The organism is Streptomyces capillispiralis (assembly GCF_007829875.1).
Lineage (GTDB): Bacteria > Actinomycetota > Actinomycetes > Streptomycetales > Streptomycetaceae > Streptomyces > Streptomyces capillispiralis.
On the sequence record NZ_VIWV01000001.1, the window covers coordinates 1,252,456 to 1,367,368 of the forward strand.

98 protein-coding genes and 1 pseudogene (2 of these 99 running past the window's edge) are annotated in these 114,913 nt (G+C 73.5%); 44 read left to right on the forward strand and 55 right to left on the reverse strand.

Going from position 1 to position 114,913, the window contains the following annotated elements; genetic code table 11:
* The 10 genes from FHX78_RS04955 to FHX78_RS05000 form a co-directional block, all read right to left on the reverse strand.
* A protein-coding gene (locus FHX78_RS04955; RefSeq protein ID WP_145866244.1) for a gas vesicle protein crosses the window boundary here: on the reverse strand, positions 1-327 show its 5' portion. It extends 9 nt beyond the left edge of the window; the window shows 327 of its 336 coding nt (coding positions 1-327); the start codon lies at positions 325-327; its stop codon lies beyond the left edge, outside the window.
* Positions 324-1,511 (reverse strand): SRPBCC family protein, encoded by a 1,188-nt coding sequence (locus FHX78_RS04960; RefSeq protein WP_145866245.1) that lies wholly within the window; start codon positions 1,509-1,511, stop codon positions 324-326. The genes FHX78_RS04955 and FHX78_RS04960 overlap by 4 nt, the downstream gene beginning before the upstream one ends.
* Positions 1,508-2,152, reverse strand: coding sequence for a DNA primase (locus tag FHX78_RS04965; RefSeq protein ID WP_145866246.1), 645 nt, complete (start codon positions 2,150-2,152; stop codon positions 1,508-1,510). Before FHX78_RS04965 ends, FHX78_RS04960 begins: the two co-directional genes overlap by 4 nt.
* The gene (locus FHX78_RS04970; RefSeq protein ID WP_145866247.1) at positions 2,149-2,415 is read right to left on the reverse strand and encodes a gas vesicle protein GvpG; all 267 of its coding nucleotides are present in this window, start codon (positions 2,413-2,415) and stop codon (positions 2,149-2,151) included. Before FHX78_RS04970 ends, FHX78_RS04965 begins: the two co-directional genes overlap by 4 nt.
* 4 nt (positions 2,416-2,419) lie before the next feature.
* Positions 2,420-3,193, reverse strand: a complete 774-nt coding sequence (locus FHX78_RS04975; RefSeq protein ID WP_145866248.1) for a GvpL/GvpF family gas vesicle protein — start codon at positions 3,191-3,193, stop codon at positions 2,420-2,422.
* The gene (locus FHX78_RS04980) at positions 3,190-3,624 is read right to left on the reverse strand and encodes a gas vesicle structural protein GvpA (protein WP_145866249.1); all 435 of its coding nucleotides are present in this window, start codon (positions 3,622-3,624) and stop codon (positions 3,190-3,192) included. The genes FHX78_RS04975 and FHX78_RS04980 overlap by 4 nt, the downstream gene beginning before the upstream one ends.
* 54 nt (positions 3,625-3,678) lie before the next feature.
* Entirely contained in the window at positions 3,679-4,056 is a 378-nt protein-coding gene (locus FHX78_RS04985; protein ID WP_145866250.1) for a gas vesicle protein GvpO, read from the reverse strand.
* Positions 4,057-4,160: 104 nt separating this feature from the next.
* Positions 4,161-4,544 (reverse strand): non-homologous end-joining DNA ligase LigD, encoded by a 384-nt coding sequence (gene ligD, locus FHX78_RS04990; RefSeq protein ID WP_167531686.1) that lies wholly within the window; start codon positions 4,542-4,544, stop codon positions 4,161-4,163.
* Entirely contained in the window at positions 4,541-6,388 is a 1,848-nt protein-coding gene (locus FHX78_RS04995; RefSeq protein WP_145866252.1) for a transketolase, read from the reverse strand. Before FHX78_RS04995 ends, ligD begins: the two co-directional genes overlap by 4 nt.
* A complete protein-coding gene (locus FHX78_RS05000) occupies positions 6,385-8,019 on the reverse strand; it encodes an NAD(P)/FAD-dependent oxidoreductase (RefSeq protein WP_145866253.1) in 1,635 nt (544 codons plus the stop codon). Before FHX78_RS05000 ends, FHX78_RS04995 begins: the two co-directional genes overlap by 4 nt.
* 170 nt (positions 8,020-8,189) lie before the next feature.
* Between FHX78_RS05000 and FHX78_RS05005 the strand changes: the two genes are divergently transcribed.
* A complete protein-coding gene (locus FHX78_RS05005; protein WP_145866254.1) occupies positions 8,190-9,281 on the forward strand; it encodes an enolase C-terminal domain-like protein in 1,092 nt (363 codons plus the stop codon).
* A gap of 110 nt (positions 9,282-9,391) precedes the next feature.
* On the opposite strand, the gene FHX78_RS05010 is transcribed toward FHX78_RS05005, so the two are convergent.
* On the reverse strand, positions 9,392-9,850 hold the full coding sequence (locus FHX78_RS05010) for a phage holin family protein (protein ID WP_145866255.1): 459 nt from the start codon (positions 9,848-9,850) through the stop codon (positions 9,392-9,394).
* A gap of 108 nt (positions 9,851-9,958) precedes the next feature.
* Here FHX78_RS05010 and FHX78_RS05015 point away from each other — a divergent pair, with 108 nt between their 5' ends.
* Positions 9,959-10,306: a VOC family protein gene (locus FHX78_RS05015; protein ID WP_145866256.1), complete on the forward strand. Its 348-nt coding sequence runs from the start codon at positions 9,959-9,961 to the stop codon at positions 10,304-10,306.
* 16 nt (positions 10,307-10,322) lie between these two features.
* On the opposite strand, the gene FHX78_RS05020 is transcribed toward FHX78_RS05015, so the two are convergent.
* The 11 genes from FHX78_RS05020 to FHX78_RS05070 form a co-directional block, all read right to left on the reverse strand.
* Complete coding sequence (locus FHX78_RS05020; protein WP_145866257.1) at positions 10,323-12,308, reverse strand: DUF5107 domain-containing protein; 1,986 nt, start codon at positions 12,306-12,308, stop codon at positions 10,323-10,325.
* Between the two features lie 40 nt (positions 12,309-12,348).
* Positions 12,349-13,248 (reverse strand): arginase family protein, encoded by a 900-nt coding sequence (locus tag FHX78_RS05025; protein ID WP_145866258.1) that lies wholly within the window; start codon positions 13,246-13,248, stop codon positions 12,349-12,351.
* 80 nt (positions 13,249-13,328) lie between these two features.
* The gene (locus tag FHX78_RS05030) at positions 13,329-13,886 is read right to left on the reverse strand and encodes a GNAT family N-acetyltransferase (RefSeq protein WP_145866259.1); all 558 of its coding nucleotides are present in this window, start codon (positions 13,884-13,886) and stop codon (positions 13,329-13,331) included.
* Between the two features lie 65 nt (positions 13,887-13,951).
* Entirely contained in the window at positions 13,952-14,884 is a 933-nt protein-coding gene (locus tag FHX78_RS05035; protein ID WP_145866260.1) for a S66 peptidase family protein, read from the reverse strand.
* Positions 14,881-16,836 carry a S9 family peptidase gene (locus tag FHX78_RS05040; RefSeq protein WP_167531687.1) on the reverse strand — a complete coding sequence of 652 codons (1,956 nt, stop codon included), beginning with the start codon at positions 16,834-16,836 and terminating at the stop codon, positions 14,881-14,883. Before FHX78_RS05040 ends, FHX78_RS05035 begins: the two co-directional genes overlap by 4 nt.
* 16 nt (positions 16,837-16,852) lie before the next feature.
* Positions 16,853-18,157, reverse strand: coding sequence for a M20/M25/M40 family metallo-hydrolase (locus FHX78_RS05045; protein ID WP_145866262.1), 1,305 nt, complete (start codon positions 18,155-18,157; stop codon positions 16,853-16,855).
* A complete protein-coding gene (locus FHX78_RS05050) occupies positions 18,150-18,983 on the reverse strand; it encodes a M55 family metallopeptidase (RefSeq protein WP_145866263.1) in 834 nt (277 codons plus the stop codon). The genes FHX78_RS05045 and FHX78_RS05050 overlap by 8 nt, the downstream gene beginning before the upstream one ends.
* A gap of 114 nt (positions 18,984-19,097) precedes the next feature.
* Positions 19,098-19,820 (reverse strand): class I SAM-dependent methyltransferase, encoded by a 723-nt coding sequence (locus tag FHX78_RS05055; RefSeq protein WP_145866264.1) that lies wholly within the window; start codon positions 19,818-19,820, stop codon positions 19,098-19,100.
* Between the two features lie 143 nt (positions 19,821-19,963).
* A complete protein-coding gene (locus tag FHX78_RS05060; RefSeq protein WP_145866265.1) occupies positions 19,964-22,435 on the reverse strand; it encodes a SpoIIE family protein phosphatase in 2,472 nt (823 codons plus the stop codon).
* A 144-nt stretch (positions 22,436-22,579) separates the two neighbouring features.
* Positions 22,580-24,967: an MFS transporter gene (locus tag FHX78_RS05065; protein WP_145866266.1), complete on the reverse strand. Its 2,388-nt coding sequence runs from the start codon at positions 24,965-24,967 to the stop codon at positions 22,580-22,582.
* Between the two features lie 194 nt (positions 24,968-25,161).
* Positions 25,162-25,605, reverse strand: coding sequence for an SRPBCC family protein (locus tag FHX78_RS05070; RefSeq protein ID WP_145866267.1), 444 nt, complete (start codon positions 25,603-25,605; stop codon positions 25,162-25,164).
* Between the two features lie 161 nt (positions 25,606-25,766).
* On the opposite strand from FHX78_RS05070, the gene FHX78_RS05075 reads away from it, so the two are divergent.
* From FHX78_RS05075 to FHX78_RS05090, 4 genes are all read left to right on the forward strand, one after another.
* A complete protein-coding gene (locus FHX78_RS05075) occupies positions 25,767-26,804 on the forward strand; it encodes an Rv2578c family radical SAM protein (RefSeq protein WP_145866268.1) in 1,038 nt (345 codons plus the stop codon).
* Positions 26,805-26,941: 137 nt separating this feature from the next.
* The gene (locus tag FHX78_RS05080) at positions 26,942-28,522 is read left to right on the forward strand and encodes an alpha/beta hydrolase (protein WP_145866269.1); all 1,581 of its coding nucleotides are present in this window, start codon (positions 26,942-26,944) and stop codon (positions 28,520-28,522) included.
* A 56-nt stretch (positions 28,523-28,578) separates the two neighbouring features.
* A complete protein-coding gene (locus FHX78_RS05085; RefSeq protein WP_145866270.1) occupies positions 28,579-28,977 on the forward strand; it encodes a RidA family protein in 399 nt (132 codons plus the stop codon).
* 20 nt (positions 28,978-28,997) lie between these two features.
* The gene (locus tag FHX78_RS05090) at positions 28,998-29,501 is read left to right on the forward strand and encodes a GNAT family N-acetyltransferase (protein ID WP_145871653.1); all 504 of its coding nucleotides are present in this window, start codon (positions 28,998-29,000) and stop codon (positions 29,499-29,501) included.
* Positions 29,502-29,505: 4 nt separating this feature from the next.
* Here the strand turns inward: FHX78_RS05090 and FHX78_RS05095 are convergent, their stop codons facing one another.
* The gene (locus FHX78_RS05095) at positions 29,506-30,111 is read right to left on the reverse strand and encodes an adenylosuccinate lyase (RefSeq protein WP_145866271.1); all 606 of its coding nucleotides are present in this window, start codon (positions 30,109-30,111) and stop codon (positions 29,506-29,508) included.
* A 404-nt stretch (positions 30,112-30,515) separates the two neighbouring features.
* On the opposite strand from FHX78_RS05095, the gene FHX78_RS05100 reads away from it, so the two are divergent.
* The 9 genes from FHX78_RS05100 (at position 30,516) to pssA (ending at position 41,503) form a co-directional block, all read left to right on the forward strand.
* Positions 30,516-32,321: a 3-hydroxyacyl-CoA dehydrogenase family protein gene (locus FHX78_RS05100; protein ID WP_145866272.1), complete on the forward strand. Its 1,806-nt coding sequence runs from the start codon at positions 30,516-30,518 to the stop codon at positions 32,319-32,321.
* A gap of 163 nt (positions 32,322-32,484) precedes the next feature.
* On the forward strand, positions 32,485-33,297 hold the full coding sequence (locus FHX78_RS05105; protein WP_189908625.1) for a TetR family transcriptional regulator: 813 nt from the start codon (positions 32,485-32,487) through the stop codon (positions 33,295-33,297).
* A gap of 410 nt (positions 33,298-33,707) precedes the next feature.
* Positions 33,708-35,051 carry a crotonyl-CoA carboxylase/reductase gene (gene ccrA, locus FHX78_RS05110; protein WP_145866274.1) on the forward strand — a complete coding sequence of 448 codons (1,344 nt, stop codon included), beginning with the start codon at positions 33,708-33,710 and terminating at the stop codon, positions 35,049-35,051.
* Complete coding sequence (locus FHX78_RS05115) at positions 35,048-37,096, forward strand: protein meaA (protein ID WP_268257210.1); 2,049 nt, start codon at positions 35,048-35,050, stop codon at positions 37,094-37,096. The genes ccrA and FHX78_RS05115 overlap by 4 nt, the downstream gene beginning before the upstream one ends.
* Complete coding sequence (locus tag FHX78_RS05120; RefSeq protein WP_145866276.1) at positions 37,093-38,109, forward strand: HpcH/HpaI aldolase/citrate lyase family protein; 1,017 nt, start codon at positions 37,093-37,095, stop codon at positions 38,107-38,109. The genes FHX78_RS05115 and FHX78_RS05120 overlap by 4 nt, the downstream gene beginning before the upstream one ends.
* Before the next feature lie 5 nt (positions 38,110-38,114).
* On the forward strand, positions 38,115-38,627 hold the full coding sequence (locus tag FHX78_RS05125; RefSeq protein WP_145866277.1) for a MaoC family dehydratase: 513 nt from the start codon (positions 38,115-38,117) through the stop codon (positions 38,625-38,627).
* Between the two features lie 2 nt (positions 38,628-38,629).
* Positions 38,630-39,835, forward strand: a complete 1,206-nt coding sequence (locus tag FHX78_RS05130; RefSeq protein ID WP_145866278.1) for an acyl-CoA dehydrogenase family protein — start codon at positions 38,630-38,632, stop codon at positions 39,833-39,835.
* A gap of 170 nt (positions 39,836-40,005) precedes the next feature.
* A complete protein-coding gene (locus tag FHX78_RS05135; RefSeq protein ID WP_145866279.1) occupies positions 40,006-40,662 on the forward strand; it encodes a phosphatidylserine decarboxylase in 657 nt (218 codons plus the stop codon).
* A 22-nt stretch (positions 40,663-40,684) separates the two neighbouring features.
* Complete coding sequence (gene pssA / locus FHX78_RS05140; protein ID WP_145871655.1) at positions 40,685-41,503, forward strand: CDP-diacylglycerol--serine O-phosphatidyltransferase; 819 nt, start codon at positions 40,685-40,687, stop codon at positions 41,501-41,503.
* 110 nt (positions 41,504-41,613) lie between these two features.
* On the opposite strand, the gene FHX78_RS05145 is transcribed toward pssA, so the two are convergent.
* Both FHX78_RS05145 and FHX78_RS05150 read right to left on the reverse strand, forming a co-directional pair.
* Entirely contained in the window at positions 41,614-45,321 is a 3,708-nt protein-coding gene (locus FHX78_RS05145; protein WP_145866280.1) for an ATP-binding protein, read from the reverse strand.
* Between the two features lie 293 nt (positions 45,322-45,614).
* Positions 45,615-46,790, reverse strand: coding sequence for a glycerate kinase (locus tag FHX78_RS05150; RefSeq protein WP_145866281.1), 1,176 nt, complete (start codon positions 46,788-46,790; stop codon positions 45,615-45,617).
* 152 nt (positions 46,791-46,942) lie between these two features.
* Between FHX78_RS05150 and FHX78_RS05155 the strand changes: the two genes are divergently transcribed.
* The 4 genes from FHX78_RS05155 to FHX78_RS05170 all read left to right on the forward strand — a co-directional run bounded on the left by FHX78_RS05155 (position 46,943) and on the right by FHX78_RS05170 (position 50,253).
* A complete protein-coding gene (locus FHX78_RS05155) occupies positions 46,943-48,022 on the forward strand; it encodes an ADP-ribosylglycohydrolase family protein (RefSeq protein WP_145866282.1) in 1,080 nt (359 codons plus the stop codon).
* A gap of 103 nt (positions 48,023-48,125) precedes the next feature.
* A complete protein-coding gene (locus tag FHX78_RS05160) occupies positions 48,126-48,779 on the forward strand; it encodes an NADPH-dependent F420 reductase (protein ID WP_145866283.1) in 654 nt (217 codons plus the stop codon).
* Between the two features lie 176 nt (positions 48,780-48,955).
* On the forward strand, positions 48,956-49,468 hold the full coding sequence (locus tag FHX78_RS05165) for an NUDIX domain-containing protein (protein WP_145866284.1): 513 nt from the start codon (positions 48,956-48,958) through the stop codon (positions 49,466-49,468).
* 59 nt (positions 49,469-49,527) lie between these two features.
* Complete coding sequence (locus tag FHX78_RS05170) at positions 49,528-50,253, forward strand: SIR2 family NAD-dependent protein deacylase (protein ID WP_145866285.1); 726 nt, start codon at positions 49,528-49,530, stop codon at positions 50,251-50,253.
* Between the two features lie 18 nt (positions 50,254-50,271).
* Here the strand turns inward: FHX78_RS05170 and FHX78_RS05175 are convergent, their stop codons facing one another.
* From FHX78_RS05175 to FHX78_RS05185, 3 genes are read right to left on the reverse strand one after another with little or no spacing between them, the layout of a single operon-like run.
* Positions 50,272-50,754 (reverse strand): methylated-DNA--[protein]-cysteine S-methyltransferase, encoded by a 483-nt coding sequence (locus tag FHX78_RS05175; protein WP_145866286.1) that lies wholly within the window; start codon positions 50,752-50,754, stop codon positions 50,272-50,274.
* A 21-nt stretch (positions 50,755-50,775) separates the two neighbouring features.
* Positions 50,776-52,257: an AlkA N-terminal domain-containing protein gene (locus FHX78_RS05180; protein WP_280117358.1), complete on the reverse strand. Its 1,482-nt coding sequence runs from the start codon at positions 52,255-52,257 to the stop codon at positions 50,776-50,778.
* A 50-nt stretch (positions 52,258-52,307) separates the two neighbouring features.
* A complete protein-coding gene (locus FHX78_RS05185) occupies positions 52,308-54,266 on the reverse strand; it encodes a heavy metal translocating P-type ATPase (RefSeq protein ID WP_145866287.1) in 1,959 nt (652 codons plus the stop codon).
* Positions 54,267-54,301: 35 nt separating this feature from the next.
* Between FHX78_RS05185 and FHX78_RS05190 the strand changes: the two genes are divergently transcribed.
* The gene (locus FHX78_RS05190; RefSeq protein WP_145866288.1) at positions 54,302-54,664 is read left to right on the forward strand and encodes an ArsR/SmtB family transcription factor; all 363 of its coding nucleotides are present in this window, start codon (positions 54,302-54,304) and stop codon (positions 54,662-54,664) included.
* Here the strand turns inward: FHX78_RS05190 and FHX78_RS05195 are convergent.
* The 18 genes from FHX78_RS05195 to FHX78_RS05280 form a co-directional block, all read right to left on the reverse strand.
* On the reverse strand, positions 54,645-55,499 hold the full coding sequence (locus FHX78_RS05195; protein WP_145866289.1) for a DUF72 domain-containing protein: 855 nt from the start codon (positions 55,497-55,499) through the stop codon (positions 54,645-54,647). The genes FHX78_RS05190 and FHX78_RS05195 overlap by 20 nt on opposite strands.
* A 39-nt stretch (positions 55,500-55,538) precedes the next feature.
* Positions 55,539-59,450, reverse strand: coding sequence for a glycoside hydrolase family 2 TIM barrel-domain containing protein (locus FHX78_RS05200; protein ID WP_145866290.1), 3,912 nt, complete (start codon positions 59,448-59,450; stop codon positions 55,539-55,541).
* A 239-nt stretch (positions 59,451-59,689) separates the two neighbouring features.
* Positions 59,690-60,727, reverse strand: coding sequence for a MerR family transcriptional regulator (locus tag FHX78_RS05205; protein ID WP_145866291.1), 1,038 nt, complete (start codon positions 60,725-60,727; stop codon positions 59,690-59,692).
* Complete coding sequence (locus tag FHX78_RS05210; RefSeq protein WP_145866292.1) at positions 60,721-61,497, reverse strand: HEAT repeat domain-containing protein; 777 nt, start codon at positions 61,495-61,497, stop codon at positions 60,721-60,723. Before FHX78_RS05210 ends, FHX78_RS05205 begins: the two co-directional genes overlap by 7 nt.
* A gap of 82 nt (positions 61,498-61,579) precedes the next feature.
* Positions 61,580-62,092, reverse strand: a complete 513-nt coding sequence (locus FHX78_RS05215) for an O-acetyl-ADP-ribose deacetylase (protein ID WP_145866293.1) — start codon at positions 62,090-62,092, stop codon at positions 61,580-61,582.
* On the reverse strand, positions 62,089-63,498 hold the full coding sequence (locus FHX78_RS05220) for a phytoene desaturase family protein (RefSeq protein WP_145866294.1): 1,410 nt from the start codon (positions 63,496-63,498) through the stop codon (positions 62,089-62,091). The genes FHX78_RS05215 and FHX78_RS05220 overlap by 4 nt, the downstream gene beginning before the upstream one ends.
* A gap of 77 nt (positions 63,499-63,575) precedes the next feature.
* Positions 63,576-64,421, reverse strand: a complete 846-nt coding sequence (locus FHX78_RS05225) for an inositol monophosphatase family protein (protein ID WP_145866295.1) — start codon at positions 64,419-64,421, stop codon at positions 63,576-63,578.
* 150 nt (positions 64,422-64,571) lie between these two features.
* A complete protein-coding gene (locus FHX78_RS05230) occupies positions 64,572-66,401 on the reverse strand; it encodes a gamma-glutamyltransferase family protein (protein ID WP_145866296.1) in 1,830 nt (609 codons plus the stop codon).
* Positions 66,402-66,489: 88 nt separating this feature from the next.
* Entirely contained in the window at positions 66,490-67,107 is a 618-nt protein-coding gene (locus FHX78_RS05235; RefSeq protein WP_145866297.1) for a TOPRIM nucleotidyl transferase/hydrolase domain-containing protein, read from the reverse strand.
* 96 nt (positions 67,108-67,203) lie between these two features.
* A complete protein-coding gene (locus FHX78_RS05240) occupies positions 67,204-68,496 on the reverse strand; it encodes an MFS transporter (protein ID WP_145866298.1) in 1,293 nt (430 codons plus the stop codon).
* A gap of 3 nt (positions 68,497-68,499) precedes the next feature.
* Entirely contained in the window at positions 68,500-69,357 is an 858-nt protein-coding gene (locus FHX78_RS05245; RefSeq protein ID WP_145866299.1) for an ABC transporter ATP-binding protein, read from the reverse strand.
* Complete coding sequence (locus tag FHX78_RS05250) at positions 69,354-70,406, reverse strand: FecCD family ABC transporter permease (RefSeq protein WP_145866300.1); 1,053 nt, start codon at positions 70,404-70,406, stop codon at positions 69,354-69,356. The genes FHX78_RS05245 and FHX78_RS05250 overlap by 4 nt, the downstream gene beginning before the upstream one ends.
* A complete protein-coding gene (locus FHX78_RS05255) occupies positions 70,403-71,446 on the reverse strand; it encodes a FecCD family ABC transporter permease (RefSeq protein ID WP_229924007.1) in 1,044 nt (347 codons plus the stop codon). Before FHX78_RS05255 ends, FHX78_RS05250 begins: the two co-directional genes overlap by 4 nt.
* A complete protein-coding gene (locus FHX78_RS05260; RefSeq protein ID WP_145866301.1) occupies positions 71,443-72,492 on the reverse strand; it encodes an iron-siderophore ABC transporter substrate-binding protein in 1,050 nt (349 codons plus the stop codon). Before FHX78_RS05260 ends, FHX78_RS05255 begins: the two co-directional genes overlap by 4 nt.
* A 336-nt stretch (positions 72,493-72,828) precedes the next feature.
* Positions 72,829-73,599 carry a helix-turn-helix transcriptional regulator gene (locus FHX78_RS05265; RefSeq protein WP_145866302.1) on the reverse strand — a complete coding sequence of 257 codons (771 nt, stop codon included), beginning with the start codon at positions 73,597-73,599 and terminating at the stop codon, positions 72,829-72,831.
* A gap of 9 nt (positions 73,600-73,608) precedes the next feature.
* Positions 73,609-74,694 carry an ArsO family NAD(P)H-dependent flavin-containing monooxygenase gene (locus FHX78_RS05270; protein WP_145866303.1) on the reverse strand — a complete coding sequence of 362 codons (1,086 nt, stop codon included), beginning with the start codon at positions 74,692-74,694 and terminating at the stop codon, positions 73,609-73,611.
* Entirely contained in the window at positions 74,691-75,773 is a 1,083-nt protein-coding gene (gene arsB, locus FHX78_RS05275) for an ACR3 family arsenite efflux transporter (protein WP_145866304.1), read from the reverse strand. The genes FHX78_RS05270 and arsB overlap by 4 nt, the downstream gene beginning before the upstream one ends.
* Positions 75,770-76,078, reverse strand: a complete 309-nt coding sequence (locus tag FHX78_RS05280; protein WP_145866305.1) for an ArsR/SmtB family transcription factor — start codon at positions 76,076-76,078, stop codon at positions 75,770-75,772. The genes arsB and FHX78_RS05280 overlap by 4 nt, the downstream gene beginning before the upstream one ends.
* Positions 76,079-76,170: 92 nt before the next feature.
* Between FHX78_RS05280 and FHX78_RS05285 the strand changes: the two genes are divergently transcribed.
* Both FHX78_RS05285 and trxB read left to right on the forward strand, forming a co-directional pair.
* Positions 76,171-76,584 carry an arsenate reductase ArsC gene (locus FHX78_RS05285; RefSeq protein WP_145866306.1) on the forward strand — a complete coding sequence of 138 codons (414 nt, stop codon included), beginning with the start codon at positions 76,171-76,173 and terminating at the stop codon, positions 76,582-76,584.
* Positions 76,581-77,636, forward strand: coding sequence for a thioredoxin-disulfide reductase (gene trxB, locus FHX78_RS05290; RefSeq protein ID WP_145866307.1), 1,056 nt, complete (start codon positions 76,581-76,583; stop codon positions 77,634-77,636). Before FHX78_RS05285 ends, trxB begins: the two co-directional genes overlap by 4 nt.
* 152 nt (positions 77,637-77,788) lie before the next feature.
* Here trxB and FHX78_RS05295 read toward each other — a convergent pair whose 3' ends face one another.
* Positions 77,789-78,064 (reverse strand): DUF5988 family protein, encoded by a 276-nt coding sequence (locus FHX78_RS05295; RefSeq protein ID WP_145866308.1) that lies wholly within the window; start codon positions 78,062-78,064, stop codon positions 77,789-77,791.
* A gap of 542 nt (positions 78,065-78,606) precedes the next feature.
* Positions 78,607-78,960 (reverse strand): ArsR/SmtB family transcription factor, encoded by a 354-nt coding sequence (locus FHX78_RS05300; RefSeq protein WP_145866309.1) that lies wholly within the window; start codon positions 78,958-78,960, stop codon positions 78,607-78,609.
* Between the two features lie 79 nt (positions 78,961-79,039).
* Here FHX78_RS05300 and FHX78_RS05305 point away from each other — a divergent pair, with 79 nt between their 5' ends.
* Positions 79,040-79,825, forward strand: coding sequence for an SDR family oxidoreductase (locus tag FHX78_RS05305; protein ID WP_145866310.1), 786 nt, complete (start codon positions 79,040-79,042; stop codon positions 79,823-79,825).
* Positions 79,826-79,892: 67 nt separating this feature from the next.
* Here the strand turns inward: FHX78_RS05305 and FHX78_RS05310 are convergent, their stop codons facing one another.
* Both FHX78_RS05310 and FHX78_RS36685 read right to left on the reverse strand, forming a co-directional pair.
* Positions 79,893-81,374 carry an NAD(P)-binding domain-containing protein gene (locus tag FHX78_RS05310; protein ID WP_145866311.1) on the reverse strand — a complete coding sequence of 494 codons (1,482 nt, stop codon included), beginning with the start codon at positions 81,372-81,374 and terminating at the stop codon, positions 79,893-79,895.
* 39 nt (positions 81,375-81,413) lie between these two features.
* Positions 81,414-81,590, reverse strand: coding sequence for a hypothetical protein (locus tag FHX78_RS36685; protein ID WP_167531688.1), 177 nt, complete (start codon positions 81,588-81,590; stop codon positions 81,414-81,416).
* 511 nt (positions 81,591-82,101) lie between these two features.
* Between FHX78_RS36685 and FHX78_RS05315 the strand changes: the two genes are divergently transcribed.
* The 4 genes from FHX78_RS05315 (at position 82,102) to aepY (ending at position 92,018) form a co-directional block, all read left to right on the forward strand.
* Positions 82,102-89,064, forward strand: coding sequence for a type I polyketide synthase (locus FHX78_RS05315; protein WP_145866312.1), 6,963 nt, complete (start codon positions 82,102-82,104; stop codon positions 89,062-89,064).
* A 29-nt stretch (positions 89,065-89,093) separates the two neighbouring features.
* A complete protein-coding gene (locus FHX78_RS05320) occupies positions 89,094-90,134 on the forward strand; it encodes a ketoacyl-ACP synthase III family protein (protein WP_145866313.1) in 1,041 nt (346 codons plus the stop codon).
* 85 nt (positions 90,135-90,219) lie between these two features.
* Positions 90,220-90,918: a DedA family protein gene (locus FHX78_RS05325; RefSeq protein ID WP_145866314.1), complete on the forward strand. Its 699-nt coding sequence runs from the start codon at positions 90,220-90,222 to the stop codon at positions 90,916-90,918.
* Positions 90,915-92,018, forward strand: coding sequence for a phosphonopyruvate decarboxylase (gene aepY / locus FHX78_RS05330; RefSeq protein ID WP_145866315.1), 1,104 nt, complete (start codon positions 90,915-90,917; stop codon positions 92,016-92,018). The genes FHX78_RS05325 and aepY overlap by 4 nt, the downstream gene beginning before the upstream one ends.
* 96 nt (positions 92,019-92,114) lie before the next feature.
* Here aepY and FHX78_RS05335 read toward each other — a convergent pair whose 3' ends face one another.
* Together FHX78_RS05335 and FHX78_RS05340 are read right to left on the reverse strand one after the other, a co-directional pair.
* Complete coding sequence (locus FHX78_RS05335; RefSeq protein WP_145866316.1) at positions 92,115-92,516, reverse strand: ArsR/SmtB family transcription factor; 402 nt, start codon at positions 92,514-92,516, stop codon at positions 92,115-92,117.
* Positions 92,517-92,627: 111 nt separating this feature from the next.
* Positions 92,628-94,196: an MFS transporter gene (locus FHX78_RS05340; protein ID WP_145866317.1), complete on the reverse strand. Its 1,569-nt coding sequence runs from the start codon at positions 94,194-94,196 to the stop codon at positions 92,628-92,630.
* A 728-nt stretch (positions 94,197-94,924) separates the two neighbouring features.
* Between FHX78_RS05340 and FHX78_RS05345 the strand changes: the two genes are divergently transcribed.
* The 8 genes from FHX78_RS05345 to FHX78_RS05380 all read left to right on the forward strand — a co-directional run bounded on the left by FHX78_RS05345 (position 94,925) and on the right by FHX78_RS05380 (position 105,177).
* Complete coding sequence (locus FHX78_RS05345) at positions 94,925-95,644, forward strand: CTP synthase (protein WP_145866318.1); 720 nt, start codon at positions 94,925-94,927, stop codon at positions 95,642-95,644.
* Positions 95,645-95,763: 119 nt separating this feature from the next.
* Complete coding sequence (locus tag FHX78_RS05350) at positions 95,764-98,286, forward strand: molybdopterin-containing oxidoreductase family protein (RefSeq protein WP_167531689.1); 2,523 nt, start codon at positions 95,764-95,766, stop codon at positions 98,284-98,286.
* Between the two features lie 52 nt (positions 98,287-98,338).
* Complete coding sequence (gene aroA / locus FHX78_RS05355) at positions 98,339-99,661, forward strand: 3-phosphoshikimate 1-carboxyvinyltransferase (protein ID WP_145866319.1); 1,323 nt, start codon at positions 98,339-98,341, stop codon at positions 99,659-99,661.
* Entirely contained in the window at positions 99,658-101,193 is a 1,536-nt protein-coding gene (gpmI, locus tag FHX78_RS05360) for a 2,3-bisphosphoglycerate-independent phosphoglycerate mutase (RefSeq protein ID WP_145866320.1), read from the forward strand. The genes aroA and gpmI overlap by 4 nt, the downstream gene beginning before the upstream one ends.
* The gene (locus FHX78_RS05365) at positions 101,190-101,549 is read left to right on the forward strand and encodes a hypothetical protein (protein ID WP_229924006.1); all 360 of its coding nucleotides are present in this window, start codon (positions 101,190-101,192) and stop codon (positions 101,547-101,549) included. The genes gpmI and FHX78_RS05365 overlap by 4 nt, the downstream gene beginning before the upstream one ends.
* Before the next feature lie 182 nt (positions 101,550-101,731).
* Positions 101,732-102,688 carry a phosphate ABC transporter substrate-binding protein gene (locus FHX78_RS05370; protein ID WP_167531690.1) on the forward strand — a complete coding sequence of 319 codons (957 nt, stop codon included), beginning with the start codon at positions 101,732-101,734 and terminating at the stop codon, positions 102,686-102,688.
* Positions 102,689-102,691: 3 nt separating this feature from the next.
* Positions 102,692-104,503 (forward strand): phosphate ABC transporter permease subunit PstC, encoded by a 1,812-nt coding sequence (gene pstC, locus FHX78_RS05375; protein ID WP_145866321.1) that lies wholly within the window; start codon positions 102,692-102,694, stop codon positions 104,501-104,503.
* Positions 104,491-105,177: an ATP-binding cassette domain-containing protein gene (locus tag FHX78_RS05380; RefSeq protein ID WP_167531691.1), complete on the forward strand. Its 687-nt coding sequence runs from the start codon at positions 104,491-104,493 to the stop codon at positions 105,175-105,177. Before pstC ends, FHX78_RS05380 begins: the two co-directional genes overlap by 13 nt.
* A gap of 27 nt (positions 105,178-105,204) precedes the next feature.
* Here FHX78_RS05380 and FHX78_RS05385 read toward each other — a convergent pair whose 3' ends face one another.
* Positions 105,205-105,546 (reverse strand): ArsR/SmtB family transcription factor, encoded by a 342-nt coding sequence (locus FHX78_RS05385; protein ID WP_145866322.1) that lies wholly within the window; start codon positions 105,544-105,546, stop codon positions 105,205-105,207.
* Between the two features lie 110 nt (positions 105,547-105,656).
* On the reverse strand, positions 105,657-106,019 hold the full coding sequence (locus FHX78_RS05390; protein WP_145866323.1) for an ArsR/SmtB family transcription factor: 363 nt from the start codon (positions 106,017-106,019) through the stop codon (positions 105,657-105,659).
* Between the two features lie 146 nt (positions 106,020-106,165).
* On the opposite strand from FHX78_RS05390, the gene FHX78_RS05395 reads away from it, so the two are divergent.
* The 3 genes and pseudogenes from FHX78_RS05395 to FHX78_RS05405 all read left to right on the forward strand — a co-directional run bounded on the left by FHX78_RS05395 (position 106,166) and on the right by FHX78_RS05405 (position 109,223).
* Positions 106,166-107,557, forward strand: coding sequence for an NAD(P)-binding domain-containing protein (locus FHX78_RS05395; RefSeq protein ID WP_145866324.1), 1,392 nt, complete (start codon positions 106,166-106,168; stop codon positions 107,555-107,557).
* Positions 107,558-107,562: 5 nt separating this feature from the next.
* Positions 107,563-108,774: pseudogene (locus FHX78_RS05400) on the forward strand (MFS transporter); the annotation flags it as partial.
* Between the two features lie 140 nt (positions 108,775-108,914).
* Positions 108,915-109,223 (forward strand): Rv3488 family transcriptional regulator, encoded by a 309-nt coding sequence (locus FHX78_RS05405; protein WP_145866326.1) that lies wholly within the window; start codon positions 108,915-108,917, stop codon positions 109,221-109,223.
* Positions 109,224-109,233: 10 nt separating this feature from the next.
* Here the strand turns inward: FHX78_RS05405 and FHX78_RS05410 are convergent, their stop codons facing one another.
* On the reverse strand, positions 109,234-110,502 hold the full coding sequence (locus FHX78_RS05410; RefSeq protein WP_145866327.1) for an APC family permease: 1,269 nt from the start codon (positions 110,500-110,502) through the stop codon (positions 109,234-109,236).
* Positions 110,503-110,782: 280 nt separating this feature from the next.
* On the opposite strand from FHX78_RS05410, the gene crcB (FHX78_RS05415) reads away from it, so the two are divergent.
* The 6 genes from crcB (FHX78_RS05415) to FHX78_RS05440 all read left to right on the forward strand — a co-directional run.
* The gene (gene crcB, locus FHX78_RS05415; RefSeq protein WP_145866328.1) at positions 110,783-111,265 is read left to right on the forward strand and encodes a fluoride efflux transporter CrcB; all 483 of its coding nucleotides are present in this window, start codon (positions 110,783-110,785) and stop codon (positions 111,263-111,265) included.
* Entirely contained in the window at positions 111,262-111,630 is a 369-nt protein-coding gene (locus FHX78_RS05420; protein ID WP_145866329.1) for a DUF190 domain-containing protein, read from the forward strand. Before crcB (FHX78_RS05415) ends, FHX78_RS05420 begins: the two co-directional genes overlap by 4 nt.
* The gene (gene crcB / locus FHX78_RS05425) at positions 111,627-112,001 is read left to right on the forward strand and encodes a fluoride efflux transporter CrcB (RefSeq protein ID WP_145866330.1); all 375 of its coding nucleotides are present in this window, start codon (positions 111,627-111,629) and stop codon (positions 111,999-112,001) included. Before FHX78_RS05420 ends, crcB (FHX78_RS05425) begins: the two co-directional genes overlap by 4 nt.
* Before the next feature lie 95 nt (positions 112,002-112,096).
* On the forward strand, positions 112,097-113,161 hold the full coding sequence (gene lplAB, locus FHX78_RS05430; protein ID WP_145866331.1) for a lipoate-protein ligase LplAB: 1,065 nt from the start codon (positions 112,097-112,099) through the stop codon (positions 113,159-113,161).
* A 319-nt stretch (positions 113,162-113,480) separates the two neighbouring features.
* Positions 113,481-114,146 carry a hypothetical protein gene (locus FHX78_RS05435; RefSeq protein WP_145866332.1) on the forward strand — a complete coding sequence of 222 codons (666 nt, stop codon included), beginning with the start codon at positions 113,481-113,483 and terminating at the stop codon, positions 114,144-114,146.
* 407 nt (positions 114,147-114,553) lie between these two features.
* A protein-coding gene (locus FHX78_RS05440; RefSeq protein WP_145866333.1) for a CAP domain-containing protein crosses the window boundary here: on the forward strand, positions 114,554-114,913 show its beginning. It continues 543 nt past the right edge of the window; 360 of the gene's 903 nt are visible here — the first part of the coding sequence; it begins with the start codon at positions 114,554-114,556; its stop codon lies beyond the right edge, outside the window.

The following is a 114,913-nucleotide window of genomic DNA, read 5'->3' on the forward strand; positions in this document are numbered from 1 at the left end:
CTCCTCCCGAGCGCGGCTCGGCTCCAGCTCCTCCAGCCGGGCCAGCCGTTCACGCAGCTCGGCGTTCTCCCGGGCCAGTTCGTCGCGACGGGCGCGTGACGACAGCGCCGGGTCGGACTCCCACCAGTCGATGCCCATCTCCTTCGCCTTGTCCACGGACGCGACGACGAGCCGCAGCTTGATCGTCAGCAGTTCGATGTCGAGCAGGTTGATGCGGATGTCGCCCGCTATGACGACACCCTTGTCCAGCACTCTTTCCAGGATGTCGGCGAGGTTGGCGCCGCCGCCCTGGCCGTACGGCTCGGGAAGCCTGCTGGGGGTGGTCATCGGCGGCTCCGGCTCTCGGGGTCCTCGTCCTCGGCGTCCTCCGCGACGCCTTCCCCGGCCTCGGCCCCGGGCTCGTCCTCGTACGCCTCTTCCTCGTCCTCGTCCTCGTACTCCTCTTCCTCCTCCGGGTACGCCTCGTCCTCGTACGCGTCGGCGGGTTCGCCCGATTCCTCGGCCTCGGGTTCCGGCTCGTACTCCTCCTCGGGTTCCGTGCCGGGTTCCTCCTCGTCCTCGGGTTCCCCGTCCTCGTCGTACGCGTCGGCGGGTGCTTCCTCGTCGTCCTCGTACGCCTCCCCGGAGGCTTCCTGTTCCTCGGCGAGCGCGTCCTCGTGGCTGCGGACCACCTCGCCGTCGCGGATCTCGCCCCGCCAGCCGTCCTCGGCCTCGCCCTTGAGGGTGATGAAGCGGGCGAAGTTCTTCAGGTCGAGCCGGGCGCGGCGGCCCTGGGCGCGCCAGAGGTTCCCGGTCTTCTCGAAGAACCCCGTGGGGTAGTACTCGACGACCAGCAAGACCCGGGTGAGGTTGTCGGCGAGGCGGTGGAAGGAGACGACGCCCTTCGTGGTGCCCTTGGCGCCCTCCGACGACCAGGCGATGCGGTCGTCGGGGATCTGCTCGGTGGTCCGCGCCTTCCAGCTGCGGTTGGACCAGAAGACCTTCAGCTGCCAGTCTGAGGTGGTGTCGTCGGCCCGGTCGGCGTTCTTGACGCCCTTGGCGAAGGTGCTGAAGTCCTGGTACCGGGTCCACTGGTCGTAGGCCGTGCGCAGCGGAACCCCGACGTCGATGTGCTCGATGATGACGGTGGGCTTCCTGCCGGCCGAGCGCTTGCGCCCGCTCCCGCCGCCGCCCAGGTTCTTCAGCGCGCCCACCACGTTGTCCTTGGCCCGCGAGGCGCCGAGTTCGACGGCGGTGCGCAGCGGGCCCTTGCCGTCGGCGATCTTGCGGCCGCCCTCGGCGGCGAGTTGAGCGAAGCCCGGGCTGTTGCCCTCGGCGATGTCGTTGAGCTTGTTGGTGGTCTCGCCGAGCTTGTGCCCGAGGCCGGTCAGCAGTCGGGTGGCCTGGGCCGCGAAGTACTCCTGCAGCTCGGCCTTGAGCCGGTCGGCGGCCTCGCTGTGGGCCACGTCGGCGAGCGGGCCGCCCGCGCCGTCGCGGGCGGCGGACGTGGCCCGTCCGAGGGTCTCGGTCATCGCTCACCGCCTCCCTTCGGGGTGCGCGGACGGACACCGCGGGGTGCGGCGGCCGTCTTCTTCGCCGCCGACTTCGTCGCGGCCGTCTTCTTGGCGGCCGCCTTCTTCGCCGGTGCGGTCTTCTTCGCCGGTGCGGTCTTCTTCGCCGGCGCCTTCTTGGCGGGGGGCCTCTTGCCGGCCGCCTCGGCGGCGGCGGTCTTCTTCGCCGCCCGCCCCGGGGCCGGCTCCTCCGCCCCGTCCCGCTCGTCCGGCGGCTCCCGGTCCTCTTCCTCCCGGTCCGCGGACTCCTCCGCGTCCTCGGCGCCGGCCCGCTCCCGCGGGCCGGCGCCCGACAGCCGGTCGCGCATCTCGGCGGTACGGCCGTGCAGCCGGTCCGCGAGGGAGTCGAGCTGCCGCTCGACCAGCGCGCCGGAGGCCGCCTTGCCGATGCCGCGCAGATCGCCGCGCAGCTGGTCACCGAGCTCCTTGAACTGCGGGTTGTCACGCAGCTGCTGGGAGACCAGGTCCGCGACCGCCCGCGGGCCGAGGTTCAGCTTCCGGCCCGCCACCAGCCCGCCGACGGCGACCGCCATCTTCAGTTTCCTCGTCCGTCCGAGGAGGTATCCGGCCCCGATCGCGAGGCCCAGTCCCATGCGATTCACTGTCGTGCCGTCCCGTCCCCTGTACCCGCGCCGGTGCGCGTTGCGGTCTCCAGCCGGTCGAGGAGTCCGTCCTCCAGCCGGTCGAACTCCTCCTCGGTGATCTCTCCGGCCTCCAGTTGCTCTTCCAGTCGGGCCAGCTCGGCACGGATGGTGGCGGGGTCGTAGTAGATGCGCTCCGCCTCCTGCAGCACCTGCCGGATGGCCCAGGCGCCGCCGCGCACCGGGGCGAACGGCAGCAGCAGCACCTCCGAGATCAGGCCCATGCCGTCACCCCGCTCCGGTGTCCGCCCCACCGGCCGCGGTGCCCGCCGGCTCGGCCGGGCCGGGCTCGACGAAGCTGTACGGCGGCAGCGGACCGTTCAGCCGGACCTCCAGGTGGGGCATGTCCTTGCGGGCCTGCTCCACCGCGGCCAGGAACTCCTGTGCCGTCTCCCGCTTCACCAGGTAGGAGATGTTGGCCAGCCAGCCGGTGGACTCCGGGCCCACGCTCACCGCGTCGGCGGAGCCCTCCAGCGCGCGCTCCAGCGCGGTGCCGTCCTCGGCCTCCTTGTCCTTGACCGCGGCGGCGACCATCTCGCCGAGGCGGATCTTGTCGTCGTAACTGCCGCCGCCGGCCTGCCGGTTCGCCTCCGCGAGGGCGCGGATCTCCGGGTTGCCGGCCATCACGTGGTGCAGGACGGCTTCCTCCACGTGGTTGGCCTTGACGTTGTACTCGACCCGGCCGTCCAGCGCCCGCAGCCGCTCCCGGTAGTGCTCGGCGCGCTCGGCGAGGACTCCGGTGACGGCGTCGTCGTCGGGGGCGACGCTGCCGAAGCGCATGGGCAGCACGCAGCCGGCCGCGCCGATCTCGCTGAGCACGTTCTGGTGGGCGAGCAGTTCCCTGCGCTTGGGGCGCAGCCCCTCGGGGGCGTCACTGACGACGGCCGCCAGCTCGCCCTGCCGCAGCACGCGCACCGGACGCGCCGGTTCGCCGACACCGCCCATGCCCTCGGGGAGCGCCGGGTGCGACGCCGCGGTGATGCCGTAGACGTAGGTGCTCACTCCTGCTCCTCCTTCCGGCGGGCGGTGGTGCTCTTGCGGGCCCGCGGACGGGACTCCGTCTCGCGCTCGGAACCACCCTCACGCGCCTGCTTGAAGGCGTCGGAGATGGTCTCCGCGGCGCCGGACAGCGCCCCCTTGGACTTGCCGCGGGCGCCGGACTCGGTGACCTCCCCGACGATCTCGGGCAGGCCCGGGCTCTTGCGCGGCCCGGCCTCCAGGTCGAGGCGGTTGCACGCCTCGGCGAAGCGGAGGTACGTGTCGACGCTGGCGACGACGACACGGACGTCGATCTTGAGGATCTCGATACCGACCAGGGACACGCGCACGAATGCGTCGATGACGAGCCCCCTGTCCAGAACAAGTTCGAGCACGTCGTAGAGGCCACTGCTGCCGCCCCCACCGCCGGTCTGTTGTGCCGGTACGACTGTCATGCCGGCCAGCCCTCCTGTCTGTGGTGTGTGTGAGTGATCGTCCGGCCGGGCGGCCTAGCGGCCGCCGGACCTGTGTGCGTCGGCCCGCCCGCGCTCGTAGCGGCGGACGCGCCGGTATCCGGTGAGCTGCCCGTCGGGGTCCAGCTCCACCTGGTAACTCGCCATCAGGCTCATCGTGTCGGGCACGCGCTCGAGTTCGAGGACCTCGACCTCCAGCGTCCAGCCCTCCTCCGTCTGTGCGAAGGACGACACGGACTCGGCTTCCATACCGGTGAGTTCCGCGAGCTGTCCGCGCGCCTGGCGCAGCACCTCCATCGGGCCCGGTCGTCGGGATTTTCCGTTGTTGTCGGTCTCAGTGGTCGTGTGGGATTCGGGAGAGTCCTGGGATTCCTGTGAATCCTGTGGCTCATTGGTGTTGTTTGTGTTCGACATGGCCACCTCCCCCTTCGTGTGGCCGCAAGTCTGTTCGCCAAACCTCCCTGCGGCTCACCGGTTCGCTCCGGCCCCGCCCGCGCCGGCTCGGCGGCGGGCGGGTCTCAGTCGCGCAGCGCGCGCAGCCGACGGCGGGCCGGCCCCAGGGCGCGCCCCCGGCGCGGCAGGCCGGCCCACGGGTCGGTGCGCGCCTGCTCGACGGCGTCGGCGACGGTCCAGCGGCGGGCGTGCAGCCGTGGATCGTCCAGCGGTGTTCTTCCCTGCGGGAACCCCGGTGTGTCGATGCCCTCCGGACGGCGGTCCAGCATCAGCGGGCGGCCCCGCAGGTGCGGCAGCATGAACGGGGCGACGGCCCGGTGGTAGTCGACGAGATCGCCCTTGGTGTACTCCTCGGCCCCACCACCGCCCGGGAAGAGCACCTTGCCCGGGCGGTGGATCTCCACGGGGCGACGGCCGGCCCGTACGGTGCGCGGCCCGTCGTCGCTCACGCCACGATCGCCTCCCCCACCAGCAGCCGCCCGCACGCCGCGATCGACTCGGCGTCGATCCCGGCGGCGTGCAGCTGCTCCTCCGGGGAGGCGGAGCCCGGCATGTCGCGGACGGCCAGCCGCACCAGACGCGGTACCGGACGCCCGTCGGCGAAGGCGTCCAGCACCGCGTCCCCCAGGCCGCCCTCCGGGTGGTGATCCTCGACGGTCACCAGGCAGCCGGTCTCCTCGGCGGCCGTGCGCAGGGTCTCCCGGTCCACCGGCTTCACCGAGTACAGGTCGATCACCCGTACGGCGATGCCCTCGCCCTCCAGGGCGTCCGCGGCGGCCAGTGCCTCGGGCACGGTGACGCCCGCCGCGACGAGGGTGAGCCGGTCGTGGCCGGAGGAGCGCAGCACCTTGCTGCCGCCGACGGGGAACTCCTCGTCGGGGCCGTAGATCACCGGGCTCTCGCCGCGCGAGGTGCGCAGGTAGCGGATGCCGTCCAGGTCGGCCATCGCGGCGACCAGCCGTGCGGTCTGGTTGGCGTCGCACGGGTACAGCACGGTCGAGCCGTGCACCGCCCGCATCATCGCCAGGTCCTCCAGACCCATCTGGCTGGGGCCGTCCTGGCCGATGGCGACGCCCGCGTGCGAGCCGACGAGGTTGATGCCGGAGCCGCTGACCGACGCCATGCGGACGAAGTCGTGGGCGCGGGTGAGGAAGGCGGCGAAGGTGGAGGCGTACGGCGTCCAGCCGCGCGCCGCGACGCCGACCGCCGCAGCGACCATCTGCTGCTCGGCGATGTAGCACTCGACGTAGCGTTCGGGGTGCTCCTTGGCGAAGAACTCCGCGCGCGTGGAGTCACCGACCTCGCCGTCGAGGGCCACGACGTCGCCGCGTGCGCCACCGAGGGCGGCCAGCGCCTCACCGAAGGCGTTGCGGGTGGCCACCTCCTCGCCCTTGTCCCAGCGGGGCAGCGCGAGGTGCCCGGTGTGCCGGGCGGGGCGCTCCGCGGCGGCGGACGGCCCGCCCACCGGGAGGCGCAGGTCGCGCGGGCCGCCGAGTTCGGCGATCGCCTCCTCCGCCTCGGGCAGCGGCTTGCCGTGCAGGCCCTCGCGGTCCTGGACGGCCTCGACGCCCTTGCCCTTGAGGGTGCGGGCGAGGATGGCGGTGGGCTGTCCCTTGGTGGAGTCGGCCTCCCCGTAAGCGCGGTCGACGGCGTCCACGTCGTGGCCGTCCACCTCGACGGTGTGCCAGCCGAAGGCCTGGAAGCGGCGGGCGTAGGCGTCGAGGTCGTGGCCGTGCCGGGTGGGGCCGCGCTGGCCGAGCCGGTTGACGTCCACGATCACCGTGAGGTTGTCCAGGTTCTCGTACGCGGCCTGCTCGGCGGCCTCCCACACCGAGCCCTCGGCGATCTCGCTGTCCCCGCACAGCACCCACACCCGGTAGTCGGCGTGCTCCAGCCGCTTCCCGGCCAGCGCGATGCCGACGCCCACGGGCAGGCCCTGGCCGAGCGAGCCGGTGGCCGTCTCGACCCAGGGCAACTGCCGGGGGGTGGGGTGTCCTTCGAGGCGGCTGCCCTTCTTGCGGAAGGTGAGCAGTTCCTCGTCGTCGATGGCGCCGACGGCCTTGTAGGCGGCGTACATCAGGGGCGAGGCGTGGCCCTTGGAGAGGACGAACCGGTCGTTGCCGGGGTGGTCGGGGCGCGCGAAGTCGTAGCGGAAGTGGTGGGCGAACAGAACGGCCATCAGGTCCGCCGCGGACATCGACGACGTGGGGTGCCCGGAGCCCGCGGCGGCCGCCGCGCGGACACTGTCCACGCGCAACTGCTGTCCGAGCTCTTCGAGTTCACCGGTGTTCATGAGTCTCCTTCGGCGGGGTGGTCGATGCGCTTGACGGGGCCGGGTGCGACGTCCGGGCCGGGCGGCGGCTGGTCGGGGGGCGGGCTGACGGAGTCCCGCCGCTCACCGGACTCCCCACCGCGCTGCTTCTTGGCGGGCTCTCCGCCGGGCTGGTTCTTGGCGGGCTCGCCACCCGGCTGGTTCTTGGCAGGCTCTCCGCCGGGCCGGTTCTTCGCGGGCTCGCCACCCGGCTGGTTCTTCGCCGGTTCTCCAGCGGGCTGGTTCTTCCCGGCCTCGCTCCGGGGCTGCTCGCTCCCGGGTTGCTTGCTCCCGGGCCCGCCGTCGGGCCGGCCCGGGACCCGGGCCAGTTCCGGGGACGCCGTGTCCAGCGGGACCGACCAGGACCGTACGAGCCCCAACTGGACCGCCTGGCGCGGCAGTACGGCGTCGAGGAGCCAGTCGGCCGCCACCCGCACCCGGTTGCCCGGCATCGCCGCCAGGTGGTAGCCGCGGGTGACCGCGCCCGCCGCCACCCCGGAGAGGTTCACGCCGAGCGGGTTGGCGGCGGCCTTGACACCGCCGAGGTCCACCACGAACCCCATGTCCTTGTGGCGGTAGGCGCGCCGCTCCCCCTCACCGAACGACGCGGCGACGTTGTGCCCGCACACCTTGCCCTGCCGCCACGCGTGCTGCGCGGTCATCGGGGTGTACTGCCCGGGCTTCTCCAGGTCGGGCACCGCGGCCGCGTCACCGCACGCGAACACCTCCGGCCGGCCCGGCACCCGCAGGTGCGGGTCGACCAGCAGCCGGCCGCGCTCCATGGGCAGCCCGAGCGACTCGGCCAGCGGATCGGGCCGTACGCCCACGCACCACACCAGGGTGTTGGTCTCGACGAACTCGCCGTCGGTCAGCAGCACCCCCTCGGGCGTGGCCTCCTTCACGGAGGTGCCCATCCGCACGTCCACGCCCCGCTCGCGCAGCACCTTGTCGGCGGTGGCGGAGAGCCGCTCGTCCAGCTCGGGCAGGACCCGGTCGGCGATGTCCAGCAGCATCCAGCGCGGCCGCATACCGTTCCGCAGCGGGTGCCCGCTGACCTGCGAGTCGGTGAACAGCTGCCCGTGCGCGGCGACTTCGGTGCCGGTGTAGCCCGCGCCCACCACCACGAAGGTGCACCGGGCGGCGCACCGCCCGGGGTCGTCGGTGGCGGCCGCGAGCTCCACCTGCCGGGTCACGTGGTCACGCAGATACAGCGCCTCGGGCAGGCCGCGGAAACCGTGCGCGTGCTCCGCGACCCCGGGGATGGGCAGCAGCTTGTTGACGCTCCCGGCGGCGAGCACCAGCCGGTCGTAGGAGAGGGTGCCGCCCTCGCCCTCGGGGCCGGTGTAGTGCACCTGCCGCCCGTCGAGGTCGATGCGGTCGGCCTCCCCCAGCACCAGCCGCACGTGCGGCAGCGTGCCGGAGAGGGAGACGGTGACCCGGCGCGGCTCCAGCACACCGGCGGCGACCTGGGGCAGCAGGGGCAGGTACAGGAAGTAGTCGGTCGGGTTCAGCAGGACGATCTCGGCCCGGCCCCGGGCGAGCCGGGACAGGGTCTGGGCCGTACGGTACCCGGCGAAGCCGGCACCGACGATCACTATGCGGGGTCGACTCACGGTTCGCCTCCGGCGCTGTCGCGTACGTCGGAAGACTTCCGCGTCCCCCCGGTGGGGTCGGCCAAACGTCCACCGGTTGCCGCCGGGATCCCCCGGGTACCCGGAGCGGGACCCGAACCGCCCGGGTGTCCGGCGGGCCGGGTGAGCCCGGGGAGGAGGACGGAGCGACGATGAGACTGCACCGACCCGGTGTCTCCGTCTACACCGTGCCGACCGACGCCCCCGAGGCCGACGGCACCCTGGCCTGGGAGTCCACCACGGTGGTGATCGTCGAGGTGTCGGCGGGCGACGCGGCCGGCACCGGCTGGACGTACGGTCCGGCGGCGGTCGGCGACTTCCTGAGCGAGCGGCTGGCGCCGCTCGTGGAGGGCAGGAGCGCGCTGGACATCCCGGCCGTGCACGACGTCATGTGCCGCTCGGTCCGCGACACCGGCCGGCCGGGCGTCGCCGCCTGCGCCGTCTCGGCGCTCGACATCGCGCTGTGGGACCTCAAGGCGAGGCTGCTGGAGCTTCCCCTGGTGCGGCTGCTGGGGGCGCGCCGGGAGCGGGTGCCGGTGTACGGCAGCGGGGGTTTCACGACGTACCTCGACACGCACATGGCCGCGCAGCTCAACGGGTGGGTGCACGGGCAGCACATCCCGCGCGTGAAGATCAGGATCGGTGAGGGCTGGGGGCGGGAGGTGCCCCGCGATCTGCACCGGGTGCGGGCCGCCCGGCACGTCGTCGGCGAACACGCCGAGCTCTACGTCGACGCCAACGGGGCGTACACCCGCAAGCAGGCGGTGCGGGTCGGTCACGCGCTCGCGGAGTACGGGGTGGGCTGGTTCGAGGAGCCGGTGTCCTCGGACGACCTGACCGGGCTGCGGCTGGTCCGCGACGCCGTGGTGAGCGATGTGGCCGCCGGGGAGTACGGGTTCGACCTGCCGTACTTCGCCCGGATGATCACGGCCGGGGCGGTGGACTGTCTCCAGGTCGACGCGACGCGCTGCGGCGGCGTCACCGAGTTCCTGCACGCGGCGGCGCTGGCGGAGGCGCACGGCCTGGAGGTCTCCGCGCACGGTGCCCCGCACGTCCACGCCGCGGTGGCGGCCACGATCCCCAACCTGCGGCACATCGAGTGGTTCCACGACCACGTCCGGGTCGAGGACCTGTTCTTCGACGGCGCCCTGGACCCCACGGGCGGCACGGTCGCCCCGGCCGCCGGCCTCGGTCACGGTCTGACCCTGCGGACCGAGGACATCGCGCGGTACCGGGTCGGCTGACCGGCCCGGCCGGCCGCGCGCGAGGCGGGCGGGCCTACCAGCGGCCGCGGGCGGTGCCGGGCCGCGCCCGCTCGCTCGACGGTCTCGGGGCGGCTTCTCCGAAGGGCCGGTCAGGCCCGGTGGTGCGGTGCTTCCGGGCCGGTGTCCTCCGGCCGCCGCGGCGGTACGGCACCGACGGTGGGCGGGGTGGACGGCACCGGCGGGACGGGAGCGGACGGACCCGCGTGACCGGTGGGTGCGGCGGGTGCGGTGGGCCGCCCGGCGGCCGGCCGGGAAGCCGCGGGCCGGGCGGCGCCGCGCAGTGCGTAGGCGAGTGCGCCCAGGATCACGGCCGTGATCAGCGCGGCCGCCCAGTCCGGCAGGACGAGGGCGAGGGCGAGACCCACGGCCAGGGCGACGGCCGCGCCCGCGTACAGGGCGGCGGCGCCGGACGCGGCGTAGAGCGCCGCCCTGCGGCGCTGTCCCCGCGCCTGCTCGCGCAGTTCGTCGCGCACGGTCTCCCGGGCCACCTGCGCCAGTTCGTCGACCAGGTGCCTGTCCAGATGCTCCAAGTGCTCCAAGCGCTGCATGGCCGCCGGGTACCCGTGGCCCGGGGCGCGTAACGCCCGCGGGCACGGGGTGTGGAGATCGTCCCGGCCGCGCCCCCGGTCGCGGCCGTCCCAACTAGGCTCTTCCCCATGGAGATTCTGGGTGCCACACTGCGCGTCTGCGTCGACGACATCGAGACCGCCATCCCCTTCTACGAGCGGCTGGCGGGCGGCAGAGCCCTCCGGTTCGAGCGGGGCGGCGTCGAGGTCGCCGCGGTGGGCTGCTTCCTGCTGATGAGCGGTCCCGCGGCCGAACTGGACGTGCTGCGCAAGGTCGCGGCGACCATCGCGGTGCAGGACGTCGAGGAGGCCCGCGAGGTGCTCGCCGGGATGGGCGCGGACATCATCGCGGGCCCGCTCCCCACCCCGGTGGGCCGCAACCTCATCGCACGGCACCCGGACGGGGCGGTCTACGAGTACGCGGACCGCCGCGCCTGACCGGCACGGGCACGCCTCACGGCGTGGGCCGCATCCGGAAGTCGTGGCGCTCCGGCAGCGGTTCGCCGGTGATCTCGGTCCACAGCCGCCCGATGACCTCGTCCCCCTCCCTCAGATCGGCGACCTCGAAGCCCGCGTCGAAGACGGCGCGGGCCCGGTCCCGCCGCCCCTCGGCGAGCAGCAGCCCGGCCTCGATCAGCCGGAACCGGCCACGGGTCCGGGTGGCCGGGTCCAGCCGCTCCCATACGGCCCGCGCCTCCCCGGCACGCCCGACGGCGAGCAGCGCCTCGACCGCCTCCCGGCCGAGCGCGGCGGCGAGCGCCGCCCACTCACCGTCCTCGTCACCCCCGTCACCCCCGTCACCGTGGGCGCCGCGGTCGCGGCAGAGGTCGTCGAAGGCCTCCGCGTACCGTTCGGCGGCCCGCTCGGGGTGGCGCTCCTCCTGGTCGGCGACGGCGAGGCAGCGCAGCAGCGGCCAGCGCGCGGGAGCGTCCCGCAGGCCCCGTTCCCAACTGCGCACCGCCTGCGCCCGGTCGCCGGCGTGCCACTGGGCGACCCCGAGGTGGTATTCGGCGAGCGGCGTCGCGGGGGCCGTCTCCAGCATGTCCCGCCAGGGCCGGGCGACGAGCGTGCCACCGGGCGGGCGGCCGACGGGCCGCTCGGGGAGGGAGCCGGCCCGCAGCAGGTGCAGCCAGGGTTCCTGTTCCTCGCCCAGGGTGCTCTCCTCGAAGGGCGTGCCGGGCAGCTTCCAGCCGGCGCGCAGCACCTCCAGCGCGCCCCAGCCGGAGCCGGCCGCGAGCCGCTCGCCGGGTTCGGTGTCGGCGTACGGCCGCCAGGCCGCGTAGGCGGCGTCGACCGCGGCGCGCGGCAGCGCCGCTTCGAGCCGGTTCTCCGCCTCTGCCCGTACGTCGGCCCACTCCCCCTCGGGGCGCGCGGCGAACGGCCCGTACGCCTCCAGCCAGGACACCTCGTCCTCGGCGTCCAGCCGGACGTGCTCCAACTGGGTGCGGGCCAGGCCCGCCTGGATCTCGCAGTAGCCGCCGGTGCCGGGCTCGGTGAGCCACTGCTGCCAGCGCCGCCCGCCGGGGCCCCGGCCCCACACGAAAAGCTTCCGGCCGCGCAGCACGTCGGTGGAGGTCTGCACCAGCCCGTGGCCGTCGGCGTCCAGCGCGGCGATCCAGCGCCGGTGCCGCTCGGGGACCTCGTAGAAGTAGTCGGCGGCGTAGGTGCTGTTCGGCGGGTACGTGCGGTCGACGCCGTCGTACACCGGGACGGGTACGCGGCGCAGCCGGCGCTCGTAGCCGAAGTGCCAGGCCTCGTCCGCCGGGGCGAGGACGCGGCAGTCCTCGGGGACGGCGATGTTGGACCACCAGTACGCCGGCACCGGCTTCTCGTGCGGATTGCGGATCCGGACGCCGACGTGGAGGAAGTCGGAGCCGTCCGGCAGCCACAGGTCGACCTGGAAGGGCAGGTCGCGCAGGCGCTCCCACTCCCACAGCCGGAGCATCTCCCCGCCGTCGGGGGCGGGGACGCGGGCGGCGTGCACGGGTGAGCAGGACAGGGTGGTGTGGCCGGTGGCGCCGATGTTCCATTCGACGCCGCCGGAGAACCAGGCGCCGTTGAGGGCGAAGTTGGCGGGCTGGAACACCGGGTTGCGGTAGAGGAGTTCGCGGCCGGTGGGCCGGTGGACGAGGGAGGCGATCCGGCCGCCGAGCCCGGGCAGCACGGTCGCCCGCAGCCGGTCGTTCTCGATCACCAGGGCGTCGACCGTGCGGGGTTCGCGCCGCCGGTCGTAGCCGTCGCGGACGCGCACGGGCAGCAGGCTGTGCAGGGGTGCGTAGCCGATCTGCCGGGCCATGTCGCGCGGCAGGCCGGCCTTGTCGCGGTCCTCTACGCGGTGCGTCTCGTCGAGGGGGCGCAGTGGGGGCAGCGGGTTGTCCCGGCCGAGGTGTGCGGCGGGCAGCGTCAGAACCTCATGTCGGATCGTCGTCACGATCTCCATGGAAGCCGCCGCGGGCCCGCCTGAACAGGTGCGGAAGGCGTCAGGTTCGCCCGAAGGCCGCCACCACGGTGTCGGCGAGCAGGGCCCCGGCCGTGGCGTCCGGGTCGAGGTCGGGGTCGTAGATGGTGACCGTGAGGCCGGCGCAGTGCGGTGAGGTGAGCAACGGGCGCAGCAGGGCGAGGAGTTCGCCGGGGTGCAGGCCGTCCGGGTCGGGGCTGTCGACCGCGGGCATGACGGACGGGTCGAGGACGTCGGCGTCCAGGTGCACCCAGAAGCCGTCGAGTCCCGGCGCGGCATAGGACTGTGCGGTGGTGCGGGCGAGCGCGTCGGCACCCCATTCCCGCAGGTCCCCGACGGTGACGACGGGGATCTTCAGGGCGGCGAGTTCGGCGCGCTCCTCCTCGAAGTAGTCGCGGATGCCGAAGAACCGCACGTCCTCGTCGCGCAGGTAGGGCCGGAGTCCTTCCAGGTCGGTGAGGTCCTCCTGGCCGCGCCCGGTGGCCAGGGCGACCTCCTCGCCGCCGGCCGCCCCGATGCCGTCCGAGTTGCCGGGGTGGCGGAAGTCAGGGGAGGCGTCCACCGCGACCAGCCCGTACCGTCCGAGGCGGCGCAGCGCGAGCGAGGCGCCGAGCTGGACGGAGCAGTCGCCGCCGAGGACGACGGTCAGGTCACCGGCGCGCACATGGTGTTCGACGCGGTCGGCGAGCTTGCGGGTGTAGGAGGCGAGGGCGGCGGCGTTGAAGACGCCGTCGCCCTCCTGCCAGTCGCCCCGGTCGTAGCGCGGCGGCACGACCACCCCACCCTCCACGGCCTTCAGCCGCTGGACGATCCGCTGTTCACGCAGTGCGCCGGCCAGCTTGTGGCAGCCGGGCACGGTGCCGGGGGCGGGCGGACGCAGGCCCAGGTTGGAGGGGGCGTCCACCACGACGATGTTCCGCATGCGGATCATCCTCGCCCACGGGGTGTTCGGTCTTCAACGACCTTGCGCGGGAGGGCACCTGTCCGTCCCCGCGTGGGGCGTCAGCCGGAGGCGGCCGTCATCTCCCGGGTGATCGCCCAGCGTTGGTGGTCGCGCCAGGCCCCGTCGATGAACAGCATCTTCGGCGAGAAGCCCTCCAGGCGGAAACCGCAGGCGCGGGCCAGGGCGATGGAGGCGGCGTTGGCGGGCTGCACGTTGATCTCCAGCCGGTGCAGCCCCATCGGGCCGAAGGCGTGGCGCACCACCAGGTCCAGCCCCTCGCGCATCAGTCCGCGCCCCGCCGCGTGCGCGAAGGCTCCGTAGCCCAGCGCACCGGACTGGAAGCCGCCCTCGACGATGTTGTTGATGTTGATGAAGCCGGCGAGGGCGCCGTCCGCCTCCTTCTCGCAGACCAGGAAGCCCGCCTTGGTCGGGTCCTCGATCAGCCGCGCCGCGTACGCGGCGTACGCCCCGGGGCTGTCCGGCGGGAACAGCCAGGGGTGGTGCAGGTCCTTGCTCTGCCGGGCGCGCGTGGTGAACTCGGCGCCGTCCGCCGGGGTGAAGTGACGCAGTCCCACGCGGCGGCCCTCGGCGAGGTAGCGGGAAGCGGAGTGCGGCATCCCGCCAGCCTACGACGGGCCCGCGGCCCGCGCGCGACACCGGATCCCGTCGCCGCCGGGCGGGCTCAGCGCAGTGCCGGCTCGTCCAGGGTCAGGGTCCCCGCCTCCGCGTCGAGTTCCGCCGCCACGCCGAAGGCCACGGTGAGCGCGTCGTCGCAGTGCCCGAACCCGAACTGTTCGGCCACCGGCACACCGAGGCCGCCGAGCCGGTCGGCGAGCATCGCCCGCACCCCGTCGTACGGCTCGCAGCGCGCCCAGGATCCGAGCAGCAGCCCGGCGACCCCGTCCAGCCAGCCCGCCCGCAGCAGCTGGGTGAGGCAGCGGTCGAGCCGGTAGGTCTCCTCCCCCACGTCCTCCAGGCACAGCAGTCCACCGCGCGCGGAGGGTCTGGCGTGCGGGGTGCCGAGGTCGGCGGCGAGGAGGGAGAGGCAGCCCCCGAGAGTGATCCCGCGCGCCCGCCCCGGGACGAGCGCGGTGCCGTCGGAGCGGACGGTGCGGACCGTCTCGGGCGTGAAGAGGGTGGCCTTGAGATGCTCCTGGGCCCGCGCGCTCTTCACGAAGTCGACGCCCGCCGCCATCGGCCCGTGCAGGGTGACGAGACCGAGCCGGACCGCGAACGCCTCGTGCAGCGCGGTGATGTCGCTGAACCCGACGAACACCTTCGGCCCGGCCGCCCGCATCGCCGGCCAGTCCAGCAGGTCGACCATGCGCTGCACGCCGTAGCCGCCGCGGGCGCAGATCACCGCGTCGACCGCCGGGTCGCACCAGGCGGCCTGGAGGTCGGCGGCCCGGTCGGCGTCGCTGCCCGCCAGGTAGCCGAACTCACCGTGCCGGTCCAGCACATGGGGGGCCGCCACCGCGTCGAGGTCCCAGCCGCGCAGCACGTCCAGCCCGGCCTGGAGCCGCTCCTCGGGCACCGGGCCGCTGGGCGCGACGACGGCCACCCGGGCGCCGGGCGCCAGCCGGGCCGGCCGGCGCAGCGCTCGTACCCCGCTCACGTGCCGAGCTCCAGGACCGGCACGCCGGGCGGCTTCAGCCCGAACACCTGGGCGTACAGGGACAGTTCGGCCTCCAGGGCGCGCACCATCGTCTCCGCCCGCCGGAAGCCGTGCCCCTCGCCCTCGAAGGTGAGGTAGGCGTGCGGCACTCCGCGGCCGGCCAGTTGGGCCAGGAACCGCTCGCACTGCACGGGCGGGCAGATGACGTCGTCCAGTCCCTGGAGCAGCAGGAAGGGCGCGGTGAGCCGGTCGGCGTGCGCGGCGGGCGAGCGTTCCGCGTAGCGCTCGGGGACCTCGGCGAGGGGGCCGATCAGGCTCTCCAGGTACCGCGACTCGAAGTCGTGGGTCTCCCCGCTGCCCCAGCCGGTGAGGTCGAGCACCGGGTAGACGATGGTGCCGCAGGCGTACACGTCGGTCGTGGTGAGCGAGGCGGCCGTGGTCCAGCCGCCGGCGCTGCCGCCCCGCACGGCGAGCCGGCTCCGGTCGGCGGTGCCCTCGTCGGCGAGGGCCAGCGCGACGGCGGCGCAGTCCTCGACGTCGACCACGCCCCACTGCTCGCGCAGCCGGTTGCGGTAGGCGCGCCCGTACCCGGTGGAACCGCCGTAGTTGACCTCGGCGACGCCGATGCCGCGCGAGGTGAAGTAGGCGATCTCCAGGTCGAGCACGAGCGGCACCCGGCCGGTGGGTCCGCCGTGCGCCCAGATCACGTACGGGGGCAGGTCGCCGGCGGGGCCGGTGCAGTCCGGGTGGTGCGGCGGATAGAGGTGGGCGTGGATCTCGCGGCCGTCGGGTCCGGTGAACGTGCGGACCCGCGGCTCGGGGTAGTAGGCGGGGTCCACGGCGTCCCGATGCGCGGCGCCGATCACGCGGGCCCGTCCGGTCCGGGTGTCCAGCTCCACCACCTCGTGGGCGCTGCGCGGTCCGGCCCCGACGGCGACGACCCGCTCGCCGTGCGCCGCGAGGGAGGGCGAGAACTCGCTCCAGGGTCCGGCGGCGTCGACCACCTCGCCGGTCTCCGGGTCGAGTACGCCGAGCGCGAGGGGGCCCTTGCCGTGCAGGACGGCGATCAGGCCGCCGTCCAGCGGGGCGAACCAGCGGTGTCCGAGCTTCCACAGCGGGCCGCCGAACTCCTCCTCGCGCGGGCACAGCGGCTCCCCGTCGCGGTAGAGGTTCCACCAGCCGGTGCGGTCGCTGCTGTGCAGCAGCCGGCCGTCGTGGGTCCAGTCGGCCTGGGCGACGGACTCCTCGGGTCCGCCGGCCACCGTGCGGGCTGCCCCGAGGGTGCCGTCGGGGGTGACGTCGGCGACGAGCAGTTCGGTGCCGTCCCAGGGCATGCGCGGGTGGTCCCAGGCGATCCAGGCGGCGCGCCTGCCGTCCGGCGACAGCCGCGGTCCGGTGACGAACCGGTGCCGCCCGTCGCTCAGTTCGCGCACCGCGGCGCGGTCCTCGGCGGCGGATCCGTCCAGCGGTACGGCGGCCAGGACGCGGCGCACGTCACCGGGGCCGTCGCCGGTGAACTCCTCCAGGACGCACCACACCTCGCCGCGTTCGGGCAGCAGGACCGGCTCGGCCCAGCGCAGCCCCTGCCCGACCGGGGACACGGGGGTGAGCGGGCGCGGCTCGCCGCCGGGCTCGTACCGGTACAGGCGCTGGTCGGCGAAGTGCACGAACACCACGAGCGGGCCGCCGTCGTCCCCGACGGTCCCCGCCCAGGGGAGGCCGCCGTACTCGATGACCCGGCTGCGCACGTTCCACGGCGCGGGCAGGACGGACTGCTCGGTGCCGTCGGCGCGGCGCCGCACCAGGGTGCGGCGGCCGGCCTCGGCGGGCCGGGGCTCGGTCCACCACACCTCGTCCCCGACGAACCGCGCGAACTCCGGGCTGCCGTCGTGGGCCGCGGCGGTGGCCGCGTCGATGGGCGAGGGCCACTCGCCGTACGCCAGGGTCTGCACTGTCTCCCCCACTCGTTCAGGCCGTCCGCAGGAACCGGTCGAGGACATGGACGCCGAAGTGCAGCGCCTCGACGGGGACGCGCTCGTCGACCCCGTGGAAGAGGGCCTGGTAGTCGAAGCCCTCGGGCAGCTTCAGCGGCGCGAACCCGTAGCCGGTGATGCCCAGCCGGGAGAACTGCTTGGCGTCGGTGCCGCCCGACATGCAGTACGGCACCACGTGTCCCTCGGGGGCGAACGCCTCGACCGCGGCCCGCATCCGGGCGAACGTCGGCGAGTCCACCGGTGCCTGGAGGGCCACTTCGCGGTGCTGGAACTCCCAGTCGACGTCCGGCCCGGTGAGCTGGTCCATGGTGGCGCGGAACTCGTCCTCGACGCCGGACAGATACCGTCCGTCGACGTGTGCCACGGCCTCGCCCGGAATCACGTTGATCTTGTAGCCGGCGTCCAGCATGGTCGGGTTGGCGCTGTTGCGGACCGTGGACTCGACCAGCTTCCCGGCGGTGCCCAGCTTGTCCAGCAGGGCGTCCACGTCGGACAGGTCGGTCTCGATGCCGTACACGGCGGCGAGTTCGGTGAGCGCGGCCCGCACCGTCGGGGTGAGCCGCAGCGGCCACTCGTGCTCGCCGATGCGGGTGATGGCGGCGGCGAGACGGGTCACCGCGTTCTCCCGGTTGACCTTGGAGCCGTGGCCGGCCCGGCCGCGGGCGGTGAGCTTCAGCCAGGCCGTGCCGCGCTCGCCGGCCGCGATCGGGTAGAGCTGCCGCCCGTCGCCGTCGTGGAAGGTGAACGCGCCCGACTCGCTGACGCCCTCGGTGCAGCCCTCGAAGAGGTGGGCGTGCCGGTCGGCGAGGAAGCCGGAGCCGTCCTCGGCGCTGGCCTCCTCGTCGGCGGTGAACGCGATCACCACGTCGCGCCGGGGCCGGACGCCCTCGCGGGCCCAGGCCCGCACCACGGCGAGGATCATCGCGTCCATGTTCTTCATGTCGACGGCGCCGCGGCCCCAGACGACCCCGTCGCGGACCTCCCCGGAGAAGGGGTGCACGCTCCAGTCGGCGGCCTCGGCCGGGACGACGTCCAGGTGGCCGTGGACGAGCAGCGCGTCCGCCGACGGGTCGGTGCCCTCCAGGCGGGCGACCACGTTGGTGCGTCCGGGGGTGCGCTCCAGGAGGACCGGTTCCAGGCCGGCCTCGGCGAGCCGTGCGGCGGCGTACTCGGCGGCCGGCCGCTCCCGGCAGTCGCCGCCGCCCCTGTTGGTCGTGTCGATCCGGATCAGGTCCGACGTGAACGTCACGACCTCGTCCAGGGCCCGCTCGTCAGCCATACTGCTCCTCCACCGCGGCCGAGGCGATCGTGGTGACCGCCTTGAAGGTGCGGATCCCGTCGTACATGGTCCCGCTGGTGTACGCCACCTTCCGCTCACCGGTGCGGGTGACTCCCGGCACGACGGTGGCGGCCATCGCCAGGTGCTCGGCGTCGAACTCCACGGCGACCGTGAACGGCCCGCCGTCCACGGGCTCCCGGCGCACCGCGAGCGCGGCCGCCTCCTTGGCGGCCGCGCGGATGTCGGCGGCGGTGCGGGCCGGTGTGCGGCACACGGCCGCGTACCGCGACACATGGTCCTTGACGGCGACCTTCAGCGCCTCGGGGGCGTAGCCGAGGGCGTCCTCGCAGGCGACGTCGTCACCCGTGACGAGGACCACCGGCACCCCGTACTCGGCGACCACGTGCGCGTTCAGCAGTCCCTCGCTGGCGCGTACGTCGTCGACCCACACGCCGGTGATGGAGTTGGCGAGGAAGGTGTGGGCGAGGACGCCCTCCATGCCGGCGCCGGCGTGGTAGCCGATGAAGGCGATGCCGTCGACGTCGCCGTGCTGCACGCCCTCCACCATGGAGAGGGACTTGTGCCGGCCGGTGAGCATCTCGGCCCGGTCGTCCAGCTGTTCCAGCAGCAGGTTGCGCATGGTCCAGTGGGCCTCGTTGATGAGCACCCCGTCGGCGCCGCCGTCGAAGAAGCCCTGGACGGCGGCGTTGACGTCCGAGGTGAACATCGACCGGCACCGCTCCCACTGGGGAGTCCCCGGCAGCACGTCGGCCGGCCAGGTGACACCGGTGGCGCCCTCCATGTCGGCGCTGATGAGGATCTTCATGCGGCACACGCTACGTGCTTCGGCGGATTTCCGGCCAGCCTGTGGATAACTCCCACCGGTCCAGACCGGTGGCGGGCCCCTGCGGTACCGCGCCGGGCCCGCCGGCCCGGGAATCTAGGCGCGTCCCGCCACGTACCAGAGGGACGGCACTTCGACGCGGGTGCCGTCGGGGCCGTACTCCGTGGTGGTCAGCGGCAGGGTGCCGCTCGTCAGCACGGTCAGTCCGGCCGCGGTCAGGAACCCGGGCACGGCCGCGTCGGCCACCTCGCCGGGGGCTATGCCGTGCCGGAGCACCGGCGCGAGCTTGGGCGGCGGCCCTCCGGGGCCGGCCGCCAGGCTCCTCAGCGCCGCCCCGGCGGCTTCGGAGAGCTCCACGAGGAAGGCGCGGCCGCGGTCGCCGACCACCGTGGCGATGCCGTCCGCCAGCGCCTGCCGGTCGTCGGCCTCGCTCTGGTGCAGCACTCCGCGCTGGTAGACGTTGGCGTCGCCGACCTCGGCGTGCAGTGCCCGCACCGCGGCCCTGTCGGCGGCGTCCAGCCGGCGGTACTCCGCCCGGCCGGCCGGGTCGGCGCCGCGGGCGCGGTCCAGGGCGGCGGAGGACAGGTCGGCGCCGACGACGCGCGGGAAGCGGTCGGCGAGGAAGCGGGTCTGGGTGCCGTTGCCGCAGCCGAGGTCCACCAGGGGCAGGCCGGGGTCGGACAGGTGCGGTGCGAACAGGGTGAGGTGGCGGGCCGCGGTCAGGGCGGGTTCCGCGTCCCAGAGCACGGCCCCCGGCCCGTCCGGTGCCTCACGCCAGAAGCCCTCCCAGGCCTCCCGGTACCGACTGGTCACGCTCATGCCCAAACTCCTCGGGTGCGACGCCGGCCCGCCCCGTGTGACGGGCCAGTACGGTGTATCGCGCCCCGGGCGCGCGGACAAGGACACGGCGCACGCCTTCACCGTTCACGCGAACCGGTGGTGCGCCGTCGCGCCACCGGCGCTCAGCGGCGCGGCAGCGTCAGTTCGCACCACACGCTCTTGCCGGCCGCCGTCCGGCTCGTCCCCCACTCACGGGCCAGGGTGCTGACGACGCGCAGCCCGCGCCCGAACTCGTCCGCCGGGCGGGCGTTGAGCAGCGTGGGCAGTTCGTGGTCGTCGTCCTCCACCTCGCACAGCAGCGTGTCCCCGCGCACCAGCCGCAGGGCGACGGGCCGGGCGTGGGAGTGCCGTACGGCGTTGGTGACCAGCTCGCTGACCATCAGCTCGGTGCTGTCCACGAGCTTCGGCAGCCCCCAGTCGTGCAGTCGCTCACGGACCGCCGCGCGGGCCCGGCCCACCTCCGACGGGTCGGGGCGCAGCCGCCATTCGGCGACGGCGTCCGGCTCGATGCCGCCCAGCCGGGCCATCAGCAGGGCCACGTCGTCCTTGCGGCCGCCGCGACCCGCTTCCGAGAACGTCACCGCGAGGGCCCGGACGATGGCGTCGCAGGCGTCGTCCATGGAGGCGGCCGGGTGGGCGGCGGACTCGCACAGCGTGGCGAGGCCGACGCCGATGTCCTCGCCGCGCACCTCGACCAGCCCGTCGGTGCACATCACCAGCCGGTCGCCGGGCTCCACGGGCACGCGCACCGCCTCGAAGGGCACCCCGCCGACGCCGATGGGCGCCCCGGTGGGCAGGTCGAGCAGTTCGCTGCGCCCGTCGGCGGCCCGGACCAGGACGGGCGGGATGTGCCCGGCGTTGGCGAGGCTCAGCTCGCCGGCGATGGGGTCGTAGACGGCGTACAGACAGGTCGCGAGGTAGGTGTCGCCGAGCCGCTGGGCGAGGTCGTCGAGGTTGCGCAGCAACTGCGCGGGCGGCAGGTCCAGTCCGGCCATGGTCTGCACGGCGGTGCGCAACTGGCCCATCATCGCGGCCGAGTTCAGCCCGTGGCCCATGACGTCGCCGACGACGAACGCGGTGCGGGCGCCGGGCAGTTTCACCGCGTCGAACCAGTCTCCGCCGATCCGGCCGAGCAGGGTGCCGGGCAGATAGCGGGTGGCGATGTCGCAGCCCGCCATGCGCGGCGGGATGTGCGGCAGCATGCTGTCCTGGAGCGTCTCGGCGACGTTCTCCTGGTACGTGTACATGCGCGCGTTGTCGAGCACCAGGCCCGCGCGGGCGGCGAGTTCGGCGCCGGTGACCCGGTCCATGTCGTTGAAGACCTGCCGCTCCGGGTGGCGCAGCAGGATCATGAAGCCGAGGACGGCGTGACGTGCCTTCAGCGGGACGACCAGCATGGAGCGGCCGGTGATCAGCGGCCGGATGTCGCGCTTGTCGAACTGCGAGGCGATGGCATGGCCCATCTCCTCGCTGATGCGCGGCACGAGGACGGGTTCGCCGGTGGTCATGCACTGGAAGAACGGCGTGTGCGCCGGAAAGGGCATGGCCTCCCCGACCGGCACCACGTCCTCCCAGCGGCCCGGTTCGTCGGTGTGCTCCAGCGCGACCCGGTGCCACATGGTGGTGGTGTCCGGCACGCCCTCGTCGAACCCCTCGCCGGCAACGACCTGTTCGCGCAGATAGGTGCCGGCGACGTCGGTGAAGCGGGGCACGACGGCCTTGCTGACCTCGACGATGGTGCGCGAGAGGTCGAGGGAGGTGCCGATGCGGGAGCTGACCTCGTTGAGGAACTCCAGGCGTTCCCTGACGGCCGCGTACTCGAGGTCCTCGCCCTCGTCCCGCAGCTCCTCGGGCCCCGGCTCGCCTGCCGCCGGCGCCCGGGCGGCCCGCTCCCGTCGCTGCCGGCGTTCGGCGCGCCGGGGCACGCCCCAGTCGGGGGTGACCGGCACCCGGTCGTTCTGGCTGAACTCCAGGACCGGGTAGCCGAGTTCGAGGACCTGGGAGACGATGCGGGCGCTGTCGCCCACGCTCATGCTGGGGAGGATCTCGGGGAGCCGGCGGGCGAGGTCCTCGGCGCCGGGGAGGTCGGTGTGCCGGGCGAAGCCGGGCGCGATGCGTTCGTACGCCCCGGCCCCGTCCGTGCGCAGTCCGTCCGCGTCGGCCGCCAGCACCAGCAGCCGCTCCCGCCCCGGGCCGACCAGGGGGTAGGCCCACCAGAGCACCTCGACGCGGTCGGTCCCGGACGCGGCGAGGCGGGCCCGGCCCGCGGCGGGGTAGGCCGGCCCGCCGCCGAGGGAGGCGCCGAGGCCGGGCCCCGGACCGTCGTAGGCCGCGTACTCCCCGTACGGGGTGTCCTCCCCTTCCTCGGGCAGCGCACCGGTCACGGGGAGCAGGTCGACGGCCGGGCGGCCGAGCGCCTCCTCCTTGGGGAGTGCGAACAGCCGCCGCGCGCCCCTGCTCCAGTGGGAGACGAGTCCGTCGCGGTCGACGACGACCACGGCCAGCGGGATCCGGCCGGCACCGCCGTCCGCGGCCGCCGGTGCGTCCCGGGCGCGGTGACCGGGGGGTGTGTCCTGCTCGGTGCCACGTTCCATGGCCCAGGCCCTCTCTCCCCCGGCTGCGCAAGATCTGTACCGCCGTCACCACCGTACGGCCCCGGTCGGCCGCGATGTGCGGCAACGCGGGAATTGCCCGCCGGAGCCCGCACCGGCGCGTGTGCCCGCGCGCGACCTGCCGCCTCAGTCCTCGTGCCCGAGCTGAAGGTCGCGTTCCGTTCGTCCGCCGCCCGCCATCCGCAGCACCGTGGCGACCGGCGGGTACCCGGTGGCGATCACGGTGTACTCGCCGGACGACAGGTCGACGAACCGGAAGATCCCGTCGGGTCCGGTGGTGAGGGTGTCGACGACGTTGCCCGCCGCGTCGAGCAGGGTCACGCGCGCCTCCTCGACCGGCCGTCCGCCGCCCGCCCGCACCGTGCCGCGCAGCACGGCGCCGCCGGCCAGCTCGATGTCCTGGCGGGTCTCGCGGGCCGCCTGGACGGTGACGGGGAGGGCGGCCGGGCGGAAGGCGGGGGCGCTGGCGGCGAGGGTGTACTCGCCCGCCACCAGTTCGCTGATGACGTAGCCGCCCTCGCGGCCGCTGCGGGTGCTGGCGACGACCTCCCCGTGGACGTTGGTGAGGGTGACGGCGGCGTCCCGCACGGGGGTGCCGTCGGCGGTGAGGACGCCGCCGGCCAGCCGGCCGGCGCCGCCGAGGACGACGTCGAGTTCGACGGGCCGCTCGCCGACGGTCACGGAGACCGCCTGCGGCTGGTGGCCGCCCGCGGCGGCGATCAGGACGTACGCGCCCGGGCCGGGCGTGGCGAGCGCGTACCGTCCGTCCTCGCCGCTGGCGCCCCGCCCGGTCTGCCGTCCGGAGACGTCGACGAGGGTGAGCGCCGCGCGGGGTACGGCGGTGCCGTCGGGGTGCTGCACGGTCCCGCAGACGGGAACGCCGCCGGTGTGCGGCGAACGGGCCCCCGGTACGCGCGGGTCGGTGCGGGGTGCTTCCTGTGCCGGGTCGGCGATGGGGGTGTGGTGGGACACCAGGGGTTTCTCCTTGAGGAAAAAGGCGGTGAGCAGGCCGAGGACGAGCACCGGCACCAGGTGGAGGAAGACGCTCGGCACGGTGTCGGCGTAGGCCTGGACGTGGGCGTCGCGCAGCTCGGGCGGCAGCGCGTGCACGAACTGCGGGGTGAGCGGGCGGGCGTCGTGCGGCGCGGCGCCCGCGGGCGGGTGCGCGTCGGTGAGCCGGCCGGCCAGGAGGGCGCCGACGACGGCGGCGCCGACGCTGCCGCCGATCTGCCGGAAGTAGGTGTGGGCGCTGGTGGCGGCGCCCAGGTCGGCGGGGCGCGCGGAGTTCTGCACGGCGAGGACCAGCACCGGCATCACCATGCCGATCCCGGCGCCGAGGACGGCCGTCCAGATCCCGAAGTGCAGCCGGGGCGTGCCGGGCTCCAGGCGGGACAGCAGCCACATGCCGGTGACGGCGAGGGCGCAGCCCACGACGGGATGGCTCCGGTAGCGGCCGGTGCGGCTGACGAGCTGCCCGGAGAGGACGGAGGCGCCGACGATGCCGCCCGTCAGGGGCAGCATCAGCAGTCCTGACCCGGTGGCGGAGACCCCGTGGACCATCTGCAGGTACGTCGGCAGATAGCCGGCGACGCCGAACAGGGCGGCCCCGGTCACCAGGCCCACCAGCGCGCTGACGGTGAAGACGGAGTCCCTGAACAGCCGCGGCGGGAGCAGGGGTTCGGCGGTGAGGCGCTCGACGAGGAGGAAGAGCAGGGTGGCCGCGGCGGCGCCGGCGCCGAGGCCGAGCACGACGCGGGAGTCCCAGGCGTACCGGGTGCCGCCCCAACTGGCCAGCAGGACCAGGCAGGTGGGGACGACGGCCAGCAGGAGGGCACCGAGGACGTCGAGGCGGGGCCGGGCGGCCGGTTTCGGCAGCTTGAGCGCCAGGGCGACGACGGCCATGGTGACGAGGCCGAGGGGCACGTTGACGTAGAAGCACCAGCGCCAGGAGAGGTGGTCGGTGAAGTAGCCGCCGAGCAGCGGTCCGGTGACGGAGGCGAGTCCGAAGGCGGCGCCCATCAGTCCCGTGAACCGGCCGCGCCGCCGCGCGGGCACGATGTCCGCGACGATCGCCTGGACGCCGGTCATCAGGCCGCCCGCGCCGACGCCCTGCAGCGCGCGGCAGGCGATCAGCTGGTCCATTGTGGCGGCGCGGCCGGCCAGGGCGGAGCCGACGACGAAGACCAGGACGGCGAACTGGAGGACGCCCTTGCGGCCGAGCACGTCGGCGAGCCTGCCGTAGACCGGCAGTCCGATGGTGGCGGTGAGCAGGGAGGCGGTGATCACCCAGGACATCCGGTCCTGGCCGTGCAGTTCGCCGACGATCTCCGGGAGCGCGGTGGCGACGGTCAGCTGCTCCAGGGCGGCGAGCAGCAGCGCCGACATCAGCGCGAGGAGGACCAGCCGGACCCGGAGCGGGCCCGGACCGGGCGCGGGGGCCGGTGCCGGGGGCGGCGGGCCCACCGCGGGTGGCGCCGTGACCGGCTCGTCCCGCGCCGGAGTGATCCCGCCCATGTGCCACTCCCCTCGTCGCAACGCCGGACCATTCCTGCGTGAAAGCGACAACTACGAGCAAGCGCGGCGAGTTACGGGACAGAGAAGGGCCGCAATGAGATCACCCGAACCGGTGAGAAGCCAACTCCCCGCCGGTTCGGGCACCTTGGACGACCGGACGGCCGGGCCGCCCGGTGGGCGCCCGGCCGTCCGGACTACTTCTCGACCTCGGCGGCGAGCCGCGCGAGCAGGGCGTCGTAGATGCGGGCGAGGCCCTTGGGCGCGAAGGTCTTCTCGAAGAAGCCGCCGATCCCGCCGGCCCCGTTCCACACGGTGGTCACGACGACCCGGGAGCGGCCCTCGCCGGCCGGGGTGACCCGCCAGGTGGTGACCATGGAGGAGTTGCGGTCCTTCTCGACCAGTTCGCCGTCGGCCGGCTCGGTGACCTCCAGCAGGCAGTCGCGCACGCGCTTGCTGGTGGCCTGGAGCTTCCAGTGCACCAGGCTGCCCTCGCCGTCGCCGCCCTCGCGCACCTCGTACTCGCTGTACTGCTCGGGCATCACCTTCGCGCGGGTGCCGCTGTAGTCGGCGAGGGCATCGAACACCGTCTCCGCGTCCGCCGCGACGATCCGCTCCGTAGTGGCCTCGACCTGCGCCATCGCTTTCCTCCAGGGCATGGGTTCTCAGGGGTCGGGGCAAGCCAACCACCCGCGTACCCGGCCGCCCAAATCGGGGTTCCGTAAGTGACCGAAGATGTCGCTCGCACGATCATGGGAACAAGTGTTCTATTGTGTGGTCCCGTGCCATCGAAGGAGGCGTCATGCGCTGGGAGAACCTCACCCCGGACTCCGGACACAGCCGGGCCGAGGCCGCGCTGTTCGGCGCGGAGGCGGTGACCACCCGCACCTTCGACACGCCGGAGTTCCGCGGCATCACCTTCCACGAGATCCGGGCCCGCTCGATCGTCAACCGGGTGCCGGGGGCCTCCCGCATGCCGTTCGAGTGGACGGTGAACCCCTACCGGGGCTGCACCCACGCGTGCGTCTACTGCTTCGCCCGCAAGACGCACAGCTACCTGGACCTCGACACCGGGCTCGGTTTCGACAGCCAGATCGTGGTCAAGGTCAACGCGCCCGAGCTGCTGCGCCACCGGCTGGCCTCCCGCGGCTGGCAGGGCGAGCACATAGCGATGGGCACGAACGTCGACTGCTACCAGCGCGCGGAGGGCCGCTACCGGCTGATGCCGGGCATCCTCGCCGCCCTGCGCGACCACGCCAACCCCTTCTCGATCCTCACCAAGGGCACGCTGATCCTGCGCGACCTGGAACTGATCGAGCAGGCCGCGGAGGTGACGGACGTCGGCGTCTCGGTGTCGGTGGGCTTCACCGACGAGGATCTGTGGCGCACGGTCGAGCCGGGCACGCCGGCGCCCGAACGGCGGCTGGACGTGGTCCGCGCGCTCGCCGGGCGCGGCATCGGCTGCGGGGTGCTGATGGCGCCGGTGATCCCGTTCCTGAGCGACCGTCCGGAGCAACTGCGGGCGACCGTCCGCGCGATCGCGGCCGCGGGGGCCACCTCCGTCACCCCCCTGGTGCTGCACCTGCGGCCCGGTGCCCGCGAGTGGTTCATGTCCTGGCTCGCGCGGCACCATCCGCACCTGGTCCACCGCTACGAGCGGCTGTACGCGGAGGGCGCCTACGCCCCGAAGTGGTATCAGCGCCGCGTCACCGGCCAGGTGCACGAGCTGGCCCAGGAGTACGGCATTGGCCCGGCCGGCGCGGGAATGCCGCGCCGCGCCCGGACCCCGGAGCCCGCCCCGGAGCCGGCGACGGAGCCCACCCAACTCACGCTCCTCTAGGGTCGTTCGAGCGCATCCAGCGGCCCGATCGGGTCAAGAATCGACGGAAAACGTTCAGAAGGGGTCCCATACCGGGACGATGCCGCGTGGGTCGTGAGCCTCGCGGTCCGCAGCACCTCCGTCCTGGGAGGACCCCCATGAGAAGAAGCGCAGCCGTGCTGTGCGGTGCCGCCGCCGTCGTGGCCGGAAGCCTCACGGCCGTGCCCGCCGAGGCCGGCACCCCGCGCGCCACGGAGCCGTTCCCCGTCGCCCGGGCCGCGTGGAAGCCGTGCGGCACCGACGACTACCCGGCGCTGCAGTGCGCGTCCGTCGAGGTGCCGCTCGACCACGCCGACCCGGCCGGGCGGAGGATCACGCTCGCCCTGTCCCGGATCCCGCACACCGCGGAGAAGTACCAGGGCCCCCTGCTGGTGAACCCGGGCGGCCCCGGCGGCAGCGGTCTGACGCTCGCCGGGTTCGTCGCGTCGTCGCTGCCCCGGCAGGTGGCCGCGCAGTACGACGTCATCGGCTTCGACCCGCGCGGTGTCGGCGCGAGCGAGCCCGCCCTGGACTGCGTACCGGGCCACTTCGGCCACGTGCGCCCCGACACGGTGCCGACCACGCCCGAGGTCGAGCAGGCCAACCTCGCGCGGGTCCGGTCCTTCGCCGAGGCCTGCGGCCGGAAGTACGCCGGTCTGCTGCCGCACATCGACACGGCCGGCGCGGTGCGCGACATGGACGTGATCCGGCGGGCGCTGGGCGCACAGAAGATCAACTACTTCGGTTACTCCTACGGCACGTACCTGGGCGCGGTCTACGCCAAGCTGTTCCCGGAGCGGGTGCGGCGCCTGGTCCTGGACTCGGTCGTCGACCCCACCGAGGTCTGGTACGACGCCAACCTGAACCAGGACCACGCCTTCAACGAGCGCCACCGCGCCTTCATGGCTTGGGTCGCCCGGCACGACTCCGCCTACCGGCTGGGCACCGACCCGGAGAAGGTCGAGGCCGAGTGGTACGCGATGCGCGCGGCGCTCAAGGAGAAGCCGGCCGGCGGCAAGGTGGGCGCCGCGGAGCTGGAGGACACCTACATCCCGGGCGGCTACTACAACGGCTACTGGCCGTATCTCGCCCAGGCGTTCTCGGCGTACGTGAACGACCGGGACGCCGAGCCGCTGATCGAGGCGTTCGAGAACTTCGGCGCCGTCGACGCCGCCGGCGACAACGGCTACAGCATCTACACGGCCGTGGAGTGCCGGGACGCCTCCTGGCCGGACGACTGGCGGCAGTGGCGCAAGGACAACTGGGAGGCGTACGAACGGGCACCGTTCATGACCTGGAACAACGCCTGGTACAACGCTCCGTGCGCGTTCTGGCCGACCGGGCACCTGCGGCCCGAGCGCATCCGCAACAGCAAGCTGCCCCCGGCGCTGCTGTTCCAGGCGACGCACGACGCGGCCACCCCGTACCAGGGCGCCGCCACCGTCCACCGGCTGCTGGACCGCTCCAGCCTGGTGGTGGAGTCGGGCGGCGGCAACCACGGCATCACACTGAGCGGGAACGCCTGCCTGGACCGGCACCTGGCCGCCTATCTGGCCGACGGGACCGTGCCGCGGGGCGGTCACGGGGAGGCCGACGCGGTGTGCGCGCCGCTGCCCGACCCGAAGCCGCTGACGTCGAAGGCGGCGCCGACGACGGCCCGCGGTTCGACGCTGCACGGGCTGCTCGGCTTCCGGGGCTGAGCGCCTGACGACCCGTCGGGGACGGGGCTGTCACACCCGTGGTCCATCATGGCCCCATGAGCGACCTGACCCGCATCCCCGCTCCCGACGGCGTGGCCCCGGCGGCCCAGTACACCCATGTGGTGACGGGCACGGGCCGGCTCGTCGCCGTCTCCGGACAGCTCCCGCTCGACGAGGACGGCGGGCTCGTCGGCGAGGGCGACGCCGGAGCCCAGGCCCGGCAGGTGTTCGAGAACCTGCGCCGCTGCCTGGCCGCCGCCGGCGCCACCTTCGACGACGTCGTGAAGCTCACCTACTTCGTCACGGACATGGCGCACCTGCCGGCCGTCCGCGCGGCCCGCGCCGCGCACATACCCGACGACCGGCTGCCGGCGGCGTCCGCGGTCCGGGTCGCGGGCCTGGTCCGCCCGGAGTTCCTGATGGAGATCGAGGCGCTCGCGGTGGTGGACGCGTGACCGGTCCGGTGCTGCGGCCCATGACCGCGGACGACTGCGAGCGCGTCGCCGAGATCCGGATCGGGGGCTGGCAGCACGCCTACCGGGGGCTGGTCCCGCAGCCGTACCTCGACGGGCTCGACGTGGCGGAGGACGCCGCGCGGCACCGCGAGCGCCTGCTGCGCGGCGACGGCGGCGTGGTGAACCTGGTCGCCGAGACGGGCGGCGGCGAGGTCGCCGGGTGGGCCGCGTTCGGCCCGTACCGGGACGGCGACCGGCGCACCGGGGACGCCGAGTTGTACGCCCTGTACCTGCGCCCCGAGCACATCGGCCGGGGCGTGGGGCGGGCGCTGCTCACCGAGGCGGCGCGCCGCTGCGCCGCCGCCGGCCACCGGCGCATGTACCTGTGGGTCCTCCAGGGCAACGCCCCCGCCCGCCGTTTCTACGAGCGGGCGGGCTTCCGCGCGGACGGCGCCGTGGAGACCTTCGCGGTGGGCGGGGACGAGGTGCCCGAGGTGCGGTACGTGAAGGAGCTCGCCGGCTGACGGGCTACCGCTGCCCGGGGACGCGCCGCCCGGAGCCCCGCTGCCGGGGGATGCGGGACAGTGCGCGCACCGCCGCCTCGGCGAGCGCGGGGTGGGCGAGGGCATCGGTCAGCACGGGTTCGGCGCGCGCGTCGCCGAGTTCGCCCAGCCCCTCCACGCAGGCGAGGGCGACCTTGCGGTACGGATCGTGGGGGCTCAGCCGGCGTCGCAGCGTGGTGATCAGGGCGGGGACGGCCTCGGGGGCGCGCAGCGCGGTCAGCAGGCGGACCGGGTGCAGGGCGTAGGCGACGCGGAGTTCGTTGGTGGCGAGGGCGGCGGCCGCGCGGGCGGTGCGCGGGTCGCCGAGACGGGCGAGGGCGTGCGCGGCGGAGGCGCAGCGCGGGGGGTCCCGGTGGTTGAGGAGGAGCACCAGGGCCTCGAAGGCCCGCCGGTCCCCCGCCAGTCCCAGCCGGAACGCGGCCAGTTCGCGGGCCCACAGCGGTTGTCCGGGTTCGGTGAGGACGGCGGCCAGGGTGTCGGGGTCCCGCGCGGCCAGGAGACGGTCGTACGCCGCCGATCCTCCGGACTCCGTCCGTAAGCGCTCCGTGAGCGTTCGCAACTCTTCGTCCATGTCCCCGAGACTAGGCGCGCGGTGGGCCGCTCGGGACGTACATCACAAACCCGGGGGCTGGCGCGCTCGTTACCCGCGAGTTAAGCTCAGACGAGCGAGTTACCCCTCGTGTACCTCCTCACAGCGGTCTGGTGACGCGGCCGCCGTGAGTCGCGGTCGGTTCGGTGCCCTGTGCACCGCAGTACGGCTCGGCCCCGGGACAGGGCCGGTCGGATCCGCCGTCGTCGTGGGCGTGTGCGCGCCCTCCCCGCCCGGGCCTTGCCCGTCGGCCGGGGATCCGCCGACGGCCCGGGCGTGTGCGCTCGCAGCCCGGACCACACCCGCCATCCCGCACGCACCCGGTGCGCCCCCGAGGCGCACCCGGGCGTGTTTTCCGTCGTCACCCTCATTCCTGGAGTCCCTCGATGGCCACTCCCCTGTCCCACCCCTCCCTGCCCCCGCTCCGGACCGTCGCCGTGGTCGGCCTCGGCACGATGGGCACCGGCATCACCGAGGTCCTGGCCGCCGCCGGCCGCGACGTGGTCGGCGTCGACATCAGCGAGGCCCAGGCCGCGCGGTGCGTCGCCGCCCTGGAGTCCTCGACCGCCCGCGCCGTGGAGCGCGGCCGGCTGACCGAGCGGCAGCGCACGGACCTCCTGGCCCGCGTCACCACCTCCACCGACCTCACGGCCGCGGCCGGCGCCGACCTGGTGATCGAGGTGGCGCCGGAGTCGTACGAGATCAAGCAGCAGATCCTGGCCGCACTGGACCGGATCGTGCGACCGGAGACCGTCCTGGCGACCGGCACCAACGCGCTGTCCGTGACCCGTCTCGCGGCCGGCTCGGCCCGACCCGAGCGGGTGCTGGGCATGCACTTCTTCAACCCCGCGCCGGCCATGAAGCTGGTCGAGATCGTCTCCAGCGTGCTGACCGCCCCCGCGGCCGTCGCCGCCGTCACCGACCTCGCCCTGGACCTGGGCAAGGAGCCGGTCGCGGTCGGCGACCGGCCCGGATTCGTCGCCGACGGCCTGCTGTTCGGCTACCTCAACCAGGCCGCCGCGATGTACGAGGCCAACTACGCCTCCCGGGAGGACATCGACGCCGCGATGCGCCTGGGCTGCGGGCTGCCCATGGGCCCGCTGGCGCTGCTCGACCTGATCGGCGTCGACACCGCGCGCACGGTCCTGGAGGCCATGTACGCCGAGTCCGGTGACCGGCTGCACGCCCCGGCGCCGGTCCTCCGGCAGCTCAGCGAGGCGGGCCTGACGGGCCGCAAGGCCGGGCGCGGTTTCTACACGTACGAGGCGCCGGGGAGCGGGACCGTGGTGCGGGACGCGCTGACCCCGCCGGAGGGCGCCTCCCCCGCCGCGGGCCGTCCGGTGCGCTCGGTGGGTGTCGCGGGCTCCGGCACCATGGCCTCCGGGATCGCCGAGGTGTTCGCCAAGGCGGGCTACGAGGTGGTCCTGGCCGCCCGCAGCGAGGAGAAGGCGCGGGCGGCCAAGGGGCGGATCGGGAAGTCGCTCGCGCGCTCGGTCGACAAGGGCCGGATGACCGCCGAAGTCGCCGCCGGGGCCCTGGAGCGGGTCCGCCCGACGGGCACCTACGACGACTTCGCCGACGTCGACCTGGCGGTCGAGGCGGTCGCCGAGGACCTGGAGGTCAAGCGGCAGCTGTTCGCGACACTGGACAAGGTGTGCAGGCCGGGCGCGGTGCTCGCCACCACCACGTCGTCCCTCCCGGTCGTCGCCTGCGCCCGCGCCACCTCGCGCCCGCAGGACGTGATCGGCATGCACTTCTTCAACCCCGCGCCGGCCATGAAGCTGGTCGAGGTGGTGCGCACGGTGCTGACCGCGGACGACGTGCACGCCACCGTGCGGGAGGTCTGCGGCACGATCCGCAAGCACGCCGTGGACTGCGGCGACCGGGCCGGGTTCATCGTGAACGCGCTGCTGTTCCCGTACCTCAACAACGCGATCAAGATGGTGCAGGAGCACTACGCCTCCCTCGACGACATCGACGCGGCGATGAGGCTGGGCGGCGGCTACCCGATGGGCCCCTTCGAGCTGCTGGACGTCGTCGGGCTGGACGTCTCGCTGGCGATCGAGAAGGTGCTGCACCGCGAGTTCCGCGACCCGGGGCTCGCCCCGGCGCCGCTGCTGGAGCACCTGGTGGCCGCGGGCTGCCTCGGCCGCAAGACCGGCCGAGGCTTCCGCGAATATGCCAAGCGCTGAGCGGCCTCCCGGCGACCGGTTGCGGGGCGGCACGGAGTGGGGCGGGCTGCTGGACCCCGACCGGTTCCCGCCACCCGCCCCCGGTGCCCCTCCCCCGCCCGCCGAGGGCGGGGGAGCCCCCGGTCACGCGCACCGAGCTGCGCACATGCAGTACGTTCAGGGCATGTCCCAGCCCGCCAAGTCCGTACGTACACCCGCCACGACCGAGCCGCCGGAGAGTGCCGCAGGCTCCCGCGCCGCCGCCCAGCGGCTGAAGATGCGCCGGGAACTGGCGGCCGCCGCGATGGAGCTGTTCGCGACCAAGGGGTACGAGGCGACCACCGTCGACGAGATCGCGGCCGCCGCCGGGGTGGCCCGCCGCACCTTCTTCCGCCACTTCCGTTCCAAGGAGGAGGCGATCTTCCCCGACCACGACGACACCCTGGTCCGCGCGGAGGCGGTGCTCAACGCCGCGCCCGCGCACGAGCATCCGCTCGACACGGTGTGCCGTGGCATCAAGGAGGTCATGAAGATGTACGCGGCGCGGCCGGAGATCTCGGTCGCCCGCTACAAGCTGACGCGCGAGGTGCCCACCCTGCGCGAGGCGGAGATCGCGTCGGTGGCCCGCTACGAGCGCCTGTTCACCCGCTACCTCCTCGGCCACTTCGACGAGCACGCGCACGACGACGACGCCAACGACGACCCGCTGCTGGCGGAGGTCGCCGCGTCCGCCGTGGTCACCGCCCACAACCACGTGCTGCGGCGCTGGCTCAGGGCCGGCGGCCAGGGCGACGTGGAGGCACAGCTCGACCACGCCTTCGCGATCGTCCGCAAGACCTTCGGCACCGGGATCATGGCGGGCCGGCGCACCGCGCCGCCGCAGCCCCCCGCGGCGACGGTGTCCCCGCACGGCGAGGTGCTGGTGACGGTCGCCCGCACCGACGCCCCGCTGGACGAGGTGATGCGGACCATCGAGCAGGCGCTCAAGGAGCGCTGAGCGGGTCCGCACCCGGGCCGGCAGGCCCGTCCGCCCCCGACGACCGCTGTGACGACGGCCACCCCACCGGGTGGCCGTTTTGCCATGTCAGGGGCGCTTTTCGCACCGCTTTCCGAGGCCGTTCGATCGATCATCGCTCATCTGATGCGTAAAGATTTCACCTGAGCCCAACTTCTGGCACGCAGTGCCTTGCCGTGTGACACGGCGTGCCATACGTTGAAGGTGTCCGGGCTGTCCCGGCGGGCTCACCGGCCCGTACGTCCCGGACGCCTGCGTCACAGGCACCCTCCCGCGCCACCACGCGCTGCCGAAGCTCCACCGCCGAACCGACGGCACCCCCAACCCTCAGCAGCACACCGACGTAACCCTCAGCGCCCTCCCTCGGGGCGCTCATCGCCGGAGGCAACACCGTGACCGTGAAGGACATCCTGGACGCGATCCAGTCGGCCGACGCCACGTCGGAGGACTTCGCCGCCCTGCCGCTCCCCGAGTCGTACCGCGCGATCACCGTGCACAAGGACGAGACGGAGATGTTCGCGGGCCTCGAGACCCGCGACAAGGACCCCCGCAAGTCGATCCACCTCGACGACGTGCCGCTGCCCGAACTGGGCCCCGGCGAGGCCCTGGTGGCCGTCATGGCCTCCTCGGTCAACTACAACTCGGTGTGGACCTCGATCTTCGAGCCGCTGTCGACGTTCGGCTTCCTGGAGCGCTACGGCCGCACCAACGAGCTGGCCAAACGCCACGACCTGCCGTACCACATCATCGGCTCCGACCTCGCGGGCGTCGTGCTGCGCACCGGCCCCGGCGTCAACGCCTGGCGGCCCGGTGACGAGGTGGTCGCCCACTGCCTGTCCGTGGAGCTGGAGTCGAGCGACGGGCACAACGACACGATGCTCGACCCGGAGCAGCGCATCTGGGGCTTCGAGACCAACTTCGGCGGACTCGCCGAGATCGCGCTCGTGAAGTCCAACCAGCTGATGCCGAAGCCGGACCACCTGAGCTGGGAGGAGGCCGCCGCGCCGGGCCTGGTCAACTCCACCGCCTACCGGCAGCTGGTCTCCCGCAACGGCGCCGGCATGAAGCAGGGCGACAACGTGCTCATCTGGGGCGCGAGCGGCGGACTCGGCTCCTACGCCACCCAGTTCGCGCTGGCCGGCGGCGCCAACCCGATCTGCGTCGTCTCCTCGCCGCAGAAGGCGGAGATCTGCCGGTCCATGGGCGCCGAGGCGATCATCGACCGCAACGCCGAGGGCTACAGGTTCTGGAAGGACGAGAACACCCAGGACCCCAAGGAGTGGAAGCGCTTCGGCAAGCGCATCCGCGAACTCACCGGCGGCGAGGACATCGACATCGTCTTCGAGCACCCGGGCCGCGAGACCTTCGGCGCGAGCGTCTTCGTCACCCGCAAGGGCGGCACCATCACCACCTGCGCCTCCACCTCGGGCTACATGCACGAGTACGACAACCGGTACCTGTGGATGTCCCTGAAGCGCATCATCGGCTCGCACTTCGCCAACTACCGCGAGGCCTGGGAGGCCAACCGGCTGATCGCCAAGGGCAGGATCCACCCGACGCTGTCCAAGGTGTACGCCCTGGAGGACACCGGCCAGGCCGCCTACGACGTCCACCGCAACCTGCACCAGGGCAAGGTCGGCGTGCTCTGCCTGGCGCCCGAGGAGGGACTCGGCGTGCGCGACCACGAGAAGCGCGCACAGCACATCGACGCCATCAACCGCTTCCGGAACATCTGAGGACACCGAGGTCATCGATGACTGAGCGTCAGAAGGACCGGCCGTGGCTGATGCGCACGTACGCCGGTCACTCCACGGCCGAGGCGTCCAACGAGCTGTACCGGCGCAACCTCGCCAAGGGCCAGACCGGTCTGTCGGTCGCGTTCGACCTGCCGACGCAGACCGGCTACGACCCCGACCACGTCCTCGCCCGCGGCGAGGTCGGCCGGGTCGGCGTGCCCGTCTCGCACCTCGGTGACATGCGCCGGCTGTTCCAGGACATCCCCCTGGAGCGGATGAACACCTCGATGACGATCAACGCCACCGCCATGTGGCTGCTGGCGCTCTACCAGGTCGTCGCCGAGGAGCAGGGCGCGGACCTCACCCGGCTCCAGGGCACGACCCAGAACGACATCGTGAAGGAGTACCTGTCCCGGGGCACCCATGTGTTCCCGCCGGGGCCGTCGCTCCGCCTCACCACGGACATGATCGCGTACACGGTCTCCCACCTGCCGAAGTGGAACCCGATCAACATCTGCAGCTACCACTTGCAGGAGGCCGGGGCCACGCCGGTGCAGGAGATCGCGTACGCGATGTCCACCGCCATCGCCGTGCTCGACGCGGTGCGCGACAGCGGCCAGGTGCCGCGGGAGCGCATGGGCGACGTGGTCGGCCGCATCTCCTTCTTCGTGAACGCGGGCGTCCGCTTCGTCGAGGAGATGTGCAAGATGCGCGCCTTCGGCCGCATCTGGGACCAGGTCACCCGCGAGCGGTACGGCATCGAGGACCCCAGGCACCGCCGCTTCCGCTACGGGGTCCAGGTCAACTCCCTGGGGCTGACCGAGGCGCAGCCGGAGAACAACGTCCAGCGGATCGTGCTGGAGATGCTGGCCGTCACCCTCTCCAAGGACGCCCGCGCGCGGGCCGTGCAGCTCCCGGCCTGGAACGAGGCCCTGGGCCTGCCCCGCCCCTGGGACCAGCAGTGGTCGCTGCGCATCCAGCAGGTGCTGGCGTACGAGAGCGACCTGCTGGAGTACGACGACATCTTCGAGGGCTCGAAGGTGATCGAGGCGAAGGTGGAGCAGCTGGTCGCGGACTCGTTCGCGGAGATGGAGCGGATCCAGGAGATGGGCGGCGCGATGGCGGCCGTCGAGTCCGGCTACCTCAAGTCCCAACTCGTCGCCTCGCACGCCGAGCGCCGGGCCCGGATCGAGTCGGGCGAGGAGAAGATCATCGGTGTCAACGCCTTCGAGGGCACCGAGCCGAACCCGCTGACCGCCGACCTGGACACCGCGATCCACACCGTGGACCCGGCGGTCGAGGCCCGTGTCGTCGCCTCGCTGCGGCACTGGCGCGACACCCGCTACCAGCCGCCCTTCAACCACCCGCGTCCCTGCAAGGCGCTGGAGAAACTGAAGGAGGCCGCGCGCGGCACCGCCAACCTCATGGAGGCCACGCTGGAGTGCGCCCGCGCCGGCGTCACGACCGGCGAATGGGCCGGGGCGCTGCGCGAGGTGTTCGGCGAGTTCCGGGCGCCGACCGGTGTCTCCTCCGCCCCGGTGGCGGTGGCCGCCGGGGAGGGCTCGGCGCTGTCGGAGGTGCGCCACAGGGTGGAGCTGACCGCCCGTGACCTCGGTGTCGGCAAGCTGCGCTTCCTGGTCGGCAAGCCGGGCCTGGACGGGCACTCCAACGGCGCCGAGCAGATCGCCGTGCGGGCCCGCGACGCCGGGTTCGAGGTGGTCTACCAGGGCATCCGGCTCACACCCGAGCAGATCGTGGACGCGGCCCTCGCGGAGGACGTGCACGCGGTGGGCCTGTCCATCCTCTCCGGCTCGCACGCCCAGCTCGTCCCGGACGTGCTGGAGCGCCTCCGTGTGGCCGGTGCCACAGATATACCGGTGATCGCTGGTGGCATCATCCCGAACGGTGACGCCGAGGAACTGCGGGCGGCCGGAGTGGCCGCGGTCTTCACCCCGAAGGACTTCGACATCACCGGGATCATCGGCCGCATCGTCGACGAGATCCGCAACGCCAACAAGCTCGACCCCCTGGAGGTCCCCGCATGACCGCCCACCCGTCGCCCCCCACCACCCTTTCAACGGGCGGCTCCGCCGCGCACCTCTCTGTCAACCGCCTTCGCCCCCGGCGTTCCTGCCTGGCCGTACCGGGCTCGAACCCGCGCTTCCTGGAAAAGGCCCAGGGCCTCCCCGCCGACCAGGTCTTCCTCGACCTGGAGGACGCCTGCGCGCCGCTCGCCAAGCCCGAGGCGCGGCACACCATCGTGAAGTTCCTCAACGAGGGCGACTGGACCGGCAAGACGCGGGTCGTGCGGGTGAACGACTGGACGACCGAATGGACGTACCGGGACGTCGTCACGGTCGTCGAGGGCGCCGGCCAGAACCTCGACTGCATCATGCTGCCGAAGGTCCAGGACGCCCAGCAGATCGTCGCGCTCGACCTGCTGCTCACCCAGATCGAGAAGACGATGGGCTTCGAGGTCGGCCGGATCGGCATCGAGGCGCAGATCGAGAACGCCCGCGGCCTGAACAACGTCAACGAGATCGCGCAGGCCTCGCCGCGCGTGGAGACCATCATCTTCGGCCCGGCCGACTTCATGGCGTCCATCAACATGAAGTCCCTGGTCGTGGGCGAGCAGCCGCCCGGCTACCCGGCGGACGCCTACCACTACATCCTGATGAAGATCCTGATGGCCGCCCGCGCCAACGACCTCCAGGCGATCGACGGCCCCTACCTGCAGATCCGCAACGTGGACGGCTACCGGGAGGTGGCCCGGCGCGCCGCCGCGCTCGGCTTCGACGGCAAGTGGGTGCTGCACCCGGGCCAGGTCGAGGCGTCCAACGAGATCTTCTCGCCCTCGCAGGAGGACTACGACCACGCCGAGCTGATCCTGGACGCGTACGAGTACTACACGTCCGAGGCGGGCGGCAGGAAGGGCTCGGCGATGCTCGGCGACGAGATGATCGACGAGGCCAGCCGGAAGATGGCGCTGGTCGTCTCCGGCAAGGGGCGCGCCGCCGGCATGACGCGCACCAGCACGTTCGAGATCCCGGAGGGCTGAGCGCGATGCAGTTCGGGCGCACCTACGAGGAGTTCGAGGTCGGGGCGACGTACAAGCACTGGCCGGGCAAGACGGTCACCGAGTACGACGACCACCTGTTCTGCCTCCTCACCATGAACCACCACCCGCTCCACATGGACACGAACTACGCCGAGAAGACGACGGACTTCGGCAGGAACGTGGTGGTCGGGAACTACGTCTACTCCCTGCTGCTCGGCATGTCGGTGCCCGACATCTCCGGCAAGGCGATCGCCAACCTGGAGATCGAGTCGCTGAAGCACGTGGCGCCGACCTTCCACGGCGACACGGTCTACGGGCAGACGACGGTGCTCGACAAGTGGCCGTCGAAGTCGAAGGACGACCGCGGCATCGTGTACGTCGAGACCAAGGGCTACAAGCAGGACGGCACGCTGGTGTGCGTGTTCCGCCGCAAGGTGATGGTGCCGACGCAGACGTACATCAAGGAGCGCGGCGGCGAGCAGCCCGGCCGCCCGGAGCTGAAGGAACAGGGGAAGTAGCGATGGCCCGCCTCGCCCAGACCGCCGGTCTCACGGACGTCCAGCAGGAGATCCTCTCCACCGTCCGGGACTTCGTGGACAAGGAGATCATCCCGGTCGCGACCGGGCTGGAGCACCGCGACGAGTATCCGCAAGCGATCGTCGACGGCCTGAAGGAACTCGGCCTGTTCGGTCTGATGATCCCCGAGGAGTACGGGGGCCTGGGCGAGTCGCTGCTCACCTACGCGCTGTGCGTGGAGGAGATCGCCCGCGGCTGGATGTCGGTCTCCGGCATCATCAACACGCACTTCATCGTGGCGTACATGCTCAAGCAGCACGGCACGCAGGAGCAGAAGGACCACTTCCTGCCGAGGATGGCGGCCGGCGACGTCCGCGGCGCCTTCTCGATGTCGGAGCCGGGCCTGGGCTCCGACGTGTCGGCCATCACCTCCAGGGCGGTGAAGGACGGCGACGCGTACGTCCTGAACGGCCAGAAGATGTGGCTCACGAACGGCGGCACGTCCTCGCTGGTGGCCGTCCTGGTCCGGAGTGACGAGGGTCACGCCGAGGGGACGGCGCCCCACAGGTCGATGACCACCTTCCTGGTGGAGAAGGAGCCCGGCTTCGGCGAGGTCCGGCCCGGCCTCACCATCCCCGGGAAGATCGACAAGATGGGCTACAAGGGTGTCGACACCACCGAGCTCATCATGGACGACCTGCGCGTTCCCGCCGACCGGGTGCTCGGCGGGGTCACCGGCCGGGGTTTCTACCAGATGATGGACGGTGTCGAGGTCGGCCGCGTCAACGTCGCGGCGCGTGGCTGCGGCGTCGCGCAGCGTGCCTTCGAGCTGGGGGTGCGGTACGCCCAGCAGCGCCACACCTTCGGCAAGCCGATCGCCCAGCACCAGGCCATTCAGTTCAAGCTGGCGGAGATGGCTACCAAGGTGGAGGCCGCACATGCGATGATGGTGAACGCCGCACGCAAAAAGGACTCGGGGGAACGAAACGACCTTGAAGCAGGGATGGCGAAGTACCTCGCCTCCGAATACTGCAAAGAGGTCGTGGAGGACGCCTTCCGGATCCACGGCGGCTACGGCTTCTCCAAGGAGTACGAGATCGAGCGTCTCTACCGGGAGGCGCCGATGCTGCTGATCGGTGAAGGCACCGCCGAAATCCAGAAAATGATCATCGGCAGGCGACTGCTCGAAGAGTATCGATTCCAGGGCTGAATGTCCGGATACGGGGTGTTTTCTTGGAGAAGAGGATCACACCCCGTATGCACTCTTCGGCCGTCGACTCGGCTGCCTGGCTTACCCAGTTGCCGCCCGGAGCCGCTACGATCGCCGGAAAGCCGCCGTCCCCCGCAAGTGCGCGGCATCATCCGCTACGAAGGTCATCCATGCCCCACAGCCAAACCTCTGCACACCGCGACAGCCTCGCCGGCGTACGCCTCGCGCGCGGAGCATCGCCGTGGCTTCTGCCGACCGTCGCCACCGCAGCCGTCAGCCTGCTCCGCGCCCGCCGCTCGGGTGCCGCCAAGGCCGTCGCCGTCCCCGCCACCGCGCTGGCGGCCGGAATGCTGTGGTTCTTCCGCGACCCCGAGCGCGAGATCGCCCAGGGCCGGGTCATCTCGCCCGCCGACGGTGTGGTGCAGAGCATCATGCCGTGGAAGGACGGCCGTACCCGCGTCGCCATCTTCATGAGCCCGCTCAACGTGCACGTGAACCGGGCCCCGCTGGCCGGCACGGTGACGTCGGTCGAGCACGTCCCCGGTGGCTTCGTTCCCGCCTTCAACAAGGAGAGCGAGAACAACGAGCGCGTGGTGTGGCACTTCGACACCGAGCTCGGCGACATCGAGATGATCCAGATCGCCGGCGCGGTGGCCCGCCGCATCGTCCCCTACGTGCCCCGGGGCACCAAGGTCGAGCAGGGTGAGCGCATCGGTCTGATCCGGTTCGGCTCGCGCGTGGACCTCTACCTGCCCGCGGGCGTGGAGGTCGCGGTCGAGGTCGGCCAGAAGACCGTGGCTGGGGTGACTCGCATTGACCGTGGTTGATCCGGAGACACAGACCGGCTGGGTGCCGGAGGCCGACGAGGCGGACGACGAGGAGGAGATGCCCCTCTCGCTCCGCCTGTCGATAGCGGACACCCTCACCCTGGGCAACGCCACCTGTGGCTTCATGGCGGTGTACTTCACCACCACCGGCATCCTGATCCCGCACCTCACGGGCAGCCAGGAGACCGGCATGGCCCGCCACAGCGCGGCCACCGCCGTCATCCTGATGCTGTGCGCGGCGGTCTTCGACCTGTTCGACGGCCTGGTGGCGCGCAAGCTGCGCAGCTCGCCGATGGGCGCGGAGCTGGACAACCTCTCCGACCTGATCAGCTTCGGCCTCGCCCCGGCGTACTTCGTCCTGGTCTACGGCATGGTCGCGGACGACGCGCACCAGAGGGTGGCCGCGGTCGGAGCGATCGTGGTGCTGCTGGCGGTGGTGCTGAGGCTGGCGAGATTCTCCTGCGTGACGGTGAAGGACGGCACCTTCCAGGGCATGCCGTCGCCGTTCGGCGCGCTGACCGTCGTCTCGATCGTGCTGCTGGAGCTGCCGTTCGTGGCGACGCTGCTGGCGATCCTGGGGACGGCCTGGCTGATGGTGAGCCGGGTGGAGTACCCGAAGCCGCGGGGACGCCTCGCGGTGGCGATGCTGTCGTGGATCGTGCTGTCGATGGGGCTGCTGGCGGCCTGGGCGTTCGACGCGCCGAGCGGTCAGCTGCTGCTCCAGACGGGCTGCGCGCTCCAGCTGGTCATGGGCGCGGTGATCCCGCTGTTCGCCACGGCACGGCGGGTGAACAACTTCCGTGACAACCGGCGGGAGGCACGGGCGGCGCAGCTGCCGTAGGCGGCGCTCGTACGGGCTTGGAGGGCCCCGGACCCGGGTCGGGTCCGGGGCCCTCGTGTGTGCGGGCACCCGGCCCGACGTGCCCGGGGATGCCCCGGGGTCCGGCGCGTTCAGAGGATCTGCTCGTCCTCGTCGGGTGCCTTGCGGTTCCGGTCGGCCATCTTCTCCCAGAAGGCGTGCAGCTCCCCGACGGGGATGCTCACCCACGGCGCGGTGCGCCGGGCCGGGGACGGAACGTGCCAGCGTGAGCGGCTGTGCAGCAGGGCCTGCTGCTGGCGGCAGAACAGCTCCTCGATCTCCGTCTGCGCCTTGCCGGCCTTGGGGGGATAGGGGCACAGACGGAACGCGCAGGTCGGCAGGCAGGTGGAGCCCGGCTCGCTCCCGTCGGCGCGGCCCACACTGCGCTCGGGGTGCAGCGGGCCACGGTCGTGGGTGACGCACGGCGGCAGGGCGCTCCTGTTCGCCAGGGCCAGACGCTCCTCGATCTCGTCCGCGCTGCCGTCGCGCTCGGTCAGAGTGAGCATGACCAGGACGTCCGCGAGCAGGCGCTGGGCCCGCGGGTGCAGGACGCTCCAGCCGGCCGAGGGGGTGATCCACAGGCTGTGCTTGCGGTAGCGCTCGGGGTCGGCGGGGGTGGAGCCCACATTGTCGATGGCACGGTGCTCGTCGATCCACAGGAACCGCTCCGGGTGTCCCGTCTCCAGCGCCAGGGTCACCAGGTCGCCGGCCTCCGCGACGAACGGGTGCAGGACCCGGCCGGCGTGACGTTCCCGCGGGCCGCCGGCCGCCGCGGCGTCATGGGCGCTCCCCGCCATGCCGAGCCACCGGGTGACCGCCTGCACGGGCTCGACGCGGGAGCCGGACACCGTGGCACCGTCGGCCGTGCGCGCCCCGCCCGGTGGCGTGAGCGGGAGCCTGCGGGGGTCCGTCCCGTCGGCGCCGGCCGGCTGCCCGGGGGTGTCGGGGAGTTCCCACAGGCACAGTGCGTGGAGCAGGCTGAGCTGCGCGTACCAGTAGCGGCTGCACAGCAGCATCCGCTCGGCCTGCTTCATCAGGTACGCCCGGGTCTCCGCGTAGGCGTTCGGGTGCCGACTCCTGCGGTTCGCGGCGTTCTTGAAGCCCTGGGCCAGGGCGTTCTCCAGGGAGATCGGCAGATCCGGCTCGCCGGGCCCGGCGCGCGGCCGGAGGGCGGTGCTCTGCCGGCCGTCGGCGGGGGCCAGGTGCTCGAGCCAGAGGTTCAGCCGCTCCTTGGTCTCGTCGCGGTACTTCTCGGTGACGGAACCGACGATCATGGGAACGAGCCAGGCCCGCAGGGCGAAGTGGCGCCACAGCGTGGTGCGGCTGCGCTCGTACTCCGCCACGAACCGGGCGTGCTCCAGCCGCCGGTCCGCCGCCGCTCTCCCGCCGACGGTGCCGTCCGCCGCCACCTCCGGGCCCTCGGCACCGCCCGTGTCCGCCTCGCCGAGCCAGGCGGTGTAGTCGCGGTCGAGCTTCTCCTTGGCCTCGCGGGTCCGCTCCAGGTACTGCGCCACGGGATCGGTGCCGAGGGGGAACAACTGCCGCAGGGCCTGGAAGGCGGCGTCGCCGCCGGAGGCGATCTGGTGCGCGATCGCGATCCGCACCGCGTGCGACGGCTCGTGCGTACCGATGCGGAAGAGGCGTTCGTAGGGCAGGGACGGTACGGCGGGCTCCCCGCCCGCGGGCGGACGGGGTGCGGCGCAGCGGCGCTCCCGTTCCCGCAGGGCGGCTCCGAAGCGCCGCACCAGGCCCAGTTTCGCGTCCTCGACGGTCCGCTGGTCACCCCTGATGAGCAGGGACTCCCACTGCTCGTCCAGCGTCCGTGCCAGCGTGTCCTGGATCGGGTCCGGGTCGACGCTGTCGATCTCCAGGGCCGCGGCGAAGAGGTCGAAGTACTTCGGGTCGTGCCGCTTCGCCGTGGCGTCGCGCAGCAGTTCCGCCGTCCGCTGCGGCGCCGCGGCGCCGGACGTCCCGGCCGCGGTCCCCGCGGCCCGGTCCGGCGGCTGTGTCACCGCCCGGTGGCGGGACAGCAGCACCAGGGCGATGAGGAGTTCGCGGGAGGGTCCCGGGCTGCGCAGCGCCGGTTCCACGACGGCGCCGATGTGGTCGTCGGCCAACTCGCCGAGCAGACGGTGGCCCAGATACGCCTGGACGATGCTGTGCGGGAACCGGACCTTGTTCTCGTAGCCCTTCACCAGCCCCAGGAGCTGCCCGTTGGCGGCGTATCTGGCCAGCTCGGAGTAGCACTCGTTGGGGTATTCGAGGGGGTTCGTCCAGGACTCCCTCCTGTCGATCTTGCGGCGCAGGATGCCCCAGATCGCGGCCCGTTGGCGCGGGTCGGAGTGCAGCCGGCCCACGGCCGGCCGGTGGTCCACCGGCTCCTCGCCACGCCCCTGCGGCTGCTCCCGCAGGTCGTCCAGGTACGCGCCGACGAAGTCGTCGAACGTCACCTCGAGGCTGTCCTGCAGCAGTCCCAGGCAGGCCAGCGCGGACACCACCCACACGGTCTCCCGGCGCTCCCTGCGGTCCATCACCAGTGTGTCGAGGATGCGGCCGTCCTCGATGGCCTGCCGGTAGGTGTCGAGCAGCCACAGCCTGAGCGTGGAGCAGTCGTTGCTGCGGGTGTTCAGGCGCCCCAGTTCCTCACGGAGTCTCAGGTGCTCCAGCAGTCCGCGCTGCTGGAGCAGCCGGGCGATCCGCAGGTAGATCGGCGAGTCCGCGATCTCGGCGGTCTCCACCACCCAGCCGAGCCGGCGCTCGTCCGCCTCGCCGGGTTCGCGCACCAGGTACTCCAGCGCCGCCTCCTCGCTCAACGGCTCCAGTTCGGCGATCGCGGCCCTGGTGCCCTCCAGCGGCGCGTGCGGGCGGGTGGCGATGACCAGCGGGAGCCGCCGGCGGTCCGCCCGGTCTATGGCACGGCGGATGATGTTGTCGCGGTCCTCCCGGTACCGCTCGTCGAGGAGGGCTTCCTCCAGTCCGTCGGCGACGACCACGACCTTGTCGTCGAGCCGCAGTTGCCGCCACGCCTTGTCGATGTCGCCCCCGATCACGCCCGGCTCCGACACTTCCGGGTCCGTCACCTCCGCGAAGCGGCGGCGTGCCATCGCCTCGAAGTCGAGTTCGCCGTCGCCGTCCATGTCGCGCAGCCGGATCGGCACGGGAACGGCCGACTGCCGCGCCAGCATGCGCGTCAGTTCCACCAGCACGGCGGTCTTGCCGACGCCCACGCCGCCGACGAGCAGATAGGGCTTGCGCGTGCTCCTGTCGCGGAGTGCCTGGGCCAGCACCTGGGCGAGTTCGTGGCGCCCCACGATCCTGTCGACGAGCGTCCCGGCCGTGGGCACGAGTTCGTGCGGCTTGGTGCGCGCCTTCTTGACGAGCGGCTTCTTGACCTTGCGGTACCAGAAGAAGAGAAAGACGGCCAGGATGAGGGAGGCCGTCAGGACGGGGCCCACGAAGGCGGAGAGGGTGGTGAACCAGGACGACTTGCGCACGTCCTGGAACCACGACTTCTCGTGGCGGGCCGAGTCGTAGAAGGCCAGGGCCAGCCAGGTGAGCAGCACGAGGGTGCCGAGCAGGGCGTACGCGCGCAGGAAGCGGCCGCGGGCGATGCCCCAGTGGCGCCAACTGCGGTTCGGGACGATGCTCTTGCGGGCCTCACGATCGGTCCTGAACGTGCGCCACCGCTTGTCCGCCGCCCCCACGGTCCGGGACCACCAGCGCCGCGGATACAGCGTGAACCAGGCGGCGTCGGGCGGTCGGGTCCTGCCCTCCGGATCGCGGATGACCTTGGTGGGCATGGAGTCCGTTCCCTCCGCGCTGCGTCTGCCGGCGGAACGTCGTGGAACACCGGGAAGCCGCCGCGGGCGCGATGACGCCGCCCCGCCCCGGCGAGTACGTCCGTCTCACGGACATCCGCCTGCACGTATGCCGTCTCTTCCATGGAACCACTGGTCAGGAAGACCGCAACACGGCCACGGACGGGGCGGTCACCGGGCCCGGCGGGCACGGGCGGCGCGCTCGGCGGCGCCCCGTCCGGCGGCCGGTGGCAGCGTGTCAACTCCGCCGCCGGCCCACGGACATCCGGCCGGGCTCAGGTCAGGAAGTCCCGCGCGACGCGCTCCGCCGTGCGCTCCAGGATCGGCCCCGCGTCCGCGATGCACCGCGCCACGTCCGGCTCCAGGTCCGTCAGCGCGTACGCCCTGCGGATGCCCGCCCGTCCCAGCACCTCCGGCGGCAGGGCGAGGCGCCCGCACACCGCGACGACCTCCTTGCCCGCCGCGCGGGCGGCGGCCGCGACGCCCGCCGGCGCCTTGCCGTGCAGCGTCTGCTCGTCCAGCGACCCCTCACCGGTGACGACCAGGTCCGCCCGCTCCAGCGCCGGCGCGAAGCCCAGCACGTCCAGCATGACCTCGATGCCGGGCCGGAAACCCGCCCCGAGCAGCAGTGCCCCGTACCCGATGCCGCCCGCCGCGCCCGCTCCCGGCGAGGCGGCGTACTCGGCGGCCCTCGGCCCGACGGCCGTCTCCAGCACCTCGGCGAAGTGCGCGAGCGCCGCGTCCAGCCGCTCCACGTCCTGCGGCGAGGCACCCTTCTGCGGGCCGTAGACCGCGGGCGCGCCCTTCGGACCGGTCAGCGGGTTGTCGACGTCGCTGGCGAGCACGAACTCCACCGCGCCCAGCCGCGGGTCGAGGCCCGACAGGTCGGCGGTGGCCAGGTCGGCGAGCCCGCCGCCGCCCGGCGCCACCGGCTCGCCGCCGGCCGTGAGGAAGCGGGCGCCCAGCGCCGACAGCATGCCCGCCCCGCCGTCCGTGGTGGCGCTGCCGCCCACCCCGAACACGAGGGTGCGCGCCCCGGCGTCCAGCGCGGCCCGCAGCAGTTCGCCGGAGCCGTACGTCGATGCCGTGAGCGGCGCGAGGACACCGTCCGGCAGCCGCTGGAGTCCGCTGGCTTCGGCCATCTCCACGACGGCGGTGTCACCGCGCAGCGCGTACGCCGCGCTCACCTCGTCCCCGAGGGGGCCGGTGACCCGTACCTCGCGCCGTTCGAAGCCGGCCGCGACCGCGGCGGCCACGGTGCCGTCGCCGCCGTCGGCCACCGGCAGCGCCTCGACCACCAGGTCCGGTACGACCCGGCGCAGCCCCGCCATGACCCGCTCGGCGACCTCGACGGCCGTCAGCGACCCCTTGAACTTGTCCGCGGCGACGAGCACCCGCTGTGCCGACTGCGCCGTACGAGTACCGCTCCCTGCAGCGTCCGCCACTTGCATTCCCCTCGCTCTGCGGGCCCCACGCGCGCGCGTCGGGGCCGGTCGCGCCGCAGTGACCCTAACCGGAGGGCACGGTCGCCGTCATGCCCCGACCGGCTCGTGGAACGGCACGGCGGGGCGCGTCCCGGTGCGTCATCGGGTAGACCGGTCCCATGAGCGCTGTGGGCACGGAGCCGGGACTCGCCGACCGCATCCTCGGAGGCTGGCTGGGCCGGATCGCGGGCAACATGCTCGGCAAGCCGGTGGAGCAGGGCGAGGTGTGGACGCGGGAACGCATCGACCGCTACCTGCGGCGGACGGACGCTCTGCCCCTCACCGACTACCTGCCCGGTCCCCCGAGCGAGGAGGACCGCCTCGACCTGCGCCCGGAGTGGCCTGCCTGCGTCCGCGGCCGCGTCGACGGCAGCTGCCGCGACGACGACGTCGACTACGCCGTCCTCGGCCTCGACCTGCTGGAGACCCACGGCTTCGGTTTCAGCACCGAGCAGGTGGGCGACCTGTGGCTGCTGCGGCTGCCGTTCCTGCAGACCTTCACGGCGGAGCGGGCGGCCTACCGGAACCTCGCGAACGGCCTGCGTCCCCCGCTCACCGCCACCCACGACAACCCGTACCAGGAGTGGATCGGCGCGCTGATCCGCGCCGACATCCACGGCTGGACCTGCCCGGGCGACCCGCGCCGTGCCGCCTCGCTGGCCCGCAGGGACGCGGTGCTGTCGCACACCGGCAACGGCGTCCACGGCGCGATGTGGGCGGCGGCGCTGATCTCGGCGGCGTTCACGGCGCCCACGGTGCGGCACGCGCTGGACGAGGCGCTGACGGTGATCCCGGCGGGCTGCCGCCTCGCCCGCACGGTGCGCCGGGTGGCGTCGCTGCACGGCACCGGGGTGGCCTGGGAGGACACGCTGGCGACGCTCGGGCGGGAGACGGCGGGGCTGCACTGGATCCACACCGTCCCGAACGCCGCCGTGCTCACCGCCGGCCTGCTGTACGGCGACGGCGACTTCACCCGCACCATCGCCCTGACCGTGCGCGGCGGCCTGGACACGGACTCCAACGGCGCGACGGCGGGCTCGGTGGCGGGCGTCCTGTGCGGCGCCCCGGCGATCCCCGGCCAGTGGAAGGACCCCCTGCGGGACACGGTGCGCAGCGCCGTCTTCGGCTTCGACGGGGTGCGGATCAGCGAACTGGCGGACCGCACGCTGCGGCTGGCGCGGGCCGGGGCCCATCCGTGAGGGGTTCCGGGTCTCATGGCGGAGGGCGTAGGGCGGACGGTGTACGGCGGTTGTGGCTGCGGGCCGAGGCGACGGGGGCCGCACCGGCCCTAACGTCGACGGCATGCAGATCGCGATTCTTGGCACGGGACATGTGGGACGGGCTTTGGCCACGGCCTGGGCGCGCGCGGGTCACGAGGTGGTCCTCGGGTCGCGCCGGCCGGGCGACGCGCGGGGGCGGGCGGAGCTGTCGGACGCCCTGGCCGGGGGCGTCCGGGTCGCCGATCCGGCGTCGGCCGTCGCGGGCGCGGAGGTGGTGGTGAACGCGACGCCGGGCACCGCGTCGGTGTCGGCGCTCGCCTCGGCCGGGGCGGCGGCCCTGACGGGGAAGGTGCTGCTCGACGTGGGGGTCGGTTTCGACGAGGAGGGCGGGCTGTCCCATCCCGGGGAGAGCCTGGGCGAGGAGATCCAGCGCACGTTCCCGCGCGCACGGGTCGTGAAGACCCTCTGCACCGTCGACCGGGAGCTGATGGTCGCCCCGGGCTCGCTCCAGGGCCCGAGCACGGTGTTCCTCTCCGGCGACGACGCGGACGCCAAGGGCACGGCCGGCCGGCTGCTGGCCGACCTCGGCTGGCCCGCGGACTCGGTGCTGGACCTCGGCGGCATCACCACCGCCCGGGGCCAGGAGCACTACGCGCTGCTGTTCATGGGCATCGCCGAGGCCATCGGCTCGTACGGCTTCGGGATCCGGGTGGTGCCACCGGCCGCCGCCGGCTGACCGGCCGGCGATCCCCTGGGGGCCGGCGGCCGGTGTGACGGGTCCGGGCGGCCGGACCGTGCACCGGGCGTGCGCGCCGCCCGGTGTCGATCATGGGACGGCGTGTGCTGCCGTGCGCCCGGCCGGGACGGCCGCCGGCTCCCGCAGCCGTCCCGCGCCGCCGTTACCCTTCCCGCATGACCACCACTCAGGACACTCCGGACGCTCAGGACTACGCCGCCTACATCGCCTCCCTCCCCCGTGTCCTCGCCGGATCCGCCGTCCTCCTCCGGGACGCGGCGGGCCGGGTGCTGATCGTCGAGCCGAACTACCGGGAGGGCTGGGTGCTGCCCGGCGGCACCGTCGAGTCGGACGACGGGGAGAGCCCGCGGGAGGGGGCGCGCCGGGAGACCGCCGAGGAGATCGGGCTGGACCGGGAGCCGGGCCGGCTGCTCGCGGTGGACTGGGTGCGCGGGACCGGGCGGCCTCCGGTGGTGGCGTACCTGTACGACGGTGGGGTGCTCGGCGAGGACGACCTGGAGGCGATCCGGCTTCAGGAGTCGGAGCTGCTGTCCTGGCGGCTCGTGCCGCGCGAGGAACTGTCCGGGTGCCTCCGGGGCTCGCTGCTCCGCCGGGTGCTGGCCGCGCTGGACGTCCTCGCCGACGGCTCGGGCACCGCCGAACTGGAGGACGGCTACCGGGTGCGCTGAACGGGCGCCGGGGAATATCCGCTCGCCGCGCCGGCTCCCGGCCACCTACCCTCGGGCCCATGAGCAAGCCCCTCGTCGCCCTCCTCAGCGGCGCCGGCATCAGCACGGACTCCGGCATCCCGGACTACCGCGGGCCGAACGGACTGTGGCGCCGCGACCCCGACGCCGAGAAGCTCGTGACGTACGAGTACTACATGGGCGACCCGGAGATCCGCCGCCGCTCCTGGCTGATGCGGCGCGACAGTGCGGCGCTCGGCGCCGGGCCCAACGCCGCGCACCGTGCCGTCGCCGAGCTGGAGCGGTCCGGGGTGCCGGTGCGGGTGATCACGCAGAACGTCGACGGGCTGCACCAGCTCGCCGGTCTGACGGCCCGCAAGGTGCTCGAACTGCACGGCACCGCCCGGAGCGTGCTGTGCACGTCCTGCCACGCCCGGGGTCCGATGGAGGACGCCCTCGCCCGTGTCGAGGCCGGTGAGCCGGATCCGCCGTGCCGCAAGTGCGGCGGGATCCTGAAGCCGGCGACGGTGATGTTCGGCGAGCGGCTCGACCCCGTGGTGCTGTCCGACGCGCTGGCGATCAGCAAGGCCTGCGGCGTCTTCGTCGCCGTCGGCAGCAGCCTCCAGGTCCAGCCCGCCGCCGGACTCACGGGCGTGGCCGCGGACCACGGCGCCCGGCTGATCGTCGTCAACGCCGAGCCGACCCCGTACGACGACCGTGCCGACGAGGTCGTCCGGGAGCCGATCGGCACCGCGCTGCCGCGGCTGCTGCGCCGGATCGCCGCCTGAACAGCCGCTGGAACGGGCTCAGAACAGGGCGGTTCCGCGTTCGAAGTCCAGCAGCCGCTGTTTGCGTTCCAGGCCGCCGCCGTAGCCGGTGAGGCCGCCGCTCGCGCCGATGACGCGGTGGCAGGGGACGATGATGCCGACCGGGTTGCGGCCGTTGGCGAGGCCGACGGCGCGGGAGGCCTTGGGGTTGCCGAGAATGTCGGCGAGCCGGCCGTAGGTGCGGGTCTCGCCGTAGGGGATGCGGGCCAGTTGCTCCCAGACGCGGCGCTGGAACGGGGTGCCGTGCAGGCGGAGCGGGACGGTGAAGTCCTTCAACTCGCCCGCGAAGTACGCGTCGAGCTGTTCGCGCGCCTCGGCGAAGGGAGTGTCGTCGGGGGTGCCGAAGGTCTCCTCCGGTGGGCGGTGGCGCTGGTCGGTCATGTAGAGGCCGCACAGGACGCCGTCGTCGGCGACGAGCGTCAGCGGGCCGTAGGGGCTGTCGGTCACGGTGTGCTGCTTCATCGGTTCCGGCTCTCTTTTCCCTTACACCGGCAGGAAGTTGATGGGGTGGCTGTCGGTCGCCCACAGGTACTGCACCGCGTACGCCCGCCAGGGCCGCCAGGCCGCCGCGCGGGCCGTGAGCGCGGCCGGGGTCGAGGGCAGGCCCAGCTCCCGGGCGGCGCGGCGGATGCCGAGGTCGGTGGGGAGGAAGGCGTCCGGGTCGCCCAGGGCGCGCAGGGCGATGACGTCGGCCGTCCAGGGGCCGAAGCCGGGGAGGGCGAGGAGCCGCGCCCGGGTCTCGGGCCAGTCGCTCTCGACGCCCAGCTGGAGGTCGCCGTCGGCGAGCTGCCGGACCAGGGTGGTGAAGGTGGCGCGGCGGGTGCGGGGCATGGCCAGGGTCTCGGGGTCGACGGCGGCCAGTGCCTGCGGTGACGGGAAGAGGTGGGTGAGGCCGCCCTCGGGGTCGTCCACCGGGGTGCCGTGCGCGGCGACCAGGCGGGCTGCGTGGGTGCGGGCGGCGGCGGTGGAGACCTGCTGGCCGAGGACCGCCCGTACCGCGAACTCCGCCTCGTCGACCGTGCGCGGGACGCGCCGGCCGGGGGCCTTGTCGACCAGGGGTGCGAGGACCGGGTCCGCGCGCAGCTGCCCGTCGACGGCGACCGGGTCGGCGTCCAGGTCGAGCAGGCGGCGGCAGCGGCTGATGGCGACGGTGAGGTCGCGCGGGTCGCCGAGGACGAGGCGGCAGGCGATGTGGTCGGGGCGCGGGGCGAGGGAGACGATGCCGTGTCCGTACGGCAGGCGCAGGGTGCGGCGGTAGGCGCCGTCCCGCCATTCCTCGACGCCGGGTACGGCGGTGGCGGCGAGGTGGCCGAAGAGGTTGTCGGGGTTGAGCGGGGCGCGGAACGGCAGCCGGAGGAAGAGCACGCCGGGCGTGGCGCGTGCGGTTTCCCTGGGGGCGCGGGCGCGCAGGTCGCTCGGGGAGAGCGCGAAGACCTCACGCACGGTGTCGTTGAAGGTGCGGATGGAGGAGAAGCCGGCCGCGAAGGCGACCTCGGCCATCGGCAGGCCGGTGGTCTCGATGAGCAGCCGGGCGGTCTGGGCGCGCTGGGCGCGGGCGAGGGCGAGGGGGCCCGCGCCCAGCTCGGCGAGCAGCTGGCGTTCGACCTGCCTGCTGCTGTAGCCGAGCCGGGCGGCGAGCCCGGTGACGCCCTCGCGGTCCACCACCCCGTCGGCGATCAGCCGCATGGCGCGGGCCACCGCGTCGGCGCGGTGGTTCCACTCCGGGGAGCCGGGGCTGGTGTCGGGCCGGCAGCGCTTGCAGGCCCGGAACCCGGCCTGCTGGCAGGCCGCCGCACTCGGGTGGAAGACCATGTTCTCGGCCTTCGGCGGCACCACCGGGCAGCTGGGCCGGCAGTAGATGCCGGTGGTGAGGACGGCGGTGAAGAACCAGCCGTCGAACCGGGCGTCCTTGGACCGCACGGCGCGCACGCAGCGCTCGGTGTCGGTGTGCATCCCCTTCTGCATGCCTCAAGGATCGGGCACGCCACCGCACCGGGGCTGGCGGGAATCCGACATCACCCTTGCGTGTCCTGCGCTCCCGCGGATCGCCAGGCCGACTCGCGCAGCAGCCGCAGTCCGTTCAGGCCGACCAGCACGGTCGAGCCCTCGTGGCCGGCGACGCCGAGCGGGAGCGGGAGGTGGCCGATGAGGTCCCACAGCACCAGGACGGTGATGGCGGTGCCGGCGATGACGAGGTTCTGCAGCACGAGCCGGCGGGCGGTGCGGGAGAGCCGTACGACCGCGGGGACGGCGGCGAGCTCGTCGCGGACGACGACGGCGTCCGCCGTCTCCAGGGCCAGGTCGGAGCCGGCGCGGCCCATGGCGATGCCGGCGTGGGCGGCGGCGAGGGCGGGCGCGTCGTTGACTCCGTCGCCGACGAAGAGCACCTTGCGGCCGTCGGCGTGCAGCTCCCGTACGGCGTTCACCTTGTCCTCGGGCAGGAGGCCGGCGCGGACGTCGGTGAGGCCGGTCGCGGTGGCCACGCGGGCGGCGGCGCGGGCGTTGTCGCCGGTGAGGAGGACGGGCGCGGTGCCGGTGAGGGCGGTCAGGGCGGCGGTGGCGCCCGGGGCGTCGTGGCGCAGGCGGTCGGTCAGGGCGAGGGTGCCGACGGGGGTGCCGTCGCGGGTGACGCGGATGACGGTCTCGCCGTCGGTGGCGTCGGTGGTCTCCGCGCGGCCGACGGTCACCACGCGGCCGTCGACGGTGGCGGTGACGCCGCGGCCGGGCAGGGCGGTGAAGTCCGCGGCGGGCGCGAGCGGCAGGCCGCGGGCCTGCGCGGCGGCGACCACGGCGCGGGCCAGGGGGTGCTCGCTGGGGTGCTCGGCGGAGGCGGCCAGCGCGAGCAGGGCGTCCTCGTCGAGTCCGGATCCGGGCAGCGGGCGTACGGCGGTGACCTCGGGGGTGCCTTCGGTGAGGGTGCCGGTCTTGTCGAGGGCGGCCGTGTCGATCTCGCCGAGGCGTTCCATGGCGACCGCCGACTTGACCAGGACGCCGTGCCGGCCGGCGTTGGCGATGGCGGAGAGCAGGGGCGGCATGGTGGCGAGGACGACCGCGCACGGCGAGGCGACGATCATGAAGGTCATGGCCCGCAGCAGGGCGTCGGTGAGGTGCTCGCCGAAGGCGAGCGGGATGCCGAACACGGCGAGGGTGGCGACGACGACGCCGACGGCGTAGCGCTGTTCGATCTTCTCGATGAAGAGCTGGGTCGGCGCCTTGGTGCGGGAGGCCTCCTCGACCAGGGCGACGATGCGGGCGATCACCGAGTCCTTCGCGTCGCGGTCGACGCGCACGCGCAGGGAGCCGGTGCCGTTGAGGGTGCCGGCGAAGACCTCGTCGCCGGGGCGCTTGACCACCGGCAGGGACTCGCCGGTGATGGTGGCCTGGTCGGCCTCGCTGACGCCGTCCTGGACGGTGCCGTCGGCGCCGATGCGCTCGCCGGGGCGGACCAGCAGGACGTCGCCGACGGCGAGTTCGGCGGTGGGCACGGTCTCCTCGCCGCCGTCGGTGACCCGGGTCGCGGTGGTGGGCGCGAGGTCGAGCAGGCCGCGCACCGAGTCGGCGGTGCGGGCGGTGGCCAGGGCCTCCAGGGCGCCGGAGGTGGCGAAGATGACGATGAGCAGGGCGCCGTCGAGGACCTGTCCGATCGCGGCGGCGCCCAGCGCGGCGACGATCATCAGCAGGTCGACGTCGAGGGTCTTCTCGCGCAGGGCGCGCAGTCCTTCGAGGGCCGGTTCCCAGCCGCCGGAGACATAGGCGACGGCGTACAGGACGCCGCTGATCCAGGGCGAGGCGCCGCCGAGGTCCGCGGCGAGCCCGAGCAGGAAGGCCACGAGGGAGGCGAGCGCCCACCGCGCTTCGGGCAGGGCCAGCACGCGCGTGCGGCGGCGGGTCACCGGGGAGCCGGTGGACGACGGGGACGAGGGAGCGAGAGTCACGGACACCCGGCCACCATACAGGAACACATGAAGACTCATTCATCCTTTCATGTGCGATGAGTAGGATGGTCCCCATGGGTCATGGAGCCGTCACCACCGCGCAGGCCGACGCCGAGCGCGTCCGCCTGGACGCGGACAACGTCGCGAAGGTCGCCACCACGCTCCAGGCCCTGTCCACGCCCTCACGTCTGCTGATCCTCGCGCGGCTGCGCGAAGGCCCGCTGCCGGCCACGGAGTTGGCGGCCGAGGTGGGCATGGAGCAGTCGGCCTGCTCGCACCAGCTGCGGCTGCTGCGCAACCTCGGCCTGGTGGTCGGCGAGCGCCGCGGCCGTTCCGTGGTGTACGCGCTGCACGACCACCACGTGGCCGAACTGCTCGACCAGGCCGTCTACCACGTGGAGCACCTGCGGCTGGGCATCAGCGACGCCGCGGAGTGAGCAGGTCCCGCATGGTCTCGGCGGCGCGCACGGCGGCGTCCGCGCAGCAGTTGTTGAACAGCACGTGCAGCTCGTCCGTCCGCCGCGCCACGCGCCGCAACCGGGGGACCCAGGCGGCGAGTTCGGTCACGTCGTAGTCGTGCCGGAAGCGGTCCTCCTTGCTGCCGCCCCCCCAGGCCGCGCTGCGGCCGTGGAAGCGCACGACGGCGAGGCCGGGGCGGCTGACGGGCGCGACGGGCGGCAGCGAGCCGTCGATCCCCTGGACCGTGTCGACGCCCACGGCCGTCGCGCCGAGACCGCTCAGCAGGGCGCGGGTGTCGTCCGCCCGCTCCGCCGCCCACCAGGCGGGATGCCGGAACTCGACGGCGAGCGGCCAGCCCGCCGCACGCCGTGCGCAGTCCTCCAGGGCGCGTTCCGCCCGGGTGCCGGGCGCGAACCAGGGCGGGAACTGGAACAGGACGGTGCCCAGCCGTCCGGCCTCGCGCAGCGGCCCGATCCCCTCCGCGAACCGCCCCCACACCTCGTCCAGCAGCGCCCCGCCCGCCTGCCGGGCCCGCAGATCGGGCGGCAGCGCCCCGGGGCGGGTGGGGTGGCCGGTCAGCAGTGAGAACGCCTTGACGTCGAACCGGAAGCCCTCCGGCGTGCGCTCCACCCACAGGTCGCTGTTGCGCCGGCGCGGCAGCGCGTAGTACGCGGAGTCCACCTCGACGAGGGGCAGCCGCGACGCGTAGTGCCGCAGCCGCCCCTCGGCGTCGCGCCGTCCGCGCGGATACCAGCCGCTCGCCACGAGTTGGGGGTCCGTCCACGAACAGGCCCCGACCAGAACGTCACCCATGGGAGCCCGGTTACCCCGGGCTCCCAGGAGTGTGCCCGGCTACTCGGTCGCCGTCGGCCGGCGTGCGGCCGCCATCGCCCCGTCCACGTCGGTGAGCGGGCGCAGCCGGTAGGTGTAGGCGTAGTCGCGGTCGGCGAACAGCTTGAACTCGTCGTGGGTGTGCGCGCCCCAGCTGTTGTCGCCGCCCACGCCCATCTGCCGGTGGTTGACCCGCAGGACGACGGCGTCGCGCGGGGTCAGCTGGTAGTCGTGCCGGACCCCTGTCGACAGGTCCTCCGGGGTGAAGTGCGAGGCGTTGACCTCCAGGAGCGGTTCGCCCGACACCAGCAGACCGCGCCCGTCGCGGCCGGTCAGGGCGGCCCAGCGGACGTCGGTCTTGTTGCCGTTCTCCTGCGGGCGGATGTACGGCGTCCACTGGCCGGCCACGGTCGAGGCGTACCGTCCCACGTCGGTGCCGGTGTTGCGGTCCCAGTGGTTCTCCTCCGGGCCGCGGCCGTAGTAGTGCAGGCGGTCCAGCCGGCGCGGCAGGAACAGCAGGGTGCCGACCTCGGGGAGGTACGGCAGGTCCGGCGCGCCCGGGTGCAGGGTGTTGTCGACCTTGATCTCGCCGTTGCCGAAGACGGTGTACGTGGTGGAGTACGTGGACTCGACGGTGGTGGGCAGGGTGCCCGTGACGGTGATCTCGACGGCGCGGTCGCGGACGGCGCGGACGCGGACGCCGGTCACCTTCCGCCGGGAACCGGCGTCGCGCCAGGTCTGGTTGCGGGTGTGCTGGCCGTTGCCGTGGTCGTTGTCGGTGGGGGCGCGCCAGAAGTTGGGCACGGGTCCGGAGGTGATCAGGCGGACACCGGCGGCCTCGTACGAGGTGATGGTGCCGGTGGACCTGTCGACGGTGACGGAGAAACCCCGTCCGGTGACGGTGACCTCGGTGGCGGTGTCCTCGTGCCGCAGGGCGGGGACGCGGTCCAGGGGCACGGGGGTCACGGCCGGGCTGCCGGCGTCGAGGGGCAGTTGCTGCCGGGCGACCTCGAAGCCGGCCTCCGCCCAGGGGGTGGACTCCTTGAGCCGGAAGGAGAGTTCGAGGAAGTACTCCGTGCCCGGTGCCGGGTCGTCCGGCAGCCGGATCGGCACGGTGATGTCCTTGCTGCTCAGGGGCGCGACGTCCAGCTGGTCGCGGGTCAGCCGGCCGCGCCGGACGACCGTGCCGTCGGCCACCAGGGCCCAGCGTCCGTCGAACTCGCCCAGGCCGGTGAACAGGTACTCGTTGGTGAGGGTGACCGCGCCGGGGCCGCCGTCGGCCGGGGCGGCGTTGATCGCCTGGTAGACGCGTTTGACCTCGGCGGCCTTGCCGGTGTGGCCGCGGTCGGCGGTGACGATGCCGTCCGCGACGAAGTTGCCGTCGTTGGGGTTGTCGCCCCAGTCGCCGCCGTAGGCGAGGAACGTCTTCTCCTTCGCCTGCTTCCGCTCCGCCTTCGCGGTCGCCGCGTCGAACCAGAAGCGCACGCCGTCGTCGCCGGGGCCCCGGCCGCCGTCGGCCAGTTCGCCGGCGGTCAGGGCACGGGCGTAGACGCGGGCCCGGCGGATGGTGCCGCTGAATTCGCGGACCTGGTTGTCCGAGTCGGTGGCGAGCGCCAGGGAGGCCGTGTTGCCGCTGGGCCGCCGGTCGGTGGTGCGGGTCGCCCGCCGCTCGCCGTCGACGTACAGGGTGAGGGTGCCGGCGTCCGCGTCGAAGACGCCCGCGATGTGGTGCTCGCGGCCGGTCCAGTCGTCGGGCACGGTCCAGGTGGCGGTGATCCACTGGCCGCCGGAGTGGATGAAGAACTCCAGGGTCCGGTCGTTCTGCTTCAGGGCGTACTGGGTGTCGCCCTTGGTGATGATCGGCTGGTGGTAGCCGGTGAAGTGCGGGGTGACCCAGGCCTCCAGGGTGAGCGATCCGGTGAGGTCCAGGCCCTCGTCGCGGGCGAAGACCGTGCCGCCGGACAGGCCCCTGTCGCGGGCGAAGGTGCCGGAGGGGGCCAGGATCTCGCCGCGCAGCCCGGCCGGCCCCTCCTCGGTCAGCAGGGTGCGGGGCGGGACCGGCCAGGTCAGCGACTGGTCGGCGAAGTCCCAGATCCAGCCGCCCTGGAGGACGTCGTGGCGGCGGACGAGGTCCCAGTACTTCTTGAAGTTGCCGTTGGAGTTCCCCATCGCGTGGGAGTACTCGATCATCACGTACGGCCGGGTGTCCGAGGTGTCCCTGGCGCGCTGTTCCACGCGCGCGGGGGTGTCGTACATCTCCGAGCGGATGTCGCTGATCCCCGGCCGGTCGTCGCCCTCGTACTGGATGACGCGGGTCGGGTCGTAGGAGCGGATCCAGTCGTGCATGGCGTGGAAGGTGGTGCCGCCGCCGGCCTCGTTACCGAGCGACCAGATGACCACCGAGGCGTGGTTCTTGTCGCGGTGGACCATGTTCCGGGCGCGGTCCAGACAGGCCTCGGTCCACTCCGGGTGGTCGCCCGGGTACTCGGAACGGATGCCGTGGGTCTCCAGGTTGGTCTCGTCGACGAGGTAGAGGCCGTACTCGTCGGCGAGTTCGTACCACAGCGGGTTGTTCGGGTAGTGCGAGGTGCGGACGGTGTTCATGTTCATCCGCTTGATGACCGTGATGTCCTCGACCATGTCCTCGCGGGTGAGGGCGGTGCCGCGCGCCGGGTGCATCTCGTGGCGGTTGGTGCCGCGGAAGGAGACGGGGCGGCCGTTGATCCGCATCAGCCCGTCCTTGAGCGCGAACTCGCGCAGGCCGACCCGGTGGGAGAGGGTTTCGACCACCTTGCCGGCCGGGTCGCGCAGTTGGAGTACGGCGGTGTAGAGGTACGGGTGCTCGGCCGACCACAGCCTCGGTGCGGGTACGGCCGCCGACGCCTCGACGGTGACGTCCTGCCCGGCCGGTACGGTGCCGAGGTCGGCCTCGCCCGTCAGCGGCCGGGACCAGACGGCGTGCCCGCCGGCGTCGTAGAGCTGGGTCTCCACGGTGTACCGTCCGGCGCCGCCGCCCCCGAGGTCGCGCACGTGCGCGGTGACGTCGAGCGCGGCCGCGGTGTACCCGTCGCTCAGCGGGGTGACCAGTCTGAAGTCGCGCAGGTGCACGGCCGGGGTGGAGTACAGGTAGACCGAGCGGAAGATGCCGCTCAGCCGGATCATGTCCTGGTCCTCCAGCCAGTCGCCGTCGGAGTAGCGGTACACCTCCACCGCGAGCTGGTTGGTGCCGGGCTTCAGGTGGTCGGTGATGTCGTACTCGGCGGGCGTGTACGAGTCCTCGTGGTAGCCGACGAGTTCCCCGTTGACCCACACGTAGTGGGCGGACTTGACGCCCTCGAAGTGCAGGAAGGTCCGTCTGCCGCGCCAGTTGCGGGGGACGGTGAAGGTGCGCCGGTACTGGCCCACCGGGTTGTAGCGGGTCGGGGCGGCGGGCGGCTGCGGGTCCTCGCCGTGGCCGTTGGGGCCCCAGTAGGGGTAGGTGATGTTGAGGTAGATCGGCCGGTCGTAGCCGTGCGCCTGCCAGACGGACGGCACCGGGATGGTGTCCCAGGCGGAGTCGTCGAGGTCGGTGCGGTGGAAGTCGGCGTCCCGGTCCTCGGGCCGGTCGGCGTGGGCGAACCGCCACCGGCCGTCCAGGCCGATCCGGTACGGCGAGCGGGTGCGGTCGGCGGCCAGCGCCTGCTCCGGACCGTCGTACGGCATGAGGGTGGTGTGCGGGGGCTGGGTGCCCAGCCGGAAGACGGACATCCGGCCGTTCCACTCCGGTGCGTCGGCGGCGTCCGCGCCGCGCGGGGCGGCCTGCGCCGCCCCGGTCGGCGACAGGGCGAGGGCGCCGAGCACGGCGGCGCCGGACTCCAGCAGCCGGCGCCGGCTGACCAGGGGCCGTTCGGGGTGGCTGGGCCGGTCGGCGGGAGACACGTGCGGGTGCGGCATGACCGTGGCCTTCCTCGGTTCGACAGAGCGCTGCGCGGACTGAGGGCACGTCGGATCCCCCTCGGAACGCAGCGTCCCGGGGCGGACGGTGCGGCAGGGAGAGGTCGCGACTGGTGGTGACGGAGCAACTACTGAGCCAGCCACACCCTAGGACTCGAACACAACCGAAGCAACGATGCCGTCGGACTTTGTGCGGTCCTGATCGTTCCGGCGGGGGCGCGGGCCCGGGACGGGACGGCTCAGGTTTCCGCGTCGCTCCGGTCCCCGGCGGACCGCTCGTCGAGTACGCCGACGAAGGCCGAGGCGACGAGGGCGACGGCGCGGTCGTCGTCGTGGGCCAGCCGGCGCAGGACCTCCTGCGCGGTGCTCCCCGACAGCTCGACCAGTGCCTGCGCCAGACGTATCCGCGTCGCGGAGTCCGCGGTGGGCGCGGCCAGTTCGCCTTCCAGGGCGGTCGTGATCCGGTCCGCGCACCCGGGGTCCCGGGACAGCGCTCCCAGGACCTCCGCCGCGTCGACGTCGTGGGAGCCGTCGACCACCATGGCGACGAGGGCCGGCACGGCCGCGGTCACGCCCCGCCTGCCCAGCGCCAGCGCGGCATGACCGCGCACCGCCGTGTCCGGGTCCCCCAGCGCGTCCGCGAGCACCTCGGTCGCGCCCGGCGCCCCGGCCATCGCGGTGACCGCCAGGACCGCGCGGCGCCGGACGTCGACGTCCGGCGCGCGCACTCCGGCGGCCAGCGCGGCCACGCCGTCGCCGCCCGACCGGGCGAGCGCCCAGCGCAGGGCGCCCGCGACATGGGGGTCGTCCTCGGCCAGGAGCGCCCCGGCCAGCAGCTCGGCGGGACCCGGCGCGCCCTCCTGCCGGGTCAGGACGGCCTGCTGCCTGCGCGCGGCGCTGGTCGAGTCGAGCCCCTGCATGAGGGCGACGACCCGCAGGACGTCCTGCCAGCCGGCGGGCGCCGACGCGTCGATCGCACGGAGCCGTTCGAGCAGTTCCCGATCCCGCGCCAGGCGGTCCTCCGTCCACCGGATCAGGTCGCCGACCAGGGCGGACGGGGTGAAGTCCGGGTCCTCCAGCGCGCGTCCGATCTGCTGGAGCGAGAGACCGAGGGACCGCAGGCTCTCCACGTGGAAGATCCTCCGGACGTCCTCGGCGGAGTACTCGCGGTAGCCGCCGGTGGTGCGGCCGGTCGGCCGCACCAGTCCGAGGGCGTCGTAGTGGCGGAGCATCCGGGTGCTCACCCCCGAGCGCCGGGCCACCTCACCGATCAGCAACGCGCGCTCTCCTCAGCGGTAGGGGTGCCGTCCTCGGTAGCGGCATCCCCCCTCTCGGCGGCCTTCGCAGCCGTGGTGGCAGCGGCGGCAGCGGCTCCTTCCGGGCCGAGGGCCACGACTCGCTTCGCCTCGTCGACGGCCGCGTCGAAACCCAGCTCCGGGTCCTGGCGGAGCAGTTCGGTGGCGCGGGCGTGCGCGGACACCGCCGGGTCCGGGTGTGCCGCGGCCCCCTCCAGGGCGGACTCGGCCGCGTCCCCGAGGTCGACGAGGGCGCGGCTCAGGCTCAGCCGCACCTCGCGGTCGCCGCGGCCGAGCTGGGTGACCAGTTCGTCGGCCAGGTCCTCCCTCTCCTCCTCGGGCACGAGGACGACCGCGGCGCGCCACGCGGTCCGCGCGACCTCGTCGTCGGCGTCGCGCAGCATGTCCCGGGTGATCCAGGCCCACGCCCGCCGGTCACCGATCTTGGAGAGCGTGTGCAGCGCCTGGCTGCGGGCCCGGGTGCGCCCGGAGTCGAGCTCCCGGCGGACGCGGGGCAGGGTGATCTCCGGCGGGAGGCGGGTCAGGGCCCAGGACAGCATGTCCCGTACGTAGAAGTCCGGCTCGGCCGCGCACCGTTCGACGAGCGTCTCCAGGAAGCCGGGGTCGGGGTTCGAGCCGGCCGTCAGGGCCGCCTGGAGCCGGACCGACGCGTCCTCGGCGCTCAGGGCGTCGGTCACTCGGGTGTGCCGTGGGGTTCCGTTGGTCGTGTTGATCGGGACCACCTCCGCCACCGAGGGAACACCTTGTCACGGTGTCAAGGTCAAGCCCGTGACCGGCGCCCCGGACCACCGGACGCCCCGGGGCTCGGCGCCGTCAGCGCAACCGCGCGGCGAACGCCTCGTACGCCCGCTCGTCGAAGAGCACGAACCGCACCTCCTCGACCGACGTCGGCGCCGCCCGCACCGTCTCCACGGCGATTCGGGCGGCATCGTCCAGCGGCCAGCCGTAGATGCCGGCGGAGACGGCCGGGAAGGCGACCGTGCGGGCGCCGAGTTCGTCCGCCACCCGCAACGACTCGCGGTAGCAGGAGGCCAGCAGCTCCGACCGGTCCTCCTCCGGGAGGTAGCGGGGGCCGACGGTGTGGATGACCCAGCGGGCGTCGAGCCGGCCCGCGGTGGTGGCGACCGCCTGACCGGTGGGCAGGCCCCTGCCGTACCGGGAGGCGCGCAGGGCCCGGCACTCGGCGAGGATCTCCGGGCCGCCCCGGCGGTGGATCGCGCCGTCGACGCCGCCTCCGCCGAGCAGCGAGGAGTTGGCCGCGTTGACGATCGCGTCGGCGCTCTGGCCGGTGATGTCGCCCTGGACGAGCGTGATGCGGGCGGTCATGTCTGTCGCAGCCTCCTCCAGACGGCCTTCGCCGCGTTGTGCCCCGACATGCCGTGCACACCGGGGCCCGGCGGGGTGGCCGACGAGCAGATGAAGACGGCCGGGTGCGGGGTCGCGTACGGGAACGGGGAGAGTCGGGGGCGCAGCAGGAGCTGGAGTCCGGAGACCGCGCCGGTGGCGATGTCACCGCCGACGTAGTTGGCGTTGCGGGCGGCGAGTTCGGGCGGTCCGGCGGTGGCGCGGGCCAGGACGCGGTCGCGGAAGCCGGGGGCGTAGCGCTCCAGTTGGCGTTCGATGGCGTCGGTGAGGTCGCCGGTCCAGCCGTTGGGGACGTGGCCGTAGGCCCAGAAGACGTGCTTGCCCTCGGGGGCGCGGGAGGGGTCGGCGACGCCGGGCTGCACGGTGATGAGGAAGGGGGCGTCGGGCGCCCGGTTCTCGCGGGAGGCGGCGCGCAGGGCGGTGGCGATCTCGGTGCTGTCCGCGCCGATCTGCACGGTGCCGGCGGAGCGGGCCTGCGGTGCGGTCCACGGCACGGGTCCGTCCAGGGCGTAGTCGATCTTGAAGACGCCGGGGCCGTAGCGGTAGCCGGCGTAGTGGCTGCCGAAGCCGGCGATGCGGGCCAGGGCGGTGGGCGAGGTGTCGAAGACGTACGCCCGGGCGGGCGGCAGGTCGTCGAGGCGCTTGACCTCGTAGTCGGTGTGGACCGCGCCGCCGAGGTCCTTCAGGTACGCGGCGAGGGCGTCGGAGATGGCCTGGGAACCGCCGCGGGCGACGGGCCAGCCGCGGGCGTGCGCGGCGAGGGCGAAGACCAGGCCGACGGCGCCGGTGGCGAAGCCGCCGAGGGGGGCCATCACATGGGCGACGAGGCCGGCGAACAGGGTGCGGGCCCGCTCGTCGCGGAAGCGGCGGGTGAGCCAGGTCGACGGGGGCAGGCCGACCAGCCCGAAGCGGGCGAGGGTGACCGGGTCGCGGGGCAGCGCGGTCAGCGGCAGGGACATGAAGTCCCGGGCCAGCGTGTCCCATCGCGGCAGGAAGGGTGCGACGAGACGGCGGTAGGTGCCGGCGTCGCGCGGTCCGAAGGAGGCGGCCGTCTCCCCGACGGACCGGGACAGCACGGCGGCCGTGCCGTCCGGGAAGGGGTGCGCCATGGGGAGGTCGGGGTGCAGCCACTCGAGGCCGTAGCGCTCCAGCGGGAGGGCGCGGAACGCGGGCGAGTTGATGGCGAGGGGGTGCGCGGCGGAGCACGGGTCGTGCCGGAAGCCGGGCAGGGTGAGCTCCTCGGTGCGGGCGCCGCCGCCCACGGTGGCCCGCGCCTCGAAGAGCGCGACGGAGAAGCCGCGCCGGGCCAGCTCCACGGCGGCGGTCAGCCCGTTCGGCCCCGCACCCACGACGACCGCATCGAGCATCGACGGCACCTCGGACTCCTTTGTCAGCCGGCGGCCACTGGGGGATCAGGATATGCCGGGGCTTGTGCGCCGGGAGATCAGGCTCCGTCCGACAGCAGGCCCACCACCCTGCGCGCGGTGGCCGCGTCCCGGGCCGCCGTGAAGGGCAGGGTGTTGCCGCCCCGGATGCCGAAGGGCAGGCCCGCGCGGGTGAGGTGGGTGCCGCCCGCTTCTTCCACCAGGAGCACCCCTGCCGCGTGGTCCCAGGCGGCCTCCCAGCTGAACGCGGTGGCGTCCAGCTCGCCCCGGGCGACGGCCAGGTACTCCAGCCCGGCCGAGCCGCAGGCGCGCGGGGCCGTCCCGTCCGTCCACAGTCCGAGCAGGGCGCGCTTCTGCTCGTCCGTCGTGTAGTCCGGGTGGGAGGTGGCGATGCGCAGGTCGCGGCCGGGCTCCGGGGAGCCCGCGCGCAGCGGCTCGCCGTCGAGCCGGGCGCCCTGGCCCCGGACGGCCGTGGCGAGCCGGTCGAGGGCGGGGGCGTAGGTCCAGGAGGCGTACACGGTTCCTCGCCGGGCGAGGGCGACCAGGGTGCAGAACCCGGGGTCGCCGTGGACGAACTGGCGGGTCCCGTCGACGGGGTCGACTATCCAGACCGGCGCGTCGCCCTGGAGCGCCTCGTAGGACGCCGGGTTGGCGTGCACCGCTTCCTCGCCGACCACGACCGAGCCGGGCAGCAGGGCGGGGAGCGCGTCGGTGAGATACAGCTCGGCCTTGCGGTCGGCGTCGGTCACCAGGTCGTGCGGGCCGCTCTTGAGATCCACCTCGTGCTCGGCGAGCCGGCGCCAGCGCGGCATGATCTCCTGCGCCGCCGCCTTGCGGACGGCTTCCTCCACGTCCAGGGCGTGCCGGGCGAGAAACTCGTCGATGGTTTCGTTGTCCTCGATCATGCCTCCATGAGAGCACGCGCCACTGACAATCCCCTCCGGCCCGGTGCACTCCGGGTGGAATCGGGATGAAATCGGAGGGCGAGGCGCCGGAGGGGGCGCCGGGTCAGCAGGTCGGCAGGCGGTAGGTCAGCGGGTCAGCGGGTCAGCGGGTCAGCGGCCCACCGCGTAGCCCTGCATGCCGCGCGGGTTCGCCGCCGCGGAGAGGACGCCCGTCCCCGGGTCCCGGGCGACCGCGCAGAGCCGGCCCTCCGACCACGGCTCGCCGACCGTCACCTCGTGGCCGCGGCGCCGCAGCCCCGCCACCACGTCCGGGTCCGTGCGGGATTCGACGGTGACGCTGCCGGGGCGCATGCCGCGCGGGTAGAAGGAGCCGGGGAAGCTGTCGTTGTGCCAGTTCGGGGCGTCGACGGCGCCCTGGAGGTCGAGTCCGCCGCGCACCCGGTCGCGCAGGACGACCGAGAGGAAGAAGTGCAGCTGCCACTGGTCCTGCTGGTCCCCGCCGGGCGTGCCGAACGCCATGACGGGCACGCCGTCGCGCAGCGCGAGGGACGGGGTGAGGGTGGTGCGGGGGCGGCGGCCGGGGGTGAGGGTGTTGGGCAGGCCGTCCTCCAGCCAGGTCATCTGCAGCCGGGTGCCCAGCGGGAAGCCCAGTTCGGGCACGACGGGATTGGACTGGAGCCAGCCGCCGCTGGGCGTGGCCGCGATCATGTTGCCCCAGCGGTCGACGATGTCGAGGTGGCAGGTGTCGCCCCGGGTGCCGCCGTCGCCGGAGACGTCCGGCTCGCCGGGCACGGGGGACCTCGGGCTCTTGGCGACGGTCGGCTCGCCGGCGCCCATCGCACCGGCGCCGGGCACGCCGGTGACCACGTCCCGCGCGTGGGCGCTCAGCCGCGGAGTGCGCCCGCCGGGGCTGCCGGGCCGCAGGTCGCGTGAGGCGCGCGGGCCGACCCTGGTGCGCCGCTCGGCGTTGTACTCGGCGGACAGCAGGTCGTCCAGCGGCACCTCGGCGGCGTCCCCGTACCAGGCCTCGCGGTCGGCCATGGCCAGCTTGCAGCCCTCGATCAGCAGGTGCAGGTAGTCGGCGGAGCCGTATGCGGGCAGTTCCGGCGGGAGCAGCGCGAGCTGCTGGAGCAGCACCGGACCCTGGCTCCAGGGGCCCGCCTTGCACACGGTCCAGCCGTGGAAGTCGTACGTCACCGGGGTCTCGTAGGTCGCGGACCAGCCGGCGAGGTCGGCGGCGGTCAGCGTGCCGGTGTGGTGCTCGCCGCTGGTGTCCAGGGTGGGCCGGGCGGCCTGGCGGACCAGGGCGTCCGCTATGAACCCGGTGCGCCACACCTCCCGCGCGGCCTCGATCCGCGCCTCCCGGTCCCCCGCCCCGGCGGTCTCGGCCAGCAGCCGCTTCCAGGTGGCGGCGAGGGCGGGGTTGCGGAACGGCTCGCCGGGGCGGGGGGCGCGGCCGCCGGGCAGGTACACCTCGGCCGAGGAGGTCCACTCCGTCTCGAACAGCTCCCGTACGGTCTCGACGGTCTCGCCGACGCGTTCCACGGGCGGGTGGCCGTCCTCGGCGTAGCCGATGGCGTACTTGAGGACGTCGGCGAGGGTCTTGGTGCCGTGGTCGCGCAGCAGGAGCATCCAGGCGTCGAAGGCGCCGGGCACGGCCGCGGCGAGCGGTCCGGTGCCGGGGACGAGGTCCAGGCCGAGGCTCCGGTAGTGGGCGGCGCTCGCCCCGGCCGGGGCGACGCCCTGCCCGCACAGCACCCGCACGTCTCCGCCCGCCGGAGCGAGCAGGATCGGCACCTCGCCGGCCGGGCCGTTGAGGTGCGGCTCGACGACGTGCAGCACGAACGCGCCGGCCACGGCCGCGTCGTAGGCGTTGCCGCCGTCCTCCAGCACGGCCATCGCCGACTGGGAGGCCAGCCAGTGCGTGGAGGACACCATGCCGAAGGTGCCCTGGAGGGTGGGACGGGTGGTGAACTGCATCTCTCACCTCGGTGTGCTGCGTGCGCCGGCGGGATCCGGAAGCAGACTACTCAGACCAGGGATCACCGCCACCGGTCCCGGCCGGTGGTCACAGACTGGTGAGCAGGTCGTCGAGCGGCGCGGGGACGCGCGCGGGGTCGAGGGCCTCGACGAGGACGCGGCCGTAGTGGATCTTGCGTCCCTTCTTGGTGCCGAGGAAGCGGCGCAACTGCTGCCGCGCGGGACGGCCCTGCTGGGCGGGCTGGCGCAGGAAGGTCCGCAGGGGGCGCGAGTCGCCCTGCGCCCGGACGAGTTCCGTCACCCGGGTCACGCCCAGCGCGCGGACGAGTTCGTCCTCCAGGTCCGCCGCGCAGACGAAGAACGCCTGCGGTGCCGCGCCGGCCCGCTCCAGGGCGCGGCGGTAGTAGGGGCGTTCGCGTTCGTCGCACAGTCCCGTCAGGCGCAGGCCCAGTCCGGACGGTCCGAGGAGGCGGGCGAAGCGGCCGACGTTCATCGCGCCGCCCATCGGCAGGACGCAGACGCCCTCGGCCGCCAGGTTCCGGCCGCGGACGGCGGCCAGGGCGCTCACCGCCGCGGCGTCGCTGAGCCCTTCGAGCAGCACGGCCGTACGGACGGGCAGCCGCGCGGCCAGCTCGCGCGCGGGGTCGCCGGGCCCGCCGGCCGCCCACGCGGTGGCCGCTTCCCGGAACGCCCGCATGTCGGTCATGGGCCGAGTCTCGCGCCCCGCACGGCCGCCGCGCCACGCCATTTCCGCCGCCGGCACGGGGCGCCGGACCCCTGTCGGTTCCCGGCGGGGGGGCGTTCACGGGCCGGTGGCGTCCGCCGCCTCCTGTTCGGCCCGTCGGCGGCCGGCGTCCTCGTCGGTCCGCGCGTCGTAGCTGACGAGCCTGGGCAGCGCGGCGGCGAGCAGACCGACCGCGGCCACGCAGGCGAGCCCGCCGCTCCAGATGGCCGGGCGGACGCCGGTCCAGCCGGCCATCGCACCGGCGCGGACCTGTCCGAGCTGGGGCCCGACGCTGTAGGAGAGCACCTCGATGCCGGCGAGCCGGCCGCGCAGCCGGTCGGGGATGGTCTGGTTCCAGATGGTGGAGCGGCCGAGGCCGCTCAGCATGTCCCCCGCGCCCGCCAGGCCGAGGCACAGCAGCACCAGCCAGACGTTGGACGTCCAGCCGGCCGCCGCCATCGCCAGCCCCCAGCCGGCGGCGCCGCACACCACCAGCAGGCCGTGCCGCTGCGTCCGGGACACCCAGCCGCTGGTCAGGCTGAGCAGCAGCGACCCGATGGCTCCCGCCGAGTACATCAGCCCCAGCGACCAGTCGGCGTCCAGCTCGTCGGCGAGGAAGGGGAAGACGGTGTTGGGGAAGGCGAAGAACATCGCCGCCAGGTCGACCGCGTACGTGCCCAGCAGCACCGGCCGGGACCAGGCGTACCGGGCGCCTTCGGCGATGCCGCGCAGGGACGGCTTGGCGGCGTGTTCGACGGGCGGCACCGGCGAGAGCCGGCGGCACATCAGGACCGACACGGCGAAGCAGACGACCGTGGTGGCGTAGGCGGGCCCGTTGCCCGCGTACGCCACGACCAGGCCGGCCAGCGCGGGGCCGCCGATCGCGCCGGCCTGCCAGCGCAGCGCGTTGAGCGCGGCCGCCGCGGCGAGCTGGTCGTGCGGGACGATGCGGGCCAGCAGCGAGTCCACGGCGGGGCGCTGGAGTCCGGCGAGGGCCGCGACTCCGGCCGCCACCACGTACAGCGGCCACAGCAGGGGCCGCGGCAGCATGGCGTTCACCAGCAGGACGGCGGCCAGCAGTCCCAGTCCGGCCTCGGTCAGCACGATGACCTTGCGCCGGTCCACCGCGTCCGCGAGGGCGCCGCCGTACAGGCCGAACACGACCAGCGGCACCAGTTCGACCGCGCCCATGGCGCCCACCGCGAGCGGTGAGCCGGTGAGTTCCTTGATCTGGAGCGGCAGCGCGATCAGCGCCATCACACTGCCGAGGTAGGTGACCAGGCCCTGCACCCACAGCAGGCGGAAGTCCTTGGAGGAGCGCCAGGGTGTGAGGTCGGGCAGGACCGCGGCGAGCTTGGAGGTCGAGGTCATGGGTCAGCGGCTCCCGGCCGGCCCGGACGCGGACGAGGACGCCGTCCGCGCGCCGGTGTCCTCGGCGGCGTGGTGGCGGCCGATCGGCAGGACGAGGGGCTTGCCGGAGACCGGGTCCTCGATGACACGGCTGTCCATGCCGTACACGGTGCGCACCGTGTCCTCGGTCATGACCTCCTCGGGCGTGCCGGCGGCGTGCAGCCGTCCGGACGCCAGGGCGACGAGCCGGTCGGCGTAGCGCGCGGCCAGGTTGAGGTCGTGCAGGACCATGACGATCGTGGTGCCGCGCGAGCGGTTGAGGTCGGTGAGCAGGTCGAGGACCTCGATCTGGTGGCTGATGTCGAGGAAGGTGGTGGGCTCGTCGAGCAGCAGCAGGTCGGTCTGCTGGGCCAGTGCCATCGCGATCCACACGCGCTGGCGCTGGCCGCCGGAGAGTTCGTCGACCGAGCGCTCCACCAGGTCCGTGGTGTGGGTGGCCTCCAGTGCGGCGGCGACCGCGGCGTCGTCCTGCGCGGTCCAGCGGGAGAAGGCCCGCTGGTGGGGGTGGCGGCCCCGGCCGACCAGGTCGAGGACGGTGATGCCCTCCGGGGTGACCGGCGACTGCGGCAGCAGGCCGAGGGTGCGGGCGAGTTCCTTGGCCGGGGTGCGGTGGACCTCCTTGCCGTCCAGGACGACCCGGCCCGCGCGCGGCACGAGCAGCCGGGACATCGAGCGCAGCAGGGTGGACTTGCCGCAGGCGTTGGCACCGACGATCACCGTGATCCGCCCGGCCGCGAGCGTCAGGTCCAGGCCCTCGATGACGGCGCGGTCGCCGTAGCCGAGCGTGAGGTCCTCGGTGGCGAGGGTGTGGGACGCGGTCACAGTGAGCCTCCGGCCCGGTTGGTGCGGACGATCAGGTAAACGAGGTAGGGGGCGCCGAGGACGCCGGTGACGACGCCGACCGGGTAGCGGGTGTCGAAGGCGTACTGGCCGGTGAAGTCGGCGACCAGGACGAGCAGGGCGCCGACCAGCCCGGCGGGGACCAGCAGGGAGCCGCCGGTTCCGGTGAGGCGGGCGGCGATCGGCCCGGAGAGGAAGGCGACGAAGGCGATCGGTCCGGCCGCCGCGGTGGCGAAGGCGATGAGTCCGACGGCGGCGACGATCACCGTGACGCGGGTGCGTTCGACGCGGACGCCGAGGGCGGACGCCGTGTCGTCGCCCAGGCTCAGCGCGCTCAGGTTGCGGCCCTGGCACAGCAGCACCGGGCCGAGCACCAGCACGGCGAGGACCGTGGGCACGGTCTCCTCCCAGGTGCTGCCGTTGAGGCTGCCGGTGAGCCAGCGCATCGCCGCCTGGAGGTCCCAGTCGCCGGCCCGGGACAGGACGTAGGAGGTGACGCTGTCGAGGAGGGCGGAGATGCCGATGCCGATGAGGATGAGCCGGGTGCCGGCGACCCCGTCGCGGAACGCGAGGGTGTAGACCAGCAGCGCGACCGCGAGCGCGGCGGCGATCGCGAGGACGGACACCTGGGTCTCGCTCAGCGAGAAGGTCACGATGGCGATGGCCGCCGCGGCGCTCGCGCCCGCGCTGATGCCGATGATGTCGGGGCTGGCGAGCGGGTTGCGGAGCATCGTCTGGAAGGTGACGCCGGCCATGCCGAAGCTGAACCCGGCGGTGAGGGCGAGCACCGCGCGGGGCAGCCGCAGCGTGCCGACGGTGAAGGAGGCGCCCGGCACCTGTTCGCCCGTGATCACGCGCAGCACGTCGGATGCCGGGTAGAAGGTGTGTCCGGCCATGAGCGTGGTGGCGAAGGCGGCGACCACGAGGACCACCAGCGTCAGGACGATCAGCAGCCGCCGGCGGGCGTGGCGGACGCGGGCGCGGGTGACGGCGCGCAGCGTGGGCGGGGCGGTGACGACGGGGGCGCTCACAGGGATCTGACCTTCTGGCGGCGGACGATGTGGATGAAGAAGGGGGCGCCGACGAACGCCGTCACGATGCCCACCTCGATCTCGGCCGGCCGTGCCACGACCCGTCCCACCACGTCCGCGGCCGTCAGGAGGACGGCGCCGCCGAGCGCGGAGAACGGCAGCAGCCACCGGTGGTCCACGCCCGCCAGCATGCGGCAGGCGTGCGGTACGACGAGGCCGACGAAGGCGATGGGTCCGGCGATGGCGGTGGACGCGCCGCACAGCACGACCGCGCCGAGGGCGGCGCCGGCCCGGACGAGGGCCACCCGCTCGCCGAGGCCGGCGGCGAGGTCGTCGCCGAGGGCGAGGGAGTTGAGGGCCCGGGCGGAGGCCAGGCAGATGACGAAGCCGGCCGCGAGGAACGGCACGACGCTGCCGAGCTGGGCGTAGGTGGCGCCGCCGACTCCGCCGACCTGCCACAGCCGGAAGGTGTCGGAGATGTCGTTGCGCGGCAGGACGACGGCGCTGACCAGGGAGGCGAGCGCGGCCGAGATGGCGGCTCCGGCGAGGGCCAGCTTCAGCGGGGTGGCGCCGCCGCGGCCCAGCGAGCCGACGGCGTACACGAATCCGGCGGTCAGGGCGGCCCCGGTCATCGCCGCCCAGATGTAGCCGGACACCGAGACGAGGCCGAAGTGGGCGATGCCGGTGACGACGGCGAGCGAGGCGCCCATGTTGACGCCGAGGATGCCGGGGTCGGCCAGCGGGTTGCGGGTGACGCCCTGCATGACCGCGCCGGACAGGCCGAGGGCGGCGCCCACGGTGACGGCGAGGAGGGTGCGCGGGATGCGGTTGGCGACCGCGGCCTCCTCCAGGGTGTCCTGCGCCCCGCCGAGCGCCGACCACACGTCGGCCCAGGCGACGTCGCGGGAGCCGAGGACGAGGGAGGCCGTCATGGCGGCGAGCAGCACCGCGGCGACGACGAGGAGCCAGGTGACGCGCACGCGCGCCGGACGCCGTAGCGGGACGGTGTCCGGCGCGTGCGGGATCTCGGTGACGGTCACGCGGCCTTGTCCGCGGCCTCGGCGAGTGCCTTCACGTAGTCCTCGAGGACGTACGGGATGGACAGCGGGGTCGGGTTGGCGGCGGTGGCCAGCGGGGTGCTGCCGGGCAGCAGGTAGAGGGAGTCCCGCTTGACGGCGGCCAGCTTGGAGGTGAGCGGGTCGCTCTTGAGGGCCTTGAGGAGTTCGCCGGTGTCGTCGCCGTAGCCGGTGAGGATGTCGACGTCGTTGAAGTCGTCGATGTGCTCGGCGCTCTTGGTGAGGACGAACTTCTTCGTGGAGGCGGAGGGTTCGGAGACGCTGGCGGGGATCTTCAGGCCGAGGTCGGTGAAGAACTGGGTGCGGGTGTCGTGGGTGGTGTAGAAGCCGACCTGGCTGACGTTCTTGGACGACACGTGCGTCATGAACATCGCCGTCTTCCCCTTGAGCTGGGGGTACTTGGCGGCGGTCCGCTCGATCCGCCCCTCGAGGTCGGCGATCAGGTCGTCGCCCTCGTCGGCCAGTCCGATGGCCTTGCTGTTGAGGCGGATGATGTCGCGCCACGGGGTCGCCCAGGCGGCCTCGGGGTAGGCCACGACGGGGGCGATGCGGCTGAGGGTCTCGTAGTCCTGCTTCGTCAGTCCGGAGTACGAGGCGAGGATGACGTCCGGCCTGGTGTCGGCGACGGCCTCGAAGTCGATGCCGTCGGTCTCGTCGAACAGGACCGGCGTCTTGGCGTTCAGTTCCTTGAGCCGCTTCTCGACCCAGGGCAGCACGCCGTCGCCGTCGTCGTCGCCGAAGTTGGCCTTCGCCATGCCGACGGGGACGACGCCGAGGGCGAGCGGGACCTCGTCGTTGGCCCAGTTGACGGTGGCGACCCGCTCGGGCTTGGCGGGGATCTCGGTGGTCCCGAGGGCGTGCTTGATCGTCACGGGGAACTGGGCGGCGCCGTCGGCACCGGCGCCGGCGGAGTTGCTGTCGTCCTTGTCGCCGGACTCGCCGCCGCAGGCGGTGAGTCCGAACAGGAGGGCCGCCGCGAGGGCGAGTGCGCGAAGGCGTGGGGTTCTCATCGACCCGTGTTCCACTTTCGATCGGGGTGCCGGCGCAGGCGTGGGCGAGGGCGCCCGCCGTGCACGGCAAGTTAGGTAAGGCTTGCCTGCACAGCGTATGGAGCGGTGGCGCACGGATCAATCGAGCCTTTTCGACAGCCCTTGTAGCGATCGGGACATGCGAGGGGACATGTGACGGAACATGTGACGGGACATGCGAGGGGACATGTGACGGGACATGCGAGGGGACATGCCAGGGAACATGCGACGGGCCGTGCACCGGACATGCGGAGCGCACGGCTCCGGCCCGGGGCGCCGTCCGCACCGCTGCCTCCGGTCCGCCCCTGCCAACCCCTCTCAGCGCGCCCGGAACCTGCCGGGCGTCATGCCGGTCGTCCGCCGGAAGGCCGCCCCGAAGGCGCTGGCCGAGCGGTATCCGACGGCGTCGGCCACCACGTCGACCTCGCATCCGAGGGCGAGCAGCTGTACGGCGTGCTGGGCCCGTACCGAGGCGACCCAGCGGGCGAAGCTCGTGCCCGTCTCGGCGCGGAACGCCCGGGTCAGGGTGCGCGCGCTGCAGCCGAGGGCCGAGGCCCAGCCGGCCAGTGTCCGCTGGTCGGAGGGGTCGGCCCGGACCACGTCGACGATCGGCCGCAGCAGCGTGGAGGTGGGCAGCTGCACCAGCAGCGCCCGGGGCGAGGGCCGCAGGACGTCGAGGACCATCGTCTCGGTCACGGCCCGGGAACGCTGCGGCAGGTCCGGCTCCTCCAGCCGCTCCAGGAGGAGCCGGAGCAGCGGGGTGATCTCCACGGCCACGGGGACGTCGGGCAGGGCCGACACCGTGCCGTGCCGGAAGAAGTGGGCGCGGTAGGAGGTGCCGGCGACGGCGGAGGCGGAGTGCAGCTGCCCCGCCGGCATCCACAGCCCCAGGGTCGGGGTGATGCACCAGACCTGGGAACCCACCACGGCCGTGGACGTGCCGTGCTCGTTCCACAGGAGTTCGTGCCAGGGGTGCGAGTGCTCGTTCCACGCCGTGTCGGCGTCGACGACCTCCTCGTACCCCTGGATCACGAAGGGCACGTCGACCTCGCCCGCGGCGAGCGTCGGCAGGTCCCGGGTGACACGCATGCGCCCAGGCTAACCGGAGCCCGGCCTCCGCCGGCTGTCGCGTCCGAGCAGTCCGGCGATCTCGCGGGCCGCGTCGCGGGCGGTCCGTCCGACGCCGATGAGCGTGGCGGAGGCGGGTCCCGTCCAGTCGCCGTAGCCCAGGAGGTGCAGCCGGGGTTCGCCCACGGCCCGCGTGCCCCGGGTGGCGATGCGGCCGCGCGGGCCGCGCAGGCCCAGGGGCGACAGGTGGGAGAGGGCCGGGCGGAACCCGGTGCACCAGACGACCGCGTCGGCCGGTGCCCGGGTGCCGTCGGCCCACACCACGCCGTCGCGCTCCAGGCGTACGACCATGGGCGACGCCTTGAGCAGCCCCGCGTCCCGCGCCTCGCGCACCGGCGGTACGGCGACGATGTCGCCCAGCGAGGCGACGCCTCCGGTGTCCGCGCGGCCCTCGTCGAGGGCGCGGCGGCGGGCGGTGGCGGCGTCGAACAGGGCGCGGCCGTCGATGTCGTCGGCGAGGTAGCGCGGCGGGCGCCGGGTCACCCAGGTCAGCTCGGTGTCGTAGGCGAGGTCGGCGGCGATCTGCGCGCCCGAGTTGCCGCCTCCGACGACGATCACGCGGCCGCCCGCGAACTCCCCCGGCCCCCGGTAGGAGACGGTGTGCAGCTGCCGTCCCCCGAAGTCCGCGCGTCCCGGGACGGCCGGGAGGAAGGGACGCCACCAGGTCCCGGTCGCGCTGATCACCGCACGGGCGTGCCAGGTGCCGGAGTCGGTCTCCACCCGCAGCAGCCGTCCCTCGTCGTGCACGCCGAGCACCCGGACCGGCCGCAGCACGGGCAGCCCGTACCGCGTCTCGTAGTCCCCGAGGTAGGTCACCACGTGTCCGGCGTCCGGGTACTCCTCGCCCGGCCGCACCGGCATCAGGCGGCCCGGGAGGGAGGAGAAGGCGGCCGGGGAGAACAGGCGCAGGGAGTCCCACGCGTGCTGCCAGGCGCCGCCCGGGGTGGCCTGCGCGTCGAGGACGACGAAGTCCAGCCCCTGGCGGCGCAGGTGGTAGCCGGCGGCGAGCCCTGCCTGGCCGCCGCCGACCACCACCACGTCGACGTGCCGTGTCATGCGGCCGGGGTGAACTTCTTGCGCCAGGCCAGGGACACGTGGACGAGGCCGATCAGGACGGGCACCTCGATCAGCGGTCCCACGACGCCGGACAGGGCCTGGCCGGAGGTGACGCCGAAGGTGGCGATGGCGACCGCGATGGCCAGCTCGAAGTTGTTGCCGGCCGCCGTGAAGGCGAGGGTGGCGGTGCGGTCGTAGGCGAGGCCGATCGCCCTGCCGAGGAGGAAGGTGCCGGCCCACATCACGGCGAAGTACACCAGCAGCGGCAGCGCGATCCTCGCGACGTCCAGCGGCTGGGAGGTGATGGTCTTCCCCTGGAGGGCGAAGAGGATGACGATCGTGAAGAGCAGGCCGTACAGCGCCCAGGGGCCGATCCTCGGCAGGAACGTCCGCTCGTAGCTCTCGCGGCCCAGCTTCCGCTCGCCGATGCGACGGGTGAGGAAGCCGGCGAGCAGCGGAACCCCGAGGAAGATCACGACATTGAGGGCGATCTTCCACATCGAGATGTCCAGGCTCTCGCCCTCGCCCAGGCCCAGCCAGCCGGGCAGCAGGTCGAGGTAGAACCAGCCGAGCAGGCCGAACGCGAGGACCTGGAAGACGGAGTTGAGGGCGACCAGGACGGCGGCGGCCTCGCGGTCGCCGCAGGCCAGGTCGTTCCAGATGATGACCATGGCGATGCAGCGGGCCAGGCCGACGATGATCAGGCCGGTGCGGTACTCGGGCAGGTCCGGCAGGAAGATCCAGGCCAGCGCGAACATCACGGCCGGGCCGATCAGCCAGTTGACGACCAGCGACGAGACCATCAGCTTCTTGTCGCCGGTGACGGCGTCGAGCCGGTCGTAGCGGACCTTGGCGAGCACCGGATACATCATGACCAGCAGGCCGAGTGCGATCGGCAGGGAGATGCCGCCGATCTCCAGGTGCGCGAGGGCGTCGTTCATGCCGGGGATCAGGCGCCCCAGACCGAGGCCCACGGCCATGGCGACGAGGATCCATACGGCGAGGAAGCGGTCGAGTGTCGACAGCTTCGCGACGATCGAGGACTCCTCGGCGGTCGCGGGTGCTTCGGTGCGGGTCACGGGCAGGCCCTCTTGTTGTCGGCGGCGTTGCGGGCGGACTCGGCCAGGCCGGTGAACTGCCCGGCCAGCTGAGCGATGACGTCCGGGCGCAGCTTGTAGTAGGTGAACCGGCCGCATGGCTCCGTCTCCACCACACCGGCCTCGCGCAGCACTCTCAGATGGTTGGAGAGGTTGGTCTGCCGGGCGCCGGTCTCCTCCACGAGGTGGGTGGTGCACAGCGTCTCTCGGGCGAGCAGGGTCACGATCTGCAGCCTGAGCGGGTCCGCGAGAACCCGGATCAGGTCAGCGTCGACTGACGTCATCATGTACTGATACTCTCACATCAGTGGTGGCTGACACCACCGGGTGCTGACGTCATGCGCGCCTGATGTCGACGTGAGACAAGTGAGACCCCCTGATGTCCGACAAGCCCTCCGTGCTGTTCGTCTGCGTCCACAACGCCGGCCGTTCCCAGATGGCCGCCGCGTGGCTGACCCATCTTGCCGGGGACCGCGTCGAGGTCCGTTCCGCGGGATCCAACCCGGGCGCCGAGGTCAACCCGGCCGCCGTCGAGGCGATGCGCGAGGTCGGCATCGACATCGCCGCCGAGGTGCCGAAGATGCTCACCGTGGACGCCGTCAGGGAGTCCGACGTCTGCATCACCATGGGGTGCGGCGACGCCTGCCCGGTCTTCCCCGGCAAGCGCTACCTGGACTGGCAGCTGGACGACCCGGCGGGGCAGGGCGTCGAGGCCGTCCGCCCGATCCGCGACGAGATCAAGGTGCTGGTCGAGGGCCTGATCGCGGAGATCGCCCCGGAGCAGGAGGCATGAGCGCCGGCACGGACGTCCGCGACGTCGTCGTCATCGGCTCGGGCCCGGCGGGCTACACCGCCGCCCTCTACACCGCCCGCGCCGAGCTGAGGCCCCTCGTCTTCGGCGGTGCGGTCTTCGTCGGCGGCTCGCTGACGACCACGACCGAGGTCGAGAACTTCCCCGGCTTCCCCGAGGGTGTCGACGGCCCCGTCCTCATGGAGAACATGCGGGCGCAGGCGGAGAGGTTCGGCGCCGAGATCGTCGAGGACGACATCGCCGCCGTCGACCTGACCGGCGACGTCAAGACCGTCACCGACACCGCCGGGACCGTGCACCGGGCCCGCGCCGTGATCGTCGCCACCGGTTCCGGTTACCGCAGGCTCGGCCTGCCGAACGAGGACGCGCTGTCCGGGCGGGGCGTGTCCTGGTGCGCCACCTGCGACGGATTCTTCTTCCGCGACCGCGACATCGTGGTGGTGGGCGGCGGCGACACGGCGATGGAGGAGGCCACCTTCCTCACCCGCTTCGCCCGCTCGGTGACCGTCGTGCACCGGCGCTCCACCCTGCGCGCCTCCCAGGTGATGCGGAACCGGGCGTTCTCCGACGAGAAGATCTCCTTCGCCTTCGACAGCGAGATCGCCGCACTCCACGAAGAAAACGGCATGCTGTCCGGCCTGACGCTGCGCGACACCCGCGACGGCACCACCCGGGAACTGGCCGCCACCGGTCTGTTCATCGCGATCGGCCACGACCCGCGCACCGAACTCTTCCGGGGTCAGCTGGAGCTGGATTCCGCCGGTTACCTGAAGGTGGAGTCCCCCTCGACACGCACCAGCGTTCCCGGTGTCTTCGGCGCGGGTGACGTCGTCGACCACACCTACCGCCAGGCGATCACCGCGGCCGGTTCCGGCTGCGCGGCCGCGCTGGACGCCGAGCGCTACCTGGCGGCCCTGTCGGACGCCCCGGCGACCCCGGACACCTCGGTCACCCCGGTCACGGCCGTCCCCGGCGGCGCCGGACCGAGGCCCACGCCGCCGGAGCACGACCCGGCGGCCTCGGGCGCGGCCTGATCCGTCGGTAAGGGTCCGATCGGTCGCCTTCGACGGCCTCCCTGGGAAACGTTCCCCGGAGGGGGGCGTTCTGGGGCGGAACGGTGGGGTGGGAAACGGGACTTCGAGCGGAGGGCGCCGCCCCGCGAGGGGCCGGGCGGCGCCCCGCGCTCCTACTCGGCCACGTAGGTCCGGTAGATCCAGGCGTAGACATGCAGCGCGCGCCCCTCGACCTCGCGCGTCTCGGAGGTCGCCTCGAAATGCTCGTAGCGGTTGCCCAGTTCGAGCTTGAGCCGGTCGGTGAGCCGGTCGACCCGGTGCGTCCGCACGGCGTCGGGGACGCCCTTGCCGCCGGTCAGCAGGACGTTGGGCTCCGTCGGCCGGCCGTTGTCGCTCCGCAGGATGTTGTTCGGCGAAGCCTGGCCGGTGGTGAGGATGGTGCTGGTCATGGGCGAGTCCTCTCATGCAGGGCATTGGGGGCGGGCGAGCCGACGAGGCGGGGTCACGGCCGGGCCGTCGGCGCGGCGGGATCGTCGGGGTGCCGGTCCCGGGCGCTACGGCGCGCTGCGGGCATCACGACACACGGGAACGGCGCATCGGCGACTGTGACGTCGCTATATCGACCGATGCCGAATCAAGGCTCAGCTTGGTGCCGACGCCGGGCGGGTGTCAACCGCTTCCGGGAATCGGCAGGGGGAGGTCCTTCTCGTCGGATGCGCGGCGCTCGGGGCGCGCGGAGTCGTGGCCGCCGAGGTCGGCGAGGCGGTGTACGCGCGGCATCGGCGCGGGGTGATGGGGCGCGAGCAGCACCAGGACAGCCGGGGGGCGGCGCCGTCCCGGCCCGTCGCGCGCGGGCGGCGGTACGCGTCGGACGGCCGTCGTCAGGCCACAGGGGCGGCCCCGGGCCCGGCGTGCCGCCACGGCGCCCGGGCGGGCGTGCGCACCCGGGAAACGGGCGCGCACCGGACGCCCGTCGGCCGCGGAGGAGCGGTCAGTCGCGGGTGCTGAGGAAGCCGGACAGGGCGGCGAGGACGGCGGGGGCCACCCGGTAGTAGACCCAGGTGCCGCGCCGCTCGGACAGCAGCAGGCCCGCCTCGCGGAGCTTCTTCAGGTGGTGGCTGACGGTGGGCTGCGAGACGCCGACGTCGGCGATGTCGCAGACGCAGGCCTCCCGGTCGGGGTGCGACGCCACCTTGGAGAACAGGCGCAGCCTCACCGGATCCCCCAGCGCCTTGAACATGGCGGCCGTGAGCTCGGCTTCCTCCTCGGTGAGCTCACGGTCCGTGAGGGAGGGACAGCACGGCGGAGCGGGCACATCCGCCGCCAACTGCGCTAGCTTCGACATGCATCTATGTTGACACCTGAATCGGCTCCTGCCAAGATCGCTTGATTAGATGTGCATCTAATCAAGAGCTGGGGGAAGCGTGACGGACACGCAGGCTGCCGCCTCGACGAGGCCCGCGAGGACGGCCGTCGTCACCGGTGCGGGCAGCGGCATCGGCGCGGCGACGGCGCGGGCACTGGCACGGGAGGGCTACGAGGTCGTCCTGACCGCGCGGCGGGCCGACCGGCTGGAAGCGGTCGCGAAGGAGATCCAGGACCAGGGCGGATCGGCCCGGGTCAGTCCGCTGGACGTGACCGACCGGGCAGCCGTCCAAGCCTTCGCGGAGCAACTGCCGGCGTGCGACGTGCTGGTCAACAACGCCGGCGGCGCGTACGGCACGGAGTACGTCGAGCACGCCGACCCCGGCGACTGGCGGTCGATGTACGAGGTCAACGTGCTGGGCGCGCTGCACATGACGCAGGCGCTGCTGCCCCGGCTGCGCGCCTCGGGCGACGGTGTGGTGGTCGTCCTGTCCTCCACGGCCTCGTTCACCTGCTACGAGGGCGGCGGGGGCTACAGCGCCGCCAAGCACGGCGCCCACGTGCTGGCCGAGACGCTGCGTCTGGAGGTGTGCGGGGAACAGCTGAGGGTCGTCGAGGTCGCCCCCGGGATGGTGCACACCGAGGAGTTCTCCCTCAACCGCTACCGAGGGGACACGGACAAGGCCGACGCCGTGTACGCGGGGGTCGCCGAACCGCTGGTCGCCGACGACGTCGCGGACGTGGTGACGTGGGCGGTGACCCGCCCCCCGCACGTCAACATCGACCTGCTGGTGGTGCGGCCGCGGGCGCAGGCCGCCCAGCACAAGGTGCACCGGACGGCCTGAGCCGCGCCGGACCCGGTGCCGCGACCGCCCCTCCTCCCTCGCGGGAAAGAGGGGCGGTCGCGGTCATTCAGCAGCCGGTGGCGCCGGGGGCGTCGAACTGCTCCGCGGCATAGGCGGCCAGCTGCAGGGCCGCCGTGTGGTCGATGCCCAGCTCGGTGGCCGCGGCCAGGACGGCCTCGGCGGCGCTGGACGAGGTGCCCAGGTGCTTCGCGGTGGCGTGCAGCAGCTGCTCGTGCTGCTCCTGGCTCAGCCCCAGCCGCAGGGCGAGGGCCTCACCGCCGGCCGTCACGGAGCAGACACCGGTCTCCGGCAGCTGCAGCTCGACGGACTGCGCGGCCTCCATGTCACCGGCCAGGGCGGCGGCGATGGAGCGGACCTGCTCGTAGCCGGTGAGCATGAGGAAGGTCGGCGCTCGGCCGTAGCTCTTCATGCCGACCGTGAAGTAGCCGGGCTCGGGGTGGGACAGTTCGCGGTAGCCGTGCGGGGTGACGGTGCCGCAGGAGTGCTGGTTGGGGTCGATCAGGGGCGCCAGCGCACGGGGCGCGGACATGATCGGGTCGAGTTCCAGGCGCAGTTCACTGGTGATGCCGAGGTCCGGCCGGAAGCCGGTGGCGGCCACGATCCGGTCGGCGGTGATCGTCCGCTCGCTGCCGTCGGCACCGCGGGAGACCAGTTCGACCCGGTCGCGGGCGGGGTCGTCGCCCAGGCGGCGGACGGTGTGGGTACGGAAGTTCGCGGCGAGGGTGACGCGCCCCGTGTCGACGAGCATCTTCAGACCGGAGCCCAGCGCGCCGCGGGCGGGCAGTTCGTCGTCGGTGCCGCCGCCGAAGGAGGCCGCCGGGTCGGCGCCCCGGATGGCCCAGGTGATGGTGGTGCCCTCTTCCGCGTCGGCCAGCTCCGCCAGGGCGAGCAGGGTGTTCGCGGCCGAGTGGCCGGCGCCGACGACGACGGTGTGACGGCCCGCGTGGTGCGCGCGGTCGGAGCCGAACACGTCGGGCAGCCCGTGGTTGATCCAGGCCGCGGCCTCCTCCTCGCCGTGGGCCGGCAGGCCGTTGGCGCCGACGTGGTTGGGCCGGCGCCAGGTGCCGGAGGCGTCGATCACGGCGTCGGCGAGCAACTCCCCGCCGTCCGACAGGCGTACGACGAACGGCGTCCGCTCCCGGTCGGCGGTGCGCAGCCGGTCGACGCCCAGCCGGCTGATGGCGGTGACCTCGGCGCCGTAGCGGATGTGGGGGGCGAGGGCGGGCAGTTCGGCCAGCGGCTGGAGGTACTGCTTGACCAGGTCGCCGCCGGTGGGCAGGGCGGAGGCCTCGGGCTCCTCCCAGCCGGCCGCCGCGAGCAGCCTGCGGGCGGCGGGATCGGTGTTGAACTCCCAGGGGCTGAAGAGCTGGATGTGGGACCAGGCCCGCACGGAGGCCGCGGGTGTGTCGCCGGCTTCCAGCACGACGAACGGGACGCTCCGTTCGGCCAGATGGGCGGCGGCTGCCAGGCCGACGGGGCCGGCTCCGATCACGACGACGGGAAGGCGGTCGGGGCTGTGGTCAACCACGGTGCGGTGTCCTCTCACAAAGGGGGGCGGGGCGGCGGGTCAGGCGTGGTGCGCGGGCTCTGCCGACGGCGGGGCGGTCGCCTCGCCGCCGTCGCCCTCGGCGCGCCGGGCCGCGCTCTGCTGGGCCCGGCGCTGTAACGCGGCGATCGCGGCGCAGCACGAACCGGCGGCCGGTTCGGCGTCGCCCGACCGCGGCGGGACGGCGGAATCACTCATGGATCTGACTCCTGTCGCGGCGTGCCCGGCCGCCCGCGGACGGTCGCTCACGCGGGTGGCCGGACGGACACGCTATATAGACAAATGACGAATCAATAGTCCAGCGTTCCCCTTGATTCGATGAATGTCAACCTCAGGCCAGGAAGCCACGCGTTGTGACGAGCGTCACTCCGCGCCGCGTTGCACGGGCGCCCGTGACAAGCCAATCTCGACACATGTCGAAACAGCGGGGGTACGCGCCCCGGGGCACCTGCCCGGCGCCGTAACGACATACCTCGGGGGACGACGGCCGTGCCGACGGCCGCACCCGGCCCGTGGACGCCGCGATGCGCTCGCCACGCATCACTCCGTCCGGACACGGGACCAGGCCGTTCCCCGCCCCTCCCCCGTGACCCCACGTGTGTGCGCCCGCCACCGGACCGGCCCCAGCGCCGGCCCGCCGCGCACCCGCCGCGGTTCCTTCCGTGCTGCTTCACCAGTGAACGGCTTCGCCATGCCCGGAAGGACATCCATGCCTCACGACCCGACACGCCCGGCTGACCCCGTCGGCGAACCGATCGCCATCATCGGTATGGCGGGACGGTTCGCGGACGCCACCAGCCCTGAAGAACTCTGGGACATGCTGCTGCGGGGCCGTGACGCCATCACGGACATCCCGCCCGAGCGCTACGACATCGACGCCGTCTACGACCCCGCTCCCCGCACCCCCGGCCGCACCGTGAGCCGGTGGGGCGGACTGCTGCGCGACATCGACGCCTTCGACGCGGAGTTCTTCGGCATCTCGCCCCGCGAGGCCGACCGCATGGACCCCCAGCAGCGGCTGCTGCTGGAGGTCGCCTACGAGGCCCTGGAGGACGCCGGCCAGCCGCTGCCGCGCATCGCCGGCACCGACACCGGCGTGTTCATCGGCCAGCTCGGCGGTGACTACTGGCACCTGCAGTACGACGACCGCGACCAGCTGGACCTGTACTCGATGACCGGCGCGGCCGCGCGGGCCATCACCTCCGGCCGCCTGTCGTACGCCTTCGACCTGCGCGGCCCCAGTTTCACCGTCGACACCGCGTGCTCCTCCGCGCTCGTCGCCGTCCACAACGCCGTGCAGGCCCTGCGGCTGGGCGAGTGCCCCCTGGCGATCGCCGGTGGCGTCAACGTCGTCCTGCTCCCGGAGGAGGGCGTCGTCTACTCCGGCGCCGGCATGCTCGCCTCCGACGGCCGCTGCAAGTTCGCCGACGCCTCCGGTGACGGCTTCGTCCGCAGCGACGGCATCGGGGCCGTCATCCTCAAGCCGCTGTCCGCGGCCCTCGCCGACGGCGACCGCGTCCGCGCCGTCATCCGCGGCTCCGCGGTCGGCAACGACGGCCAGAGCAGCGGCTACCTGGTCACCCCCGCCGTCGAGGGCCAGCGCGAGGTGCTGCGCCGCGCCTACGACAACGCCGGGGTCGACCCCGCCGACGTCGACTACATCGAGGCGCACGGCACCGGCACCAGCGTCGGCGACCCGGTCGAACTCGCGGCCCTGGCCGACATCGTCGGCCCGCGCACCGAGGACCGGCGCTGTCTGGTCGGCTCGGTGAAGACCAACATCGGCCACGCCGAGGCGGCCGCCGGCATCGCCGGGCTCATCAAGGCCGTGCTCTGCCTGGAGCACGGGACGGTGCCGCCCAACCTGCACCTCACCCACCCCAACCCGGCCGTCGACTGGGACAACCTGCCGCTGACCGTGCCCACCCGGGCCACCCCGATACCCGAACGGGACCGGCCCGCCCTCGCCGGCGTCAGCAGCTTCGGCTTCTCCGGCACCAACGCCCACCTCGTGCTCGAAGCGGCCCCCGGACCGGCCGCGAGCGAGCCGGACGACGGGCGCGGTGAACTGCTGGTGCTGTCCGCCCTGAGCCCCGAAGCCCTCACCGAGGCCGCCCGCCGCATGGCCGACCACCTCGACGGCCCCGGGACCCGGCAGGCCCTGCGCGACATCGCCCACTCCGCGGCGCTGCGGCGCACCCACCACGACGCCCGGCTGGCGCTGGCCGCCGACAGCCATGCCGAGGCGGCCGCCGTCCTGCGCGGGTTCGCCGACGGCGAGGCCGAACCGGGCCTGTCCGCCAGCGAGTTCACCGACCCCGAGGCCCGGCCCCGGATCGCGTTCGTCTTCCCCGGCCAGGGCTCGCAGTGGCCGGGCATGGGCCAGGAACTCCTGGACACCGAGCCGGTGTTCGCCCGGACCATGGCGGCCTGCGACGAGGCCATCAAGGCGGAGACCGGCTGGTCGGTCGTGGAACTGCTGCGGGCGGCCGACGAGGAGCGGCTGAAGCAGCTCGACGTCATCCAGCCCACCCTGTGGGCGATGGAGATCGCGCTGGCCGAACTGTGGCAGTCCTGGGGCATCGAACCGGACGTCGTCATCGGCCACAGCATGGGCGAGTCCGCCGCCGCCTACATCTCGGGCGCGCTGTCGCTGCCGGATGCCGCCGCCGTCATCTGCCGCCGCAGCCGGCTGGCCAAGCGCCTGTCCGGCCGGGGGACCATGGCCTGGGTGGCGCTGCCCGCCGACGAGGCCGCCGCCGCGCTGGCCGGCCACGAGGACGAGGTCGCCGTGGCGGCCATCAACAGCCCCACCTCCACCCTGCTGTCCGGCGACGGTGACGCCCTCACCCACGTGCTGGCCGCCCTCGACGCCCGGGGCGTGGACAACCGGCGGGTCAACGTCGACTTCGCCTCGCACTGCCCGCAGATGGACGCCCTGCGCGAGGACCTGCTCGCCGGACTGTCCCACCTGAGCCCGCGCGCGGGCCGTATCCCGCTGCACTCCACCCTGCTGAACGACGTGATCGACGGCTCCGGCATGGACGCCGACTACTGGGTGCGCAACATCCGCCAACCGGTCGACTTCGTGGGCGCTGTGCGCGGCCAGCTCGACCTCGGAGACACCGTCTTCATCGAGGTCAGCCCCCATCCGCTGCTGGTGTCCGGCATCCGCGAGACCGCCCGCCTGCACACCGGCGCGGACACCACCGCGGTCGGCAGCCTGCGCCGCCACACCCCGGAACGCACCTGCCTGCTCACCTCGGCGGCCGCCCTCCACACCGCGGGCGCCCGGCTCGACTTCGAGCGGGTGGCCGACGGGGGCCGCTACGTACCGCTGCCGTCCTACCCGTGGCAGCGCACCCGGCACTGGATCAAGCGGGCGCAGACCCCCGCGCACCCCTCCGGCCGGACCGCGCCCGCCCCCGCACCGGACGCGCCGGACACGGTGGAGCGGGCACCGCACCCCCTGCTGGGACGCCCGCTGCCCGCCGAGGGAACCACCCGCGGCTGGCAGGGGCCGCTGGAGCTGACGGCCAACCCGTACCTGCGCGACCACCGCATCCAGGACACGATCATCCTGCCGGGCACCGCGCACCTCGAACTCGTCTCCGCCGCCGCCCGCGAGGTGCTCGGCGCCGGTGCGCTGGCGGTGTCCGAAGTGCGCTACCACCGCGCCCTGTTCCTGGACGAGGACGGCCCCGCCCCGCAGGTCAGGGTCACCGTCGACACGCTCCCCGACCGGTCGCTCACCTGCCGCGTCCACAGCCGGGAGACCGACGCGGACGAGTGGGTGCTGCACACCGAGGCCCGGGCCCGCTCCCTGCCCGGGAGCGCCGAGGAGCCGTCCGAACCGCTGGACGCGATCCGCTCCCGGCTGCCGCAGCACCAGGACGCCGCCGCGTTCTACCCGTGGAACGCCGAACGCGGCAACCAGTGGAACGGCGCCTTCCAGGGGATCACGGAACTGTGGCGCACCGACGGCGAGGTCCTCGCCCGCCTGTCCTGCCCGCCCGCGCTCCTCGACGGCCTCGGTCTCCACCACTTCCACCCGGCGCTGCTGGACGCGAGCGGCCACGCCATGGCCGCCGCCCGCCCGCTGACCGTCCCCGGCGAGGAGGGCGTCTTCGTCCTGGGCGGCATCGACGAGGTCCGCTTCCACGAGCGGCCCTCGGCCTCCCTCTACAGCCACGCCCGGCTGCTGCCCTCCCCGCGCGAGGACTCCTTCGTCGCCGACATCGACATCCGCGACACCGACGGCCGGCTGATCGCGCAGATGCGCGGCCTGCGCCTGCAGTACCTGGCCGGCCACGCACCGGACCTGCTCCACCCGCACCCCGAGGACCCCGTGACGACGACCGGCACCACCTCCCTCCCCATCCCGGGCAGCGGCCAGGACACCTGGCTGCACACCCTCGGCTGGGAAGAGGCCCCCCTGACCTCCGACACCGGCTCCGCCCCCGCACGGGACGGTTTCTGGCTCGTCCTGACCGACAGCGGCCCCACCGGCCGCGCCCTGGTGCGCGAACTGACCGGCCGCGGACAGCGCGTGGTGGCCGTCACCGCCGGCGCGGGCCGCCTGGCGGGGGCCGGCGACCGCTACCGGATCGACCCGGCCCAGGAGGACCAGTACCGCGAGGTGCTGGCCGACGTCGCCCGTGAGGGCACCTGCCGCGGCATCGTCCACCTGTGGGCGCTGGACGCCCGGGCCGGCCTGGACGCCACGCCCGCCGAGATCCGCCGCGCGCACCTCCTGTCCGCCCACAGCGTGCTGCACCTGACCCGGGCGCTGGAGCGGCAGTCCCTCGGCGACCCGCGGCTGTGGCTGGTCACCCAGCTCGCCCAGGCCACCGGCGCCGGCGAGTCCGTGCGCCACCCCTTCCAGGCGGTGCTGTGGGGCCTGGGCCGCACCCTGGCCGCCGAGAGCCCGGCCCTGGCACCCCGGCTGGTCGACCTCGACCGCTCCGCGGCCGGTGTCGTGGCCCTGGCCGACCTGCTGGAGCGGCCGGACGACGAGGACCAGGTCGCGCTGCGCGACGGCCGGCGGGTCGCGGCACGGCTGCGCCCGGCGTCCGACGGCCCGTCGGTGCCGTACCGGCTGACCCTGCCCTCCCCCGGCGTCCTGGACGACCTCCAGCTGTCCGGGATCCCGTCGCGCACGGTGGCCGGTGACGAGGTCCGCATCCGGGTCAGCCACGCCGGCGTCAACTACCGGGACGTCCTGCTGGCCCTCGGCATGTACCCCGGGCAGGACAACCGGCCGCCGGTCATGGGCTGGGAGTGCGTCGGCACCGTCACCGAGGTGGGCGACGCCGTCACGGACGTCGCCGTCGGCGACGAGGTCATCGCCTTCGCCGAGGGCGCCCTGGCCTCCGAGGTCGTCACCCTCGCCTGCCTGACCGCCGCCAAGCCGGCCCGGCTGACCGCGGCCGAGGCCGCGACCCTGCCCGCCGCCTACCTGACCGCCTACCACTCCCTGCACGACCTGGCCCGCCTCGAACGCGGCCAGAGGATCCTGATCCACTCCGCCACCGGCGGCACCGGGCGCGCCGCCCTGAGCGTCGCCCGCTGGAAGGGCGCCCGCGTCTTCGCCACCGCCGGCAGCGAGGCCAAGCGCGACCTGCTGAGGAAGCTCGGCGTGGAGCAGGTGTCCGACTCCCGCAGTCTGGAGTTCGCCGACACCTTCAAGTCCGCCACCGGCGGCGAGGGCTTCGACGTCATCTACAACACCCTGGCCGGCGAGGCCGTCGAGGCGAACCTGTCGCTGATGGCGCCGTACGGCCACTACCTGGAGCTGAGCAAGCGGGACATCCTCGACGACAACCCGCTGCCGCGGGGGGTGTTCGCCCGCAACCTCTCCTTCCACGCCGTCGACGTGGTGCACATGATCCAGCACGCGCCCGAGCGGGCGGGCCGGATCCTGCGGGCCGCCGCCGCGCTGGTCGACCAGGGCGCCGTGGAGGCCCTGCCGCACACCGTCCACCCGGCCGAGAAGGCCGCGGACGCCTTCCGGCTGATGGCCCAGTCCCGCCACACGGGCAAGATCGTGCTCTCCTTCGGGGAGCCGGCCGCCGGCCCGGCGGCCGCCGTGCGCACCCGGCCGGTCACCGTCCACGCCGACGGCACGTACCTGATCACGGGCGGGGCGGGCGGCATCGGCGGCCGGCTGGCGCTGTGGCTCGCCGACCAGGGCGCCCGGCACCTGCTGCTCACCGGCCGCAGCGCACTGCCCGACACCGGCGGGCCGCTCGCCGCGGACCATCCCCGGGCGGAGGCCGTCGACGTGCTCCGCCGGCTGCGCGAGCGCGGGGTGGACGTGACCTACGCGGCCGTCGACGTCGCCGACGGGCAGGCCATGGAGGCACTGCTCGCCGCCGGGCGCCGTACGGGACTGCCGCCCGTGCGCGGGGTGTTCCACGCCGCCGGGGTCATCGACTACACGCCCCTGAGCGAGATGAGCGGCCGCGAACTGGACCGGGTGCTGGCGGCGAAGGTCTCCGGCGGCTGGAACCTGCACCGGCTGCTGGGCGGGGAGTCGCTGGATGCCTTCGTCCTGTTCTCCTCCGGCTCGGCCCTGCTCAGCTCGCCGATGCTGGGCGGGTACGCCGCCGGCAACGCCTTCCTCGACGCCCTGGCCCACCACCGGCACGCGCACGGGATGCCGGCCACCGTCGTCAACTGGGGCTTCTGGGACAGCGTCGGCATGGTGGCCCGCAAGGAGCGGCAGGAGGAGCGCACGCTGCTGCCGCAGGGCATGTCCTCCTTCCGCCCGGAGGAGGGACTCGCCCTGCTCGGCAGGATCCTGGCCGAGGGGCGCCTGCACACCGCCGTGCTGCCCGCGGACTGGCCCGCCTGGGCGCGCGCCTATCCGTCGGCCGCCGGCGCGCCCCTGCTGACGCACCTCGTCGGCGGCGGCCACCAGGCCGCGCCCGCCACCGCGCCCGTGGTCGCACCGGCAGTCGCACCGTCAGTCGCGCCCGAGGTCCGGGACCTTCCGGTCGAGACCGTGGCACCCGCACCGGCACCCGCGCCCGCCGCACCCTCGGCACCCGCCGCACCCGCGACCCCGCCGAACACGGAGCTGGTCGACTTCCTCAAGCAGGAGGTCGCCGTGGTCATGGGCCTGCGCCCCGAACGCCTCAACATCAACCGGCCCCTGAACCGCCTCGGCATGGACTCCCTCATGGCCGTCGAACTCCGCAACCGCGTCGAACGCCGCTACCAGGTCAAACTCCCCATGGTGCAGCTCCTCAAGGACGGCACCATCACCACCGTCGCCCAGGCCCTGGCCACCGAACTCGCCCCGGACACGGGTGAGAACAACGCGGCGTCCACCGTCGCGCCCACCACCGCACCCGAGCCGGCACCGGCACCCGCGCCCGCCGCACCCTCGGCACCCGCCGCACCCGCGACCCCGCCGAACACGGAGCTGGTCGACTTCCTCAAGCAGGAGGTCGCCGTGGTCATGGGCCTGCGCCCCGAACGCCTCAACATCAACCGGCCCCTGAACCGCCTCGGCATGGACTCCCTCATGGCCGTCGAACTCCGCAACCGCGTCGAACGCCGCTACCAGGTCAAACTCCCCATGGTGCAGCTCCTCAAGGACGGCACCATCACCACCGTCGCCCAGGCCCTGGCCGCCGAACTGAACTCCGCCGACGCCTCGGCCTGACCGAGCGAGTGACGAGGACCCAGCTGCCCATGAAGACCACCGACATCCACATCGCCGGACTCGGCACCTACATCCCGGACGTCGTCGACGCCCGCAAGGCCGTCGCGCTCGGTCTGTACGACGCCGACGAGTACGAGTTCTACGGCTGGACCGGCGCTGCGGTCGCCGACGACATGCCCGCCCCGGACATGGCCGTCGCCGCCGCCCGGCAGGCCGTGGAACGCTCCGGACTGCACCCGCACGACATCGACCTGCACATCCACGCCTGCGGTCACGAACAGGGGCCCGAGGGCTGGTCGCCGCAGCACTACATCCTGCGCCACCTCACCGACCGCGACGTGCCCTCCTTCCGGGTCTGGCAGGCGTGCAGCGGTCTGATCGGCTCGCTGGAGCTGGCCGCCTGCTACCTCCAGGCCGTCCCCGAACGCAGCGCCGCGCTGCTGACCGGCGCCGACAACGTCGGCACGCCGAACTTCAACCGGTGGGCCTTCGGCATCCAGAACGGTGTCCTCGGTGACGCCGGCAGCGCCGTGCTGCTGTCGAAGACCGAGGGGTTCGCGAGCCTGCTGTCGATCAACACCGGCTCCACCGCCGAGGTGGAGGAGCAGTACCGGGGCAACGAGCCGCTGTTCCCGCCGTCGCTGACGGTCGGCCGGGGCATGGACTTCAAGGAGCGGCTCGCCGCCGCGGGCGGCCTGGAGGAGACGGTCGCCGAAGTCGTGCGCCGGCAGGGCGAGCTGCGTACCGAGATCGCGCTGCGCACGCTGGCGGAGGCCGGTCTGGAGCCGGGCGACGTCACCCGCGTGTGCCATGTGTTCACCGGTCAGGAGAGCTATCTCAAGGTCATCCTCGACCCCATGGGCCTCTCCCCCGAGCAGGGGCTGCTCGACTTCGGCCGCAACCTGGGGCACTTGACGGTCAACGACCAGATCGTCGGTCTGACCCACCTGGTCGAGACGGGGCAGGTCGGCCCCGGCGACCACGTGCTGATCGTGGCGCACGGCGGCGGCGTGTCCATCACCTGCGCCGTCGTCCGCATCGACCGGCGGCCCGACTGGGCCGCCCGGTAACTCCCGTGTCGCGCACCGGCCCCCGGCGGGCCGGTGCGCCCCTCCGCTGTCCGGTCAACCTTCTGACGTCAGGGACGTACCACCGATGTCGTATCTCGCCTCCTCGCCTCTGCTCGACGCCGAGGCACTGATCTCCGCCTCCGGTCTGCTGGGCATCATGGCCACCGTGTTCGCCGAGTCGGGGCTGATCGTCGCCTTCTTCCTGCCCGGCGACTCGCTGCTGTTCACCGCGGGGCTGCTGGTCGCCAACGACCAGATCCTCCACCAGCCGCTGTGGCTGGTCATGCTCGCCATCGCCGTCGCCGCGGTCCTCGGCGACCAGTTCGGTTACGCCTTCGGCCGCAAGGTCGGCCCCGCGCTGTTCCGCCGGCCCAACTCGCGGTTCTTCAAGCGGGAGAACGCCGAACGCGCCCAGGAGTTCATGCTCAAGCACGGGCCCAAGGCGCTGGTGATGGCCCGCTTCATCCCCGTCTTCCGCACCTTCATCCCGATCACCGCAGGCGTGGGACGCATGGCGTACCGCACGTTCTTCCTGTTCAACGTGATCGGTGCGGTGCTGTGGTCGGTCAGCCTCACGCTGGTCGGCTACTACCTCGGCCAGATCGCGTTCGTCCGGGACAACATCGAGGCCATCGTGATCGGCATCGTGCTGGTCTCCGGCATCCCGATCATCATCGAGGGCGTCAAGATGCGCCGCCGGGCCCGCGCGGCCCGGAGCGCGGGCGCGGAACCGACCGCACCGTCCACCACCACCGCCGCCGAAACGGAGCTGCCCCGCCCATGATCTCCGCCCAGGACTTCTGTGACCTCCTCGCCGACCGCGGCTTCGGGCTCGCCAGCGGGGTGCCCTGCTCGCACTTCGGCGGTCCGATCGCCCACCTGAGCACCCGGCCGGGTCGTTACGTGCCCGCCCCGAACGAGGGCAGCGCCCTGGCCGTCGCCGCGGGCGCCGCGCTGGGCGGCCAGCGTGCCTACGTCATGCTGCAGAACTCGGGGCTGGGCAATCTCGTCAACCCGCTCACCTCGCTGGTGATGACGTACCGGCTGCCGATCCTGACCTTCACCAGCCTGCGCGGATGGCCCGACCCGGCCACGGACGAGCCCCAGCACGAGGTGATGGGGCCGGCCACCCCCGGCATGCTCGACAGCATCGGCACGCCGCACTACACCCTGTACGCCAAGGACACCGTGGACGAGTTCACCGCGGTCCTCGACCTGGCCGAGAAGGACCTGGCGGCGCGGCGCGCCCCGTTCGTGCTCGTCGAGCGCGGCGCCATCGGCAAGGCCACCGCCGCGAACGACCCGCACACCGAGGGACTCCCGGCGGCGGAGGCGATCCGTACGGTCACGGCCGCCGCGCCGGAGGCCGCCGTCGTCGCCACCACCGGGTTCACCGGGCGCGACACGTTCGCCGTGGCCGACGCCCCCGGGAACTTCTACATGCAGGGTTCCATGGGACACGCCTCGTCCCTGGGGCTGGGCGTGGCCCTGACGCATCCGGAGCGGACCGTCGTGGTGCTGGACGGCGACGGCGCGCTGCTGATGCACCTGGGCGCGCTGTCGATGATCGGCCACGAGGCGCCGGCGAACCTGATCCACGTGGTGCTCGACAACCGGGTCCACGAGTCGACCGGCGGGCAGGCGACCACCTCGGCGACGACGTCGTTCCCCGGGATGGCCCTGGCGGCCGGTTACGCGAGCGCGGTCGCCTGCGCCACCGAGGACGCGCTGCGCGAGGCGGTGCTGCGCGCCCGGGAGGCCGCCGGGCCCCACCTGATCAGTGTCAGGACGCTGCCGCGGACGGGTGCGATCCCGCCGCGTGCCACGAACGCGCTCAGCACACTGGACATCCGGGACCGCTTCCAGGAAAGTCTCCGGCCGTAGCCGTAGCCGGACCGGGCGCGCGGAGTGCCGAAGGGCCGTGCCCCACGCCGGTGGCGTGGGGCACGGCCCTGTCCCGTGGCGCGCGGTCGAGCGCGGTCAGGCACCCCGGGCCTCGACCGGGCCGTCGGCCTCCGGCTGGAGGCACGCGGCCACGGTCTCGGGGTCCATGGCCGCCAGGCTGGCGAACATGCGCAGCGGCTCGGCCAGGGTCTGACAGCACATCACGTACTGGTTGCTGCGGCCCTTGGGGATCGCCTCGACGAGGTGCTGCTCCCGCAGGGGGGCCAGGTGGTGGCTGACCAGTGTCTGGCTCAGACCGGTGGCCTCCTGCAACTCCTTGACGGTACGCGGGCGCTGCGCGATCAGCAGGATCAGCATCAGCCGGGTCTCGTCGGCCAGCGCCCGCAGCTTGGGCGCCAGCATCCGCGCCCGCTCGCGTTCGCCGAGCCACTGGGCGGGGTCGCTGACCGCGACCTTGAGCTTCGACGGCCGGGCCATCGCCACCTCCCTCTCGGCCCGCGACCGGGCCTGCGGACACGGCCCGTCCTCGCCCGACGGGCCGGGCCGGGCTGCGGGTTCGATCCTACGCACTGTCGTGGTTCCGGCCGTTCAGGAGGCCGCGGAGGCGTCGGCGCCGGTGGTGTGCTTCGCCGGTGCCTCGGCCTGCGCGGGCCCCTCGTCGTCCGTGACGCGGGCCGTGGGCAGGACGAACGCCACGACCAGCGCGCCGACGGCGGCGACGCCGACGGCGATGAGCAGGGTGGTGGCGAACCCACCGACGAAGGAGTGCTGGGCGGCGTCCAGCACGCGCCGGCCCGCCGCGCCGCCCATCTGCTGGGCGACGGCGGTGGCACCGGCGAGGGATTCGCGCACCGCCTCACCCGCCTCGCCGGGCAGCCGCGCGGCCTGCGGCAGGTCGTCGCGGTAGACGGTGGCGATGACGCTGCCGCTGATCGCGATGCCGAGGGCACCGCCGACCTGCATGCCGACGTCCGCGACCGCGGATCCGGCACCCGCCTGGCGAGCGGCGGAGACCACCAGGATGGCGTCCACGGCGGGCGGCAGGGCGATGCCCATGCCGAGGCCGAACACGGCGAGTCCCCAGAGCGCCTGGGCCTCGTCGTCGACCTGGAGGCCGGCCAGGATGCCGAGGCCGGCGGTGCACAGGAGCAGGCCGAACACGACGGTGGCCTTCAGGCCGGCGCGCTCCACCAGCTTCGCGGACAGGGGGGCGCCGATCATCATGGTGCCGATGGCGAGCATGCGCAGGCCGGCGCCCAGCGGGTCGAGTTCCAGCACCGACTGGAGGTACTGGGTGAGCAGGTACAGGCCGCTGTAGAGGCCGAAGGAGGTGCAGGCGATCGCCAGGGCGCCGCCGCCGTACCGGGCGTTGAGGAACAGGCCCACGTCGAGCATCGGGTGCGCGGTGCGCCGCTCCCAGACGACGAAGGCGACCATCAGGGCGGCGCCGACGAGCAGGGAGCCGACCGTGACGACGTCGCCCCAGCCGTTGTGGGGGGCTTCCACCAGGCCGTAGACGATGGCGACCAGTCCGGCCACCGACAGCAGGGCGCCGACGAGGTCGAGACCGGGGTGTGCCTCGGCCTTGGACTCGGGGATCAGTCTGGCGCCGAAGACCAGGGCGACGGCGGCCAGCGGGACGTTGATGAGGAACATCGAGCCCCACCAGAAGTGCTCCAGCAGCAGGCCGCTGACCAGCGGGCCCAGCGGCACGCCGACGGCCGCCGCGCCGGACCAGATGCCGATCGCCTTGCCCTGCTCCTCGCGCGGGAAGACGTCCTTGATGATGGCCAGCGTCGCGGGCATCATCAGCGCCGCCGAGACGCCCATCAGGGTGCGGAAGGTGATCAGCATCTCGGCGTTCGTGGCGAAGGCCGCGCCGAGGCTGGTCAGTGCGAAGGCGGCCGTGCCGACGGAGAGCAGGCGCTTGCGGCCGAAGCGGTCGGACAGGCCGCCGGCCATGAGGAGGAGCCCGCCGAAGGCCAGTGCGTAGGAGTCGACCATCCACTGCAACTGGCTGGTGGTGGCGTCCAGGTCCTCCTGGATGCTGGGCAGGGCGAGGTTCAGGATCAGGGTGTCCAGGCCTATCAGGACCAGGCTCAGGCACAGGATGTTCAGGATCTGCCATCGGCGGGGATGACCGGCGGGGCTGTTCACTCACGTACTCCTCGAGCGGGGACGGGACGGCGCCCGTGCGGGGCCGCCCACACATTAAGCAGCATCGGCTGCTATCAACAGCAAACGCTGTTGATAGCGGCTGAGTCCGTGCGCTGGATTTCGGCCATCTGCGCCACACCTTCACACTTGGCGACCCGTCAGCGGCGCCGTGGCCGTGATGTGCGGAGATCGGCGAAAACCAACTGCCGGGATTCGGCCCGCGTGTCTCATGTGCCACCCGAGCGCACACCCGGCGGACCCCGTCATTCCGCACCAATGAACCTGATCAGCCCTGCCGTCGACCCCCCGAAACCGCACACGACCCCACCTCGGACCTCTGGCGGGGAGTTGGCGGGAAACGCTCCCAGCAGGGAAAGAAACCCTCGAATACTTTGACCGTCATCGATAAATTGAGCGAGAAGCAGCACGGGACCTCATCGCACGAGGGGTCCGGCAAACGGGGCGCCAGGGGGCTGGAACACATGCGTACATCCGGCAAGCGCACAGGCGCGGCCACATCACCGCCGACGCGGCGATAGAAGCCCGCGCGCCCCGACTCACGTCCGAGGTCCGTGCGTGGCGGCACGGTCCTGACATCACCTCAGACACCATCGAACACCCGCGCAGCGAGACACGTCGGCACGTGTCCGGCTGCGCTCACGAGGCTGGAACCGCCCTGGGCGACGGCCGGTTCCGGATCCTTCCCGAAATCCTGGAAAGGGAAATCGATGTCAGTCTCTGCTCAGCCACGCCTTGCCCTGGTGGGCGACCGCGGCAACCACGACGAGCCGTCCCACCCCAAGATCGACGCGATGCGTGAGCAGTGGGACCTGACCACGGAGTGGATCCCCACCACCGACCTCCACGACGTCTCCCTCCTGGAGGGCTTCGACGGGATATGGGTGGTGCCCGGGGCGCCGTACTTCAACCAGAAGGGCGTGCACCTCGCCGTGCGGCACGCCCGTGAGAACGGCCTGCCGTTCCTCGGCACCTGCGGCGGGTTCTTCAGCGCCCTCATCGAGCACGCGCAGAACGTGCTGCACCTGCCCGAGGCCGAGGGCGTGGACGAGGACCCCGAGAAGCTGATGCCGCTGGTCACCCCGCTGAAGTGCTCCTTCCGCGGGGAGAAGGCCCCGCTGAAGGTCAGGCCGGGCTCGCTGCTCGCCTCGATCTACGGCACCACCGAGGTGGAGGAGATCTTCCACTGCGACTACGGGCTCACCGACGCCTTCATGGACTCCGCCAGCCAGGGCGCCCTGCGGATCAGCGCCTGGGACACCGACGGCGCGCCCCGGGCCCTGGAGATCACCGGGCACCCCTTCTTCATGGGCAGCCTCTTCCAGCCCGAGCTGTCCTCCGCGCCCGGCGAGGAGCACGTGATCCTCCGGGCCTTCCTGGCCGCCGTGCGCACCCGCGCCGGCGTGCTGACGGCGCAGTCGGCCACCTGACCGACGCGGCGACACCCCGCACCGTTCGATGAGCGGCCGTGCGCCGAAGGCGCGCACGGCCCAGGGCACCGCCATGCCCGCCTCGCCCCCACACCAGGCGGAAGGATCACCACGCCTCCATGAAGCACGATCAGCACGGCCTGTCGCGACGCGGCTTCGTCCGCGGCGGCGTCGTCGGCGGCGCCGGACTCGGCGCGCCCGTCCTGCTCCCCGTCATCTCGGCCCGGGCCGCCGAGCCGTCCTCGGCGGCCGCCGCGCCGCCCGACGCCGACCGGGTGCCGGGGGCGGCGTTCACCGACGGGTCCGCCGCTCTGACGCCGGACCGCACCGTCGCCACGGCCTGCCAGTTCTGCAACTCCAACTGCCGCCTCAACGTGGACCTCAAGGCGGGCCGTGTGCTCGCCGTGCGCGGTGAGGACAAGGACCCGGTCCAGCGCGGACAGGTCTGCGTCAAGGCCGAGATGATGCCCCAGCTGGTCTACAACGCCGAGCGGCTGACGACCCCCCTGCGGCGCGTCTCCGGCGCCAAGGGCTCGCCGCACTCCCGGTTCGAGGCCATCGGCTGGGACGAGGCCCTGCGCACGATCGCCGGGAAGCTGCTGTCGCTGCGGGACGCCGGCCAGGCCCACACCATCGCCAACCGCACCACCGGCCGGCTGCCGCGGGGCACCGGCTCGCTCGTGGCCCGCCTCTTCGCGATGCTCGGCAGCCCCAACAACACCGACGTGGGCCCGGTCTGCAACGACGCCGGCGGCAACGCGCTCGCGGTCACCTTCGGCCTGGGCAACTTCACCAACGGCTACGGCACCGACGGCGCCACCGGGAAGGACGACCTGGGCTCCGCCCGTCACTACCTGTTCCTGGGCACCAACCAGGCCGAGACCCATCCGGTGACGTTCGACTACCTGCTGCGCGGCCGGGAGCGGACCGGGGCCACCCTGACGGTGGTCGACCCGCGGCTCACCCCGACCGGGGCGGTGGCCGACCGGTGGGTGGCGCCCAAGCCGCACACCGACTACGCGCTGCTGCTGGGCATGCTCCACCACATCATCGAACGGAACCTGTACGACAAGGCGTTCGTCAAGCGCTGGGTGGTCGGCTTCGAGGAGCTGCGGGCCCATCTGCGCAAGCACCGGTACAGCCCCGCGTGGGCCGCGAAGGTCACCGGCCTGCCCGCCGCGACCATCACGGAGATGGCCGAGGAGTACGCGTCGGCGAAACCGGCGGCGATCTTCTGCAACGCCGGCATCTCCCACCAGCTCGGCGCGTTCGACACGTACCGGGTGGCCACGTTCCTGGCCGCGGTGACCGGCAACATCGGGCGCCCGGGCGGCGGGTGCAACTTCATGCACAACACCTGGCCCGGCGACCTGCACCTGCCGCCGCTCCGGGTGACGGTGCCCGAGCGCCGGGAGGCGCTGCCGGTCGGCCCGGACTACTTCGCCGAGTCCATCCTGACCGGCGACCCCTACCGGCTGCGCGCGGTCATCACCCAGGGCAACCCGCTGGTCTCCTCCGCCAACACCACCAAGGTCAAGAAGGCGTTCGAGGAACTCGACTTCTACGTCTACACCGGCCTGTTCATGGAAGAGGCCGCCTACTACGCCGACATCGTCCTGCCCGCGTGCAGCGGTCTGGAGATGGAGGGCGTGTACATGCGCCGCGACGACCGGGCGATCCGCTGGCAGGACCAGGTAGTCGACCGGGTCGGGCAGTCCCGGCCGGACTGGGAGATCTGGATCGGCCTCGCGCACGCCCTGGCCGAGCTGGACACCCGCCGCCCCGCCGCCGAGTGGCGCGAGGCGTTCCCCGAGCGGTGGACGGACTACAAGGAGCTGTGGGCCGACTTCGTCACCCACACCCCCGGCATGGGCGGCATGACCCGGGCGCGGATGCGGGAGCGGACCGAGCCGCTGCGCTGGCCCTGCCCCTCCCCCGAACACCCCGGTGTCAGCACCCTCTACCTGGACCACCCCAGCTGGTACGAGGCGGTCGAGTCGCTGGACCCGGCCCACCGCGGCAAACGGTTCCTCACCCCCAGCGGCAGGATCGAGATCACCACTCCGGAGCTGGAGCGGAAGCTGGCCGTCACCGGACACGGTGCCCTGCCCGTCTTCTACACGCACCCCGAGGTCACCGGGAAGAACCCGACCCTCGCCTACAGCCGCACGTTCGTCACCAACCCGATCAACCCCCAGGCCGTCACCCACCCGGTGCGCCTCGGGGTGCCCGGCAGTGACGCGGTGCACCGTGAGTTCCCGCTCATGGGGATGACCGGCCGGCCCAGCGTCGTCCACTTCGCCGAGGTCACGCACTGGACGCCGATGGGCAAGCAGCTCAACGGCATCCGCTTCGTCCAGATCCACCCCGACACCGCCCGCCGGGCCGGCATCGCCGACGGGGACGACGTCCGGGTGGAGAGCCCCCGCGGCTCGGTGACCGGCACGGCACTGCTGTGGGAGGGAATCAGGACCGACACCGTGTTCGTCCCGAACACCTTCGGCCCGGCCCAGAAGGTCGGCGACCTCTTCGACGACCCCCGTTACGAGGCCGCCAACACCCTCCCCGACGACCGCTACTACGACAACCTCTCCGGCCAGCAGGCCTTCAAGTGCTTCGCGTGCAGGGTCGTCAAGGCCTGACCCGCCGCACGAGACCGGCACACCATCCGTCCCCATCACCTGGAGGCAGTGCATGACCGCCACGCCCGATCCGCGTCTCGACGCCGAGTCCGTCACCGTCAGGCCGCTGGCCGGCTTCGACGAGACCGTCCGCGTCCTGGGCTCCAAGAGCTACACCAACCGCTACCTGGCCATCGCCTCCCTGTCGGGGCAGGAGACGGTCGTCGACAACGCGCTGCTGTCGGACGACACCGTCTACCTGGCCCGCGCCATCGAGGCCTTCGGCCACGTCACGTGCGCCATCGACCACTCCGCCGCCCGCATCCGGGTCACGCCCACCGGGAAGCCGATGCGGGCGCCGGACGAGGACATCTACGTCGGCGGCGCGGGCACCCCGCTCAGGTTCCTGATCTCCATGGCCGGCCACGCCGAGGGCACCACCGTCATCACCGGCAACGCCCGCATGCAGGAACGCCCCATGGGCGACCTGCTCAAGGCGCTGCCCGCGCTCGGCGTGGACGCCACCGCGGTCCGCGGCAACGGCAGCCCGCCGGTCCGGGTGGTCGGCGGCTCCTTCAAGGGCGGCTCCACCTCCATCAGCGGCGCCGTCTCCAGCCAGTTCACCTCCAGCCTCATCATCAACGCGCTGCGCGCCGGCACCGACACCGAGATCACCATCAGCGACGAGCTGGTCTCCAAGCCATACGTGGAGATGACCCTCGCCGCGCTGAAGGAGATGGGCGTCCGCGTCGACCGCGACGGCTACCGGCGCTTCACCGTCCCGGCCGGGCAGCAGGCCCGCGGCGGACAGGTCACCGTCGAGCCGGACGCCTCCGGCATGTCCTACTTCCTGGCCGCCGCCGCCGTCCTCGGGTCCCGGGTCGTCATCCCGGGCATCGGCGCCGGTTCGCACCAGGGCGACGTGCACCTCGTCGAGGCGTTCGAGCGGATGGGCTGCCGCACCGAGGTCACCGACGACTCGATCACCCTCACCGGCGGTCCGCTGCGCGGCATCGACATCGACATGGAGGCCATGCCCGACGTCGTGCCGTCGCTGGCCATCGCCGCCGCGTACGCGGAGGGCACCACCCGCATCACCAACATCGCCTCGCTGCGCGTGAAGGAGTGCGACCGCATCGCCGCCGTCACCACCGAGCTGCGCAAGATGGGCATCGACGTCGAGGAGCACGCCGACGCCATGTACATCACCGGCGGCACACCGCACGGGGCCGTCATCGACACCTACGACGACCACCGCATCGCCATGACCTTCGCCATCGGCGGTCTGCGCACCGAGGGCGTGGTCATCAAGGACCCAGGCTGCGTCGCCAAGTCCTTCCCCACGTTCTGGCAGACCCTCGACACCCTGCACCCGGGTTCGGAGAGCACCCAGTGAGCGCCCGGGCACCCGTGGCCGCCGGCCCGGGCGTCCTGCTGGTGCTCGACGGCTGGGGACACGCGCCGCCGGCCGAGGACAACGCCCTGTCGTCGGCGCGCACTCCGGTCCTGGACGAACTGCTCGCCACCTGCCCGAGCACGCTGGCCGACGCCTCCGGCGAGGCGGTCGGCCTGCTGCCGGGCACGGTCGGCAACTCCGAGATCGGCCACATGGTCATCGGCGCCGGACGCCCCCTGCCGTACGACAGCCTGCTGGTCCAGCGGGCGATCGACGCGGGCACCCTGCGCACCGACTCCCGGCTGGGCGCCACGCTCGGCCGGACGGCGGCCTCCTCCGGTGCCCTGCACCTGATCGGGCTGTGCTCGGACGGTCAGATCCACGCCCATGTGGAGCACCTGAGCGAGCTGCTGGCCGCGGCCGCCGCCCACCGGGTCGACCGGGTGTTCCTCCACGCCATCACCGACGGGCGGGACGTCGCCGACGGCACGTCCGAGACGTATCTGGCCCGGGTCGCCGAACTCGCCGGACAGGCCGGCGCGGGACGGATCGCCACGGTCGTCGGGCGCGGTTACGCGATGGACAAGGCCGGCGACCTGGAGCTGACCGAACAGGCCGTCGCCCTGGTCGCCGACGGCCGGGGCACCCGGGCGGGCAGTGTCCGCGAGGCGGTGTCCGCTTCGGCGCGCGGCGACGAGTGGGTTCCCCCGACGGTGCTCGCACCGGCGGGGGACGCGACGGTGCGCGACGGGGACGCGGTGGTGTGGTTCAACTTCCGCAGCGACCGCATCCAGCAGTTCGCCGACCTTCTGGCGGACCGGCTGACCGCCACCGGCCGCCGCGTCGACATGCTCAGCCTCGCCCAGTACGACACCCGCACGGCCATCCCCGCCCTGGTCCCGCGCGCGGACGCCTCCGGCGGTCTGGCCGACGAGCTCGCCGCGGCCGGGCTGCGCAGTGTCCGCATCGCGGAGGCCGAGAAGTTCGAGCACGTGACGTACTACGTCAACGGCCGGGACGACACGGTGCGCGCGGTCGAGGAGCACGTGCGCGTCACCGGTGACGGCAAGCCCGACTACGTGGCGCGTCCGGGGATGAACCTGGACCGGGTCACCCGGGCGGTCACCGACGCCGTGGCCCGCGCCGACGTCGACCTGGTCGTCGCCAACCTGGCCAACATCGACGTCGTGGGCCACACCGGGAACCTGGCCGCCACCGTCACCGCCTGCGAGGCGACCGACACGGCGGTGCGGGACATCCTGGACGCGGCCCGCGCCGCCGGGCGGTGGGTGCTGGCCGTGGGCGACCACGGCAACGCCGAGAAGATGACCAAGCGGGCCCCGGACGGCGGCACGCGCCCCTACGGCGGGCACACCACCAACCCGGTGCCCCTGGTGATCGTCCCCGCCCCGGGCGGCGGCTCCGCGCCGGTGCTCCCGGAGCGGGCCACGCTCGCCGATGTCGCCCCCACCGTCCTGCACCTGCTGGGACACGAACCCGGATCCGTCATGACTGGAAGGTCGCTGCTGTGAGCCCTCTCGCCCCCACGTCCCCCCGGGCCGCGTGGGACCGGATGCCCGCACCGGACGGCTGCGCCCCGGCCCCGCGCATCGCCGCCGCCTTCGCCGAGGACGCGGTCGTCCGCCCGCTGGAGGCCGGCGCCGTCGAGGCCGTCCTGCGCGAGCCCGCCGACCGTTCCGGCGCGGTGCTGGGCCTGCACAACCCGTCCGCCGTGGAGGCCCGCGTCGACCTCGGTGCCCTGCTGCCCGAACTGGCCGGCCGCACCTGGCACTTCGTCAGCGGGTCCATGCACACCAGCGCCGCGCCCGGCGGCCTGTACGTCCACCTGCCCGCGTCCGGCCAGGTCTGGCTCAGTGTGACCTCGTAGGGAAGGAGAGCACCCCCGCGTTCCGGGCCGCAGCGCCCGTCCTCTCGCGCCCCTGTGCCGGCGTTCCGAACGCCGGCACATCTGCGCCGGATCCACCGCAGCCTGCGCGGGCAGCCCGCCCCCCGGGGTCCACCGCTGTCCCGCTTCCTCATTCAGGGCACCGCCACCCCGAAGGATCTGTCATGGAACCACTCGTACGCTTCGTGCTGCCCGCTTCGGCCTCCGGCCGGTCGTCGGGCCGCAGGCATCACCGACCGCACCACCCCCGCGCCCACCGGCGCCGTACCGCCCGCGTCGCCGCCCTGGCCCTGGTGTTCATGTCCCTCGCGACGGCGTGCGCCGACAAGGACACGGGAGCGACCGGCGCGTTGCAGGTCAGCGGATCGACCACGGTCGCCCCGGTGGCCGCGGACGCGGCCCAGGCCCTCAAGGCCGACGGGCTCGACATCACCGTCGCCACCCAGGGCGGCTCCGCCGGCGGCATCTCGCAGCTCGCGTCGGGCCAGATCGGCATCGCGATGAGCTCCAAGCCCCTGGCCGACGAGGACCGGTCCGCCCACCCGGACACCGACTTCCGTCCCACCCAGATCGGCGCCGACGCCGTCGGTGTCATCGTCACGCGGGAGGTCGCCGAGGGCGGGGTCGAGAACCTCACCGCGGCCCAGATACGCGGCCTGTTCGAAGGGAAGATCACCAACTGGTCGGAGGTCGGCGGTCCGGACCTCGATGTCTTCGTCTACGACAAGGAACCCGGCCGCGGAACCCGTGAGGTGCTCGACAAGTACCTCTACGGGGACGAGAAGCCCCCGCCGCCGCCCGAGTCGGGCAACTTCGCCGTCGTGGGCGGCAACCTCGAGACCCGCAACAAGCTGGAGTCGACGCCCGGCGCCGTGGCACCGCTGTCCACCAGCTTCATCGAGGGACACGACGGCCTGCGCGCGGTGACGCTCGACGGCATCGCGCCGACGCCGGAGAACATCGCCTCCGGCACGTATCCCATGTCCCGGCCGCTCTACCTCCTCACCGACGGCGAACCGGAGGGGACGGCCAGGACGTTCATCGACTACGTCCTGTCCGCCAAGGGCCAGGCCCTGATGACCCGGCACGGCTATCTGACCCTCCAGCAGATCGGGAAGTAGCCGATGGCCACCAGAACACTGGCCCGGCCACCCCTCGCACCCGGCCCGGGCACCCGCCCGCGCCCGTCGAAGTGGATCTGGAGCTGGGTGGGCGCCGGGGCACTGTCCGTGGCGGCCCTGCTGCTGGTCCTCGCCGGGTATCTCGGCGCGGGGGTCGGCGGCGGCGACGTCGACTGGCCGGCCCTGCTGACCGAGACCACCTGGAGCCCGGCCAACGCGGCGTACGGCGGCCTGGCGATGATCTACGGCACGGCCGTCGTCTGCGTCCTCGCCCTCGCCCTCGCCGTGCCCGTCGGCTGGGCGGCGGCCATCGCGCTGTCGGAGTACCTCCCGCCCCGGGTGGCCCGCCCGCTGCGCCTGTGCGTGGAACTGCTGGCCGCGGTGCCCTCCATCGTCTACGGCCTGATCGGCATCATCGTCGTCCGGCCCGTCATCGCCCGCTGGGCGGACGTGCCGGGCGGTGACAGCCTGCTCGCCGCGGGCATCGTGCTGGCGGTGATGATCACTCCGACGGTCGTGGCCGTCAGTGTCGACGCGCTTGCCGCGGTGCCCGACCGCTGCCGGGAGGCCGCGTTCTCGCTCGGGCTGACCCGGCGCGAGGTCGTCCGCTCGGCCGTGCTGCCCCTCGCCCGGGCGGGCATGCGGGCGGCCGTCCTGCTCGGGCTGGCCAGGGCGCTCGGTGAGGCCATCGCGGTCTTCCTGGTCGTGGGCCGGGCCGACGGGCGGCTCCCCACCGATGTCGGGGGCTTCCTCGACTCGCTGGTCCGTCCCGGGCAGACGCTGACGACCAAGCTGGCCGGGCCGGAACCCGTCCTGGCCGGGACCTCGGGTCCGCACTTCGCCGCGCTGTGCGGGCTCGGGTTCGTCCTGCTGGCGCTGGTGGCCGCGGCGACGGTGTGGGGCACGCGGGGACGCGGCGGCGACACGGCGGCCGGACGGACTCCGCGGTACCGGGCCACGGCCCGGCTGCGGGTGCAGCGCGACCGGCTGGCGGCCACGCTGCGGCTGGCGGCCCTGCTCCTGCCCGGCGTCCTCCTGGCCGGCATGCTCGCCCTCCTGGCGACGCGGGGCAGCTCCGCGTTCGACCCCTCCTTCTGGTTCACCGCGGCGACCGGGTCGGCCGGCGGGGGTGTGCGCGACCAGATCGTCGGCACCGTGCTGCTCGTCGTGACGACGGGTCTGCTCGCGCTGCCGCTCGGCTTCGGCGCGGGCATCCTGATCGGTGTGCACGCGTCCGCGCGTACCGCGCGTGTGCTCCAGACCCTGACGGTCGTCCTGGGCGGCGTACCGACCATCCTGCTGGGACTGGCCGGGTTCGTCATCCTGTCCAGTGCCATGGGCTGGGGCCGGTCCTGGCTGGCGGGGGCCCTCGTGCTGGTCCCCGTGGTGGTACCGGTGATCGCGCTGGCCACCTCGGCGCGCGTGCGGAGCCTGCCGCCCGAACTGACGGAGAGCGCGCTGTCGTTGGGGCTGACGCGGGCCCAGCTGATCCGGTCGGTCGTCGTCCCCTACGCCTGGCCCGCCACCGTCACCGGCCTGCTGCTCGGTCTGGCCCGCGCCGCGGGCGAGACCGCGCCCCTGCTGTTCACCGCCACCGTGTTCTTCGGCGCCCCGGCGCTGCCGGGCGGTGTCGTGGAGTCGCCGGTGCAGGCGTTGCCGACGCACATCTTCACCCTCTCCCAGGACTCGGGCGACCCCCAGGCGGTCGCCCAGGCGTGGGGCAGCGCCCTGGTCCTGGTCCTGATCACCGCAGTGCTCCTCTGCGCGGCCGTGGTGCTGCGCAACCGCTTCGAAGGAGAGCGATGGACAGCGTAATCACCGTGCGTCGGCTGCGTGTGCGCAGTCGTGACACGACCCTGGTGGGCCCCGTCTCCTTCGACCTCGCGCAGGGGTCCACCACCGGACTGTGCGGGCCGTCGGGCGCCGGCAAGTCCACCGTCCTGCGTGCCCTGGTGGACCTCCTCCCGAGCGGGCTCGTCCGGGACGGCGACCTGCGGGTGCTGGACCGGGCGATCGCGCCGGGCAGGGGGGACGCCGACCTCAGGGCCAGGGTCGTCCTGGTGCCGCAGACACCGGTGGTGTTCGGCGGCAGCATCCTCGACAACGCGCTCTTCGGACTGCGGCACGTGCTGCGGGCCTCGCGCGAGGTGCTGCGGGAACGGGCGGAGCGGGCGCTGCGTGAGGCCGGACTGTGGCAGGAGGTCGCCGACCGGCTCGACGCGCCGGCCCACACGCTGTCCGCGGGACAGCGCCAACGGCTGTGCCTCGCCCGCGCGCTGGCGCTGGAGCCGGCGGCCCTGCTCCTCGACGAACCCACCAGCGCGCTGGACGCGCAGAGCCGGGACACGGTCGAGGAGTCGATCGCGGCCCTGCACGGCCGCCGCTCGGTCCTTCTCGTCTCCCACGACCCGGCGCAGGTGGAGCGCCTCTGCGACACGACGGTCCGCCTGGACCGGCCGGCGGCGGCCCCGGCCGTCGCGGTCTCCTGAGCCGCGGAGTCCGTCGACGGCCACGGCTCATGCTCCGACCCGGCTGCGCTGGTGCAGGATCTGCATCAGCGCGGACCGGACCTCGTCGCCCAGGCGGTAGTAGATGTGGCGGCCTTCCCGCCGGCTCTCGATCAGCCCGATGCAGCGCAGCCGCTTGAGGTGGTGGCTCACGGTGGCCTGGGACACCCCGACGTCGGCCAGCTCGTGCACGGCGACCTCGGCGCCCCGGTGTTCGGCCAGGTGCATCAGCAGGTGCAGGCGGACCGGGTCACCGAGTGTCTTGAACACGGTGGACCACCAGACCATGTCCGCCGGGCTCAGTTCCAGGCACGTCCCGTCGCACAGGGCACCGGCGCCTTGCTGACACATGTCGTCTCCTCACCCCGGCGTCCCTTCCGGGTTGCGTGACCTGCGGGTTCGCCCGGCTCCGACGGCCGTCGGGCCGGTGCGTCCCCCGCGGTCCGCCGGAGCGTACCGGTTCAGACGGCGCGTGACAGCAGGCCTGCCATGCCCGTGAGCACACCGGGGGCCACGCTGTAGTACACCCAACTGGCGCGGCGTTCCGACACCAGCAGGCCGGCCTCGCGCAGTTTGCGCAGGTGGTGGCTGACGGTGGGCTGGGAGACGCCCACGTCCTGGATCTCGCACACGCAGGCCTCCCCGCCGGGCCGCGCGGCGATTTTCGAGAACAGTCGCAACCTGACCGGGTCGGACAGCGCCTTGAACATGGCGGCGATCTTCTCGGCGTCGGCGGCCGACAGCTCCTCCTGCCCCAGCGGCCGACAGCACTGCAACGACGTGCCCACGTCGAGAACGGCGGAGCCCGGAGCCAAATTAGACATGCCTCTATGTTGACACCCATCTAATCACCTGCCAAGAGGTGGAACCGACCCACCGGACACACTTCGACGTTCCTCTATGTTGACGAACGTCTATACCGGGTCCACACTGACGGTATCGACGTTCATCGAAACCGAGGAGCCGCACCGTGACCGCGCACACCGCCACCGATCTTCCCGTTGCCGTCATCGGGGCCGGCCCCGTCGGCCTGGCCGCCGCCGCGCACCTCGTCGAGCGCGGCCTGACCCCCCTCGTCCTGGAGTCCGGGCCCGTCGCGGCGGCGGCGGTACGGGAATGGGCGCACGTCCGCCTGTTCTCCCCGTGGAGCGAGGTCGTCGACCCGGCCGCCGAGAAGCTGCTGGCGCCCACCGGCTGGACCCGGCCGGACCCCGCCTCCTACCCCAGCGGCGGGGACTGGGCCGAGCGGTACCTGCAGCCGCTCGCCGACGTGCTCGGCGACCGCGTCCGCTACGGAGCCACCGTCACCGGGGTCTCCCGGGCCGGCCGCGACCGCGTCGTGGACGCCGACCGCGCGGCCCAGCCCTTCGTCCTGCACGTGACGTCCGAGGACGGCCGTGAGGAGCGGGTCCTGGCCCGCGCGGTCGTCGACGCCTCCGGCACCTGGGCGCTGCCCTCGCCGGCCGGCGGCGACGGCCTGCCCGCGCTCGGCGAGCGCGCCGCCGCCGACCGCGTCGGCTACCGCGTCCCCGACCTCAAGGACCCGGCCGTCCGCGCCCGGTACGCGGGCCGGCGCACCGCGGTCATCGGCTCCGGCGCCTCCGCCTTCACCGCCCTGGCGTCCCTGGCCGAACTCGCCGGGTCCCCCGACGGCCACGGCACCGAGGCGGTGTGGATCCTGCGCCGCGGCATCACCGGTTCCACCTTCGGCGGCGGCCGGGCCGACCAGCTGCCCGCCCGGGGTGCGCTCGGCCTCGCCGCCCGGGCCGCCGTCGAGGACGGCCACGCCGACGCCGTCACCGGTTTCCGCTGCGCGGCGATCGAGCGGGACGGCGGGGGCCGGCTGATCCTCGTCGCCGAGGACGGGCGCCGCCTCGACCCGGTGGACGAGGTGATCGTGCTGACCGGGTTCCGTCCCGACCTGTCGTTCCTCTCCGAGCTCCGTCTCGGCCTGGACGAGCGCCTGGAGGCCCCGGTCGCGCTGGCGCCGCTGATCGACCCCAACGTCCACTCCTGCGGCACCGTCTACCCGCACGGCCGCACCGAGCTCGCCCACCCCGAGGAGGGCGTCTACCTCGTCGGCATGAAGTCCTACGGCCGGGCGCCGACGTTCCTCGCGATGACCGGCTACGAGCAGGTCCGCTCCGTGGCCGCCGCCCTCGCCGGGGACCCGGAGGCGGCGGACCGCGTGGAGCTGGTCCTGCCGGAGACGGGCGTGTGCGGCGGCTCCGGCCTCTTCGACGCCGCCGAACCGGCGACGGCGGACGCGGGCGGGTGCTGCGCCGCCCCCGCGCCGCAGCTCGTGCAGATCACCCCGGCCTCCCTCACGGCGGCACCCGGCAGCTCCTCCGGCGGCTGCTGACCTCCATGCGGCACCTCGACGTCCCCGCCCGCGCGGCCGCCACCCCACCGGGCCACCCGGCGCGGCCGCGCGCGGCCCTGCCCGCGCTGTGCCTGACCCAGATCACCGGCTGGGGCATCGTCTACTACGCCTTCCCGGTCCTGAACCCGGAGATCACCGCCGCCACCGGATGGTCCCCGGCGGCGACCACGGCGGCGTTCTCCCTCGCCCTCCTCGTGTCCGCGGCGGCGGGCATCCGCATCGGCCGGGTGCTCGACGCCCGGGGACCGCGCACCGTCATGACCGCCGGCTCGGTGCTCGGCACCCTCAGCCTGGTCGTCGTCGCCACCGCCCCCAATGTGCCGGTGTTCACCGTCGGGTGGCTGCTGGCCGGACTCGCCATGGCCGCGACCTTCTACCAGCCGGCGTTCGCCGCGCTCACCCGCTGGTGGGCCCCCGACCACGTGCGCGCGCTGACCGTCGTCACCCTCGCCGGCGGCCTCGCCTCCACCGTCTTCGCCCCGCTCACCGCCCTGCTCGTGGAACACCTCGGCTGGCGGCAGACCTATCTGGTTCTCGCCGCCGTCCTGGCCGCCGTCACCGTTCCCGCCCACGCCCTGGCCCTGCGCGGTCCCTGGCCGCCCGCCCCGCCGGCGACCGCCGCGGGAGCGGGCGCCACCGGCGCCTCCCTCGCCCGGAGCCGCCCCTTCCTGCTGCTCGCGGTCGCGCTGACGCTCTCCGCCTTCGCCCTGTACGCCGTCGTCGTCACCCTGGTGCCGCTGCTCCTCGAACGCGGCTACTCCACCACCCAGGCCGCCTGGGCACTCGGCCTCGGCGGCCTCGGGCAGACGCTCGGCCGCACGCTCTACGCCGCCCTCGCCCGCGGCGTCCCGCCCGCCGCCCGCGCCGCCCTGCTGATCGGCTTGGGCGGGGCGACCACCGCCGCCTTCGCCCTGCTGGGCGGCCCCTATCCGCTGCTCGCCGTCCTCGCCGTCGTCGCCGGTGCCGTACGCGGCAACCTCACGCTGCTGCAGGCCACCGCCGTCACCGACCGCTGGGGGACCGCACACTACGGCCGGCTGTCCGCGCTGCTGGCCGCACCCGCGACCACGGCGTCGGCGCTCGCGCCGTTCGCCGGTACGGCGCTGGCGGGACCCCTCGGCGGCTACCCGGCCCTGTTCGCCGTGCTGGCCCTCGTCTCCGTCACGGCCGCCCTGTTCGCGCACCGGACGGCCGTCCCGCACCGCTCGCACCCCTGACGCCCCGCACCGGGTCACCCGGGCGCGGCCGGTGCCGCGGCCCGCCGCCGGGACGTAGGATCGGTCGCCGATATCGGTTTCGTCACTGCTCCGGGGCCGGGGCGGGAGGTGGGGAGAGGGTGCGGGAGTTCCAGCGGGGCGCGGTGCGGCTGCACATCCTCCACCACGCCGCCGAGGAGGAGATCCACGGCGCCTGGATGACCGGGGAACTGGCCCGCCACGGGTACCGGATCAGTCCGGGCACGCTGTACCCGACGCTGCACCGGCTGGAGGCCGACGGTCTGCTGGCCTCCGAGCAGCGGGTGGTCGACGGCCGTACCCGGCGGGTGTACCGGGCGACGGAGGCGGGCCGGCAGGCGCTGGCCGAGGACCGCCGGGCGCTGAGCGAGCTGGCCCGGGAGGTCCTCGGCGACGACTCCCCCCGCTGATCCGCCCGGCTCAGCCGCGCGCCGCGACCGCCCGGCGGATGCCGTACACGGCGGCGCCCGCCGCCAGGACGGCCGCCCCGGAGACCACCGACGGGAGGGGAAGCGCGCAGGCCAGAACGAGGCACCCGGCCAGCCCGACGACCGGGACGATCCGCGCCGGACGGCCCTCCTCGGGGGCGAGGGTCCAGGCGGAGGCGTTGGCGACGGCGTAGTACACGAGGACGCCGAAGGAGGAGAACCCGATCGCCGCCCGCACGTCCGCCGTCGCCGCGACGACGGCGACGACCAGTCCAACCGCCAGTTCCGCGCGGTGCGGCACCTTGAACCTCGGGTGGACGGCGGCCAGCGCGGGCGGCAGGTGCCGGTCCCGGGCCATCGCCAGGGTCGTCCGCGAGACGCCCAGGATCAGCGCCAGCAGCGAGCCGAGCGCGGCCACCGCCGCGCCCACCCGGACGACCGGCTCCAGCCACCCGGCGCCCGCGGCGCGCACCGCGTCCGACAGCGGCGCCGCCGCCGCACCCAGGCCCGCGGGGCCCAGCACCAGCAGCACGGAGATCGCCACCGTCACGTACACCACCAGGGTGATGCCCAGAGCCAGCGGAACGGCCCGCGGGATCGTGCGCCGCGGATCGCGGACCTCCTCACCGAGCGTCGCGATGCGCGCGTACCCGGCGAACGCGAAGAACAGCAGGCCGGCCGCCTGGAGCACCCCGCCGACGGTGGTGTCGCCGCCGATGGCCAGGCGCTCCGCCTCGGTCGTGCCGGACGTGAGCGCGGCGACCACCACCGCGGCGAGCACCGCCAGGACGACGGCGACGATCACCCGGGTCAGCAGGGCCGACTTCTGCACACCGGTGTAGTTGACGGCGGTCAGCGCCACCACGGCGGCCACCGCCACGGCGTGGGCCTGGCCGGGCCACGCGTACGAGCCGACCGTCAGCGCCATCGCCGCGCAGGAGGCGGTCTTGCCGACCACGAAACCCCATCCGGCGAGGTAGCCCCAGAACGCGCCGAGCCGCTCGCGGCCGTAGACGTACGTGCCGCCCGAGGCCGGGTAGCGGGCGGCGAGGCGGGCGGAGGAGGTGGCGTTGCAGTAGGCGACGACGGCGGCCAGGGCCAGCCCGATCAGCAGCCCGGAGCCGGCCGCGCGGGCGGCCGGGGCGAGGGCGGCGAAGATGCCCGCGCCGATCATCGAGCCCAGGCCGATCACCACGGCGTCGGTCACCCCCAGCCGCCGGTGCAGCTCGTCCGGCACCCCGACGGTCGACGGCTTGCTCATGGCCCACTCCTCCGGCGGCACGGCCGCACCTGTGACGGACTTCGATATCGGCAGACGATACGGGACCTCGGTGGCCGCCCGGGTCCCGCCCCGGGGCCGCAGGACGAAGGTCCGGCGGACGGTTACCCTGGTGCCCTGCGGCGGCCCGGGCGGGCGGCCGCGCGGCGGTGGGGCTCGCCGCACCCGAACCGCGGCGGTGACGCCGCCGACAGTCCCTACTGGTGATCGCAGCCGCCCGGACGCACGCCCGGACGAGGACACAAGTAGGAGACGCACCGCCATGACCACACCACGCGACCGGATCGCCGGACCCGCGGGCCCCGGCGTCGCCCCGGCACCGACCGCCCGGCGCCGCGAGGCCGCACGGGCGCAGGCGCCCGTGGTCGCCGTCGTCGCGGCCGGCGGCGCCATCGGGGCCTCGGCCCGCTACGGGGCGTCCCTCCTGTGGCCCACCGCCCCCGGCAGCTTCCCCTGGACCACGCTGGCGGTCAACGCGGCCGGATGCGCGGTCATCGGCGTCTTCATGGTGGTCGTCACGGAGGTGTGGGCCGCGCACCGGCTGGTGCGGCCCTTCTTCGGCACCGGCGTCCTGGGCGGCTTCACCACCTTCTCCACGTACGCCGTCGACGTCCAGCGCCTGGTCGCGGACGGCCATGCCCGCACCGGTGCGGCCTATCTGGCGGCCACCGTCCTGGCCGCCCTCGCGGCGGTGTGGTGCGCCGCGGAGGGCACGCGCCGGCTGATCCCACGGAGGCGGAAGTGACACGGCTGCACGGCACCGCACTACGCGTGACCGTCTTCGTCGGGGAGAACGACACCTACCGTCACCGGCCGCTGTTCAGCGAGATCGTCCACCGGGCGCACCGGGCCGGTCTGGCGGGGGCCAGTGTCTTCCGCGGCATCGAGGGCTTCGGCGCCTCCTCCCTCGTGCACACCACGCGGCTGCTGTCGATGAGCGAGGACCTGCCGGTGGCCGTCGTCGTCGTCGACAGCGAGGAGCGGGTCCGCGCCTTCCTGCCCGAGCTGGACGAGCTGGTCACCGAGGGCCTGGTGATCCTCGACGAGTGCGAGGTCATCCGCTACGTGGGCCGGGGCGGGGAACAGCGGGGCGAGGAGGAGAAGGCGTGAACTGGCTGCTCGTCGTCGCCGGCGCCGCGGTCGGGGCGCCGTTGCGGTACCTGACCGACCGCGCGGTCCAGGCCAGGCACGACACGCTCTTCCCGTGGGGCACCTTCACCGTGAACGTCGTCGGCTGCCTGGTCCTCGGCGTCCTCACCGGCGCGGTCTCCTACGGCGCCGCCTCCGACTCGGTGCGGCTGCTGGTCGGCACCGGGTTCTGCGGGGCGCTAACCACCTACTCCACCTTCTCCTACGAGACCCTGCGGCTGGCCGGGACCGGCGCGCGGCTCTTCGCCGCCGTCAACGTCGCCGCGAGCGTCGTCGCCGGGGTGGGTGCCGCGTTCGGCGGCGCCGGTATCGCCCGGGCGCTCTGGACCTGAGCCCCGGGACGGTCCCGGGCGCGTCCCGGTGGGGATGGGGAACATCCCCGTCCCCGCCGGTGTTCCCGTCCACGGCAGCGGGGAAAGGCGGAGCGGTGCACGGTGAGTACAAGGTCCCCGGCGGCAAGCTGGTCGTCGTGGACGTGGACGTGGAGGACGGCGTGCTGCGCCGCGCGCGGGTGGCGGGCGACTTCTTCCTCGAACCGGACGAGGCGCTGGACGCCGTGAACCGCGCCCTGGAGGGCGCCCCCGCCGGCACCGACGCGGCAGGACTCGCCGCCCGGATCGACGCGGCCCTTCCCGAGGGGACCGTGATGTACGGGCTGACCTCGGAGGGCGTCGGCGTCGCGGTGCGCCGGGCGCTCGCGCACGCCACCGACTGGACCGACTACGACTGGCAGCTGATCCACGAGGGCCCGCAGGCCCCCGCGCTGCACATGGCGCTGGACGAGGTGCTGACCGCCGAGGTCGCCGCGGGCCGCCGCCCGCCGACGCTGCGGGTGTGGGAGTGGGGCGCCCCGGCGGTGATCATCGGCAGTTTCCAGTCACTGCGCAACGAGGTCGACCCCGGGGGCGCCGAGCGGCACGGCATCGAGGTGGTGCGCCGGATCTCCGGCGGCGGCGCCATGTTCGTGGAGCCGGGCAACACCATCACGTACTCGCTGTCGGTGCCGGAGTCGCTGGTGCAGGGGCTGTCCTTCCAGGACAGTTACGCCTATCTCGACGACTGGGTGCTCGGCGCGCTCGGCGAGATGGGGATCAGGGCCTGGTACCAGCCGCTCAACGACATCGCCACCGACCAGGGCAAGATCGCGGGGGCCGCGCAGAAGCGGATCGTGGGCCCGGACGGCGCCCCCGGCGCGGTGCTGCACCACGTGACCATGGCGTACGACATCGACGCCGACAAGATGCTCCAGGTGCTGCGCATCGGGCGGGAGAAGGTGTCCGACAAGGGCACCCGGAGCGCGAAGAAGCGGGTGGATCCGCTGCGCCGGCAGACCGGGCTGCCGCGGGAGGCCGTCATCGAGCGGATGATCGACTCGTTCCGCGCCCGGTACGGCCTGGCCGACGGCAAGGTGACGGACGGGGAACTCGCCCGTGCGGAGGAGCTGGTCCGGACGAAGTTCACCTCCCCGGAGTGGATCGCCCGGGTCCCCTGAACGGGGAGGCGCGGCCCCGGCGGCCGGCCTGCGGACGGCCGCCCGCAGGCCGGGGGTCACGGCGTCGCGCGACACCACGGACCGCGCGCCGTCACCGGCCCCGACTCGCGGGTGTACGCGACCAGTTGGGCGCGGTGGCCGCCGTCACCGGGGCGGCCCGGGCCGGGCGTGACCGTGGGGCCGTGACCGTCGGCCACGTCTGCGTCACCGCGCGGGCACGGAGCGAGTTGGCCCTTCCGCCCCACCACGATGCGTGTGACACTGGCGTCCCGTCCGCAGTGCGGACTCCTTCCGCACCGTCCCCCACGAGAAGTGCGCCGTGCGTTCCTTGCCTCTGCCGATCGCCCTGACCGCGCGCCTGTCCCCCGTGGTCGTACTCGCCGCCGCGGGCTGGGCCCTGACGTCCGGTCCGTCGGCCACGCCGCAGGCCGCCGAGAAGGACCCGACCGAGAAGACGGGTACGCGGTCCGCGTCCGCCCCGTCGGAGACCCAGGTGGCGAAGACGTACGCGGCGGCGCCCGCGCCCTGTGACAGCGTCGCCGAAAAGACCGTCAAGTCCCTGGTGCCCGGCGCCAAGTCGGCCGGCAAGGAGATCCCGTCCACCGACGCCGAGCTGCGCCGCACCTGTTCGTGGAACGCGCTCAAGGGATACGAGTACCGCTGGCTCGACGTGTCCTACGAGGTGCTGGCGTCGGACGAGGCGGCTGAGCAGTCGTACGCGGGGCGGGTGGAGGAGAAGAGCGGCGGGGGCGCCGTCCCCGGGCTCGGTGACGAGGCCTACTCCGTGGTGAACCTGACCACCGAGGACAAGCAGCAGACCCGTGAGGGTGTGGTGGTGGCCCGCGCCTCCAACGCGCTGGTGATCGTCACGTACAACGGAAGCGACTTCGAGTCGAAGAAGGCGCCGGACACGGACGAGATCAACAAGGGTGCCATCAAGGCCGCCAAGGAGGCGGTCGCGGCCCTGGCGGACGGCAAGGGCTGACCGGCGGCCCGCACCCCCGTCAAGGGTGGGCAGCGGACCCCGGCACCGATCCGGAATCGATGGTTCCGTGACATCCCTCACACCGCACCGGCGATCTGTGCGGGTCGCTTAGTAGGAGCCGCACCGGCGACATGGGCGACTTGTCCGTCTTGCCGTGCACGCGGGGCGGGCCGGGGAGGGTGGTGATCCGCCCGGGACGCACGCGTCGGGGCTTCGTCGCCGTCCGACGGTTTCTGACGCGGCGGCAGACACCCCGCGCGGTCGGCCACCGGCAGGTCTGCACGCCGCGCCACCCGCCGCAAGACCCCCCGGTCGCTACGAGGCGGCTTAGTAGTGGGGCCCTTTGCGCCCGGTGCCGGGCCGTCCCAAGAATGACGAGCCTCCGGACAGCAGGGGTGAGGTCAGGCATGGGAAAGCATCGTCATCAGCAGCAGTACCGGCGGACGGTCGTCGCGGCGGTCGCCATCGGCGTCATAGGCGTCCCCTCCGTCGCCATGGCCTGCACGGACTGGCCCGGCGGAGGGGAACGGCAGGAACGCAGCGCCGCCCGCGCGGACGCGACCGAGTACAGCTGGGGCGGCCCCGACTGGTACAGCCGGTGGAGCAGCCAGCAGCACGGTGAGCCCACGCCCGTACCGACGGACACGCCGACCGCCACCGCGAGCCCTTCGAAGACCGGTGGGACGGCCGCTCCCGACAGCGGCGAGCCGTCGCGGAAGCCCTCGCACAAGCAGTCCCACAAGCCGAAGAAGACGGCTCCCAAGACC

Excerpts from the sequence above, each read along its gene's own strand:
- FHX78_RS05285 (WP_145866306.1), top strand. The coding sequence starts at position 76,171 with ATGTCCGACAAGCCCTCCGTGCTGTTCGTCTGCGTCCACAACGCCGGC.
- FHX78_RS05190 (WP_145866288.1), top strand. The coding sequence starts at position 54,302 with ATGGGTCATGGAGCCGTCACCACCGCGCAGGCCGACGCCGAGCGCGTC.
- FHX78_RS05410 (WP_145866327.1), bottom strand. The coding sequence starts at position 110,502 with ATGAGCAAGCCGTCGACCGTCGGGGTGCCGGACGAGCTGCACCGGCGG.
- FHX78_RS05135 (WP_145866279.1), top strand. The coding sequence starts at position 40,006 with ATGCCCCACAGCCAAACCTCTGCACACCGCGACAGCCTCGCCGGCGTA.
- FHX78_RS04960 (WP_145866245.1), bottom strand. The coding sequence starts at position 1,511 with ATGACCGAGACCCTCGGACGGGCCACGTCCGCCGCCCGCGACGGCGCG.
- FHX78_RS05020 (WP_145866257.1), bottom strand. The coding sequence starts at position 12,308 with ATGGAGATCGTGACGACGATCCGACATGAGGTTCTGACGCTGCCCGCC.
- FHX78_RS05345 (WP_145866318.1), top strand. The coding sequence starts at position 94,925 with ATGTCAGTCTCTGCTCAGCCACGCCTTGCCCTGGTGGGCGACCGCGGC.
- FHX78_RS05235 (WP_145866297.1), bottom strand. The coding sequence starts at position 67,107 with ATGACCGACATGCGGGCGTTCCGGGAAGCGGCCACCGCGTGGGCGGCC.
- FHX78_RS05385 (WP_145866322.1), bottom strand. The coding sequence starts at position 105,546 with ATGTGTCAGCAAGGCGCCGGTGCCCTGTGCGACGGGACGTGCCTGGAA.
- aepY (WP_145866315.1), top strand. The coding sequence starts at position 90,915 with ATGATCTCCGCCCAGGACTTCTGTGACCTCCTCGCCGACCGCGGCTTC.
- FHX78_RS05025 (WP_145866258.1), bottom strand. The coding sequence starts at position 13,248 with ATGCGGAACATCGTCGTGGTGGACGCCCCCTCCAACCTGGGCCTGCGT.
- FHX78_RS04985 (WP_145866250.1), bottom strand. The coding sequence starts at position 4,056 with ATGTCGAACACAAACAACACCAATGAGCCACAGGATTCACAGGAATCC.
- FHX78_RS05200 (WP_145866290.1), bottom strand. The coding sequence starts at position 59,450 with ATGCCGCACCCGCACGTGTCTCCCGCCGACCGGCCCAGCCACCCCGAA.
- FHX78_RS05320 (WP_145866313.1), top strand. The coding sequence starts at position 89,094 with ATGAAGACCACCGACATCCACATCGCCGGACTCGGCACCTACATCCCG.
- aroA (WP_145866319.1), top strand. The coding sequence starts at position 98,339 with ATGACCGCCACGCCCGATCCGCGTCTCGACGCCGAGTCCGTCACCGTC.
- FHX78_RS04995 (WP_145866252.1), bottom strand. The coding sequence starts at position 6,388 with ATGAACACCGGTGAACTCGAAGAGCTCGGACAGCAGTTGCGCGTGGAC.
- FHX78_RS05180 (WP_280117358.1), bottom strand. The coding sequence starts at position 52,257 with ATGCAGAAGGGGATGCACACCGACACCGAGCGCTGCGTGCGCGCCGTG.
- FHX78_RS05325 (WP_145866314.1), top strand. The coding sequence starts at position 90,220 with ATGTCGTATCTCGCCTCCTCGCCTCTGCTCGACGCCGAGGCACTGATC.
- FHX78_RS05220 (WP_145866294.1), bottom strand. The coding sequence starts at position 63,498 with ATGCTCGATGCGGTCGTCGTGGGTGCGGGGCCGAACGGGCTGACCGCC.
- FHX78_RS05185 (WP_145866287.1), bottom strand. The coding sequence starts at position 54,266 with ATGAGTCTTCATGTGTTCCTGTATGGTGGCCGGGTGTCCGTGACTCTC.
- FHX78_RS05260 (WP_145866301.1), bottom strand. The coding sequence starts at position 72,492 with ATGAGAACCCCACGCCTTCGCGCACTCGCCCTCGCGGCGGCCCTCCTG.
- FHX78_RS05005 (WP_145866254.1), top strand. The coding sequence starts at position 8,190 with ATGAGACTGCACCGACCCGGTGTCTCCGTCTACACCGTGCCGACCGAC.
- FHX78_RS05105 (WP_189908625.1), top strand. The coding sequence starts at position 32,485 with ATGTCCCAGCCCGCCAAGTCCGTACGTACACCCGCCACGACCGAGCCG.
- pstC (WP_145866321.1), top strand. The coding sequence starts at position 102,692 with ATGGCCACCAGAACACTGGCCCGGCCACCCCTCGCACCCGGCCCGGGC.
- FHX78_RS05050 (WP_145866263.1), bottom strand. The coding sequence starts at position 18,983 with ATGAAGATCCTCATCAGCGCCGACATGGAGGGCGCCACCGGTGTCACC.
- FHX78_RS05280 (WP_145866305.1), bottom strand. The coding sequence starts at position 76,078 with ATGATGACGTCAGTCGACGCTGACCTGATCCGGGTTCTCGCGGACCCG.
- FHX78_RS05300 (WP_145866309.1), bottom strand. The coding sequence starts at position 78,960 with ATGTCGAAGCTAGCGCAGTTGGCGGCGGATGTGCCCGCTCCGCCGTGC.
- FHX78_RS05155 (WP_145866282.1), top strand. The coding sequence starts at position 46,943 with ATGAGCGCTGTGGGCACGGAGCCGGGACTCGCCGACCGCATCCTCGGA.
- FHX78_RS05130 (WP_145866278.1), top strand. The coding sequence starts at position 38,630 with ATGGCCCGCCTCGCCCAGACCGCCGGTCTCACGGACGTCCAGCAGGAG.
- FHX78_RS05090 (WP_145871653.1), top strand. The coding sequence starts at position 28,998 with ATGACCGCGGACGACTGCGAGCGCGTCGCCGAGATCCGGATCGGGGGC.
- FHX78_RS05165 (WP_145866284.1), top strand. The coding sequence starts at position 48,956 with ATGACCACCACTCAGGACACTCCGGACGCTCAGGACTACGCCGCCTAC.
- FHX78_RS05265 (WP_145866302.1), bottom strand. The coding sequence starts at position 73,599 with ATGCGTGTCACCCGGGACCTGCCGACGCTCGCCGCGGGCGAGGTCGAC.
- FHX78_RS05065 (WP_145866266.1), bottom strand. The coding sequence starts at position 24,967 with ATGGGCGGGATCACTCCGGCGCGGGACGAGCCGGTCACGGCGCCACCC.
- FHX78_RS05170 (WP_145866285.1), top strand. The coding sequence starts at position 49,528 with ATGAGCAAGCCCCTCGTCGCCCTCCTCAGCGGCGCCGGCATCAGCACG.
- FHX78_RS04980 (WP_145866249.1), bottom strand. The coding sequence starts at position 3,624 with ATGACAGTCGTACCGGCACAACAGACCGGCGGTGGGGGCGGCAGCAGT.
- FHX78_RS36685 (WP_167531688.1), bottom strand. The coding sequence starts at position 81,590 with ATGAGTGATTCCGCCGTCCCGCCGCGGTCGGGCGACGCCGAACCGGCC.
- trxB (WP_145866307.1), top strand. The coding sequence starts at position 76,581 with ATGAGCGCCGGCACGGACGTCCGCGACGTCGTCGTCATCGGCTCGGGC.
- FHX78_RS04970 (WP_145866247.1), bottom strand. The coding sequence starts at position 2,415 with ATGGGCCTGATCTCGGAGGTGCTGCTGCTGCCGTTCGCCCCGGTGCGC.
- FHX78_RS05390 (WP_145866323.1), bottom strand. The coding sequence starts at position 106,019 with ATGTCTAATTTGGCTCCGGGCTCCGCCGTTCTCGACGTGGGCACGTCG.
- FHX78_RS05100 (WP_145866272.1), top strand. The coding sequence starts at position 30,516 with ATGGCCACTCCCCTGTCCCACCCCTCCCTGCCCCCGCTCCGGACCGTC.
- FHX78_RS05120 (WP_145866276.1), top strand. The coding sequence starts at position 37,093 with ATGACCGCCCACCCGTCGCCCCCCACCACCCTTTCAACGGGCGGCTCC.
- FHX78_RS05335 (WP_145866316.1), bottom strand. The coding sequence starts at position 92,516 with ATGGCCCGGCCGTCGAAGCTCAAGGTCGCGGTCAGCGACCCCGCCCAG.
- FHX78_RS05370 (WP_167531690.1), top strand. The coding sequence starts at position 101,732 with ATGGAACCACTCGTACGCTTCGTGCTGCCCGCTTCGGCCTCCGGCCGG.
- FHX78_RS05380 (WP_167531691.1), top strand. The coding sequence starts at position 104,491 with ATGGACAGCGTAATCACCGTGCGTCGGCTGCGTGTGCGCAGTCGTGAC.
- FHX78_RS05055 (WP_145866264.1), bottom strand. The coding sequence starts at position 19,820 with ATGAGCGTGACCAGTCGGTACCGGGAGGCCTGGGAGGGCTTCTGGCGT.
- FHX78_RS05175 (WP_145866286.1), bottom strand. The coding sequence starts at position 50,754 with ATGAAGCAGCACACCGTGACCGACAGCCCCTACGGCCCGCTGACGCTC.
- FHX78_RS05075 (WP_145866268.1), top strand. The coding sequence starts at position 25,767 with ATGCGCTGGGAGAACCTCACCCCGGACTCCGGACACAGCCGGGCCGAG.
- FHX78_RS05085 (WP_145866270.1), top strand. The coding sequence starts at position 28,579 with ATGAGCGACCTGACCCGCATCCCCGCTCCCGACGGCGTGGCCCCGGCG.
- FHX78_RS05195 (WP_145866289.1), bottom strand. The coding sequence starts at position 55,499 with ATGGGTGACGTTCTGGTCGGGGCCTGTTCGTGGACGGACCCCCAACTC.
- FHX78_RS05160 (WP_145866283.1), top strand. The coding sequence starts at position 48,126 with ATGCAGATCGCGATTCTTGGCACGGGACATGTGGGACGGGCTTTGGCC.
- FHX78_RS05145 (WP_145866280.1), bottom strand. The coding sequence starts at position 45,321 with ATGCCCACCAAGGTCATCCGCGATCCGGAGGGCAGGACCCGACCGCCC.
- FHX78_RS05070 (WP_145866267.1), bottom strand. The coding sequence starts at position 25,605 with ATGGCGCAGGTCGAGGCCACTACGGAGCGGATCGTCGCGGCGGACGCG.
- FHX78_RS05230 (WP_145866296.1), bottom strand. The coding sequence starts at position 66,401 with ATGCAGTTCACCACCCGTCCCACCCTCCAGGGCACCTTCGGCATGGTG.
- FHX78_RS05010 (WP_145866255.1), bottom strand. The coding sequence starts at position 9,850 with ATGCAGCGCTTGGAGCACTTGGAGCATCTGGACAGGCACCTGGTCGAC.
- FHX78_RS05150 (WP_145866281.1), bottom strand. The coding sequence starts at position 46,790 with ATGCAAGTGGCGGACGCTGCAGGGAGCGGTACTCGTACGGCGCAGTCG.
- FHX78_RS05080 (WP_145866269.1), top strand. The coding sequence starts at position 26,942 with ATGAGAAGAAGCGCAGCCGTGCTGTGCGGTGCCGCCGCCGTCGTGGCC.
- FHX78_RS05225 (WP_145866295.1), bottom strand. The coding sequence starts at position 64,421 with ATGATCGAGGACAACGAAACCATCGACGAGTTTCTCGCCCGGCACGCC.
- FHX78_RS05045 (WP_145866262.1), bottom strand. The coding sequence starts at position 18,157 with ATGGCTGACGAGCGGGCCCTGGACGAGGTCGTGACGTTCACGTCGGAC.
- crcB (WP_145866328.1), top strand. The coding sequence starts at position 110,783 with ATGACCACACCACGCGACCGGATCGCCGGACCCGCGGGCCCCGGCGTC.
- FHX78_RS05060 (WP_145866265.1), bottom strand. The coding sequence starts at position 22,435 with ATGGAACGTGGCACCGAGCAGGACACACCCCCCGGTCACCGCGCCCGG.
- FHX78_RS05125 (WP_145866277.1), top strand. The coding sequence starts at position 38,115 with ATGCAGTTCGGGCGCACCTACGAGGAGTTCGAGGTCGGGGCGACGTAC.
- FHX78_RS05095 (WP_145866271.1), bottom strand. The coding sequence starts at position 30,111 with ATGGACGAAGAGTTGCGAACGCTCACGGAGCGCTTACGGACGGAGTCC.
- FHX78_RS05215 (WP_145866293.1), bottom strand. The coding sequence starts at position 62,092 with ATGACCGCCCGCATCACGCTCGTCCAGGGCGACATCACCGGCCAGAGC.
- FHX78_RS05270 (WP_145866303.1), bottom strand. The coding sequence starts at position 74,694 with ATGACACGGCACGTCGACGTGGTGGTGGTCGGCGGCGGCCAGGCAGGG.
- FHX78_RS05350 (WP_167531689.1), top strand. The coding sequence starts at position 95,764 with ATGAAGCACGATCAGCACGGCCTGTCGCGACGCGGCTTCGTCCGCGGC.
- FHX78_RS05295 (WP_145866308.1), bottom strand. The coding sequence starts at position 78,064 with ATGACCAGCACCATCCTCACCACCGGCCAGGCTTCGCCGAACAACATC.
- FHX78_RS05015 (WP_145866256.1), top strand. The coding sequence starts at position 9,959 with ATGGAGATTCTGGGTGCCACACTGCGCGTCTGCGTCGACGACATCGAG.
- FHX78_RS05315 (WP_145866312.1), top strand. The coding sequence starts at position 82,102 with ATGCCTCACGACCCGACACGCCCGGCTGACCCCGTCGGCGAACCGATC.
- FHX78_RS05240 (WP_145866298.1), bottom strand. The coding sequence starts at position 68,496 with ATGACCTCGACCTCCAAGCTCGCCGCGGTCCTGCCCGACCTCACACCC.
- FHX78_RS05030 (WP_145866259.1), bottom strand. The coding sequence starts at position 13,886 with ATGCCGCACTCCGCTTCCCGCTACCTCGCCGAGGGCCGCCGCGTGGGA.